The organism is Enterobacter sp. V89_11 (assembly GCF_029967775.1).
Taxonomy (GTDB): Bacteria; Pseudomonadota; Gammaproteobacteria; order Enterobacterales; family Enterobacteriaceae; genus Enterobacter; species Enterobacter ludwigii.
This window is the reverse complement of sequence record NZ_JASCAN010000023.1, coordinates 115,092-222,720: the sequence shown is the minus strand read 5'-3', so window position 1 is coordinate 222,720 and position 107,629 is coordinate 115,092. Positions and strand designations below refer to the sequence as shown.

129 protein-coding genes, 1 tRNA gene and 1 pseudogene (1 of these 131 running past the window's edge) are annotated in these 107,629 nt (G+C 53.4%); 86 read left to right on the top strand and 45 right to left on the bottom strand.

Translation table 11 applies throughout. The features are described 5' to 3' along the window. The 3 genes from fdnG to fdnI form a co-directional block, all read left to right on the top strand. Positions 1-2,450: formate dehydrogenase-N subunit alpha (gene fdnG / locus QLG09_RS17355; protein ID WP_282489196.1), on the top strand; the 2,450-nt coding region annotated here is incomplete at its 5' end. 11 nt (positions 2,451-2,461) lie between these two features. After that, the gene (gene fdxH / locus QLG09_RS17350) at positions 2,462-3,346 is read left to right on the top strand and encodes a formate dehydrogenase subunit beta (protein WP_014170219.1); all 885 of its coding nucleotides are present in this window, start codon (positions 2,462-2,464) and stop codon (positions 3,344-3,346) included. Beyond that, the gene (gene fdnI, locus QLG09_RS17345) at positions 3,339-3,992 is read left to right on the top strand and encodes a formate dehydrogenase-N subunit gamma (RefSeq protein WP_020884059.1); all 654 of its coding nucleotides are present in this window, start codon (positions 3,339-3,341) and stop codon (positions 3,990-3,992) included. The genes fdxH and fdnI overlap by 8 nt, the downstream gene beginning before the upstream one ends. 43 nt (positions 3,993-4,035) lie before the next feature. Here the strand turns inward: fdnI and ppk2 are convergent, their stop codons facing one another. The 3 genes from ppk2 to xisR all read right to left on the bottom strand — a co-directional run bounded on the left by ppk2 (position 4,036) and on the right by xisR (position 6,452). After that, positions 4,036-4,854, bottom strand: coding sequence for a polyphosphate kinase 2 (ppk2, locus tag QLG09_RS17340; RefSeq protein WP_025204134.1), 819 nt, complete (start codon positions 4,852-4,854; stop codon positions 4,036-4,038). Positions 4,855-4,953: 99 nt separating this feature from the next. Continuing rightward, positions 4,954-6,237 carry a DUF3596 domain-containing protein gene (locus QLG09_RS17335; protein ID WP_282489194.1) on the bottom strand — a complete coding sequence of 428 codons (1,284 nt, stop codon included), beginning with the start codon at positions 6,235-6,237 and terminating at the stop codon, positions 4,954-4,956. After that, complete coding sequence (gene xisR / locus QLG09_RS17330; protein ID WP_014170215.1) at positions 6,237-6,452, bottom strand: excisionase family protein; 216 nt, start codon at positions 6,450-6,452, stop codon at positions 6,237-6,239. The genes QLG09_RS17335 and xisR overlap by 1 nt, the downstream gene beginning before the upstream one ends. 463 nt (positions 6,453-6,915) lie before the next feature. Here xisR and QLG09_RS17325 point away from each other — a divergent pair, with 463 nt between their 5' ends. Next, the gene (locus tag QLG09_RS17325) at positions 6,916-7,128 is read left to right on the top strand and encodes a hypothetical protein (protein ID WP_282489193.1); all 213 of its coding nucleotides are present in this window, start codon (positions 6,916-6,918) and stop codon (positions 7,126-7,128) included. 5 nt (positions 7,129-7,133) lie between these two features. On the opposite strand, the gene QLG09_RS17320 is transcribed toward QLG09_RS17325, so the two are convergent. The 13 genes from QLG09_RS17320 to QLG09_RS17260 all read right to left on the bottom strand — a co-directional run bounded on the left by QLG09_RS17320 (position 7,134) and on the right by QLG09_RS17260 (position 13,614). Continuing rightward, a complete protein-coding gene (locus QLG09_RS17320; RefSeq protein ID WP_282489192.1) occupies positions 7,134-7,373 on the bottom strand; it encodes a DUF4222 domain-containing protein in 240 nt (79 codons plus the stop codon). Then, positions 7,373-7,591: a TraR/DksA family transcriptional regulator gene (locus QLG09_RS17315; RefSeq protein ID WP_282489191.1), complete on the bottom strand. Its 219-nt coding sequence runs from the start codon at positions 7,589-7,591 to the stop codon at positions 7,373-7,375. The genes QLG09_RS17320 and QLG09_RS17315 overlap by 1 nt, the downstream gene beginning before the upstream one ends. Positions 7,592-7,695: 104 nt before the next feature. Further along, positions 7,696-8,430 carry a DNA cytosine methyltransferase gene (locus tag QLG09_RS17310; protein ID WP_282489189.1) on the bottom strand — a complete coding sequence of 245 codons (735 nt, stop codon included), beginning with the start codon at positions 8,428-8,430 and terminating at the stop codon, positions 7,696-7,698. Continuing rightward, positions 8,427-9,086: an MT-A70 family methyltransferase gene (locus tag QLG09_RS17305; protein WP_282489188.1), complete on the bottom strand. Its 660-nt coding sequence runs from the start codon at positions 9,084-9,086 to the stop codon at positions 8,427-8,429. The genes QLG09_RS17310 and QLG09_RS17305 overlap by 4 nt, the downstream gene beginning before the upstream one ends. Next, the gene (locus QLG09_RS17300) at positions 9,083-9,547 is read right to left on the bottom strand and encodes a hypothetical protein (protein WP_282489187.1); all 465 of its coding nucleotides are present in this window, start codon (positions 9,545-9,547) and stop codon (positions 9,083-9,085) included. Before QLG09_RS17300 ends, QLG09_RS17305 begins: the two co-directional genes overlap by 4 nt. 2 nt (positions 9,548-9,549) lie before the next feature. Continuing rightward, positions 9,550-10,611, bottom strand: a complete 1,062-nt coding sequence (locus QLG09_RS17295) for a DGQHR domain-containing protein (RefSeq protein ID WP_282489186.1) — start codon at positions 10,609-10,611, stop codon at positions 9,550-9,552. Next, complete coding sequence (locus tag QLG09_RS17290) at positions 10,608-10,760, bottom strand: DUF1317 family protein (protein ID WP_252589866.1); 153 nt, start codon at positions 10,758-10,760, stop codon at positions 10,608-10,610. The genes QLG09_RS17295 and QLG09_RS17290 overlap by 4 nt, the downstream gene beginning before the upstream one ends. Positions 10,761-10,771: 11 nt before the next feature. Next, the gene (locus tag QLG09_RS17285; RefSeq protein WP_282489185.1) at positions 10,772-11,482 is read right to left on the bottom strand and encodes a hypothetical protein; all 711 of its coding nucleotides are present in this window, start codon (positions 11,480-11,482) and stop codon (positions 10,772-10,774) included. Between the two features lie 11 nt (positions 11,483-11,493). After that, entirely contained in the window at positions 11,494-12,159 is a 666-nt protein-coding gene (locus QLG09_RS17280; protein ID WP_045307571.1) for a hypothetical protein, read from the bottom strand. Between the two features lie 3 nt (positions 12,160-12,162). Beyond that, complete coding sequence (gene exoX / locus QLG09_RS17275) at positions 12,163-12,819, bottom strand: exodeoxyribonuclease X (RefSeq protein ID WP_282489184.1); 657 nt, start codon at positions 12,817-12,819, stop codon at positions 12,163-12,165. Next, positions 12,803-12,958: a hypothetical protein gene (locus QLG09_RS17270; RefSeq protein ID WP_164474756.1), complete on the bottom strand. Its 156-nt coding sequence runs from the start codon at positions 12,956-12,958 to the stop codon at positions 12,803-12,805. Before QLG09_RS17270 ends, exoX begins: the two co-directional genes overlap by 17 nt. Then, positions 12,952-13,347: a hypothetical protein gene (locus QLG09_RS17265; RefSeq protein WP_282489183.1), complete on the bottom strand. Its 396-nt coding sequence runs from the start codon at positions 13,345-13,347 to the stop codon at positions 12,952-12,954. Before QLG09_RS17265 ends, QLG09_RS17270 begins: the two co-directional genes overlap by 7 nt. Positions 13,348-13,416: 69 nt before the next feature. Further along, on the bottom strand, positions 13,417-13,614 hold the full coding sequence (locus QLG09_RS17260; RefSeq protein WP_282489181.1) for a DUF1482 family protein: 198 nt from the start codon (positions 13,612-13,614) through the stop codon (positions 13,417-13,419). Positions 13,615-13,966: 352 nt separating this feature from the next. Between QLG09_RS17260 and QLG09_RS17255 the strand changes: the two genes are divergently transcribed. Together QLG09_RS17255 and QLG09_RS17250 are read left to right on the top strand one after the other, a co-directional pair. Then, positions 13,967-14,137, top strand: a complete 171-nt coding sequence (locus QLG09_RS17255) for a hypothetical protein (protein WP_282489180.1) — start codon at positions 13,967-13,969, stop codon at positions 14,135-14,137. 689 nt (positions 14,138-14,826) lie between these two features. Beyond that, positions 14,827-15,213, top strand: coding sequence for a hypothetical protein (locus tag QLG09_RS17250; RefSeq protein WP_063925176.1), 387 nt, complete (start codon positions 14,827-14,829; stop codon positions 15,211-15,213). A 31-nt stretch (positions 15,214-15,244) separates the two neighbouring features. Here QLG09_RS17250 and QLG09_RS17245 read toward each other — a convergent pair whose 3' ends face one another. After that, positions 15,245-15,961 carry an XRE family transcriptional regulator gene (locus QLG09_RS17245; protein ID WP_063925175.1) on the bottom strand — a complete coding sequence of 239 codons (717 nt, stop codon included), beginning with the start codon at positions 15,959-15,961 and terminating at the stop codon, positions 15,245-15,247. A 108-nt stretch (positions 15,962-16,069) separates the two neighbouring features. Between QLG09_RS17245 and QLG09_RS17240 the strand changes: the two genes are divergently transcribed. The 8 genes from QLG09_RS17240 to QLG09_RS17205 all read left to right on the top strand — a co-directional run bounded on the left by QLG09_RS17240 (position 16,070) and on the right by QLG09_RS17205 (position 20,296). Beyond that, positions 16,070-16,270 (top strand): Cro/CI family transcriptional regulator, encoded by a 201-nt coding sequence (locus tag QLG09_RS17240; RefSeq protein WP_014170208.1) that lies wholly within the window; start codon positions 16,070-16,072, stop codon positions 16,268-16,270. A gap of 3 nt (positions 16,271-16,273) precedes the next feature. Then, positions 16,274-16,816: a toxin YdaT family protein gene (locus tag QLG09_RS17235; RefSeq protein ID WP_282489177.1), complete on the top strand. Its 543-nt coding sequence runs from the start codon at positions 16,274-16,276 to the stop codon at positions 16,814-16,816. Positions 16,817-16,901: 85 nt separating this feature from the next. Then, a complete protein-coding gene (locus tag QLG09_RS17230) occupies positions 16,902-17,801 on the top strand; it encodes a replication protein (protein ID WP_348994672.1) in 900 nt (299 codons plus the stop codon). Further along, on the top strand, positions 17,798-18,487 hold the full coding sequence (locus QLG09_RS17225; RefSeq protein WP_282489175.1) for a replication protein P: 690 nt from the start codon (positions 17,798-17,800) through the stop codon (positions 18,485-18,487). The genes QLG09_RS17230 and QLG09_RS17225 overlap by 4 nt, the downstream gene beginning before the upstream one ends. 1 nt (position 18,488) lies before the next feature. Beyond that, positions 18,489-18,788 (top strand): protein ren, encoded by a 300-nt coding sequence (locus QLG09_RS17220; protein ID WP_282489173.1) that lies wholly within the window; start codon positions 18,489-18,491, stop codon positions 18,786-18,788. Then, positions 18,785-19,174, top strand: a complete 390-nt coding sequence (locus QLG09_RS17215; protein ID WP_282489172.1) for a hypothetical protein — start codon at positions 18,785-18,787, stop codon at positions 19,172-19,174. The genes QLG09_RS17220 and QLG09_RS17215 overlap by 4 nt, the downstream gene beginning before the upstream one ends. Positions 19,175-19,238: 64 nt before the next feature. After that, the gene (locus QLG09_RS17210) at positions 19,239-19,649 is read left to right on the top strand and encodes a hypothetical protein (RefSeq protein ID WP_282489170.1); all 411 of its coding nucleotides are present in this window, start codon (positions 19,239-19,241) and stop codon (positions 19,647-19,649) included. Then, on the top strand, positions 19,646-20,296 hold the full coding sequence (locus tag QLG09_RS17205) for a hypothetical protein (RefSeq protein WP_282489169.1): 651 nt from the start codon (positions 19,646-19,648) through the stop codon (positions 20,294-20,296). The genes QLG09_RS17210 and QLG09_RS17205 overlap by 4 nt, the downstream gene beginning before the upstream one ends. Positions 20,297-20,336: 40 nt before the next feature. Here QLG09_RS17205 and QLG09_RS17200 read toward each other — a convergent pair. Next, positions 20,337-20,421 (bottom strand) — tRNA-Ile (locus QLG09_RS17200). Positions 20,422-20,495: 74 nt separating this feature from the next. On the opposite strand from QLG09_RS17200, the gene QLG09_RS17195 reads away from it, so the two are divergent. The 13 genes from QLG09_RS17195 to QLG09_RS17130 all read left to right on the top strand — a co-directional run bounded on the left by QLG09_RS17195 (position 20,496) and on the right by QLG09_RS17130 (position 26,040). Further along, positions 20,496-20,744 (top strand): DNA polymerase III subunit theta, encoded by a 249-nt coding sequence (locus QLG09_RS17195; protein ID WP_282489168.1) that lies wholly within the window; start codon positions 20,496-20,498, stop codon positions 20,742-20,744. After that, a complete protein-coding gene (locus QLG09_RS17190; RefSeq protein ID WP_282489166.1) occupies positions 20,741-20,953 on the top strand; it encodes a hypothetical protein in 213 nt (70 codons plus the stop codon). The genes QLG09_RS17195 and QLG09_RS17190 overlap by 4 nt, the downstream gene beginning before the upstream one ends. A gap of 184 nt (positions 20,954-21,137) precedes the next feature. Beyond that, positions 21,138-21,587 carry a recombination protein NinB gene (locus QLG09_RS17185; protein WP_282489165.1) on the top strand — a complete coding sequence of 150 codons (450 nt, stop codon included), beginning with the start codon at positions 21,138-21,140 and terminating at the stop codon, positions 21,585-21,587. Then, positions 21,580-21,750 carry a NinE family protein gene (locus QLG09_RS17180; RefSeq protein WP_263730014.1) on the top strand — a complete coding sequence of 57 codons (171 nt, stop codon included), beginning with the start codon at positions 21,580-21,582 and terminating at the stop codon, positions 21,748-21,750. Before QLG09_RS17185 ends, QLG09_RS17180 begins: the two co-directional genes overlap by 8 nt. Beyond that, the gene (locus QLG09_RS17175) at positions 21,743-22,033 is read left to right on the top strand and encodes a DUF1364 domain-containing protein (RefSeq protein WP_014170199.1); all 291 of its coding nucleotides are present in this window, start codon (positions 21,743-21,745) and stop codon (positions 22,031-22,033) included. Before QLG09_RS17180 ends, QLG09_RS17175 begins: the two co-directional genes overlap by 8 nt. Next, on the top strand, positions 22,030-22,392 hold the full coding sequence (gene rusA / locus QLG09_RS17170; protein ID WP_282489164.1) for a crossover junction endodeoxyribonuclease RusA: 363 nt from the start codon (positions 22,030-22,032) through the stop codon (positions 22,390-22,392). Before QLG09_RS17175 ends, rusA begins: the two co-directional genes overlap by 4 nt. After that, positions 22,389-22,529, top strand: coding sequence for a YlcG family protein (locus QLG09_RS17165; protein ID WP_014170197.1), 141 nt, complete (start codon positions 22,389-22,391; stop codon positions 22,527-22,529). Before rusA ends, QLG09_RS17165 begins: the two co-directional genes overlap by 4 nt. Beyond that, a complete protein-coding gene (locus QLG09_RS17160) occupies positions 22,526-23,215 on the top strand; it encodes a bacteriophage antitermination protein Q (protein WP_282489163.1) in 690 nt (229 codons plus the stop codon). The genes QLG09_RS17165 and QLG09_RS17160 overlap by 4 nt, the downstream gene beginning before the upstream one ends. A gap of 137 nt (positions 23,216-23,352) precedes the next feature. Next, positions 23,353-23,709 carry a hypothetical protein gene (locus QLG09_RS17155; RefSeq protein WP_282489162.1) on the top strand — a complete coding sequence of 119 codons (357 nt, stop codon included), beginning with the start codon at positions 23,353-23,355 and terminating at the stop codon, positions 23,707-23,709. Positions 23,710-24,040: 331 nt separating this feature from the next. Further along, on the top strand, positions 24,041-24,382 hold the full coding sequence (locus QLG09_RS17150; protein WP_047361835.1) for a phage holin, lambda family: 342 nt from the start codon (positions 24,041-24,043) through the stop codon (positions 24,380-24,382). Continuing rightward, positions 24,366-24,809, top strand: a complete 444-nt coding sequence (locus QLG09_RS17145) for a lysozyme (RefSeq protein ID WP_282489161.1) — start codon at positions 24,366-24,368, stop codon at positions 24,807-24,809. The genes QLG09_RS17150 and QLG09_RS17145 overlap by 17 nt, the downstream gene beginning before the upstream one ends. Next, positions 24,806-25,192 carry a DUF2570 domain-containing protein gene (locus QLG09_RS17140; protein WP_282489160.1) on the top strand — a complete coding sequence of 129 codons (387 nt, stop codon included), beginning with the start codon at positions 24,806-24,808 and terminating at the stop codon, positions 25,190-25,192. The genes QLG09_RS17145 and QLG09_RS17140 overlap by 4 nt, the downstream gene beginning before the upstream one ends. 629 nt (positions 25,193-25,821) lie before the next feature. Then, positions 25,822-26,040, top strand: coding sequence for a hypothetical protein (locus tag QLG09_RS17130; protein WP_232944733.1), 219 nt, complete (start codon positions 25,822-25,824; stop codon positions 26,038-26,040). Between the two features lie 89 nt (positions 26,041-26,129). Here the strand turns inward: QLG09_RS17130 and QLG09_RS17125 are convergent, their stop codons facing one another. Further along, entirely contained in the window at positions 26,130-26,615 is a 486-nt protein-coding gene (locus QLG09_RS17125; protein WP_041162635.1) for a hypothetical protein, read from the bottom strand. 80 nt (positions 26,616-26,695) lie between these two features. Between QLG09_RS17125 and QLG09_RS17120 the strand changes: the two genes are divergently transcribed. The 6 genes from QLG09_RS17120 to QLG09_RS17095 all read left to right on the top strand — a co-directional run bounded on the left by QLG09_RS17120 (position 26,696) and on the right by QLG09_RS17095 (position 32,348). Beyond that, positions 26,696-27,334: a putative metallopeptidase gene (locus QLG09_RS17120; protein ID WP_282489158.1), complete on the top strand. Its 639-nt coding sequence runs from the start codon at positions 26,696-26,698 to the stop codon at positions 27,332-27,334. A 32-nt stretch (positions 27,335-27,366) separates the two neighbouring features. Beyond that, positions 27,367-27,816, top strand: coding sequence for a DUF2280 domain-containing protein (locus QLG09_RS17115; RefSeq protein ID WP_282489157.1), 450 nt, complete (start codon positions 27,367-27,369; stop codon positions 27,814-27,816). A 9-nt stretch (positions 27,817-27,825) separates the two neighbouring features. Further along, a complete protein-coding gene (locus tag QLG09_RS17110) occupies positions 27,826-29,301 on the top strand; it encodes a terminase (protein ID WP_282489156.1) in 1,476 nt (491 codons plus the stop codon). 80 nt (positions 29,302-29,381) lie between these two features. Beyond that, positions 29,382-30,749 carry a phage portal protein gene (locus QLG09_RS17105; protein ID WP_282489202.1) on the top strand — a complete coding sequence of 456 codons (1,368 nt, stop codon included), beginning with the start codon at positions 29,382-29,384 and terminating at the stop codon, positions 30,747-30,749. After that, positions 30,697-31,686 (top strand): phage minor head protein, encoded by a 990-nt coding sequence (locus QLG09_RS17100; protein WP_282489155.1) that lies wholly within the window; start codon positions 30,697-30,699, stop codon positions 31,684-31,686. The genes QLG09_RS17105 and QLG09_RS17100 overlap by 53 nt, the downstream gene beginning before the upstream one ends. A gap of 32 nt (positions 31,687-31,718) precedes the next feature. Beyond that, the gene (locus tag QLG09_RS17095) at positions 31,719-32,348 is read left to right on the top strand and encodes a hypothetical protein (RefSeq protein WP_282489153.1); all 630 of its coding nucleotides are present in this window, start codon (positions 31,719-31,721) and stop codon (positions 32,346-32,348) included. A gap of 184 nt (positions 32,349-32,532) precedes the next feature. On the opposite strand, the gene QLG09_RS17090 is transcribed toward QLG09_RS17095, so the two are convergent. Beyond that, positions 32,533-32,889 (bottom strand): Rap1a/Tai family immunity protein, encoded by a 357-nt coding sequence (locus tag QLG09_RS17090; protein ID WP_032648637.1) that lies wholly within the window; start codon positions 32,887-32,889, stop codon positions 32,533-32,535. 45 nt (positions 32,890-32,934) lie between these two features. Between QLG09_RS17090 and QLG09_RS17085 the strand changes: the two genes are divergently transcribed. From QLG09_RS17085 to QLG09_RS16990, 20 genes are all read left to right on the top strand, one after another. Beyond that, entirely contained in the window at positions 32,935-34,128 is a 1,194-nt protein-coding gene (locus QLG09_RS17085; protein WP_282489152.1) for a DUF2213 domain-containing protein, read from the top strand. A gap of 3 nt (positions 34,129-34,131) precedes the next feature. After that, entirely contained in the window at positions 34,132-34,572 is a 441-nt protein-coding gene (locus QLG09_RS17080; RefSeq protein WP_282489150.1) for a hypothetical protein, read from the top strand. 11 nt (positions 34,573-34,583) lie between these two features. Then, positions 34,584-35,660: a major capsid protein gene (locus QLG09_RS17075; protein WP_282489149.1), complete on the top strand. Its 1,077-nt coding sequence runs from the start codon at positions 34,584-34,586 to the stop codon at positions 35,658-35,660. A gap of 9 nt (positions 35,661-35,669) precedes the next feature. Next, on the top strand, positions 35,670-36,071 hold the full coding sequence (locus tag QLG09_RS17070; protein ID WP_193152136.1) for a hypothetical protein: 402 nt from the start codon (positions 35,670-35,672) through the stop codon (positions 36,069-36,071). A 2-nt stretch (positions 36,072-36,073) separates the two neighbouring features. After that, positions 36,074-36,454 carry a hypothetical protein gene (locus QLG09_RS17065; RefSeq protein WP_282489148.1) on the top strand — a complete coding sequence of 127 codons (381 nt, stop codon included), beginning with the start codon at positions 36,074-36,076 and terminating at the stop codon, positions 36,452-36,454. Beyond that, entirely contained in the window at positions 36,454-36,732 is a 279-nt protein-coding gene (locus QLG09_RS17060; protein WP_282489147.1) for a hypothetical protein, read from the top strand. The genes QLG09_RS17065 and QLG09_RS17060 overlap by 1 nt, the downstream gene beginning before the upstream one ends. Then, positions 36,729-36,902, top strand: coding sequence for a hypothetical protein (locus QLG09_RS17055; RefSeq protein ID WP_045907350.1), 174 nt, complete (start codon positions 36,729-36,731; stop codon positions 36,900-36,902). Before QLG09_RS17060 ends, QLG09_RS17055 begins: the two co-directional genes overlap by 4 nt. Continuing rightward, on the top strand, positions 36,902-37,252 hold the full coding sequence (locus QLG09_RS17050; protein WP_282489145.1) for a hypothetical protein: 351 nt from the start codon (positions 36,902-36,904) through the stop codon (positions 37,250-37,252). The genes QLG09_RS17055 and QLG09_RS17050 overlap by 1 nt, the downstream gene beginning before the upstream one ends. A 185-nt stretch (positions 37,253-37,437) precedes the next feature. Further along, positions 37,438-37,587, top strand: coding sequence for a hypothetical protein (locus QLG09_RS17045; RefSeq protein WP_282489144.1), 150 nt, complete (start codon positions 37,438-37,440; stop codon positions 37,585-37,587). A gap of 62 nt (positions 37,588-37,649) precedes the next feature. After that, a complete protein-coding gene (locus QLG09_RS17040; RefSeq protein ID WP_282489143.1) occupies positions 37,650-38,018 on the top strand; it encodes an HK97 gp10 family phage protein in 369 nt (122 codons plus the stop codon). Continuing rightward, entirely contained in the window at positions 38,015-38,398 is a 384-nt protein-coding gene (locus tag QLG09_RS17035; protein WP_282489142.1) for a hypothetical protein, read from the top strand. Before QLG09_RS17040 ends, QLG09_RS17035 begins: the two co-directional genes overlap by 4 nt. Positions 38,399-38,457: 59 nt before the next feature. Further along, positions 38,458-39,213 carry an Ig-like domain-containing protein gene (locus tag QLG09_RS17030; protein WP_078774518.1) on the top strand — a complete coding sequence of 252 codons (756 nt, stop codon included), beginning with the start codon at positions 38,458-38,460 and terminating at the stop codon, positions 39,211-39,213. Between the two features lie 50 nt (positions 39,214-39,263). Then, the gene (locus tag QLG09_RS17025) at positions 39,264-40,004 is read left to right on the top strand and encodes a DUF6246 family protein (protein WP_282489141.1); all 741 of its coding nucleotides are present in this window, start codon (positions 39,264-39,266) and stop codon (positions 40,002-40,004) included. 76 nt (positions 40,005-40,080) lie between these two features. Further along, positions 40,081-40,374 carry a hypothetical protein gene (locus QLG09_RS17020; protein WP_014883990.1) on the top strand — a complete coding sequence of 98 codons (294 nt, stop codon included), beginning with the start codon at positions 40,081-40,083 and terminating at the stop codon, positions 40,372-40,374. 38 nt (positions 40,375-40,412) lie between these two features. After that, positions 40,413-42,746, top strand: a complete 2,334-nt coding sequence (locus tag QLG09_RS17015) for a tape measure protein (RefSeq protein ID WP_078774516.1) — start codon at positions 40,413-40,415, stop codon at positions 42,744-42,746. Positions 42,747-42,748: 2 nt separating this feature from the next. Continuing rightward, on the top strand, positions 42,749-43,243 hold the full coding sequence (locus QLG09_RS17010; RefSeq protein WP_078774515.1) for a hypothetical protein: 495 nt from the start codon (positions 42,749-42,751) through the stop codon (positions 43,241-43,243). Further along, positions 43,243-43,713 carry a hypothetical protein gene (locus QLG09_RS17005; RefSeq protein WP_044865745.1) on the top strand — a complete coding sequence of 157 codons (471 nt, stop codon included), beginning with the start codon at positions 43,243-43,245 and terminating at the stop codon, positions 43,711-43,713. Before QLG09_RS17010 ends, QLG09_RS17005 begins: the two co-directional genes overlap by 1 nt. Continuing rightward, a complete protein-coding gene (locus QLG09_RS17000; protein ID WP_282489139.1) occupies positions 43,706-44,143 on the top strand; it encodes an NlpC/P60 family protein in 438 nt (145 codons plus the stop codon). The genes QLG09_RS17005 and QLG09_RS17000 overlap by 8 nt, the downstream gene beginning before the upstream one ends. After that, positions 44,085-46,586 (top strand): MoaD/ThiS family protein, encoded by a 2,502-nt coding sequence (locus tag QLG09_RS16995; protein ID WP_282489138.1) that lies wholly within the window; start codon positions 44,085-44,087, stop codon positions 46,584-46,586. The genes QLG09_RS17000 and QLG09_RS16995 overlap by 59 nt, the downstream gene beginning before the upstream one ends. A 55-nt stretch (positions 46,587-46,641) precedes the next feature. Then, positions 46,642-48,789 (top strand): hypothetical protein, encoded by a 2,148-nt coding sequence (locus QLG09_RS16990; RefSeq protein WP_282489137.1) that lies wholly within the window; start codon positions 46,642-46,644, stop codon positions 48,787-48,789. Between the two features lie 171 nt (positions 48,790-48,960). Here QLG09_RS16990 and QLG09_RS16985 read toward each other — a convergent pair whose 3' ends face one another. Then, positions 48,961-49,392, bottom strand: a complete 432-nt coding sequence (locus QLG09_RS16985; protein ID WP_282489136.1) for an Arc family DNA-binding protein — start codon at positions 49,390-49,392, stop codon at positions 48,961-48,963. 127 nt (positions 49,393-49,519) lie between these two features. Here QLG09_RS16985 and QLG09_RS16980 point away from each other — a divergent pair, with 127 nt between their 5' ends. From QLG09_RS16980 to QLG09_RS16950, 7 genes are all read left to right on the top strand, one after another. Next, positions 49,520-49,687, top strand: a complete 168-nt coding sequence (locus tag QLG09_RS16980; RefSeq protein ID WP_282489134.1) for an Arc family DNA binding domain-containing protein — start codon at positions 49,520-49,522, stop codon at positions 49,685-49,687. Between the two features lie 124 nt (positions 49,688-49,811). After that, positions 49,812-50,378 carry a P22AR C-terminal domain-containing protein gene (locus QLG09_RS16975; RefSeq protein WP_282489201.1) on the top strand — a complete coding sequence of 189 codons (567 nt, stop codon included), beginning with the start codon at positions 49,812-49,814 and terminating at the stop codon, positions 50,376-50,378. Positions 50,379-50,446: 68 nt separating this feature from the next. Continuing rightward, on the top strand, positions 50,447-51,223 hold the full coding sequence (locus tag QLG09_RS16970) for an ORF6N domain-containing protein (RefSeq protein ID WP_282489200.1): 777 nt from the start codon (positions 50,447-50,449) through the stop codon (positions 51,221-51,223). Between the two features lie 151 nt (positions 51,224-51,374). Beyond that, positions 51,375-51,695, top strand: coding sequence for a hypothetical protein (locus QLG09_RS16965; RefSeq protein ID WP_282489133.1), 321 nt, complete (start codon positions 51,375-51,377; stop codon positions 51,693-51,695). A 178-nt stretch (positions 51,696-51,873) separates the two neighbouring features. Next, on the top strand, positions 51,874-52,293 hold the full coding sequence (locus tag QLG09_RS16960; protein ID WP_108648125.1) for a translesion error-prone DNA polymerase V autoproteolytic subunit: 420 nt from the start codon (positions 51,874-51,876) through the stop codon (positions 52,291-52,293). 2 nt (positions 52,294-52,295) lie between these two features. Further along, positions 52,296-53,564, top strand: coding sequence for a Y-family DNA polymerase (locus tag QLG09_RS16955; RefSeq protein ID WP_282489131.1), 1,269 nt, complete (start codon positions 52,296-52,298; stop codon positions 53,562-53,564). A 156-nt stretch (positions 53,565-53,720) separates the two neighbouring features. Further along, entirely contained in the window at positions 53,721-54,632 is a 912-nt protein-coding gene (locus QLG09_RS16950; protein WP_282489129.1) for a hypothetical protein, read from the top strand. Between the two features lie 57 nt (positions 54,633-54,689). On the opposite strand, the gene QLG09_RS16945 is transcribed toward QLG09_RS16950, so the two are convergent. Beyond that, entirely contained in the window at positions 54,690-55,361 is a 672-nt protein-coding gene (locus QLG09_RS16945; protein WP_282489128.1) for an SOS response-associated peptidase, read from the bottom strand. Between the two features lie 90 nt (positions 55,362-55,451). On the opposite strand from QLG09_RS16945, the gene QLG09_RS16940 reads away from it, so the two are divergent. Both QLG09_RS16940 and araJ read left to right on the top strand, forming a co-directional pair. Continuing rightward, the gene (locus tag QLG09_RS16940; RefSeq protein ID WP_282489126.1) at positions 55,452-55,631 is read left to right on the top strand and encodes a hypothetical protein; all 180 of its coding nucleotides are present in this window, start codon (positions 55,452-55,454) and stop codon (positions 55,629-55,631) included. A 156-nt stretch (positions 55,632-55,787) separates the two neighbouring features. Continuing rightward, on the top strand, positions 55,788-56,966 hold the full coding sequence (gene araJ / locus QLG09_RS16935) for an MFS transporter AraJ (protein WP_040017569.1): 1,179 nt from the start codon (positions 55,788-55,790) through the stop codon (positions 56,964-56,966). Between the two features lie 30 nt (positions 56,967-56,996). On the opposite strand, the gene QLG09_RS16930 is transcribed toward araJ, so the two are convergent. Further along, positions 56,997-58,199, bottom strand: a complete 1,203-nt coding sequence (locus QLG09_RS16930; protein WP_063156452.1) for an NAD(P)/FAD-dependent oxidoreductase — start codon at positions 58,197-58,199, stop codon at positions 56,997-56,999. Positions 58,200-58,398: 199 nt separating this feature from the next. Here QLG09_RS16930 and QLG09_RS16925 point away from each other — a divergent pair, with 199 nt between their 5' ends. Next, the gene (locus tag QLG09_RS16925) at positions 58,399-58,905 is read left to right on the top strand and encodes an Rrf2 family transcriptional regulator (RefSeq protein WP_014170178.1); all 507 of its coding nucleotides are present in this window, start codon (positions 58,399-58,401) and stop codon (positions 58,903-58,905) included. 43 nt (positions 58,906-58,948) lie between these two features. Here QLG09_RS16925 and adhP read toward each other — a convergent pair whose 3' ends face one another. The 6 genes from adhP to QLG09_RS16895 form a co-directional block, all read right to left on the bottom strand. Continuing rightward, positions 58,949-59,959, bottom strand: coding sequence for an alcohol dehydrogenase AdhP (adhP, locus tag QLG09_RS16920; protein ID WP_025204137.1), 1,011 nt, complete (start codon positions 59,957-59,959; stop codon positions 58,949-58,951). A gap of 205 nt (positions 59,960-60,164) precedes the next feature. Continuing rightward, complete coding sequence (locus QLG09_RS16915; RefSeq protein WP_047744698.1) at positions 60,165-61,874, bottom strand: ABC-F family ATP-binding cassette domain-containing protein; 1,710 nt, start codon at positions 61,872-61,874, stop codon at positions 60,165-60,167. A gap of 322 nt (positions 61,875-62,196) precedes the next feature. Next, on the bottom strand, positions 62,197-63,894 hold the full coding sequence (locus QLG09_RS16910) for an NAD-dependent malic enzyme (protein ID WP_063214386.1): 1,698 nt from the start codon (positions 63,892-63,894) through the stop codon (positions 62,197-62,199). Between the two features lie 176 nt (positions 63,895-64,070). After that, positions 64,071-64,208, bottom strand: coding sequence for a stationary-phase-induced ribosome-associated protein (gene sra, locus QLG09_RS16905; RefSeq protein ID WP_013096533.1), 138 nt, complete (start codon positions 64,206-64,208; stop codon positions 64,071-64,073). Positions 64,209-64,303: 95 nt separating this feature from the next. Further along, entirely contained in the window at positions 64,304-64,519 is a 216-nt protein-coding gene (gene bdm, locus QLG09_RS16900; protein ID WP_020884080.1) for a biofilm-dependent modulation protein, read from the bottom strand. A gap of 231 nt (positions 64,520-64,750) precedes the next feature. Then, on the bottom strand, positions 64,751-65,602 hold the full coding sequence (locus QLG09_RS16895; RefSeq protein ID WP_025204138.1) for a Vmh family MBL fold metallo-hydrolase: 852 nt from the start codon (positions 65,600-65,602) through the stop codon (positions 64,751-64,753). Positions 65,603-65,713: 111 nt separating this feature from the next. On the opposite strand from QLG09_RS16895, the gene QLG09_RS16890 reads away from it, so the two are divergent. Then, positions 65,714-66,589 carry a LysR family transcriptional regulator gene (locus QLG09_RS16890; protein WP_025204139.1) on the top strand — a complete coding sequence of 292 codons (876 nt, stop codon included), beginning with the start codon at positions 65,714-65,716 and terminating at the stop codon, positions 66,587-66,589. Positions 66,590-66,612: 23 nt separating this feature from the next. On the opposite strand, the gene QLG09_RS16885 is transcribed toward QLG09_RS16890, so the two are convergent. Next, on the bottom strand, positions 66,613-67,572 hold the full coding sequence (locus QLG09_RS16885; RefSeq protein WP_282489125.1) for a hypothetical protein: 960 nt from the start codon (positions 67,570-67,572) through the stop codon (positions 66,613-66,615). Between the two features lie 127 nt (positions 67,573-67,699). Here QLG09_RS16885 and QLG09_RS16880 point away from each other — a divergent pair, with 127 nt between their 5' ends. Beyond that, positions 67,700-68,128, top strand: a complete 429-nt coding sequence (locus QLG09_RS16880) for an OsmC family protein (RefSeq protein WP_014170171.1) — start codon at positions 67,700-67,702, stop codon at positions 68,126-68,128. A gap of 23 nt (positions 68,129-68,151) precedes the next feature. Here QLG09_RS16880 and QLG09_RS16875 read toward each other — a convergent pair whose 3' ends face one another. Next, positions 68,152-69,057, bottom strand: coding sequence for a LysR family transcriptional regulator (locus QLG09_RS16875; RefSeq protein WP_282489124.1), 906 nt, complete (start codon positions 69,055-69,057; stop codon positions 68,152-68,154). Between the two features lie 153 nt (positions 69,058-69,210). On the opposite strand from QLG09_RS16875, the gene QLG09_RS16870 reads away from it, so the two are divergent. Continuing rightward, entirely contained in the window at positions 69,211-69,960 is a 750-nt protein-coding gene (locus QLG09_RS16870; RefSeq protein ID WP_282489123.1) for an SDR family oxidoreductase, read from the top strand. 26 nt (positions 69,961-69,986) lie between these two features. Here the strand turns inward: QLG09_RS16870 and QLG09_RS16865 are convergent, their stop codons facing one another. From QLG09_RS16865 to QLG09_RS16835, 7 genes are read right to left on the bottom strand one after another with little or no spacing between them, the layout of a single operon-like run. Beyond that, positions 69,987-70,919, bottom strand: a complete 933-nt coding sequence (locus QLG09_RS16865) for an ABC transporter ATP-binding protein (RefSeq protein WP_282489122.1) — start codon at positions 70,917-70,919, stop codon at positions 69,987-69,989. Then, positions 70,912-71,898: an ABC transporter ATP-binding protein gene (locus QLG09_RS16860; RefSeq protein ID WP_282489121.1), complete on the bottom strand. Its 987-nt coding sequence runs from the start codon at positions 71,896-71,898 to the stop codon at positions 70,912-70,914. The genes QLG09_RS16865 and QLG09_RS16860 overlap by 8 nt, the downstream gene beginning before the upstream one ends. Beyond that, positions 71,895-72,791 carry a D,D-dipeptide ABC transporter permease gene (gene ddpC, locus QLG09_RS16855; protein WP_020884090.1) on the bottom strand — a complete coding sequence of 299 codons (897 nt, stop codon included), beginning with the start codon at positions 72,789-72,791 and terminating at the stop codon, positions 71,895-71,897. Before ddpC ends, QLG09_RS16860 begins: the two co-directional genes overlap by 4 nt. Next, positions 72,788-73,810 carry an ABC transporter permease gene (locus tag QLG09_RS16850; protein ID WP_014170162.1) on the bottom strand — a complete coding sequence of 341 codons (1,023 nt, stop codon included), beginning with the start codon at positions 73,808-73,810 and terminating at the stop codon, positions 72,788-72,790. The genes ddpC and QLG09_RS16850 overlap by 4 nt, the downstream gene beginning before the upstream one ends. Positions 73,811-73,833: 23 nt before the next feature. Then, positions 73,834-75,366 (bottom strand): ABC transporter substrate-binding protein, encoded by a 1,533-nt coding sequence (locus QLG09_RS16845; protein WP_020884092.1) that lies wholly within the window; start codon positions 75,364-75,366, stop codon positions 73,834-73,836. A gap of 15 nt (positions 75,367-75,381) precedes the next feature. Then, positions 75,382-75,957, bottom strand: a complete 576-nt coding sequence (gene ddpX, locus QLG09_RS16840) for a D-alanyl-D-alanine dipeptidase (RefSeq protein WP_014170160.1) — start codon at positions 75,955-75,957, stop codon at positions 75,382-75,384. Between the two features lie 12 nt (positions 75,958-75,969). Then, entirely contained in the window at positions 75,970-76,824 is an 855-nt protein-coding gene (locus QLG09_RS16835; protein ID WP_014170158.1) for a MurR/RpiR family transcriptional regulator, read from the bottom strand. A 266-nt stretch (positions 76,825-77,090) separates the two neighbouring features. On the opposite strand from QLG09_RS16835, the gene QLG09_RS16830 reads away from it, so the two are divergent. The 16 genes and pseudogenes from QLG09_RS16830 to dsbG all read left to right on the top strand — a co-directional run bounded on the left by QLG09_RS16830 (position 77,091) and on the right by dsbG (position 94,259). Continuing rightward, positions 77,091-78,572 (top strand): alpha/beta hydrolase, encoded by a 1,482-nt coding sequence (locus QLG09_RS16830; protein WP_282489120.1) that lies wholly within the window; start codon positions 77,091-77,093, stop codon positions 78,570-78,572. A 93-nt stretch (positions 78,573-78,665) separates the two neighbouring features. After that, on the top strand, positions 78,666-79,877 hold the full coding sequence (locus tag QLG09_RS16825) for a diguanylate phosphodiesterase (RefSeq protein WP_282489119.1): 1,212 nt from the start codon (positions 78,666-78,668) through the stop codon (positions 79,875-79,877). 89 nt (positions 79,878-79,966) lie between these two features. Then, entirely contained in the window at positions 79,967-80,872 is a 906-nt protein-coding gene (locus tag QLG09_RS16820) for an aminoimidazole riboside kinase (protein ID WP_063924923.1), read from the top strand. Between the two features lie 173 nt (positions 80,873-81,045). After that, a complete protein-coding gene (locus QLG09_RS16815; protein ID WP_014170154.1) occupies positions 81,046-82,563 on the top strand; it encodes a carbohydrate porin in 1,518 nt (505 codons plus the stop codon). A gap of 67 nt (positions 82,564-82,630) precedes the next feature. After that, complete coding sequence (locus QLG09_RS16810; RefSeq protein WP_282489118.1) at positions 82,631-84,001, top strand: sucrose-specific PTS transporter subunit IIBC; 1,371 nt, start codon at positions 82,631-82,633, stop codon at positions 83,999-84,001. Next, entirely contained in the window at positions 84,001-85,407 is a 1,407-nt protein-coding gene (locus QLG09_RS16805) for a sucrose-6-phosphate hydrolase (RefSeq protein WP_282489117.1), read from the top strand. The genes QLG09_RS16810 and QLG09_RS16805 overlap by 1 nt, the downstream gene beginning before the upstream one ends. A 28-nt stretch (positions 85,408-85,435) precedes the next feature. After that, positions 85,436-86,452: a LacI family DNA-binding transcriptional regulator gene (locus QLG09_RS16800; protein WP_282489116.1), complete on the top strand. Its 1,017-nt coding sequence runs from the start codon at positions 85,436-85,438 to the stop codon at positions 86,450-86,452. 97 nt (positions 86,453-86,549) lie between these two features. Beyond that, complete coding sequence (locus QLG09_RS16795; RefSeq protein WP_282489115.1) at positions 86,550-88,100, top strand: methyl-accepting chemotaxis protein; 1,551 nt, start codon at positions 86,550-86,552, stop codon at positions 88,098-88,100. Between the two features lie 308 nt (positions 88,101-88,408). Continuing rightward, a complete protein-coding gene (locus QLG09_RS16790; protein ID WP_080975362.1) occupies positions 88,409-88,837 on the top strand; it encodes a hypothetical protein in 429 nt (142 codons plus the stop codon). A gap of 56 nt (positions 88,838-88,893) precedes the next feature. Next, positions 88,894-89,008, top strand: a pseudogene (locus tag QLG09_RS22395) (phage tail protein); the annotation flags it as partial. A 304-nt stretch (positions 89,009-89,312) separates the two neighbouring features. Next, the gene (locus tag QLG09_RS16785) at positions 89,313-89,732 is read left to right on the top strand and encodes a hypothetical protein (RefSeq protein WP_282489114.1); all 420 of its coding nucleotides are present in this window, start codon (positions 89,313-89,315) and stop codon (positions 89,730-89,732) included. 5 nt (positions 89,733-89,737) lie between these two features. Then, positions 89,738-90,298: an RNA polymerase sigma factor gene (locus tag QLG09_RS16780; RefSeq protein WP_080975363.1), complete on the top strand. Its 561-nt coding sequence runs from the start codon at positions 89,738-89,740 to the stop codon at positions 90,296-90,298. Between the two features lie 87 nt (positions 90,299-90,385). After that, entirely contained in the window at positions 90,386-90,757 is a 372-nt protein-coding gene (locus QLG09_RS16775) for a hypothetical protein (RefSeq protein ID WP_079231019.1), read from the top strand. 47 nt (positions 90,758-90,804) lie between these two features. Continuing rightward, positions 90,805-92,838 carry a protein-disulfide reductase DsbD domain-containing protein gene (locus QLG09_RS16770; protein WP_049022548.1) on the top strand — a complete coding sequence of 678 codons (2,034 nt, stop codon included), beginning with the start codon at positions 90,805-90,807 and terminating at the stop codon, positions 92,836-92,838. Positions 92,839-92,845: 7 nt separating this feature from the next. Continuing rightward, entirely contained in the window at positions 92,846-93,457 is a 612-nt protein-coding gene (locus QLG09_RS16765; protein WP_020884110.1) for a DsbA family protein, read from the top strand. Positions 93,458-93,500: 43 nt separating this feature from the next. Next, positions 93,501-94,259, top strand: a complete 759-nt coding sequence (gene dsbG / locus QLG09_RS16760; RefSeq protein WP_032678179.1) for a thiol:disulfide interchange protein DsbG — start codon at positions 93,501-93,503, stop codon at positions 94,257-94,259. A 35-nt stretch (positions 94,260-94,294) separates the two neighbouring features. On the opposite strand, the gene QLG09_RS16755 is transcribed toward dsbG, so the two are convergent. The 3 genes from QLG09_RS16755 to QLG09_RS16745 all read right to left on the bottom strand — a co-directional run bounded on the left by QLG09_RS16755 (position 94,295) and on the right by QLG09_RS16745 (position 97,526). Next, positions 94,295-95,587, bottom strand: a complete 1,293-nt coding sequence (locus QLG09_RS16755) for a glycoside hydrolase family 10 protein (RefSeq protein ID WP_014170106.1) — start codon at positions 95,585-95,587, stop codon at positions 94,295-94,297. Positions 95,588-95,594: 7 nt separating this feature from the next. Beyond that, positions 95,595-95,882 carry a VF530 family protein gene (locus QLG09_RS16750; RefSeq protein ID WP_014170105.1) on the bottom strand — a complete coding sequence of 96 codons (288 nt, stop codon included), beginning with the start codon at positions 95,880-95,882 and terminating at the stop codon, positions 95,595-95,597. 153 nt (positions 95,883-96,035) lie between these two features. Continuing rightward, positions 96,036-97,526: a UbiD family decarboxylase gene (locus QLG09_RS16745; protein ID WP_020884113.1), complete on the bottom strand. Its 1,491-nt coding sequence runs from the start codon at positions 97,524-97,526 to the stop codon at positions 96,036-96,038. A 115-nt stretch (positions 97,527-97,641) separates the two neighbouring features. On the opposite strand from QLG09_RS16745, the gene QLG09_RS16740 reads away from it, so the two are divergent. Further along, positions 97,642-98,526 (top strand): LysR substrate-binding domain-containing protein, encoded by an 885-nt coding sequence (locus QLG09_RS16740; protein WP_049022549.1) that lies wholly within the window; start codon positions 97,642-97,644, stop codon positions 98,524-98,526. Here the strand turns inward: QLG09_RS16740 and QLG09_RS16735 are convergent. The 4 genes from QLG09_RS16735 to QLG09_RS16720 form a co-directional block, all read right to left on the bottom strand. After that, positions 98,517-99,428 (bottom strand): LysR family transcriptional regulator, encoded by a 912-nt coding sequence (locus QLG09_RS16735; protein ID WP_049022550.1) that lies wholly within the window; start codon positions 99,426-99,428, stop codon positions 98,517-98,519. The two genes, QLG09_RS16740 and QLG09_RS16735, sit on opposite strands and share 10 nt — an antisense overlap. A gap of 13 nt (positions 99,429-99,441) precedes the next feature. Then, on the bottom strand, positions 99,442-100,428 hold the full coding sequence (locus QLG09_RS16730) for an MBL fold metallo-hydrolase (protein WP_014170098.1): 987 nt from the start codon (positions 100,426-100,428) through the stop codon (positions 99,442-99,444). 142 nt (positions 100,429-100,570) lie between these two features. Then, positions 100,571-101,323, bottom strand: a complete 753-nt coding sequence (locus QLG09_RS16725; protein WP_032670363.1) for a 5'-nucleotidase, lipoprotein e(P4) family — start codon at positions 101,321-101,323, stop codon at positions 100,571-100,573. 169 nt (positions 101,324-101,492) lie between these two features. Next, positions 101,493-102,020 carry a GNAT family N-acetyltransferase gene (locus QLG09_RS16720; RefSeq protein ID WP_020884118.1) on the bottom strand — a complete coding sequence of 176 codons (528 nt, stop codon included), beginning with the start codon at positions 102,018-102,020 and terminating at the stop codon, positions 101,493-101,495. Between the two features lie 132 nt (positions 102,021-102,152). Between QLG09_RS16720 and treZ the strand changes: the two genes are divergently transcribed. The 3 genes in view from treZ to glgX are tightly spaced (at most 16 nt apart) and all read left to right on the top strand, a layout consistent with a single transcriptional unit that may run on beyond the window. Continuing rightward, positions 102,153-103,940 carry a malto-oligosyltrehalose trehalohydrolase gene (treZ, locus tag QLG09_RS16715; RefSeq protein ID WP_049022551.1) on the top strand — a complete coding sequence of 596 codons (1,788 nt, stop codon included), beginning with the start codon at positions 102,153-102,155 and terminating at the stop codon, positions 103,938-103,940. After that, positions 103,937-106,405, top strand: a complete 2,469-nt coding sequence (gene treY / locus QLG09_RS16710; protein ID WP_282489113.1) for a malto-oligosyltrehalose synthase — start codon at positions 103,937-103,939, stop codon at positions 106,403-106,405. The genes treZ and treY overlap by 4 nt, the downstream gene beginning before the upstream one ends. Before the next feature lie 16 nt (positions 106,406-106,421). Continuing rightward, positions 106,422-107,629: the 5' portion of a glycogen debranching protein GlgX gene (gene glgX, locus QLG09_RS16705; protein WP_032680984.1), read on the top strand. Its footprint extends 868 nt past the window's final position; only the first 1,208 of its 2,076 coding nucleotides appear in the window; the start codon lies at positions 106,422-106,424; its stop codon lies beyond the right edge, outside the window.

Below are 107,629 nucleotides of genomic sequence, written 5' to 3'. Positions count from 1 at the left end.
CGGTAGCAAGTCTTGCTCCAACATTTGGTCGCGGTGCGATGACCAACCACTGGGTTGATATTAAAAACGCCAACGTCGTGATGGTGATGGGCGGTAATGCCGCTGAAGCCCATCCGGTGGGTTTCCGCTGGGCGATGGAAGCGAAAAACAATAACGATGCGACGCTGATCGTTGTCGATCCGCGCTTTACGCGTACGGCATCGGTGGCGGATATCTATGCGCCTATTCGCTCCGGTACGGACATTACGTTCCTCTCGGGCGTTCTGCTGTATCTGATTGAAAACAAAAAAATTAACGCTGAATACGTTAAGCATTACACCAATGCCAGCCTCCTGGTACGGGATGATTTTGCCTTTGAAGAGGGGTTGTTCAGCGGTTATGACGCGGAAAAACGGCAGTACGATAAATCGTCCTGGAACTACCAGTTCGATGAAAACGGCTACGCCAGACGCGATGAGACCCTGAGCCATCCGCGCTGCGTATGGAATTTGCTGAAACAGCATGTTTCCCGCTATACACCGGACGTCGTGGAGAATATCTGCGGCACGCCAAAAGCAGATTTCCTCAAGGTGTGTGATGTACTGGCGTCAACCAGCGCCGCCGACAGAACCACGACGTTCCTGTATGCGCTCGGCTGGACGCAGCATACCGTCGGTGCGCAAAACATCCGCACCATGGCAATGATCCAACTGTTGCTCGGAAACATGGGGATGGCCGGCGGTGGCGTGAACGCCCTGCGCGGACACTCCAATATTCAGGGCTTGACCGATCTGGGCCTGCTGTCGACCAGCCTGTCAGGCTATCTGACGCTGCCGTCTGAAAAGCAGACTGATTTGCACAGCTATCTGGCGGCCAACACGCCAAAAGCGACGCGTGCCGATCAGGTGAACTACTGGAGTAACTATCCGAAGTTCTTCGTCAGCCTGATGAAGTCGTTCTATGGCGATGCCGCGCAGAAGGAAAACGACTGGGGCTTCGAGTGGTTGCCGAAATGGGACCAGGCCTACGACGTCATTAAGTATTTCAACATGATGGATAAGGGCAACGTTACGGGCTACATCTGCCAGGGCTTTAACCCGGTGGCGTCTTTCCCGGACAAAAACAAGGTCGTTCGCAGCCTGAGCAAACTGAAATACATGGTGGTTATCGATCCGCTGGTGACCGAGACCTCCAACTTCTGGCAGAACCACGGCGAGATGAACGACGTCGATCCCGCATCGATTCAGACCGAAGTATTCCGCCTGCCGTCCACCTGTTTTGCAGAAGAAGACGGGTCGATTGCCAACTCCGGCCGCTGGCTGCAGTGGCACTGGAAAGGCCAGGATGCACCGGGTGAAGCGCGTAACGACGGCGAAATCCTGGCCGGGATTTACCATCGTCTACGTGAAATGTATCGCACCGAAGGGGGGAAAGGCGCTGAACCGCTGCTGAGGATGAGCTGGAATTACAAACAGCCGGACCATCCTGAATCAGAAGAGGTCGCCAAAGAGAATAACGGCGTTGCGCTGGCGGATCTGTATGACGCGAACGGCACGCTGCTGGCGAAGAAAGGGCAGTTGCTCAACAGCTTCGCGCTGCTGCGGGATGACGGCACGACCGCGTCGTCATGCTGGATCTACACCGGTTGCTGGACGGAGCAGGGTAACCAGATGGCGAACCGCGATAACGCCGACCCGTCAGGGCTGGGCAATACGCTGGGCTGGGCGTGGGCATGGCCACTGAACCGTCGCGTGCTGTACAACCGTGCTTCTGCGGATATCAACGGCAAACCGTGGGATCCGAAACGGATGCTGATCGAATGGAACGGCAGCAAATGGACGGGTAACGATATTCCGGACTTCAGCACCGCCGCACCGGGCAGTGAGACCGGGCCGTTTATCATGCAGCCGGAAGGGCTGGGACGCCTGTTTGCCCTCGATAAGCTGGCGGAGGGGCCATTCCCGGAACACTACGAGCCAATGGAAACGCCGCTCGGAACCAACCCGCTGCACCCGAACGTCATATCCAGTCCGGTGGTGCGTATCTATGAAGAGGACGTCCTGCGTTTAGGCAAGAAGGACAGGTTCCCGTATGTCGGGACAACCTACCGCCTGACCGAGCATTTCCATACCTGGACCAAGCATGCACGGCTTAACGCCATTGCCCAGCCAGAACAGTTTGTGGAGATCAGCGAAACGCTGGCGAAAGCGAAGGGTATTGCCAACGGTGACCGCGTGAAGGTGAGCAGCAAGCGCGGCTTTATTCGCGCGGTTGCGGTGGTTACGCGCCGTCTGCAGGCGCTGAACGTGCATGGTCAGCAGGTGGAAACCGTCGGTATTCCGCTGCACTGGGGCTTTGAAGGGGTGGCGCAAAAAGGCTACCTCGCCAATACCCTGACGCCAAACGTCGGCGATTCCAACTCGCAAACGCCGGAGTACAAAGCGTTTCTGGTCAACATCGAGAAAGCGTAAGGAGCGAATACATGGCAATGGAAACACAGGACATTATTAAACGCTCCGCGACCAACTCTATCACCCCCGCGCCTCGTGCGCGGGATGATAAGGCAGAAGTCGCCAAGCTTATCGATGTCACTTCCTGCGTGGGATGTAAAGCCTGCCAGGTGGCCTGCTCGGAGTGGAACGATATCCGCGATGAAGTGGGACACTGCGTCGGGGTTTACGATAATCCGGCGGACCTGAGTGCCAAATCCTGGACGGTGATGCGTTTTAGCGAAACCGATCAGAACGGCAAGCTGGAGTGGCTGATCCGTAAAGACGGTTGTATGCACTGCGAAGATCCGGGATGCCTGAAGGCCTGTCCGTCAGCCGGGGCCATCGTCCAGTACGCCAACGGAATTGTCGATTTCCAGCAGGATAACTGCATCGGTTGCGGCTACTGCATTGCGGGCTGTCCGTTTAATATTCCGCGCCTCAGTAAAGAGGATAACCGGGTCTACAAATGCACCCTGTGTGTCGATCGCGTGAGCGTCGGGCAGGAGCCTGCCTGCGTGAAAACCTGCCCGACCGGGGCTATCCACTTCGGGACAAAAAGAGAGATGCTGGAGGTAGCCCAGCAGCGCGTGGACAAACTGAAAGCGCGCGGTTACGCCAGTGCGGGCATTTATAACCCGCAGGGTGTGGGGGGAACACACGTGATGTATGTTCTGCACCATAACGACCAGCCGGAGCTGTACCACAATCTGCCGAAAGATCCTGCGATCGATACCTCGATCAACCTGTGGAAAGGGGCGCTCAAACCGCTCTCTGCGGCGGGCTTTATCGCTACTTTCGCCGGGTTGATTTATCACTACATCGGTATCGGACCCAACAAAGAGGTGGATGACGACGAGGAGGAACCTCATGAGTAAGTCATGGATTGTGCGCACGAAGTTTGTCGACCGCGCCTGTCACTGGACCGTAGTGATCTGCTTCTTCCTGGTGGCGGTCTCGGGGATCTCCTTTTTCTTCCCGACGCTGCAGTGGCTGACGGAAACCTTCGGGACGCCACAGATGGGGCGTATCTTGCATCCGTTCTTCGGCGTGCTGATTTTTGTGGTGCTGATGTTTATGTTTGCGCGCTTCGTACATCACAATATTCCGGACAAGCATGACATTCCATGGCTGAAGGGGATTATTGAGGTTCTGAAGGGCAATGAGCATAAGGTTGCGAAGGTCGGGAAATACAACGCCGGGCAGAAGATGATGTTCTGGACCATCATGAGCATGATTTTTGTTCTGCTGGTCACCGGCGTCATTATCTGGCGGCCGTACTTTGCGCACTACTTCCCCATTCAGGTGATTCGCTACGCGCTGCTCATTCACGCGACGTCAGCCATTATTCTGATCCACGCCATCCTGATCCACATGTATATGGCCTTCTGGGTCAAAGGGTCGATTAAAGGCATGATTGAAGGGAAGGTGAGCCGCCGCTGGGCGCAGAAACACCACCCGCGCTGGTACCGTGACGTTGAGCGGCTGGAAGCGAAACAGGACAGTACGAAAGGGATGCCGTAAGTCCCGCGTTTGCGGGTCAGAGAATGACCCGCGAACGCTTCAGTCAAAAACGCTCTTCAACATATCGGAACGGGTATTGGGTCGGCTTCACTTTACCAATCTTACGCTTCGGCAAACTCACCGCTTCGATGTGAATGGCTTTGTACGGGATTTGCGCCAGCAGGTGCGAAATAATGTTCAGGCGCACGCGTTTTTTATCTTCCGAACGGGCGACAAACCACGGTGCCCAGGCGGTGTCGGTGGCTGCAAACATCGCATCTCGTGCCACGGTATATTCATCCCACAAATTGAAAGACTTAATGTCCATTGGAGATAATTTCCAGGTCTTTCGCCCGTCGTTGATACGATCGCGCAGACGACGCTCCTGTTCTTTCGGCGTGACCTCCAGCCAGTATTTGAGCAGGATGATCCCGGCATCCACCATTGCTTTTTCCATCACCGGCGTGCCATCAAGAAACTTCTCGACCTGCTCCGGTGTACAGAATCCCATCACCCGTTCAACGCCCGCACGGTTGTACCAGCTGCGGTCAAAAATGACGATTTCGCCGGCGGCTGGCAGGTGGGGGACATAGCGCTGGAAATAGAGCTGGGTCTTCTCTTTTTCCGTCGGAGCGGGGAGCGCAACAACCCGGAAGACGCGTGGGCTAACGCGTTCAGTGATGGCTTTAATGGTTCCGCCTTTACCGGCACCGTCGCGCCCTTCAAAGACAATACAGACCTTTAACCCCTTTGCGACGACCCACTGCTGGAGCTTAACCAGTTCAACGTGGAGGCGACGAAGCTCTTTTTCATACTCTTTCGTTTTTAACGGCTCATGCTTTATGACATCAACTGCGACACTGGTTTTCTTCTTGCTTCCCATGATTGTCATCCTCAGGTTGTCCGGCGCGGGAAAAAGCGGGGCCGCACTATGAAGTGTAATCCACCTGATATTATTGGTAATGTTTTTAGGTAATTAATTTCACAACACTTTTTTAAGCAGATACTTAGCTTTGGGGCATCCTGGGGGCATAGCAGTAGGCATTCTGGAATTGAGCATATCCACCTGATCGCTATTCATATCCCCGATCCATTTTGAATATACTTCGTAAACCATACGCGCGTCTTCATGGCCCATCTGGGAAGCGATAAAAGAAGGGTTTGCACCCGCTGAAAGTGACCAACACGCATAAGTATGGCGAGACTGGTAAGGATCGCGCGCTCTGTTTTTTGCCCGCTCCATCCCGACTTTCCAGCCATAGGATATAGCGCTCTTTGAAAAATGAGGTTTTTTAACCTTCGATTTCTGGGGAACAAACACAAAACGCAGGCTTTGTTTTTCCGTTTTTCCATGCTCGCGGTGGTGGAAGACAATTTCTTTTTGATCGAGGTGGGCGGTGCATAAAAACTGCTCTTTTAATGCCTCCAGGGCAGGCTTCAAAAGTGTAATCGTTCTTATGCCCGCATCTGTTTTCGGTGGAACAAACAGACCTTTGTTCGTGAGGTTTCTGGATACATGTATTTCCCCTTTGTTGAGGTCGATATCCCCCCAGGAAAGAGCGCACAACTCACCGTGTCTCATGCCGGTGTGTACCGCCAAGATCCATATCGGACGATGCTTAACAGGCATTGCCGCAAGCATGCTTTGATACTCGTCAAGCGTTAAAGGGTCAGGGTCTGTTTTTGAGGTTTTGAGATACGAAAGCCCCTCCCATGGGGAATGGGTAATAAACTGGCTACGGTTGGCCAGCTTCAACATTTCTACCAACACGCGCATGAGCATGTTCACAGTTGACGGAGAACGCCCTTGTTTGTTCAGTTGAGGCATTGCCGGATTGACTACATCCCCAGTCAAAAGTTGCTTCCTGTAGTTCAACAGATCAGCGTGCTGGATCTCTGAAATCGTGGTGTTCCTGCCAATTTCGCGGAGTAGGGTGTTTACGTTTGAAGACAGCGTTTGCATCGAGGCTGCAGAAATTTCAAACTGTTTTGCATCAGTGAACAGATCACATAGTTCACTAAACGTGTTGATTCTCTTTGTAGTGGAAAATTTACTCAGCGCTTTAGATTCGGGAAAATGATCCGCATAACAAAATTTCCCCATCTGTATTTCACTGACGATCACAGCCCGCAAATTACCAGCCTTTTTAACGTTCCCGCTGGTTGCTGCCCAACCCCGGAGGACTTCGCGGCAGCGAATGCCACGATAAGTGAAGGTGATCCTGATTTTTCCATTATGCAATTCAACCCCAGTTGGAAAACCCATCAAGCCTCCTGAACAAGCTGGTTTATTCGGGGGTAGTTGTACCAAAGAACACCATTCCGGTTATCGGTCTCACCTTCAGCGGTGAGCCTTTTGAAATGAACGCCTTCGATCCACAATTTCAGCCGATAACTTTTGATTTGCCCTTCACTAAGGCCGGTTCTTTCAGTCAGTCTGGCTTCAACGACCCACTCTTCATTGAAAATGACCTGCGCCATAGATGACTCCTGGCAACCGGCATGAGTATACCCACGTCTGTTGCGTCGTGTTGATTATTCGAAATCAGGTAAAAAGAAGCCGCCTCTGGGGCGGCTGATGCGGGTTAATGCTTTCTTCGCGAAGACTCGAAAGCTGTAGGTATTTCGAGAGCCTTTAATTTCTTTTGCTTTTTACCTGTAATGGCTTTGGCACCCATACAGTCTTTGCATGCAACTATTTTTGAACCATCCGACATGTTAATGCGTCTGCATTCCAGTCTCGTCTTGTTGCATCTTTCGCAGCGACTCAAACCTTTGATAATTCGCTTACTTACAGCGACAGGTTTCGGCGGTTTAATCTTTAATTCCGGCATAATTCCTCCACGAGAAAATTATAACGTCAGTGCTTAAAAAGTTTGCTCATATTTGGCTATAAGTAAATTCTCTGTGATGTATATTAAGTCGCATTAAAAAGGAGAGACTGATGGCAACCTACAAGCAGATTCAGGAATACGTGAAATATCATCATGGTGTCAGTGTTAAGACGTGTCATATCGCTCATGTTAAGCATATGCATGGGTTCAAGATGAAGAAGGCACCGAACCGCATTTCTCCTGACTCAAGGGTGTATGAATGCCCGGATAATTTTGTCCCGCTTATCGATCAAGCGATGAAACACTTTGGGATGATTAGTTAACCTCCTCATGCCGCGCGCTGGGCACGCAGCGATTTAATGTGCTCGCTCGTCTGCAGTTCGGCGCGTATTTGTGCAGCCTCACGATGATCGAGGTGCTCAAAGTCATTGTTGAATCGGTCGATTGAAGCGGTGTTAATCCGGCCCTGTCGCCAGTAGCGGACTATTTGTGATGTGCAGCTGTGGATGATGACGGGCCAGGCGTGCTGGTCAGCGTAAATCTGACCTCTTTGAATGAGTGCAAACATCACGCACCTCGCTGCTTTTTCCTCAGTTCGATAACACCTTGGCACTCCGCGCACGTTTGGCAGCCGGGAACGGCAGCGCGTCTCGGCTCGGGTATTGGTTCGTCGCATTCTTCACAACGCTCAGCTGATACCGCGTTGCGGTTCACTCGGTGAGCGGAAAGGGCGGCGTTACGCTGAAGCTCTTCAATCTCTGCTGCGGTATCGATGATGTCGGCCATGGTCAGTGCTCCCGGAACTGTCGGTTAACTCGGTTGAAGTTGAACGCCAGTAATAAAAAAGGCCGCTTTAGCGACCCGGTGATTAGTGCCTTCATGCTGCGTCCTCAATTTTGTTTAAGAATGGAGAATGCTGCCGCTGCCACTCTTGGAACTTGTCCATTGCCAAGGGCTTTAACTCTGTCCACCCGATGGGCCAGCCCATGAACCACTCGACCCATTCCGGGTTCAGTTGTCCATCCTGGGGTGGCTCCGACCCATTCGGTAACAGGCGCATTTTTATCGCACTGGGCAGGTCCGGGGTTCTGCGTAAGCGCTCGCTTGGACAATCGCCCCGAATCGTTGCCTTCGCTGTAGGCCACAATCCACATCCTGTCTCTTTCATGGGGCGCTCCGCAGTTCGATGCTGAAAGACGAAACCACTCGCAGCCATACCCCATTTCGGCAAGGTCACCGATGACCACAGCAAGACCTTTTCCTCTGAGTCGCGGAGAGTTTTCCACGCAGACGAACGCAGGTCGTATCTCACTGACGATTCTCGCCATTTCTGCCCACAGTCCGGAACGGCGTCCATTGATGCCGGCACCATGACCATTTGCGCTAATGTCCTGGCACGGAAAGCCGCCTGAAACGACATCAACAATTCCTTGCCACGGCTTTCCGTCAAAACTGCACACGTTAGACCAAATCGGGAAAGGTCGGAGAATTCCATCGTTTTGTCGTTGCGCGAGAACTTGTGCGGCGTAGGCATCACGTTCAACTGCGCATACTGTTTCCCATCCAAGCAGGTGGCCGCCGAGTATTCCTCCGCCAGCGCCTGCGAAAAGAGCCAACTCATTCATGCCACCTCCATTTTTAAAACTTCAATTGCACAGCCGGGTAACAATTCAACCGCGGCGGTGGCGCACTGATTTCCCCAGTGGTGCCAGCCTGGCGCTGCGCTGCGGCTGAACAGCTCAATGCGCGGCACATCTCCGTAAAGCAGCTCCAGCCGGTGGCGAACTTCCCACGGCTTTTCGCTGTGCGCGCCGAGCGGGCTGTAGACCACCTGTTTAATACCGGAGTGCTTTCGCACAATCCCGGCGCCGCGGGTAGCAATCAGCAAGTCTTCGGTATTGGCCCGGGTGTGGTTGCCACCGTTCATGCGCGTCTCGGCATTAAGCAGATCGAGGAAGTCGTAAAAGTCGGTGATTTCTCCTTCTGCCAGCGCCTTATTGATGCGCAGCTCCGCATTCTGATTCAGCTTCACCCAGGTAAAGCCCTTCATCGTGCGAACGGTAAAACCCCAGGCCTCGGCCAGTTCGATGGCCTCCTGGTTATGCGTGCCGGTGTACCACATTGCGAGCACGGCGTTTTCGGCAGCCAGTTCCCACACTGGCAGACGCTTAATGTCGATGAGTTTCATGGTGGAGTAGTGGTCGGCGGCGGCACCGTTGCTGATGGTATTGCCGTAAGACCAGGGCGGATCTGCGTAGATAAGAGAGTATTTGCCGGTCATACAGCCTCCCGTCTGCGCGCAAGCACGGGTCCGTCGTGTCCTGCGTTAAAGCTTTCCACCATCGCCCGGCAACACGCCGGACAGCAGCTATAAGTTCTTTGCGGCTCTCCGTCGAATTTCCAGTATGCAGAGCGCATTGCCGCTGAGAACGTGTCGCATAAATCGCAATGAAAGGACTCTGTTCCCAGAACTTTCACCAGCTGAGTTACCGAGAGTTCGAATTTACTTGCGATATCCGCATGCTCAAGCCCAGCATCCAGCAGGGCTTCTATCAATTGCAGATCATTGATGGTTAATTTCCCGCAACGGTAAAGCCCCATACTGCTGGCCCTCATCTGAATAGATGCTTTGGTGCGTTGTAACTTTGCGCACAGCTCATCCATGTCCAGGTACAGATAAGTTTTGGACAAAAAAATGGCCTGAGATTCAGGCCAGGGCATTGAGTGCATCTGCATAGTCATAATTATTCTCCTAGGCTTTTCGCCAGGATAATCTGGACGAGCCGCTCAGCAGCCGATTTCTGCGCCGGAACGGAGGCAATGACCGTTGGCCGGTCTTTTTCGGCGTTGACGCATACACCACCCCATCGAGAAATCAGGAAGAAATCTTCCATCTCTGAGGAGCCTGCATTGCTTGCCAACTCATTAATCATCTTGACGATATCTCCGATTGGATGATCCGCCATGAGACGCTGAACGGCATATCCGAAGGCATTGATCATCACCGCGTGGAACTGTATGTAGTCGCGCTTGTAGTCCGCCTGGCTGGTGCCGTGGCGGATTGCCTCAATCTGCGTAAGGGACAGCCATGCTTCCCAGATGGATTCGATATCGCCCATTTCCAGCGGCTTACTTCCCGCAATGGCAAATTTGGCCGTCGCGTCGCTCAGCGCTTTGAAGCTCACCCACAACTTACTTTTAGCAGGAACGACGTTGTGCTCAAAGTCGGTCACCTCTGCGAAGGTGTCGTGATGAGACAGAAACGTCACCATCCCTTGGGCGACATCGTTGCGCCCGTCATAAGCCATGTTGATCGCAGCTGATGGTTTGGAGACGTTGTTGTTAATATCAGAGAAGAACTGCTGGCGTGCCTTCAGCGGGAGATCGTGCGTCAACATCAGCGGTATGCTTATCGGCTCGCCATAAGTTCGGCAGAACTCCGTTAACCCTGCAGCGCGGTGCTGGCCGTCGAACAGTTTGATCACAGCATCCATCGGGAAGCGTGCGACGCCCATATTCGTATTGCCGAACTCTTCAAACTCGATAACCGAGTCGCAGTTTCCGACCAGGGGCGGGATGATGAAGGGCTCTTTATTTTTATAGGCATTGACGAGGTACTGGTAAAACTTCTTCACGCGAGCCTGGTTAATTTCGCGTTGCGAACGCTCGAGCGTACTGCCGTGATTGTCAGACGCAAGAATGCGGGTCAATGCACGGGCAGGGGCCGTAATCATGTAAGTTATTGTACTGCCCTGAGCGCCTCGCGACGCCGGGAATTCAAAGAAATAATCGCCTACTTTGCTCATGCTGCCTCCTGCCTTTCCCGATATTCCTCAGCGAGCCGCTGCGCCTTTAATGTATTGCTGACCACTTCACCCCATGGCATTAGCCAGCCGTTACCAATGAAAGGAAGGCACAATGTGCCAACCCTTATGTCGTCGTGAGCGTGAGTCATAGCGATGCCTTTCAGAAGGGAATGTCATCGTCGAACTGAGGATTTTGATTGCTCTGCGATACCTGACGGTTGGCCTGCTGCAGGCGAGATTCAGGGACCGCATTCGGATCCTGCTGATTACCACTCCATCCGCCGCCGCTATGTGATGGTGCACCCCAGCCCCCGCGAGAAGAATCGTGAGGTTTACGGTCGTCTTTGTCTTTCATGGTGCGTTCGAGCGTAGCAATCGCTTCTGCTGGCGTTTTGTCGGTGAACTCTTTATAGGTCAGACGACTTCCCGGCTGGAAAACATGCCGGACTTCGAATTTGTAGCTGTCGCTGCCATCTGTCTTGGTGGTGAGGATTTTTTGCAGAAACAAGCCGACACGCTTCCCTTCCAGTGCTGGCAGACACCATTCAGGACTGCTTTGCCCCTGGCGCTGTTGCGCCTGAGCGTCTTTAACCTGCGCAGCCCACATGATGGCGGCGATCAAACCCATACCAAAAGTCTGTGTGCCGTCGCGACCGAGGAAGTTGATGCGCAGGAAGTTTGCTTTCTGGCCGTCAGCGTCGATCGAAAGAACAAGTGCCTGCGACTGTGATCCGTCCTTGCCGAACTCATACACTGCGGAGGTGATCACCCCTTCGTATGCGCCGGTTTCAGAAATGCCAGCGGAGGATCCTGCTTTGAGAGCTGCTTCGGCCGACTGCTGGTTCCAGGTAAAGCTGATTGGTTGGTTCATCGTCATCTCTCTTATAAGTCAGTGAATTCAGAAATTGCGTTGTCGAACGCCGCCAGGTCGTTATCCATGTCAGTAACTTCTGGGCCGAAAAGGTCAGGAGGACATTTCACGGTGTCGTTGTCGTCGCCCTTCAACAGGAAAAGGTGTTTGCCGTCGCGCTTGATGATGCGCAGAACGATAGGGAAGTAGCCTTCGGGTGTGAGCTTTTCGTTAAGCATCTTGCCAACGGTCTTCATCCTGATTTTTCCTTCGCTCTCTTCGGTATGGGCGAGGAAGTAAACGCGAAAGTCGTCAGGGAGCTGGGTTGCTGCTTCAATGATGCGCCAGGCGTGTTCCGCCATTTCGGTGAATTTGGTGTAGCCAGTCTCGTAGGCCCGGTCCATGTTTTCGTGCTGCATGACAGCCTGAAAGTCATCAATGATAAGTATCTTGCGGCCACTCATCGCGGCGTTACGGATCACATCGAGAAGATGCCTACCATTGCGGATATCAACCACGTTCCCACGCTGGATGGTGTTATCAGGCAGGCGTTTACCATGGAGTTTCCAGCCGGTATTTCGGAACGGTAGGGCCTTACGAATACAGCGAGCGAGAATAGCGTTTTCCGGGTTAACGTTGCGGATGCTGTACGTCTTGCCATACCCGGAGTCGGCAAGGATGAGAGTCATCACCGCCATGAATTACCCCTTAAGCCAGTGTTTAATGGTGAAGAGAATGTCTTCGTCGTCGCTGTTGCTGGACAACCAGCGGAGATAGCCAGGGTCGACCTTCGCAATCTCTTCGAACGTAAGGCCCTTGTGCTTGCCAAACCGGATCGCCTTAATCAGTGATGGGCTGTTTGAAATGGCGCGCATTTCGCCAAACGTCCATTTCGCCAGGCGGCCCATGTACAGAAGCATTTCAGCAGTGACGTAGCAGTCATACAGCGCGCGGTGCGCATACAGACCTTCCGGCAGTTCAGGTTTCAGGCCAAGGCTGTAACGCAGATACTGGTTGCTGTGACTTGGGTGATCAGGAAGAAGAGCGCGGGCCAGCTTAGCGGTGCAGATCCAGGGGGCGTCGATTTGCGGCAGCTTAGATTTATCGAATTTCGCGTTGTGTGCGACGTAAGCCTGCGCGCCAAGGTAACGCCCGATAACCTCGCCAATCAGCGGGGCGTCAGCGACTATATCTTCAGTGATATGGTGGATAGCCATAGCCTCGAAGCTGATCGCTTCAGTGGGCTTCACAAAGTCGCTCATGGGATTGCAGATAACACCGTCGACAATATCAACGCTGGCAATCTCCAGCACACTACCTTCCAGGCTGGTAGTTTCGGTATCAATAACTCGCAACATGCTTAATCTCCGTAAGGTGGTCGTTAACTGCGTCAAATTCTGCGAGCTGGTGGGCCAGTGATTCGAGGTCTGCCGGCTGCAGGTCATACAGCAGGCAGAGCATGGCAACCATCAGCAATCCGGTCTGGTGAGTTACCATCGCGTTCTCCGTGATGTCTTGGCGCGGGATGGGTTCTGGCGGAAGAACTTCTCAGCGCAGCCTTTGTCGGTGCAGAAATGCTTTTGTGCCGTCGACATGTAGGTTGATACTGTCTGAACAGTGCAATCGCTCTTATGACGCCGAGCGCCGCAGTAAGCACACATTACAGAGCTGAGGTGCTCGGTAGCTGAGTCGAGAATGATGCTTTCCGCAAAACTGCCTGGCACACCACGTGAATCGACATACTCGATCATGTTCTCGGTGCGCCCGGCGCTGTTGGTAAATGACCCGCGCCCGGTAAGTTTGATAATTTGCCCGCCGAGTTTTAGTCGGGATCCTTCTGGCAAACTTGCCAGACGTTCAGAGGTTAATCGCTCGTAAGGTTGCATAAAGACTCCTTAAAAAGTGCGTGCGAAGGCCGCCCGCGTAATGCCAGGCCGATCTGTTGAACAGGGTGGTTACTGTTGCGCGATGGATTTCGCCGGGATCTCACCGTTGCGGAGGATGCTCTCTACCGGCCAGCATTCAGCTGTTACTTTTTGCTCTGTAGCTGCCTGGCTGCATTCATGCTGGCTGTAGTAAACGCCGAGAATGACATCCTGATAATCACCGTTGGTCATTGCCACGGTCAGGACGAGTGCGAATAAAGTTTCCATCAGTGAAGAGTCCTCCCGATGGCGACGGCGTAAAGGCGTTTTGCTTCTTCCCACGCCGGAGCATTGCGATGGAGCACCGCGAACGACGCGAGCCGTTGGGCTTCTCTGATCTGCTGCTGGTTTACCATGATTTCCTCTTGGCCTTATCGCGGCGAACGGAACGGTTAATACAAGACTTCTGCGCTAATGGGCGGTGGATGGCCGCCGGTTGTCATAACTAAGCCGCCTCGGTGAAGCGATTGAGGTATGGATTTCCTTTTTCCGTAGTTGCTAAATTCAAGATCGCGTGTTAGATCATCTATGGCTTACTCAACCATGTAGTTCGATGTTTTCTAATGAAAAAGGAGATCTTATGAGTGATGTTATTAACCCAAAAAATAGTGCGGAAGCAGCAGCCCAACAGGTCATACTTGAATTGATAAAAGCTGGAAATTTAGGTGCTGCGGGGAACGGAAAGGCTATAACTGATGTCTATGAATATCTTGTTAAAGAATACAAACGATTAAATAAAGAAAGTCATTAACTTTAAAACTGAAGCTTGAATTTAAGCTTCAGTTGTTTCGCCACACTCTCGCAGTGGCCGCGCTCATGCCCTTGAGTTGCTGTCGCTCATCGCCGCTCATAACCGGCGCGCGTCTGGCGTTCGCGCTGCTTTACCGGCATACCCTTTTCCTCGATTAACCCTGACCAGCGGTATGTCGCAGTTCGGACCTGCGTCTGGCTCTCTCATGGAGACTCGGGGCCGCATCATTACTGCGGCTTGAAAGTGCGGTCTGTCCGCTTTAATGCTCCATTGAAATCACTCCTCTAAGGTGAATTAGCGCCCCATCATCGGAGCGTTTCAAATTGAGTGACTTATCAGCGCATCGCAGCGTGGTCCTCTACACCTACCGTACGCATACGGACACAGTGCTTACCTCGATCCCATCGGGTGCAATTTCTTTTTGCCAGGAGCGCTACGGCTGCCTGTCACTCAGTCTAATTTGTTAAAGAAGCAGGCGACTTGCTGTCCGCCGCTGGCTAACTTCGCTCAGCTGTCGATGTTTCGTTTCGATGAGTAAACAATACTAGCGGTATTAATATAAATCAATACTGGCGGTATTAATAATTGGTGCAGCGGTATTATGTTCATGAAAATAAGGAAGAAATATTTTTGTAAGCGAGCAGAGCGGCTAGTATTGATGGGGTTTTGAACTTTATTGGAGAGGGAAAATGAGGTTACTTATAGCTGCGGCGTTAGTTTTACCGATGGTTGCAAACGCATCATGCTGGACTGTGAAAGATCTTAAAGGGTCAAGCTACAGTGAGAGAGAAGGGTATTCGCGGATTGACGACGCGTTTTCTGGAACATTCACAATCGTTATTGATGGCGATAATGCGGCAGTACTGTATGACGGTCTTGATGGTGGAGGCATGGTTTATCGAGCTATGAGTAAAAATGTTGTTGTAGGGCTTACCACTGAACCTGGAAAGCACGCCATGGAGACTTGGGTTGTACAGCCTGATGGTGTTGTATTGATGAGCAAAACGCTATCTGGTTTTGGAGGGATAGATTCAACGAAGGCAATGGTGGGCAGGGTCGCCGGTCAGTGCAAATAGAGGCGCGAAAACGCCCCTGTTTGCAAACTTATCAAACGAGCTTTAGCTTCGTCTCAATCGCAACACCGATAATTCTGCAATTACCATTGATGGGAACGAGGGGCCACTGCGGGTTAAGGCCCTTGAGGTATTTTTGGCCTCCATCAATGATCAATTTCTTAAATGTAGCTTCGTTTGAATCAGATAGTTTAGCGATAACGAGGCTGCCATTGATTGGTTCTCGTCCGGTATCGAAAAGCACAAACGTGCCTTCTGGTATGCTTAAACCAGCGGGCGCAGTCATTGAATCCCCTTCAACACGCAACCAGAAAGCATCTCCCTGAATGTGAGCATCTGATTCCAGCCACTGATCAACATCCTTAATCGAGTATGGCTCTAAAGCCTCACACCATGAACCCGCCTGTACGCTACTAATCACCGGATAGCGTTTACCTTGTGTATATCCGACTACATACGGAACTGATGGCTCATTAAAGCTGGCTAGCCCCATTTCGGAAAGCTCTTTAGCCAAAGTCGGGCTGAATTCCTCAACGCTAACTTTAAGAAGGCGAGCAAAAACAGATGCTACTGGAACGTTGAGTGGATTCCTGCCGTTTAGGTAATGGCCTACCGCACCCTGAGTTATGTCCAACTCGTCAGCAATAGACTGCTGGGTAACTCCGAGTACTTTTTTCTTCGCCTCATAGATGGCTTTAAGGCGCTTTGCGTCCTCAGCCTGAGTCGGTGTGATTTCTTTTTTCTTTTCCATTATCAGATATTAATACCTGAGCTATTAATTTAAAAATACCGCCGGTATTGCATGTTTTAATACTTATGGTATTGTTTTTGTATCAACCGTAAGGAGCCACGTTAAAAAATGAAAATTTCACTCGCTGAATATGTCGACGAGGTTGGTCAGGTAAAAGCAGCTGATGCCATTGGCGTCCACCAAACGGCAATTAGCAAAGCGATCAGGGTCGGCCGTCAGATTTTCATCAACAAGCTTCCTACTGGCGAGGTTCAGGCGGTCGAGTATCGCGAATTTCCTCACAGTAAGAAGCAGGAACATCAGGAATAGCAAATGCATTCACTTGTGTATCAACACAATACCGGAATACCCCCGGGAGCGATGATAAACCGCGCTCAACCTAAGGCGGCGCCAGACCACGAAAAGATCCGCGACGCGGTTCGGGCATGGTCATCGGCGCTGGACAATCAGGACGTCGTTTCGGCGCTGATCATCAGCGAATACCGGGAGCAGGGCGGAACCACCATCAGCTTCCCGGAAGACATCAGCCGGGCGCGGCAGAAGCTTTTTCGCTTCCTGGATAACCGTTTCGACTCCGAGCAGTACCGCGAGAACGTTCGCCAGCTGACACCGGCAATCATGGCCGTGCTGCCGGTTGAGTATCGCACTCGCCTGATCGGTGCCGATTGCAAAATGTCTCGTCTGGCTGAAGCCGAGAAAGAACTCGCAGAGGCTAAGCAGGCCGTGCTGCTGGACGCTCCAGAACATCAGAAACTGAAAGAGGTAAGCGAGGGTATAGCGTCGCTGTTCCGCCTCATGCCGGAGCAGGTAGGGCCGTTGATGACGATGGTCACGTCGATGCTGGGGGTTATGTGAGAACTACAGAAAGGGCAAAAGCCGGTCTGCGCGAACAGAACCGACTTTCAGGCGCAAATTGTTTGGACTCTTTGCAGGAGTAAGTATGTCAAACACTGCTGAAATTATCAATTTCCCTGCGCTTAAACCTGCGCAGCAGGAGAATCGCATGGCCGATCTGGAAAATGGCTACCTTCGCCTTGCTAACCAGATTCAGGATGCCCTGTGTTTCGTAGAGCTTTCGGGGCGTGAATTCCGCGTGCTGAATGCTATTGTTCGCCTGACGTATGGCTGGTCCAAGAAAGAGGACCGGATCACCAACAGTCTCATTGCAGATAAAACCAGACTGGCCGTTAAGCACGTTTCTGAAGCTGTGCTCAGCCTGGCTTATCGCAACATCATCAAGATGCGCAGAATCGGGCAGACACGTTACATCGGGATTAACACGCTCCTGGATAGCTGGGCTTACACAAAGCCAAAATGTGCAAAGTGCCCGGTCAGTTTTCCGGTCGCTGAAGTTGTAACGCAGGTTATTACCATCCCTGAAATCGGGGATAGCAAAATCACCTCAAAAACCATCCCTGAAATCGGGGATAACCATCCCCAAAAACAGGGAAAGGTATCCCTGAAAACAGGGAACACCAAAGACATTCTTCCAAAGACAAATATAAAACCTAATACCCCCTCTAATCCCCCAAGGGGGAAGGGCAAGTTTGATCCGCTCGGAATTGACGTTCCTGAATGGCTGAATCAAACCGCCTGGGAGGAATGGATTGCCTACCGTAAACATTCTGGCAAGCCGATCAAAACTGAGCTGACCGTCACGAAGGCGTTCAAGCTGCTGAAAGAGTGCATGGACGACGGACACAACCCGGTCGACGTGATCAACACCAGTATTGCGAACGGATATCAGGGACTGTTTAAGCCGAAGTTCACTGTCAAGCCAGCCGCTAAACCAGATCTGGACTTCAATAACACTGACTGGGCCTATGGGGTGATGCGATGAAATCTCTTGCAGAGCAGATGCATAACCACGACCGCGAGCAGATGAGCCGCATGGCCCATAACCTGCCAGAGCAGTACCAGGAGCGCGCGCCAGTCGAACAGGTGGCACAGGTATTCAACAACCTGTTCAACGAGCTGCGTGCCGCGTTCCCGGCCAGCATGGCGAACTTCCGTACCCAGGACGACCTGAACGAATTCCGCCGTCAGTGGCTGCTGGCGTTTCAGGAGAACGGGATCCACTCAATGGCTCAAGTCGATGCCGGTATGCGCATAGCCCGCCGCCAGGAGCGCCCATTCCTTCCGTCACCGGGCCAGTTCGTCGCCTGGTGCAAGCAGAGTGGCGGCGCGCTGGGCATCACCGTTGACCAGGTGATCGCAGAATACTGGGACTGGCGTAACCGTTCGTTCGAGTTCACCTCAAGTGAGCAATTCCCCTGGTCTCAGCCGGTCATGTACCACATCTGCGTCGAGCTGCGCCACCGCAGTACAGAACGCCAGTTAACGCATGGTGAGCTGGCGCGAGAGGCGGGCGATCTGCTGGACATGTGGGAGAGGCGCGTCACCGAGGGAAAACCAGTACCGCCGGTGCGCCGGGCAATTGCAGCACCTGCTGCCGAACACGGGCCTACGCCTATCCAGCTGCTTCAGGCGAAGTACAACCGCAACAAGTCGAACGGGATGGTGTGAGATGACTGGAAGAGAGGCTATCGAGTGGTATCTGGAAGGTTATGGCTCATTCACTGCGGAGTTGGTATGCGAAGCAACCGGAGTGTCCCGCTCTCAGGTACTGGCGGCATCGTTCAAGATGCGGCAGAACGGCGAGATTGTCCTTCGCGAACGTAACTGGCGCACCAATGTGTACGTGGCCGCCGAAGACGATGAAGGGAAGCCGATCAACCGCGACGGCGAGAACACAATTTTCCAGGAGTGCCGCAACAGCGCGGCGATGAAGCGGGTATTGATGGTTTGGGGGGGAGTAGGGGTATGAGTATCAAACGTTATGAGTGGGTGGCCTGTGATGAGCATTCGTGCCATTGCGACGTGGTAGAGAGCGTCGAGGGCGATATGGTCGGTTACGAAGACTACGCCGCACTTGAAGCCAAGTGCGCGGCTCTGGCTGCGGAGAATGCGGGGTTGAAGGCTTTGGCCAGGGGCTGGGCCAATGCAACAGATGACCGTCTGTTTGAGGAGCATGGAGAGATTTTTCATGACTTATCGATGCCTGTGAGGAAGAGCTCAAAACAATCTGCCCTACTACCGACGCTTTCCTGGCTGAAGTGCGGGCGCAGGGTGTGGAACGTTTGGCCAAGGCCTGGTATGCCATTGCAAACGAAACAGACCCAGGAATTAGCATCAGCGAGTCATCACGATTGAAATATCGTCAACGAGCAGATGACGCTGCTGAGTTCGCCAATGACATTCGCCAGGAGGCCGCCCAATGAGCAACATCGACAAACATGGATTATTAGGCGTTCCGAAATACGCCAATCAGCACCGCTTATCTCGTCTGACTATGGAAGTGCATACCGCTGAACTTCGGATTATGGCATCAGCAGTAGAGAGCTATACCGACGAGTTGATAGCAGCGCTTGAAGCAGCAGAGAAGCGGATTGCTGAGCTGGAGGCGAAAAAAGTAAAAATTAAATTGCCTGAATCATTCTATCCGGATGGCGATACCGACTGCCCGTTAGTAATCAATGAATACCAGATTATTGAAGCGATTGTTGCAGCAGGCTGCAAGCCGATAGCAGTCTGCCCACGATGTAAGTGTGAGCTTGATTTAACCCACAAGCCTGATGGGGCGCATTATTGCCACCCCGCCGCAGCCGGTAAAGGAGAGGCATCATGAGAACTATTTCCAGAGAATTCACCAAGCAGTTAATAGAACATGCGAAGAAACACATCGCACAGGATGTGTGGTTGAGCAATAAATTTGGCGAAACCCACAACACACCGGCGACCGTAGAACTGGCTCGTATCGCGCTTGCTTCACTGGACGCTGAGCCAATTTATCAATGTGAATTCTGCCACCATGACGGCAATGGTGAACTGCAATGGCATTGGGAGGATGTGAACAAAGACTTTTACGACCAATACGATTCAGAGCGCCGCGGTAAACGCCGAATTATTTACACAACCCCTCCAGCGCCGGTAGTGCCGGAGGAAATGCCAAAAGGTCTGGCTGGTCAGATTATCAGTCTGCTGGCACATAACATTGGCGATAAGTTCCTGGCTCAGAAAATCTGGAACGCCTGCCGTACCGCCATGCTTAAGGGTGCCGATGGCAACTCTCCGGTGATTCCGGATGGTTGGGTTATGGTGCCGGTTGAGCCGACAGAAGACATGGTCGTCAATGGCTTTGAATCAGAGCCTGATGAGAGCTTCAGCGACGTGAAGGAGTGGGAAGCATACGACGCTATGAGTGGATGCCAGCAAGCAGCGCACCGGGCTAAGCTGTGCTACGCGGCGATGATTGCGGCGGCACCGAAACCATAAGGGTGATAAATAAGAAGGGGCCGACATTTGTCGACCCCTTTAATGGGAGTGGGATTCGAACCCACGAACCGTTTCCGGTTTGCGCAGTATCAATGCGCCGCTTTCGGCCGCTCAGCCATCCCGCCATATTTGGCATTGATAAGATTTATCTCATACCGTTAAATGAATGCCAATTATCCATTTTTGGTAGGGGTGTAATATGTCTGACTGGAACATAGCAGCGAAGCCGCAGGTAGAACGCGACAAGGTTAACGTTGACCTTGCAGCCTCCGGCGTGGCGTACAAAGAGCGTCTGAACATGCCGGTTATTGCTGAGGTGGTGATGCGAGAACAGCCAGAGCAATTGCGGGACTACTTTCTTGAGCTTCTGAAGTTTTATCGTGAGCAGTCGATAACTTTACCGAAAGGTATCGATCTGGTTTATCTGAAACAGGAGGATGCAAAATGACGATAGAATTTGAATCTACCCCTGAAGGTGCAAGGCAGGGAATAGCACATCATCAGCGAAAAATTAGAGAACTTTTGGAAGAAGAAACCGCTATATGTGAGGACGCTCTTGAGGGTGAATATAATAAAGGTCGTCTGGATGAGATCGCTAAAGAGATAGCCTACCGAGAAAGCCAAATCGAAAAATTGAAGGCTTACCTGAAGCCGTGAAAGCGATTTGATTTCCAGCAATCATCCCGCCATAATTAAGTCATCGGGGCCTGAACAACTCCGGTGACTTCTGCGCATTTAAGGGGACTTAAATGCGACCACAATCTGAACTCCTCACCTTGTCACAGATGCAGAAATGCACCTGCGATTTTCTGCATTCTGCGTTACCTCTCGGGGGTGGCGTATGAAACAGCACTACTGCATCGTTAACGACACCGTTAAAGACAACCTCATAGCGTACATTCGCACCCTGCCAGTTAACCCTCGAGCGCCGATGGTGGTTGAGGCCCGGGAAGAGACCCGCACTGACAAACAGAACCGCCTGATGTGGCCGCTGCTGAAAGACCTGTCTGATCAGGTTGTCTGGCACGGTGAAAAGCTGACCCGCGAAGAGTGGAAGGACCTGATCACCGTTCTGGTGAATCAGACTCAGGACCAGGAACAGAAATCCGCGCCGGGAATCAACGGCGGCCGCGTTTATTTCGGCGTTCGCACATCAAAATCCAGCAAGCGCTACATGGTCGACGTCATCGAGGCGATTTACTGGTTCGGCACCAACCGCGGCGTGAAGTTCTCCGAAGTATCCAGTAAGCGCATCGCCTGGGCGCAAAAGTGGAGGGCTTCCCGTGGGTAGTCCTCTCGCACGCGTCATCACCAACGAAATATTCCGCGTTCCGGCGCGCCGCCAGCGTAAGCCCGCGGTTAAGCCGTCCGACATCCCGACCCTGAAGGACTACACCGCCCGCCTGGTGGATCAGAAATGGCTGCGTCTCGCGGCACGGAGGGCGCATGGCTAATTTGTGCAAAGCGGCACGCGGCCGCGAATGCCAGGTTCGCATCCCTGGCGTATGTAACGGCAATCCCGAAACCTCGGTACTGGCCCACATCCGTATTGCTGGCCTCTGCGGTACCGGAATAAAGCCCCCAGACCTGATCGCAACCATCGCCTGCAGCAGCTGCCACGACGAGATTGATCGCCGTACTCGTCTGGTCGATGCCGAATATGCAAAGGAGTGCGCGCTGGAGGGCATGGCCCGCACGCAGGTTATCTGGCTAAAAGAGGGGCTCGTAAAAGCATGAATGAATATCGCATCAGTCTCCCGTGGCCGCCAAGCAACAACCGCTACTACCGACATAACCGCGGGCGCGCGCATATCAGCGCAGAAGGGCACGCGTACCGCGATAGCGTCGCCAGAATCATCAAGGACTCAATGCTGGATATCGGCCTGACCGCGTCCGTGAAAATCCGCATCGAGTGCCACATGCCGGATCGCCGCCGCCGTGACTTGGACAACCTGCAAAAGGCCGCATTTGACGCGCTGACTAAGTCCGGGTTCTGGCTCGATGACCAGCAAGTCGACTACTACAGCGTGAAGAGAATGCCGATCGTCAAAGGTGGGAAGCTCGAGCTGACAATAACCGAAATGGAGGCAGCATGAAGCCAGAAACGTTAGAGATTTTCCGTACTCGCTGGCAGCGCCTCCGGATTTACCGCCGCCCGGGTTCCGTGCTGGTGGATTACCGAATTCTCCGTAACTTCGTTCGCATCTATCATTCTGCAGGAGCCGCACAATGAACAATCAGCAACTGGAATACGTACGTCAGCAGCTCATTGTGGCGACCGCAGATCTGAGCGGGGCGACGAAAGGGCAGCTGATGGCCTTCGCCGAGAACGCGCAACTCACCGCGACGGCACGCAGCCGGGGACGGAAAAAAGTATTCGACAAAGATAAGCAGCGCATGGTCAACCCGGACGGCCCACCGATGAGCGGCAGCCAGTCACGGGCCAAAGGCTCATCCATCGCGCTGGTGGGTCCGGTTGAGTTTGTTACCGCCTCATGGCGCCGCGCTTTGCTGTCGTTGGAAGATCACCAGAAAGCATGGCTGCTGTGGAACTACAGCGAGAACATCCGCTTCGAGTACCAGGTAGCGATAACCCAGTGGGCATGGGGAGAGTTCCGGGAACAACTCGGTACTAAAAAGGTGGCCGGCAAGACGATGGAGCGGCTGAAGAAACTTATCTGGCTGGCGGCGCAGGACGTAAAAGCAGAGCTGGCGGGAAAGGACGAGTATCAGCACCAGGACCTGGCGACTCTATGTGGAGTAAAACCGGATAACTGGTGCCATAACTACGCAGAATACTGGCGGGCCATGTGCGCCATCTTTAAGAGGCTTGATGGTGACTCTCTTCGCAGCGCTGTGAGAACACGATCGCAACAAAAGGCTACTTTTTCGCAGCAGGGTATTGCAAAAGTCAATTAAATAGCATACATTTCATGTAAATCTGATATTGTGCCATTGTTATCTGCAGTGTCAGGAAAAGCCTTTCAAGCCACTGGTTAAAGCCGGTGGCTTTTGTTTTAATATTTGCTCTAATATCAAACTCTAAGGTTTTCCCAATGGGCACCAAAAGATATGAGATCTATGTTCCTGATGATTTTTCAAATACAGAAGCAGCATTTAGAGATCTTATAAAGCAGCATGCACATTACTTTGAAGGTTATGTCATGGCTGATTATCGTGGCGATGCACGATATACCTATCAATCAGACAGCTTTGAGGTGACCGAAGTCTGGTATGAAAAAGGCGATAATGCTGGCTCTTTTGAGTTTGAGGTTGATGTTCAGTATTTCGAAGGTTGTAAGGATAGGGATTATTTAGATCAAGAAGCAAGAACTGCAGAATTTTCTCTGGATAAATCTAAAAGGTGTCTAGTTTTCGAGTTGGATGAAACTATCTGGAATCCAGATAATTAGTATTATGAATGCACTGAGGCCGCAGAAAAGCGGCCTTTTTTGTATCTGCACAACAGGAAAGAGCATTGGCGTGAAGGGCTCATAACCCAACATGATGGGGTGGCTCCCAATGCCGGAACAACAGTACCGGTCATCACACACAGAACCCACTACCTGGGACCCTTCGGCCAGAGAGCCAACATTGCCTTACCCTCATATTCCCGGCCTGTCGCCGGGTTTTTTATTTCAGGCTCTGGGAACCATCATCGACACGCCTACTTGTTAAATCGTCCCGAGGGCCTGACCCCTTTCAAACACACAGCCCCCGCTTTTAAGCCGGAGGTTAGAGACTATGAAAATGCATAACGATCCCCACTCCTGGACGGAGTTTATCGAACTACTCCACAGTTGGTGGCGTGGCGAAACGCCGATGGGTGCCGTATTGCTATCGGTTGTCATGGCCGCCATGCGAATCGCTTACGGCGGTGGCGGTTGGAAGAAAATGATTCTTGAAGGAGCAATCTGCGGAGCCCTAACCCTTACCGCTGTGTCAGCTCTTGATTACTTCAATCTCCCGCAGTCCCTGTCTATTGCTATAGGTGGCGCGCTCGGGTTTGTTGGGGTAGAGCAGGTTAAGGTTATGGCTTCCCGGGTGTTTAATTCTCGCTTTGGAGGCGGTGATGCAAACCAGTGATAAAGGCATTGCCCTGATCAAGCAGTTCGAAGGCTGCAAGCTAACCGCCTACCAGGACAGTGTCGGCGTGTGGACTATCGGATATGGCTGGACTCAGCCTGTCGACGGAAAACAGATCCGCGCCGGGATGGCGATTAAGCAGGAAACGGCAGAACGCCTGCTGAAGACCGGACTTGTCAGCTACGAAAGTGACGTGTCACGCCTGGTCAAAGTTGGCCTGACTCAGGGGCAATTCGATGCCCTGGTGTCGTTCACCTATAACCTCGGCGCCCGGTCTTTGTCGACATCGACCCTTCTGCGAAAACTCAACGTCGAGGATTACGCTGGTGCTGCTGATGAGTTCCTGCGCTGGAATAAAGCTGGTGGAAAAGTCCTGAACGGGCTTACCCGTCGCCGCGAGGCAGAGCGCGCTCTGTTCCTGTCGTGATTGGCGCGCTGGTTAAACGCTACTGGTTGCAGTTGCTGGTTATAGCGGTAATCGGCGTGCTGGCGTTCTTCGTGAACCACTACCGCGACAACGCCATTACCTACAAAGACCAGCGCGATAAAGCGAAGGTCCGGGCCGAAACATCAGAGGCGATCACCGGCAACGTGATCACAGCGATGAACCTCATCCGTGACATCTCACAGGCTACCCAGAATGCAAAGAACGAACTGGCCAAAAAAGGCGAGACGCGCATTGTTTACATCAGGCAGGCGCTTGAAGGCGATCCGTGTGCTAACCAGCTTGTTCCTTCTGCCGCTGCTGACAGCCTGCGGGAATACGCAGACAGTTTACGTTCCGGCTCCAGTGGTGCCGATAAGCGCTGACCTGACCGCTGACACGCCGATCCCCGGAATGGTGGTTCCGTTCACGTGGCAGGCAAGTCTGGAGTTAAACGCGCAACTCTATACGGCGCTGGGGCAGTGCAATCTGGATAAGGCGGGGATAAGAGATATAGAAAAAAATAGGGTTCTCAGTCAGCAATAAAAATGCTTGATTCATGTCTCCGTTTCGCTAACATCTGTTTGTTAACCCACGGAAAGTTCATGGAGGTCTTTTTGACCCAGTTTTTGGACTTCCCCTTAAGCAACCGTTGATCTCGACGTCAGGGTTCCTGAGCCAGGGGTAACAGAACTCGAAAGGCTAGTGAGAAGGGAGAATTTCCGGGATGGGCGACCATCTTGAGAGTTTTACCACCCGCGTCTGGGACGTTGGAGTCTCCCGCCATTCAGGTCGAGCTGTTTGGTTAATGCATGAAGAGCCAGGGGGCTCAGGTGACGTTGTTGCGTACGGACCATATTGGCCTAGGGCTGATAGGCACTCGGATGCTTCAGTAATTCGCGTTAACCTGGTCTGCCTTTCACCTACACCGCCTTCGGGCGGTTTTTTGTTGCCATCATCATGGGTAGGCCCATCGTAATGGCAATATCCACATAAGCGGATAAAAAGGCTCTCAATGTCAGACATCTACCAAATCACGCTAACCACCCAAACAGGCGAAACCTTCACGGGCAAGATGTCACGACGTCAGCCTGAGCTGGTTAACGGCTTTGTGCCGCTGGCGACAGAGACGGGCGAGTGGCTGTATTTCGCTCCAGCCGATGTGAAGCGTGTGCAGTTCACGCCAGTACCGGCAGATCAACCAGAACAGCCAGCAGAACAAACGACGGAGTAACGAATGAGCAAACCGGACTGGGCTGGACTGGAGGAGATCAGAATAGCGTACCTGTCCGGAGTAGCAGAAGTGACGAGTGGTTAAAAAAACTATTTATAATTTGCAATTTTATCTGAGATAGCCTCTGCATCATTTAAAATTTGCACCATCTCTTTTAATGCATCTTGAGTATAACCATCCTTTGCCAAAATAGACTTCTCATGTAAGTCACATACCAAGGCAAACAGGTAAGCATGATATTTGACAATATGCTCTACTAACCCATTGTCTAGCATGCCAATTTTTTGAACGTTAGCTCTGTAAACAGGATTGAAATTGTCATGGATAAAAACGCTAAACTCAACAGTATCCTGATTGTTAGCAATCATTTCTTGTAGCGTATCTTCCAGCGTCTTTTTATATCGCCGAACCTGTAACAGATGGGAAAGTGTTTTAACTTCAGCGATTAAACCGTTCTCAAGAGCTTTGGCCTCAGCTCTGCGTGAAAGAATATCTTTTACGATATTCCAAAGTCCTGTTAAACACGCACCGATCAGTGCGCTGGTTCCAACTGTTAACCAGAATGATGTTCCCATGTAAGCCTCGTTGCTTGTCGGTGATTCACATTTTTTTTACAACGATACATCCGCCCAATCTTTGGCGCAACGGAGTGGAAATGCAAAACGATGACGAGCGCAGGCCATACCCGCCAGTTAACTTCATCGACTCCGACAACTGGCAGCCATTCACCAGGCTGATTCCTGCAAACGAAGTGCATGAGTGGATAAGTCGCCAAATCCTCAGCGATACCGGAAGAATCCATAACCCTGACCACAAACACCTGATTGATGCTGATATCTGCTTCATGTGGGCTTCAGATTCGTTCGCGAAGAAAGGGCGTTTAGTCCTCGGTCAGGCCGAACAGGTAATGCTCCGCGCCGGTGGCTGGCAGAAGGCCAGAATGGAACAGCAGATGCATGAATGGTTCGGGCGCATCCCGAAATTCATCATCACGCTGGCAGCTGATTACTGCACGCAATGCAGTGACCTCGAATTCTGCGCGCTGGTAGAGCATGAGCTTTACCACATCGCCCAGGCCACCGATGATTTCGGCGCGCCTAAATTCAACAAAGAGACCGGGCAGCCAGTGCTCACACTGCGCGGCCACGACGTCGAAGAATTCACTGGAGTCGTACGTCGTTACGGTGCCAGCAAAGAAGTACAGGAGCTCGTTGATGCGGCCAATGCGCCAGCAGAAGTGGCTCACATCGATATAGCCAGGTCATGCGGTACATGCATGCTAAAGCTGGCCTAACAATATGACTGATTATGACAGGCAGGTAATCAATGGCGACACTGAAAGGTGAGGTCAAAGCCTTCATCGTTCAGTCTCTTGCCTGCTTCGATACTCCATCTCAGGTGGTGGAGCTGGTCAAAAAAGAATTTGACCTGAACATCACTCGTCAGCAGGTCGAATCTCACGACCCGACGAAAGCAAACGGCAGGGGGCTGGCGCAGAAATGGGTTGAGCTATTTCACGAAACCCGTAAACGCTTCCAGACAGAATTAAGCGACATCCCGATCGCCAACAAAGCCTATCGCCTCCGTGCGCTTGACCGGATGATGACAAAGGCCGAGAGCATGCGAAATATGGCGCTGGCGGCCTCCCTTATGGAGCAGGCCGCCAAAGAGTGCGGGGATGCGTACACGAATAAGCAGAAGGTTGAACACTCAGGCGGCCTTGCCGTGAGCTCAGTTGCATCTGTCATGGACGAGATAGGAGATGAAGACCTGTAAGGAGTGACTGTGTTAACTGAAAAGCAGAAAGCGCTCCTGAAAAACAGGCTATGGCGTCTCAACCACCTGTACAAAATCAAAGATAAAAACGGAAAGTGTGTAACGTTTAAGATGACTCCGGAGCAACTGGAGTATTTCGACGGCATGCACGACCGCAACGTAATACTTAAAGCACGCCAACTCGGTTTCACCACAGAGGTGTGCATCATCCAGCTTGATTTGGCGATCTTCCATAAAAAAGAATGCGCCCTGATCGCTCACTCACTTCCGGATGCAGAAAGGCTTTTCCGAAACAAAACGCAGTTTGCATATCAGCGGATGCCTGACGATATCAAGCTGGCCAATCCTCTCGTCAAAGAGACGACCAGCGAGTACGTATTCGCGAAAGGCGGCAGTGTAACAGTGTCAACATCCTTCCGAGGCGGCACGCTGTACAGCCTGCACGTATCAGAGTTCGGGAAGATATGTGCCAAGTATCCAGAGAAGGCTAAGGAGATTGTTACCGGTGCTTTCGAAGCTGTGCCGCTTGGTGGCGTAATTACGCTTGAGAGTACTGCTGAGGGGCGGGCTGGTTATTTCTATGACTACTGCACTGAGGCTGAGAAGGCCATGCTGCAGGGTAAGGAACTGTCCAACCTCGACTGGAAGTTTTTCTTCTTCTCCTGGTGGAAGAATCCGCAGTACGCAATTGACCCGGTGGAATCACTGCCGGTACGCCTGATTGATTACTTCGCTGAAATGGAGGCGAAGCACGGCGTAGTCGTCAACGAACGCCAGAAAGCCTGGTACTACGCCAAAGAGAAAACGCTCGGCGACGACATGAAGCGCGAATACCCGACCATTCCGGCCGAAGCGTTCCAGCAGTCGGTCGAGGGCGCGTATTACGCCAAGCAGTTCCGCTGGCTCTACACCAACAAGCGTATCGGCCAAATCCCGGATAACTCGCACCTTCCGGTACACACGTTCTGGGATATCGGCGTGGGCGACTCCACAGCTATCTGGTTCGTTCGCGAGGTGGGTACCGAGTTCCATGTCATCGACTACTACGAAAATTCCGGCGAAGGCCTGAGGCACTATATGAAGGTGCTGAAAGACCGTGGGTATGAGTACGGCGAGCACTGGGGGCCGCACGACATCGAAAACCGCGAGTTCGGCGCTGACGCCAAATCGCGCAAAGAGCTTGCGCAGGAAGGCTATGAAATCGACGGCCAGGTGTACTCGATGACATTCAACGTTGTGCCTAAAACTGGTGTCGATACCGGCATTGAGTCGGTGCGTGAAATTCTCCCATCCTGTGTATTCGATGAGGAGAAGTGTGCCGAGGGCATATCTCACCTCGAAGGTTATCGCAAAGAGTGGGATGACAAGCGCGGCTGCTGGAAAGATAAACCGCTTCATGACTTCACATCACACGGTGCTGACAGCTTCCGCTACTTTGCAGTAGCGAAGAACAACCATAAGCAGGTCGGCGCAGTATTCTTCTAAGGAGCTCATCAGTGAGTGAATTAAGCACCGGGGAACACTTCCTCGTTAACGCCCTTGCTGATGCTATCGGGCGGCAGCGCATGCTGTACGCAGGCCAGCCGGGAAACACCAAGCGCACGAAACTATGGGATGAATTCGGCTATCCAAACAACCTCGAGTTCGACCGCTACTATCGAGCCTATGAGCGTAACGCGGTTGCGTTTGCAGCTGTGCATAAGCTCCTCGATTCTTGCTGGGTAGATAATCCGACGATTATCGATGGAGATGGTTCGAAGGAGTCCACCGAAACCACCCAGTGGGAAAAATCGGTCACCAAACTAATGAAGAAGCATTGGCCAAAGATAAAGGATGCGGATCGCCGCAACCTTGTTGGCCGGTACTCGGCATTGCTCATCCAGTTTCGTGACGGAAGAGAGTGGTTCGAGCCTGTAGACAGGACGGTGGTGTCACGGCTGAAAGATAAAGCTATCGTTAAGCTTATCCCTGCCTGGGAGTCTCAGATAAAGCCGGGCAACTTCGATACCGATACGCTTTCAGAAACATACGGTCAGCCGGTTTCGTACAACTTCAACGAGCAGCCAGTAGGGGATGATGGCACGTATGGCCCGGTGCGCGGCGTAACTGTTCATCCCGAGCGAATCATCATCCTTTGCGAAGGCTCTGAAGACGAGAACATGCTATCAGGCGTGCCTTTCCTGCGCGCTGGATATAACAAACTTCTCGATCTTGAAAAGATTTCCGGTGGTAGTGCTGAAGGGTTTCTAAAGAACGCCAGTCGACAGCTAGCGATAGCTTTTGATAAAGAAACCGGTATAGCGAATCTATCTAAGCAAGCCACAGATGCTGGATATAAAGACCTTGGAGAAGCGCTGAACGATAAAGTCTCCAAGATGAACCGAGGAACAGATGCTGCCCTGGTGATGCAGGCCGGTACGCCTTCGGTGTTATCGGTGGCGCCAGCAGATCCAAAACCTTCATGGGAAGTTACCGCTAACGAATTTTCTGCCTCAATCCAAAGCCCTTTCACGATGCAGTTTGGACAGCAGACTGGCCGCCTTGCTTCAGATGAAGATAAGACGGAATGGGCAAAGCGATGTAATGGCCGCCGCTGGGGATTCCAGTCAACGGTGGTTGAGAGCGTGCTTAAGAGCTTCTGGACCGTTGGTGTCATTGACCCTCCATCATCAGGAGAGGTCACGCTGGCATGGTCAGATCTGCTCGCGCCGAGCGAGAAAGAGAAGATTGCCAACATGCAGGCAATGGCCGCAGTAGCGAAAGACACCCAGCAGGCATACGGAACACCGGCAGTGGATGAAAACGAAATCCGAGCAGTGGGTGAGCTTGAGCCACGCAAAGAGGTTAAGACTCCAGACCCCCAACAAAAGGTAACGACCGATGATCCTCTCAACCCAAAAGATGAGAATCGGGACGCCAATCGTACCGCGTAACAAAGCTGATCCGACGCAATCATCGCGGCAGGTTAGCAGGATGTTCAATGATATCGAAGGCCGGTATCTGAACATCAAGCGCAGGCTAAAGGCGCTGTTTGATCTGCGTCTTACCGGTCAGGAGCGAGAGACTAACGCCGAACGGACCTGGATGATGTGCAACAACGATGGCACTGAGCCTTCGCTGTATCAGGTGAATGCCGGAAAGTTCATCTATGACATGAACGCGGCAGAGTTGGCAAGCCTGCTTCAGGTTGTTAAAACCATCCTGGACGATGCTTTGCTCGACGGAGGCAGCCATAACCTGTGGGCGATGGATTACGTCACCGCAGAATATGAGCGCGGCACGCTGAATGCCTACACAAACCTCTCAGTGCAGTCACCAGTATATGCCAGCCAGACTACGCTGATGCAGTTACTATCCAGCCCGGCTTATCAGAACCAGATATCCAGCGCCTACGTTAGCACGTACAGCGACTGGAAGGGCATCAGTGACACCGCGCGTGCAGACCTTGCCAATGTCATTGCAGACTCTATCGGTCGTGGCATTAACCCGCGAGAGACGGCAAGCATCGTCAGTAAGCGCCTCGATGTATCAATGTCGAAGGCAAAGACTATCGCTCAGACTGAGCAGGTCGGCGCGCTGCGACAGGCGCAGTGGAGTGAAACTGACTGGGCATCCGAGAGGCTGGGTCTAAATACTGGCCTGATGTGGCTGTCGGCACTCAAGCCCGCCACTCGCCCCTGGCACGCCAGCCGTCATGGCAAGGTCTACACCACCGAAGAGGTGCGGGACTTCTACGCTGAGAAAGGCAATCGGTACAACTGCTATTGCAGCCAGATTCCGGTGCTGCTCAACGACGACGGCAGCATCTTCAATGAGGGTCTGGAGGAAAAGATGAAGAAAGAGAGAAAGTCTTGGTTTTCTGTTGATTAGTATATAAATTCATACTTTCCAAGGGGGAGAGTATGGCCAAGAGAAATGACTATTCGGGTTTCCTTTATCACTGGATAAAAGCAAACCCTTTCATGAAAGATAACAATCGCGACTACGATGCTGCATTTGAAGTCCTTATCAAAATCATAAATGATGGTGTGATCAGAGCCGGTATCACAATTGAAATAGGTGGCCATGAATGCATATGTTTTACAGAATCAACAAAATATACAATTAATGAAGACACTTCTAAATATCAACCATTTGGGTTTCAACTCTCAAAGCGAAGTGTGTTTTCTGCCGGCGGACGCCCAGTAATCTATTCACCGATAGCTGATAAGCAACTTATAGATGAGAGTATTCATTGGCGTTTCATGCCCTTCGATTTGGATGCGAAGTCAGAAAAGGCACCCTATGGAATTGATTTCACCTGGGAGCGAGAGTGGCGACTTAACGAACCGGAGCTTCCCTTGGATGATGTGGAAAGAATCTATGTTCCTAATGAGCAATATAAAAAATTGCTTATAGATCGCACTAATGACATCGTTCATAACACCATCAGTGAAGATCCTTCTGATTACTACTATGGTTATCCTCACCCAGGTGTTGAGGCATACATTGATAGTATTCACGATAGGATTGATGTTTTAATAAATAACTAAATGGTCGCTTCGGCGGCCTTTTTTTTACCAGATTTCCACCAATGAGGACATTGCATGACAGTCTATTGGTGTTGTGGGTGCGGTCGGACTGTGCGCTATCAGTGCGTAACTGCGCTGGACTATTTCCCATGGTGCTGTAGAGCGCCTATGTTACGAAAAATCTAAACGAAGGCGCTTGTCGGAACTATTTCTTACAAGGGAACGCCTCACTAAGAGCGTCAACTGCTAAATCAGAAGCGTTTTCAGCCCGGCGTTTAGGGTTTTGCTTCAAGTATTGATATACGACATCAGAAATCTGGTTCAGATTAAGTTGATTGCTGGCGCAAAAAAGTACACCGCTACCTAGATCGTAAACTCCTGATACGTATCCATAATACATGTTTGCGTCGCTGATATCAGAACCCATTATTCTGTTTTCTCTGACTCTCATCAAGGATTCGCCCCAGGCAAAAAGCTGATTCCCTGTATAAAAATTTGCCTGCGCTTCCTGCGCACCGAACAAACCAATGGCGCCAATTAGCATGGCCTTTTTAATCATCATCTCACCCCTTTTGTTTGAATAAACATAACTTAACGAGGATCCAGCATGAAACGCAACCGCGTTAACGTGCTGACCGTCGTCAACTCCGCTTCAAACATCACCACTGAAACCATCGACGGCAAGCCACATATCGTGGTTCGCGGCATCACGCCTGTCGTGGACGATATTGTGATGAACCGGAAGTTGTACCCGGCAGCAGAAATCGAAAAGGCCTACAACACGCTCGAGCGTAACCCGATGCCGCTGGGCCACCCGAAAGTGGACGGCAAGCATGTTTCGGCGCGCGATGTCCGGGCGGTAAACGAGTACCACGTCGGAGCTTGGCTACAGAACGTCAGCCACAAAGACGGGAAGGTGATGGGCGACATGTACGTTAACCGTCAGTACGCCGAGTCTAGCGACAAGGGCAAGCGCCTGATTAACCGCCTGGATGAGATGCTGGCTGGCACCAACTCCGACCCGATCCACATCTCCACAGGCCTTCTGTATTCCGGAATCGCCGCCAACGGCGAATCGAAGGGCAAGAAGTACAACGAGATCGCCACAAACATGATGTTTGACCATGTGGCCGTGCTGCTTGATGAGCCTGGCGCTGGAACGCCGGAAGAGGGTGTTGGCATCTTCGTTAACGCCGAGGGTGATGAACTCGAAATCGAGGTCGTTAATCTCGAAGAGTCCGCTACCCCAGACCAGCAAGACCCCGCATTCAAAACATTTTTCAACCAGCTAAAGGCGTTTTTCGGCGCCAACAGCGATTCAACCCAGAAGGAAACAGACCCGATGAAAGAGCTCATCGTTAATGCGCTGAAGGCCAAAGGTAAATCGGTTGACGGTAAAACCGATGCCGAACTGATGGACGCATATAACCAGATGCTGGCAGAAAACGCCGACAGCAAAGAAGAAACGCCCGAAGAGAAGGCCGCACGTGAGAAGAAAGAAGCGGATGACAAGAAGGCTAAAGAGCAGGCCACCAACAGCGAAGAGATGCCAGCGTGGGCGCAGAAACTCGCGGATCGCGTGGACGTCGTTTTCAACAGCCTGAACGCTAACGCCGACAAAGAGAAAGGTGAAAAGCGCGCAGCTGTGAAGCTGGCGATGAACATGAGCGATGACGAAGTCGCAGATCTGGACGGTAAGGCTCTCGACGCGATGTACGCCAAGTGCCAGACCTCTTTCGGCCTGAACGGTGCATTCCGCCAGGCAACCAACACCCAATCAGTCAGCGAAATGCCGGAGTAAAAAATGGCTAAAGACGGAAAACACGTAATTCACGCGGGCGGTATCTTCGCAAACCCACAACTTCACCGTGAAGGTGCAGCAGCCGCTGATACGCCTCCAGGCACGATTGGTTTCTTCGATAACACTACGAAGAAATTCACTGCCTCCGTGGATGGTAATGAAACCGCGATCCTCTACGTAGCCAACTATGACTACCTGCGTTGTAAAACCGTAGATGACATCATCAAGGCTGGCGACTGGGTTGTTGCTTTCCACCCAACTCCAGGCGTTTTCTTCAACGTTCCAGCTGCAGCAGGCACTTACACAAAAGGGCAGCCACTCTCTGTGGCCAACGGTCGAGTTAAAGCTGTCGGTACTGGTGAATCGGTCCGCTGCTACGTAGAAGAAGACCGCTCATACACCATTGCAACGGCAGGTGACCTCCTGCGCGTGGTCATTAAATAAGGAGCACCTGAATGTTTGTATTCTCCACTAAGCAGGCGACCGAAACCGGGAACCTTGAGGTTAACTCCTCTCAATTCAAAAAGCTGACTTCAGCTCGCAATGCCAGCGCTCAGGCTGCCGCTGATTTCATTGCCCGCACTAAATGGCGTGGCGATGCGGAAGATACGCCAGAGCTTAATGCTGTTAACGCAGTCGACGATATCCGCCGTCTGTATAAGGCCTATGACCAGACTGTTCTGAAGCAATTCGAACCGAACACCGAATTCACGCTGTTGAACGACCTGATGCCGCTGTCTCGCTCAGTTCACCTGGAAGAGTCTGTGTACGAATACGCTCGCACCGGCGGCCGTGGATGGGCCCACACTTCTATGTCCGGTCAGATTGGTGCTGCGCTGGATGCGAAGTCGTACACCTTCGATGGCACCATGGTGCCGATCCACGACAGCGGCTTTAAGTTCAACTGGCGTGACCCGGTATTCAACAAAGGCTCTGCGCTCTCGTCCCTTGCTGACGCTCAGGCTGGTTCTGTCGATGACGTACGTCGCCAGTATGTCGACTACATCTGGGAAGGCTTCCGCGATGCGGACGGTAACTACATCAAATTCGATGACAAGACCTGGAAAGGTCTGCGTCATGATGAGCGTGTAGCGCAGGTCTCACTGACGGTTAACTTTGCAACCAGCACCGACCCGAAAGCCATGCGTGCCGCGGCGATCGCCCTGCGTGACGTCCTCAAGCTGCAAAACATGCAGTACGGACAGCAAACATGGTACGTATCCAGCGAAATCATGTCCAACTGGGAACAGTACTTCGATGTGAACTCTCTACGCACTGTGCTTGAAGAGATCTCCAAGCTGTCAGGCATCTCGGCAATCAAAGAAGATGCTGAGCTGACCGGCAACGAAATCGTAATCGTGCCACTGCAGGCTGGCGTGATTGCACCGATCGTCGGTCAGGCCTTCGGTACCGTCGCAGACCCGCGCCAGTTCTACAACTCAGATTACGTTTGGCGTACCTGGGGGGCTGCTGGCCTGATGGTCAAGCAGGACATCAACGGTCACTACTCTGTTATTCACGCTTCAAGCTAAGGAAAAAACATGGCACTCGTAAAGGTATTGGTAGCAAACCTCTTTGCCGGTGCCAGCCTTCAAAAGCTGGAGGCTGGACAGGTTTATGACGTCGATGACTCAATCGCTGAAAAGTGGATTGAGCAGGGCAAGGTTGAGAAATCCACCGAGAAGAAGGGTGAAAAGCTCGTCTTCGAAGTGGCGACACCGTCTGCGCCAGTTGCATCCGGTACATCCGATTTGCAGTCAAAGCTCAATGATGCCCTCGAGCAGCTGAAGCAGGCCCAGTCAGACGCTGATGCGAAAGACAAAGAGCATGCAGATGTCCTCGAGCAGCTGAAGCAGGCTCATGCAACTGAGCTGGAATCCGCGAACAAACGCGCTGACGAAGCAGAGGCCGCACTGGCAGAAGCTATCAAGAAGGCAAAATAACCATGGCTGACCCAATCACAGCGGCAGACGTGCAGGCGTTCCTCGGTGAATTGGGTTATTCCATTCCGGGCGCGTTGCTGGAGCCGATCCTCTGCGTGGTGAACAAGATTATCCCGTGTCTCGATGGTGCAGGTTATGACGAGTGCACCGCGAAGTTGATCCTAATGTATGCCGCCGCGCTTATGGCTACGTCGTCCGGCGCACGCCGCATCAAATCGCAGGGTGCACCGTCTGGCGCATCCCGTTCGTTTGAATATGGCGACGACAGCATTACCTGGCTGCGCGACTCGCTGGCCCGGCTTGATACCAGCGGCTGCACCGGTGAGTTGCCAATAAGCGCCGGTAACAGTGTCGGCCTGTTCATGGTTGTAGGATGTTGCTGATGCTTGAAGCAAAACAAATTGCCGAGCTACTGAACCAGTTATTCGCGATAGACCCTGCGGCGGCGGCTGACCTGGTCAATCACCGGGTGGTATGCAACGACGCATTTCTCGGCAGTGACATCCCATTTGTCTGCTCTCAGTCTCGCGATGGCATCATCACCATGGGTGTGCTCGGGTTCGTGAATGCCATGGCTAAGCCAGGAACTGGTTACGCAGCAGCCGTGTATGAAGATGACGAAAAACTTACCGGTTTCACAGTGGTAGGTGATGCGTTATGACGTACAAATCAGTTAAGCAAGGTCTGCCGCGCTCGTTCACCCGCGTCTGGGTGATGACCGATACCGGCCGTGAGACTACCGGCTACGTCAAATCTGACGGCGAGTGGCACATCAACTGTGAGCGCATCCGGGCGACTGGCGCGAAAGTGCTGCGCTGGAAGGAGGGCTGATGTCATCGGTAGCGAACTGGTCATATACAGCCACGGCAACCATCTGGCGAAAGCTGGAAGGCAATGACGAATACGGCGATCCGCTGGGCTATGCCGAGCCTGAACAAATCCTCTGCGACTACGAGGGCGGACTCAGCAAGAAGTTAGCCAGCCTGGGCGCCGAAATCGTCGTGAAAAACACCGTCTGGACGGAATTTGCGCTGGCGGCTGCCGGTGATTATCTGCTGATTGGCGTATCGACCGAAGCCGACCCGGTTGTGGCCGGTGCCGACGAGGTGCGGCAGGTTATCCGCTACGCCGACACGTTCGAGCGTATGACTGATGATTACGCCATCCTTACTGGAATCTGATAAACCTGTGCAATAATAGGGGAAAAAATTACGTGGATTGAAAGGTAATGGGATTTCAATATTGGTTCACGGTGTGCGCGGTATTTTTGGTTGGCCCAATCTCCTTGGTACAATCGTTTGTCTACTGTCGTCGGGGTGTTTATACCAAAACATTCAAAGGAACGCTCCGAAAGGAGTACATACACGTGGATGAAAAGCCTATTGAATTCTGGTTCAGCATTATCTTTCATATGGTAATGGGCATGGCGATGATTGTTTTAGGCTTCTGGTTTTTAGATGATCTACCTGCTTTTCATAGTTGGTACACTGAAATTTGCGCAATGCTCCCTTTTTGATTCACCGTTTAAATGACACCAAACCTCGCTCAGGCGGGGTTTTTTATTGCCTGGAGAAAACCATGGGCGTCAAAGTGCGCGGCGTTAAGCAGTCGAAAGCCGGGCTCAATCGCATCATCAACGATGTGAAAGGGCGCAGGGTTGTCCGGGCATTACAGTCAGCGATGATAATCGGCAGCTCACAGGCCGCGCTTTATACGCCTATCGACACCTCAACGCTGCTTAATAGCCAGTATCGGGAGTTGATAAATAACGGCGTTCGTCTGACAGGGCGTGTGGGATACACGGCGAACTACGCTGTGTTCGTTCATGACCCGAATGTGCCGCAAACCTTCCGCCGTTCGACCGCGCACAAAGAGTTCCTCACAAAAGGTTTTGAAGACACCCGCAGCCAGATTGATGCCGTTATGCGCAAGGAGCTTTCAGTATGACACCAGCCATGTACGAGCGCGTGCGTAACTATTTCGTTGATGCCGGGCTTACCACTGGCTTCATTGTTCAGTTGTTGGCGTGGGACGATACAAAGAAGTTAACTGACGCATTCATCGTGTTCCGGCCCAACGGCGGTACCGACATCCGAAATGACCTCGGGTCTGACCACTACGTGCTGGTGGATATCATCTCCGCCAAGGACAAGCGACGCGCAGCAGCAGAGAAGGCTCAGGAAATCATCAATTATGTCGAACAGAACGACATTACTGATGAATGCCTTGGCCTGATTCAAAACCTCGGTAACATGCCGGCACCCATCCCGACCGAAGAGGGCCGCCTGGTCTTCCGGCTTCAGTTTATGTGCGTATACGGCGAATAACCCCCATCACCAACCCATCAGGCTGCCATCCGGCGGCCTTTTTTATTTGAGAGGTACACATGCAAGGCTGTGCTAATGATTTTGGCAAGCTGATCGGGAAAGTAGCTGTGCTACGCATGGCCTTTGGCTGCCCCGACGCAGTGCCCGCGCTTTCCGAGTGGAAGCGTCTCGGCGCTATGACGACCAAGGGCATCGACTATTCGATGAACACCATCAACTCTGAAGCAGATGATGCTAAAGGGCTGGTGGAGAACCTGGTCAACAACATGGATCTGACGATCTCCGGTGAAGGGGAGCTTAGAAAGTCTGATAAAGACAACGAGATCGGCGCTTTCAGGCTTTCGAAATATATTTTCGATGAAGTCCAGGCCGGTCGACAGCCGAATCTCTGGGTTCGCTTTGACTTCGCGGGTGAGAACGCCGGTACTTATATCCAGGGGTACATGAACACCACTTCATGGTCCGCTGATTTCGGTACCAACGATATCTCAACCTTCTCCGGAGAGTGGAAAGTCTACGACGCTGACACAGTTGTGTTTGAAGTTGCTGACTCCATCGCAGCCACTGGTGTGGAAGTAACCCCGGCAACTGCATCTCTGGTCGTCGGGGCAACCCAGCAACTCAGCGGCGCAGTTCAGCCTGTTGATGCTACGAATAAGTCTATCACCTGGACGACTTCGGCACCTTCCATTGCGACAGTCAGTTCAACCGGTCTGGTTACTGCCGTTGCTGCTGGTACCGCGACTATTACGGCAACTACGGCTGACGGTGACTTTACTGACACCTGCGCTGTTACCGTAACTGCCGCACCGTAATCACTACAAAGGGCGGCGTGCTGCCCTTGATACTGATTATGGAGAGCGATATGACCCCTTTGAAAGAAATTGGCGAGTGCGTTATCGGCGCTGGCGAGCGTGAGTTTTTCTTCCGGCCGTCGTTCCGTAACATGACGCGGATAGGCGAGCCAGGGCATATCGTCCGCACGTTCTATGCACTCTTCAATGATGACGTGGCGAAAATGCTTGAGGCAGCGCGCGAAATTCACAGCGCTATACCTGAGCATCAGAGAAGATTTTATGCACACTACTTCGGAGATGTAACGCATCCTCTCTGGGCGCTTGAAGCTGCAGGTTCAGCGGCGTTTCTACGTGAAACTTTACTCTCTGCGATCAACGTCATCCAGTCTTGCTGCGATGAGGATGTTTCTGAGCTTACTGGATGGCATGAGCTATCCCGTACTGGACGACGTACATTTGTATGGCACCGCGGTTCGCTACCTCCTGAGAACCTCATTCTGATAGCTCAGTCATTGATGATGCATGGCATCATCGGACGGGCAAGAGTCAGGACGCTGCAGAAGAACGAAAGTAAGGAAACGACTTCTGAGTTTCATGCGACTGAATACATCATGGCCGCCCGCAATCATTTTGGCATCAGCAAGGAAGAGGCGATGGAGCTAACCATGACCGAATTCGCCATGATGCTGAACGCCAAATACCCGGACCAGAAAGGCTTCACCAGGGAAGAGTATGACGCGGTTATGGATGATGATGATCGTCGATGGAAGGCAATGATTGAGCGCGAACGTAACCTTTTAAAAACCTGAACTGCGAATTGTAGGAGTTAATTAATTGTGTTTGAAAGATTAGAATAATCTGAACTTTCCTCCTCAGGGTTATAAAATGCTAACTCCTAAGCAAAAGGCTATCATCTGGGCTTTAGGTATCATTTTTGGCGTACCTACCAGCATTTATGGTATCCAATGGACTTTAACTAAATTCGCGAAGCAACAAGTAAATTGCCTTTCTGATGCATCACAAGCTGTCATCGAATTAACTGAAAAATCGTTAAGTGAACAAGGCGATGGAAGTCAACTTTCAAAAGACTTCACCACTTGTAGAAAAAATATTGACCCAAATAAAGGGACATTTGATTTCTTCAAGGAAGAGATTCATAGGCACAAGTCAAAAACCTGACCCGCTACGGCGGGTTTTTTTATGCCCGGAGAAAACTGATGTCTGAAAAAGCAGGCGAGATTTATTACGACATCGAAGCCGATGTTTCTGGCTTGCTGAAGGCGCAGGGAAAGGCCAATAAGTCGCTCGACTCTATTGGCAACTCTGCCACGAATGCAGCCAAAAAGATGGATGAGCTGCAAACGAATATCAACCGCGTAGCAGGTGCCATTGCAGCGTCACTGGTTGTTGACTGGGGTAAGGCGTTTCTCGTTGCTGCTGACAACATGAGTCAGTTGAATGCAAGAATTGAACGACTAACCGGTAGCGCCGCCGCGGCCTCACAGACAATGCAGAGTCTGATGCGTATCAGCTCAGCTACAGGCGGGTCGCTTCAGGACACGGAAAAGCTTTGGGAAACCCTGAGCACGGCGTTGCGCGATACCGGTGCGACAAACGGTCAGATTTTACAGCTGACCGAGACGCTTCAAAAAATCGGGCGCATCGGTGGATCCTCATCAGAGGAAATGGCTAATGCGCTCCGCCAGTTCGGCCAGTCTATATCTTCTGGCACGGTCCGGGCTGAGGAATTCAACTCCATCCTTGAGCAGATGCCGGAACTGGCTCGCCAGATCGCCGCGGGAATGGGTGTCAGCATCGGACAGTTACGTCAGCTTATGTTGGACGGGAAACTAACCGCTGAGGACGCGCTAAACGCCATTCAGAAACAAACCGGTTCAGTGAATGCTGAGTTCGAGAAGCTGCCGCGTACGCTTTCACAGGCAAACACTGCGCTGACAAACTCTTTCCTGTCGATGATAGATTCGGTAAACCAGGCAACGGGCGCAAGCTCTGGCATGGTTGCTGTGATTGACTCTTTGACTGCTGCGCTGGACAGACTTGCCGGCAAAGCCATCTCTGCCGATTCACAGATCTCAGATCTGAACAGTACCGCGGAAATGTTCACGCGCCGGGCCCGCACATGGTCATGGCTCGGTCTGGACGGGTGGGAAGCCCAAAACAAAGCGCTGGCTGGTTTGAGTAATAAAGCCGCTATGCTGGTTGGCGATCTGGATGCTGTCACGAAAGCCTCGAAAACCGCAGCTAACACAAAGCCGATCGAGATAAAAACCACCGGAACTACCGCCGGCAGCAAGGCAAAAGGCGGTAAGTCCGCAGCCCAGAAAGATGCTGAGCAATACGCCAAAGCGCAGGAGTCCGTTAACCAAAAACTGGATGAACTGAAGCAAAAGGCCGAGCTGTCTGCGGGCAGTGTAGGCGAACTGTCGCGCGCGCAGGCCGTACTGAACGCACAGCAGTCTCTCGGTAATACTGCTTCGCAAGAGCAAATCATGCTCGCCGGGCAACTGGCAGGAAAAGCCTGGGATAATGCTAATGCACTGCGTGAGCAGGCAAAAGCAGAGCGGGAGCGCACTGAAGCTGCTAACAAATTCAGCTCGATCCAGGGTAAGACCAGTAAAACAGCCGGTCTTGATAGCCAGTATCAGAAAGACATTGCTGACATCCAGTTATATGCCCAGTTATACCCGCAAAAAATTGGCGAGGCAGAAGCTGCCCGTGCTGCGATTGAACAGCAGTACCGGGACCAGCGTAATGCTGCCATGTGGGAAGAGTGGTCTCAGCAAAACCTTGCCACGCAGGCCGCATCTGCAGCCTTTGAAGCATTCGGCAACAACGCATCAAACGCCCTGACAGGGATTATTACTGGCAGCATGTCAGCTTCTGAAGCCCTGCAATCCATCGGTAGCACTGTGCTAAACAGCGTTGTAAATACGTTCGTGCAGATGGGCATGGAGTGGGTGAAGGCCGCAGTTACTGGCAGCAGCGCACAGATAGCCGCTACTGCAGCTACAACTTCGGCGGCTGTAGCCGGTACGGCGACAACTACCGCAGCGAGCGTCTCTTCTGCAGCGGCAACTACTGCTGCGTGGACACCTGCAGCCATTGTGGCATCTATCGGCTCGTTCGGTGGTGCTGCGGCCATTGGTATCGGTGCAGTTATTGCCGCCATGGCGATGGCTGGTGGTATCGCAGGTAAGCGTAAAAATGGCGGTCCTGTATCAGCTGGCTCTATGTACCAGGTAGGCGAGGGCGGCATGCCTGAAATCTACCAGGCCAGCAATGGCAGTCAGTACATGATCCCCGGCGACAACGGAAAGGTGATTAGCAATAAGGATCTGACGAATGGCGGAGGTGGTGGAGTAGTGGTCAATATCAACAACTATACGTCGTCAAACGTAGATGCGCAGGCAACACCAGACGGAAATGGAGGTTGGACGGTGGATGCATTCGTCTATGACCTCGATAACGGTGGTCCTGCCAGTCAGGCCATACAGCGAAATCACCAGGCACCACGTAAGGCAAGGAGCTAACTATGCCTATTCCATATCCTGACTGGCTTCCCCTGGCGCAAAAAGGAAAAACGCCGTCGACCGATACCGGGTTTCGGACGGACCAGCCAGCGGTCGGCGCGCCAATATTTCAGAAGCTCACCGATGACCTGAAGACCACCTTTTCTCTTACGTGGATATTCACCAGGGATCAGCACCGGGCCTTCATGCAGTGGTTGCGGAGCCCGAACTACCTCGATAACTGCAATCAGTGGTTCACGATGTGCCTCGGGACCGGTACTGGCGACACAGGCCTTGAAGTTCAGGAACTGCATTTCCTTTCCTGGCCGACATGGTCGCAATCCGGCTCCATTTTCACCTGGAGCGGTGATGTTATCTCGCGAGAACTGGTTAACTCGGATGATGAGTTTGACGACATTATTGTCGAGCTTCCGCCTCCGTGGGGTTCATGGCTCGATATCATCGTCACCGGTTACCCGGATGGACGTGATCCGGAAAGCCTGCCGAGGGTTCCGTAATGCCCACACTGAGAGAATTTCAGAGCCAGAGACCGAACCGGATACTTTACGAGACGATCACCTTCTACAACGAGACGTTTGGATATGTGCGTCTGGTGAACAACCAGATATTCCCCAAAACGCTCGGCGGTCAGGTGTTCACTCCATGCCGGATGGAGCTTACGGAGAGCCAGCAAAGCAATACGCCGGTACTCGACAGCACGGTTAAATTTAGCCGCCTGGCGCAGGACTTTAAACAGAAGCTGAAACTCTGGAAGGCGCATTCGCGCATCACGCCGATATCTGCCACCTATCAACAGTTCGACGCTGCTGACATGAGCACAGCTATCAAGTCCTGGACGCTCTATGTCAATGACTGCTCAATGGATGACAAGGACGTCACATGCAGCCTCACGCGCATTAATCCGCTAAACCGGAACGTTGGCCGTCTGTACACCGTCGAAGAATACCCGGGGCTTCAGAATGCATAGAGACGAGTTTATTTCTCGAATTGAGGGCGTGCCATGGAGTAACCGGGCGTGCAGTTTCGACGCAGCAGACTGCTGGGGTCTGGTGGTGATGTATTACCGGCATGTTCTCGGTATCGAGGTACACCAGAATGCGGACTACGAATCCGGGCGCGACTTCATGACCTGCTATGACGCTGATGTCGTGTTCTGGCAGCGAAGCGAAACATTTTGCGATGAAGGGATCTTCGTGGCCTGGGTCGGCAGTCAGCCCGTGCATGTTGGGCTGATACTGGGCGGCCGGGTGCTGCACAGCCGCGGGGAAAACGGGCATGTCAGATTTGACCCGATACGGACAATTCAGAAGCTATTCACAAGAGTGGAGTTTTACCAGTATGCCGGTAATCGAAATTCAGCGCGTCCCGGGGATGCCGAAGGACAGGGCAGTAGTTGAGACAGGGACGGTGTTTTATGACTGGCTTGCTCAGGAGAGCTTCCACCGCGATATCCGCATTAATGTTAACGGCAAAGAACTGCAGCCTGAAGAAGAGCTGGGCTTTATTCTTCAGGAAAATGACAGGGTAGTCATTTTTGACCAGCCTAAAAGCGGCGGTCTGATTGGTACCATCCTGAACCCACTCGAGCACCTCAATCCCATTAAGTTTACGCAGAAGGTGCTTGCCGGCCTGATGCCAAAACCCAATGCGAGCGCGTCCAGTGGGAACAGCAAAACATCGCCAAACAACAGCCTGAAGGGACAGACCAACATCGCGCGCAATGGCGAAGCTAAGCCTGATAACTTCGGGCAGATCAGGGCGTTTCCCGACCTCACCCAGGAATCAGTTTTTGAATATGTCCCGGGCGGTGCAGATAACACTTGGCTGAAATACGTAACTGAGGTTATGTGCTTTGGCTTGGGGAAATATGACATAACCTCTGTGCGGTTCTCTGAAACAAATCTTGGCTCAATGGCGGGAGCAAGTTACACCATTTATCAGCCCGGTGAAGTGATCCCCCAGGTCATCGAGGGTTACCAGTTTGACGACGTTGACGGGCAGGAACTTCTCGGGCCAAACGAAAAAGAAGGCACGCCAATTGAAAGCGCGACGGCGACAACCGTCATAAGTGGCGTTTACGCTGGTGGTGAAATTGCGATGAAAATCGTAAAACAGGCTGATTTTGACTATTTCCTTGGCCTGATCCTCCCTCACCCGGTAACTTTCACGATCAATGTAACCAGGCCGGTGCCGGGTGGTTCTGTAACGGAAGAAGTCCAGCTTTCAGGGTCGATGATAAGCATCGTTGAAAGCGACGACGGAAGCGTCATTAACCCGGTCAGGTATTACACTTTCTCGTTCAATAAAATCTCAGCACCGGGCTTTGATTTATCAGGCGTCACCATTAACACAACAAAATTTATCCTGGCCGATAACGGAACGCTTGTGGTAGGCCCGTTTATCTCCCCGGTGCAGTCAACTCAGCTATGGATCCACGTGATTGCCGGTTACGCCGGGCAGCACAACGACTCTTTCAAAATTAAATGGTGGAAGGTCGATGATGATAATAATCAGATCCCTGGCACGGAGGAGACGGTGACTTATGCGATTGTCGAAGGGATAAAGGGCATTTCGAAGACCTACTACCGGACATATAAGCAAACTCCTGCAGCCGGGTACGGACGCTATGCCGTCTCGCTTGAACGCATAACAAACAGCGCCAGCGACAGCAAAATTCAGCTTGAGGAGATTCACGCCATCAACGTCAGGACCAATGTTGTACATCCTGATGACACGCTGGTGAAAATAGTCGTCCGGGCGACAGAGAACGCCACCGGCAGCCGAGACAGGAAATACAACGCGCTGATCACCCGCCACGTCATCACCTACAACATGACTACTCAGCAGGTTGATTATACGTTCCGACCGTCACGGAAATTTGCAGATATTGCCTTGTTTAACTGGCTTGTGGTCGGTCAGCAGCCGGAGTCGAGCATCGACATTTACGGCCTGTACCAGATTCAGGCTGAAATCGACGCCATCGATCCACGACTCGGCTACTTCGATTACACCTTTGACGATGAGGATGTGTCGCTCGGATCGCGCATGGAGACCATCTGTGACGCTGCCAGCGTGTCCGTCTATGACGATAACGGTGTGCTGTCATTCACCCGAGACAGCAGGAAAACATCTGCGGCCACGATATTCAACCGCTCAAACACAAAGCCCGATGGTTACTCGCTTTCTTACGACATGACGCTTCCAGGCGGTTATGACGGAGTTGAAGTGCAGTTCCGCAACCCGGACACCAATAAGCAGGACTTTGTCCGGTACCGGATATCCGGCAATTCCATCATCGAAGGATCGCCGGCCAAGGCGAAAAAGTTCGAAATGCTGTACGTCAGGAACAGGTATCAGGCGGACGAGCGGGCGCTGCGCGAGTGCAAGAGGCTCATATTCTCCCGTATGACCATGGCTATTACAGCAATGGCAGATGGAGAGTGGGTAAACATTGGCGATATGGTCCAGGTGCCGGATACATACGACACCAACCAGCAGGCCGGATACATCGTGTCACGGGTCGGCAATGACTTTGAGACGAGTGAGCGCATCAACTTCTCAGGAACCATGTTTGTGCAGGTCACGGATTCGTCCGGTGCTACTACTGCACGATACCCGGCATCCCCGCGCATTGACACCGCGTTTGGCTTTACCGCTGCCATTCCTGATATCTACCTGAACCTGTTCGATGGTGTCGACGTCCAGTCGCCTTCCCGATACGTCATTGCCACGTCTCAGGAACTGGATGCAGGACAGTGGACTATCACCGCCAAGCAACCAGATGGAAAGGGAAGTACAGCGTTAACCCTTGCTGAGTATAGCGATCTGATTTACCAATAAGAACCGTCCACGTGCAACCAAACCCGACCTATGGGCGGGTATTTATGGAATAAATATGGCTACTACACCAACAAACCTGCCTGTTCCAAGTGAATCTCCAATCGACCTGAAATTTAATGCAGGGAAAATTGATGAATATGTCACCTCAATGGGGTGGACATATACCGATCGATTTGGTCAAAAGCATTACACGATTGAAGGCAATAATTATCTTGCCAGGCAGGCTATTTCCGCTTTCGGGTATATTACCCTGGATAGCTTTGAAGACGGCAATACGCTTACGCTACCGAATCAAGTTTTGAGACTTGAAGCTTCAGGCGAATATTATCGATGGGATGGTGCATTCCCGTCTGAAGGTAAGATAGTCCCCCCATTATCAACACCGAACTCAACAGGCGGAATAGGCCCTCGTGCTTGGCTGAGCGTAGGCGATGCTGTGCTGCGTAATGAACTAGCTTCTGACTTCGGCGACCCGTTGGTAAGTTCACACAAAGTTAAAGTGACGCCTCATGGCAATCTCGCAGAGATACAGTATTACGTAACTCCCGAACAGTTTGGAAATTACGTCGATGAAAATACAGATTTTACTACATCAGTACAGGCCGCGATTAATTATGCCGCAGCAAACTCTGGTGTTCATGTTAGAGGCACTAATAAAGTCTATGGTGTAGGGGCTGTTATAGTAACCGTTGGCTGTAAAAAAATTGAATCACTAAAACTTAAATGTGTCACACCTGGAACTGACACAATGTTAAGATCATTTGTTGATACTGGGCATGACGGTCTTGTTATTAGAGGTTGTGATATTAACGCCAATTCCAATGCGTCAAAGGGCATCACCGTATCAGGAATTATAAACTCAACAATTGAAGAAAATAATGTCTATGGATTTGCCTCTGGCGTTGAGCGCTATGGAATACGCATAGGGTTACTCAGTGCAACATCAGTAAACTATAACAACAAGATTATAAATAACACTATCACAATGCCGATTGACCCAGACAATGGATCAGGCAGCATAACGTTAACTGGGATAGGCCTTGTCGCAATTGTAACTAGTAATTATGGTGGCATTGACATTAATGGAGGGACTCCACTTTATCCATCTACCATAACATTAAGGGATACTCTTGTTTCTGGAAACGTAGTTAGTGGAGGTACGCACGGGTTACAGGGCGGTGGAATATTCAGGGCTAATATCTCAAACAACACATTTAGCGGGCAAAGTCACAGGAGTATAAATTTAAGTTCAAATTGTCAGAGGGTGCAGGTTAATAACAACTTTCTCCTTGAGGCTGGGAGCTCAGGTGTGAATGTAGCCTGGGGGTGTCGATGGATCGATATTACTGACAACTATATTCAAAGCTCAAGTAGCGCAGCTGTAAGCACCGATGATGCAGCGATTCAATGCTACAAAGGTATTACTACAGTCAATATATCCAACAACATGGTGCTAGGTGATTGGAAGTATAGTCTGTACCTTGGTGCCGCAGTTTCCTTCATTAATGTGACAGGGAATAGTTTTAACGCGGGCTCATTGGCGAGTATATGCATTGAGTCTGATTGGGCTGGTTCGCCAAAACCAACGAGCGCTATATACAGCAGGGCATATGACCCAAACACTGTTCCAGTAGCTGGTGCTTCTAACGAGATTAATATAAATGCTAACTCTCATTCTGGCACGGGGTGTGTCTATGCTTTAGGGGGGTTCAATAGCAAGGCGCTAACTGGTTTGTCTATTTCCAATGAGGTTGTTGGAAATGCCACATCCAGACCTCATATTTTATACTCGTTCGATACCGGGTCATTTATTAGTGAAGTTAACTTCATTAACATTAAAGCGCGTGGGGCTTCTGCGTCCAAATATTTCAGCACCGGAAACCGATCCAACTTCTCAGCAATTAGCAACGTAACATTACTTGAAGATGCATCAGGCAATGAGGTTTCAGTAACTTCCTCAACTCCTTCAGTTTGGATTGGCCCAGATATACTTGTTAACGCGGCAGTGTCTGTTACTAACTTCACAGGAGGCGCAAACGGACAGATTATTCGCGTAAGACTGATTACAGGAGCAGGTATTACTCACGGAACTGCAACCATTAGACTAAAAGGTGGTGTTAATATAACTAGCACATCAGGAGACTCAATCGTAACTCTAGAGATGCGTTCTGGGGTCTGGTTCGAAATTAGTAGAAACTTTTAACATTAACAAATAGCCCACACCGGTGGGCTATTTTGCATTTTGTGCTAACTTAATATCATCATATCTATTCAAATTACCTGACGGGTAATTTCTGCATTTGTGACCCTATCTTTCGGCATCTGCTGGCGCTTTAATCACGTCAGTAGATGCTCTTTAACAATTAACGAGCCCTTAATCCGGTATTTCTATGAGAAAGCCAGCATTGTCTAAGGATTTTTCTGGAACAGAGAATCCTAACTCGGCTAAACGATCAAAAGTACGCTTAAGAACGTAATAGAAATCATCTTCACTCAATTCTTCAAGTTCGAGATCGCCCAGGGGGATGTGAAATCCCATGTGCCCCATCCGGGCCTTCTTATTGATTTCTGCGAATGTGCGCTTGAATATGATGTCGGATAACTCATCTTTAGCGCTGGCAACAATTTTGATTACGTCCTGAGCTGAAAGAACTTCATCATCTGCAAGTTCGGCAAGGTATGTCCTCTCAAGTCTTTGCACAATTTCTGCATTCATTGAACGGTTATTTTCTTTAGCAGAGACTTCAATTTTCTCTTTTAGTTCAATAGGAAGCCTTATTCTTAACTGCGGATCTTCTCTACTCATGTTATGCGCTCAGCCTGCAAAAAATTCACAATATGTAAATTATGCCCCACGGTGGGGTTGACAGCAATGCCGCACGGTGTGACACTTAATTAATGCCTCACGGTGGGGCTATAAAAATGAGGTTGAAATGCAAAAGGCAAAAGATATGTATCAGCGTAAGGTGCGCTTCCCTGAGGATGTAAAACGCGCCATTGAAAGAAACGGAGAGGAAGAATGCCGTCAGTTCAATACAGAGCTGATTTATCAACTGAGGAAGGTATACGGACTTATTGGTGATAAAAGTGCGCAGGCTTAAAAACGACGAAGCCCTAACTACTTGCGATAGTCAGGGCCTCTTATCGAACAAACCACCTAGGATGATCGACATGAATAGTGTACAGAACAAAGAATTAACTTTCCACAATACAAACTTCTCCTATATGGAAATGGCTGGGCAGGTTTGGCTGACTGCATCTGAAATTGGTCAGGCGCTTGAGTACGCAGATGACAAAGCTGTACAGAGAATTTATAGCCGTCACTCTGATGAATTTTCGGAGAAAATGACAGGAGTGGTCAAGGTGACCACCCCTAGCGGAACGCAGGATTCACGCGTGTTTTCACTTCGCGGAACTCATTTAATTGCGATGTTCGCACGCACGCCAAAGGCTAAAGAATTCCGCCGCTGGGTACTGGATGTTCTGGATCGCGAGGTCGCACATTCGCCGATAACCAAGCAATTCACTGATCAAGAGCTTTGTGATTTGGCCTGGTTATGGCGTGCCGGGGCTGTCATGAATGAAGCGTGTCGTGAAGTCTATCCACTCTTGAGAGTTGCCGAGCACCGAGAGGCTGGTCGTTTCTACTCTATCGTTCAGGAATATCCCAGGACACTGAATAAGGCTCGTGAAATCCTCAAGCGCGAAACCGCACATATTGAATTTCAACCATGGAGGGATGATAACTGGAGCAGGGTATTACCACACCTGCGTCAGGAGATGTTGCAATGATGCAAATAGAAAAGCCGATAGTTACGAGCTACCGGCTTCCATTGAAAATTGTCAGAAGGATCCAACTAATGACGTCATTAAATTTAGCAGTTCAGGAGCGGAATGTCGATCCCCAGCCTTTGCCTGTAATTGAATGGGCTGGAGTCCGGGTGGTGACCACGGAGACTTTGGCATCTGGTTATGGTACTGATGAAGCTAACATTAGGAATAACCTTTCTCGTAACCTTGATCGGTTCGAAGATGGTAAGCATTATTTTATTCTTTCAGGTTCTGATTTGCGTGAGTTCAAGAACAGAGTAACTGACGGTCACTCTGTCGGTAAAAATGCTAGATCTCTGACGCTGTGGACCGAGAAGGGGGCCGCGAGGATGTCTAAGATCGTCGATACGGATGAAGCTTGGTCTTTCTTCGAACGTCTTGAGGACTCGTATTTTCGTCCTTCCGCCGCTGTGGGCATTCCACTCACCTATGAAGCAGCGCTGGAAGATCTGCTGTCAAAGGTAAAGGAAAACCGTATCATCACAGAGCAGCGTGACCGAGCAGTTAAAGAGAAGCTTTGGATCTCTGAAAAACGGGAAGTAACGGCTATGGCTACTGCATCTGCAGCTGTAAGGGCCAAAAATAAACTGGCGGAGCGTGTAGGTGAGGGTAAGAATTATGCTGCCATTATTCCCGTGGAAAAGAAGCTTGGGCAAAAGTTTAAATGGCAGCCATTGCGCAAATGGTGCCGAGAAAACGACGCCATCCCGCACGATGTTGAAGATCCTCGCTTCGGTAGCGTTAAGTCATGGCCTCGAGCTGCATGGCTTGCAGTGTACGGTGTAGATCTTAGAAAGATTTTCTAATCGCAGTAAGATACAAACCCGCTTCGGCGGGTTTTTCATAACTAAATTTGCAGCCATCCTAGCCACTTAACCATCTTCTCATCCGTTCCGCTTGATCTCAAATCATCGATAATAATACTGTTTACACACACAGTGATGTTGTGAAGTGTTTATGCCAAACATAGCTGACAAACATGGTGCCTTTGTCGAGGTCACGCGAAAAAGCCCCTCTGAATGTTTACCAGCCACAGCAAACGTCGTCGGTGCGCCGGGCGGTTACGCGATTATTGAAAAAGTTCGAAGACCAGAGCAGGGCGTGAAGCTGCTCATCTGGTTCTGCGGGCGTCATCAATACGCATACCTTGCGGGTGAAGCACTGATAACTGATTATGGTGAAGCCATAGAAGGTGACTCACTTGATGACGTTCGCCTGATCGGTATTGTTACTCATACCATTCACCCGGCTTCTTCAGACAAAAAACCCTTCATGTAGTATTTAAAATGAGCAATCGACACTTCTATTCCTGATATTTACAAACGCCAAAAGTCTAACAGCGTTACAGGTTTAGAAACGAAGCGGCTATGAAGTAGCCAGACAGAAACACTCGTCCATCTTGATCAGCGCCTCAGTTAAAACTACTGTATATAAAAACAGTATTGAGGTGTGCATTATGGAATTCTACAGACCGGCAGAATTACGCGAAATTATTGCAATCCCGCTTTTCAGCGACTTAGTTCAATGCGGCTTTCCCAGCCCGGCAGCTGACTATGTCGAACAGCGTATCGATCTCAATGAGTTACTCGTTTCCCATCCCAGCTCGACGTATTTCGTAAAAGCAGCCGGTGACTCAATGATAGAGGCCGGTATCAGCGACGGTGATCTGCTGGTGGTTGATAGCTCCCGGACTGCAGAACACGGAGATATCGTAATCGCCGCGGTAGAAGGTGAGTTCACTGTTAAACGTCTGCAGCTCCGCCCGACCGTGCAACTCATTCCTATGAACAGCGCCTACAGTCCTATTGTTGTTGGCTGCGAAGACACGCTGGACGTTTTCGGCGTAGTGACTTTCATCGTCAAATCGGCGAGCTGAACATGTTCGCGCTCTGTGATGTGAATTCGTTCTACGCATCATGCGAGACGGTCTTCAGACCCGATTTAAGAGGCCGGCCGGTTGTCGTTCTCTCGAATAACGATGGCTGCGTAATTGCGCGCAGCGCCGAGGCCAAGGTGGCTGGAATTACCATGGGGGAGCCGTTCTTCAAGCAAAAGGAGTTGTTCCGCCGTGCCGGTGTTGTTTGCTTCAGCAGCAACTATGAGCTGTATGCGGATATGTCGAACCGGGTAATGACGATACTTGAGGAAATGAGCCCTCGCGTCGAAATTTACAGCATTGACGAAGCTTTTTGCGACCTGACAGGAGTGCGCAATTGCCGGGACCTGACAGAGTTTGGCAAAGAAATTCGCGCTACGGTTCTGAAGCGTACGCATCTGACTGTCGGGGTTGGTATCGCGCAGACTAAAACACTGGCCAAGCTTGCAAACCACGCCGCGAAAAAATGGCAGCGGCAGACCGGCGGGGTGGTCGATTTGTCCAATATCGATCGCCAGCGTCGGTTGTTGGCTATCGTGCCTGTAGAAGATGTATGGGGCGTAGGCAGGCGTATAAGTAAGAAGCTGAACGCCATGGGCATTAAAACGGCTCTGGACCTCTCAGAGCAAAGCACATGGATTATCCGCAAACACTTCAACGTCGTGCTGGAAAGAACAGTGCGCGAACTGCGCGGCGAGCCATGCCTCGATCTGGATGAGTTTGCTCCGGCAAAGCAGGAAATCGTCTGCAGTCGTTCATTCGGCGAACGCGTTACCGACTATGAGCAGATGCGCCAGGCTATTTGTTCCTATGCTGCCCGTGGCGCAGAAAAGCTTCGTGGGGAGCACCAATACTGCCGCTTTATCTCTGCCTTCGTGAAAACCTCTCCATTCGCGCTTAATGAGCCGTATTACGGTAACAGCTCTTCAATTAAGCTTCTCACGCCCACCCAGGATAGCCGGGACATCATTAACGCTGCAGTAAAGTGTCTGGACAAAATCTGGAAGGATGGTCATCGGTACCAGAAAGCAGGAATTATGCTCGGAGACTTCTTCAGCCAGGGAGTTGCTCAGCTAAACCTGTTCGACGAGAATGCGCCGCGAGAAGACAGTACCCAGCTGATGCAAGTGCTCGACCAACTGAATGCCAAGGGGGGAAAAGGCACGCTCTATTTTGCTGGCCAGGGCATTCAGCAGCAGTGGCAGATGAAGCGCGAAATGCTTTCGCCGCGGTATACAACTAGATATACCGATCTTCTAAGAGTCAGATGAATTTACTTGTTGCCTTGGTCCACCTTGTGCCTGAAGTTAGTAAAGGCGATTCATTCCTTGCTCACGATGCAGTTAAGTAGGGATTTAACAATATAGTATAAATTGTGAATCATAGTTATAATAGCGAAGTTGATTTTTTTAGCTTAAGGTTGGGATATGAAGTTATTCGCTGTTTTGGATATAGACCATCCAATGGTTGCCTGGGAAGTTGCCATTGGTAGAGTATTAGCAATGCCGATTATAGACAACAAAGGCCTTGAATATCCAACCCCTTCTTTATGGTTGTATAATAACATTCAATCTACTATTAAAGATAAGTTCATGAGTGATCTTCAGTCTGAGTTTTACATTGAGAAAATTCGAGCGGAAAAATTCCCTGATAAACCTTCTCGACTTAATGGTGCATTTTTCTTTGAGTCAAAGGAGGATGCCGTAAAAGCATGTAAAATGTGGGAGTGGGAGAACAAGATAGATTATATCTCTGAAGTTGATTTCAATGAAACCAGCTATGTTAAGCTAGACTCTAACTGGATTACGTTAAGAATAAGATGTTGTGAAAAGTCAGAGGTGGCTGATTTTGTTGATAAATATTACAATGGAGAGAAATTGTTTTCTGGCAACGTATTAAATGAGATTATATGCACCGGGAGTGGGAAGGTGTTGAATGCTTCACTTAGGCGAATGGCTTATAATAAAATACTCAAAAACAAACCTGACTCGTCTCTGTTACTAGCCCTTGGGATTAGTTGCTATGCGCAAGATCCAATAAAATACCGAGACATTGTTAGAGTTACTCCATTTATAAATAGAACTACTGAGGGGAATGTTGTAGGGTCATTTATAACAAATCTTCAACATGTTAATGAAGACCAGGAAGGAATAGGGAAATTGGCAAAACGATACATACACAATAATGGACGGACATTAATTCTTCCCGGTCTAAATAAACTTGGCGTCCCTCTTGAAATAAGAAGACCAATAAATGAGGAAACACTTTTTTCACTTTGTGATTTAACTCCTGATTTTTTTGAAATATCGGAAAAAGATTTTATTGCTATGGTGTCCTAAACTAGGATTATGTCTGCTCATTGCTTCAAAGAGGGCGTATTGTCTATTTATTAGCATTTAGCGTACTGCCTCGATTAACTCTGAACCTTGATTTTTTACGTTTCCAACAGCCCGTGTCACGGCGTGCCAGATAAACTTGTCGGCTGGCACAGAACCATCAGCGATAATCTCTTCCGCTTCTTTCCCGCCAACGTCCTGACGCATCCATTCCCGGGCCGCTTCTGGCGACAGAACCAAAGGCCGGCGGTCGTGAATGTCGACCAGGCCTTTATCTGCTGCAGACGTCACAATCAGGAAGCCTTCCGCTTCGTCACCGCGTTCGAACGGCGTGCTGCCAATCGCCGCCATGAATATTGGCTGACCGTCGGCCCGGTGGATGAAGTAGGGCTGTTTCTTGTCGCCTTCCTTCTTCCATTCAAACCATCCATCAGCGAAGCAGATAGCCCGGCCATGTTGCCAGAGAGGTTTGAACATTCTGCTAGTGGCAGCCGTCTCGACGCGCGCGTTAATCAATGGCGGTTTATCCCACCACCCGGGCGCGTAGCCCCAGAAAACAGGATCGAGATGAAGCTGCTCGTCGCGTTCGCTCAACAACAGGACTTTGGTACCTGGCGCCACGTTGTAACGTCCAATGGGTTCCGGGTCATATGCGATTTCGCGATCGCCTTCGTCGGCCAAGTAAGCCAGATATTCTTCACGGGTTTGTGCTTGTGCAAAACGTCCACACATAGAAACCTCCAGCCTGATGTCAGACTGAAAGTATAGGGCAGGGAGAAAAAACAGGTGCGCACCGAAACTTTATGATTTTGAAACAGGGGCATGATGATGGAAGTCAGGGAGGCGGTAAAGCGGATCGTTGACAAACTGGAAGGAGCTACGCAAAAGCGTGAATTTTGGGGGCATTTTTGGGGGCAAAATCGTGTTTGGGGCGTGTTCTGGGGCGAAAAAATAGCCGCTATTTGCCGCTATTCCCCAGACATAATTTTTTCAAGTAACTGATTTTAATGCAAACCCCTGAAAGGATGATGTTTAAAAAAATGTTGGATAAAGCACCTGAATTAATGGATTAACGTGTCAGCCAGCTGATTTGAACTGGCTCACCATACAAGATTGTTCAATAATGCCCGTCGCGCGTTGTTAACCAGTGGTTGTGGTATGAAAAAGACAATTTTTTCGTTGGCACTTGGCACGTTTGGCCTGGGAATGGCTGAATTTGGCATTATGGGCGTATTAACTGAACTGGCCCATGACACCGGAATTTCAATTCCCGCCGCCGGGAATATGATTTCGTTTTACGCCTTTGGTGTGGTGATTGGTGCCCCGATTGTGGCGCTGTTCTCAGGCAAATTTTCGTTAAAATCCACGCTGTTGTTTCTGGTGGTGCTGTGTGCCGTCGGTAATGCAATTTTTACCTTTTCTACGTCGTATGCCTGGCTGGCGATAGGGCGGCTGATTTCCGGTTTTCCGCACGGCGCCATTTTTGGCGTCGGGGCGATTATTCTCTCGAGAATTGCGCCTCCCGGGAAGGTGACGGTCGCCGTGGCGGGCATGATAGCCGGCATGACGGTTGCCAATCTGGTGGGCGTACCGCTGGGCACCTGGCTGGGTCATGAATTCAGCTGGCGCTATACCTTTTTCCTGATTGCCCTGTTTGATGCTCTGGTGATCATCTCGGTACTGGTCTGGGTGCCGCACATCCATGATCGCTCCGAAATCAAATTGACCGCGCAATTTTCCTTTCTGAAAAAACCGGAGCCGTGGCTGATTTTTGCCGCCACCATGTTTGGCAATGCTGGCGTGTTTGCGTGGTTCAGCTTCGTCAAACCGTTTATGGTCAATGTCTCTGGCTTCTCCGAAGGCGTCATGACGGTCATCATGATGCTGATGGGGCTGGGTATGGTGTTAGGTAATCTCCTGAGCGGGAAATTATCGGGCCGCTTCAGTCCGCTGCGTATTGCCGCCACCACCGACATGGTCATTGTCGCGTCACTGCTGTTGCTATTCGCCTTTGGGGAACATAAAACGGCGTCGCTGGTGATGGGCTTTATCTGCTGCGCCGGGCTGTTTGCACTCTCTGCGCCGCTGCAGATCCTTCTCCTGCAAAATGCGAAGGGCGGTGAGATGCTGGGTGCCGCAGGCGGACAGATGGCATTTAACCTCGGCAGTGCGATAGGGGCGTATTTTGGCGGGATGATGATCACGCTTGGCTTTAGCTGGAGCTATGTCACGCTGCCAGCGGCTGTGCTCTCATTCTCAGCCATGAGTTCACTGCTGATCTACGCACACCTTCGGGCCAGAAAGGCAGACGCCGGTTCGCTCGCTTCCGCACGTTGAACCGCGCCGGTAAGGCGCGGTAGAAGGGCGCTAGACAAATTTCGCCAACGGATCGGCAGCGGCAAACGCCACGGCTTTGTCCGCTGCTGGCGGGTAGATAAGTTCATTGGTTATGGCGATTTTGATTTTCTTTGCGTCATCACGCACCGATTTGACGGCCTGGTCCCACCCTTCAGTGTAAACGGCACCCCAGGCACCCAGGTCCAGACAGGTCACGTAGTTAACCTGGCGGTAAGGATAAGGCGTGCGATTCAACAGGCTGGCTGCCGCGTTGTGGCCGGCAAATTTACCCAACTGGATCGCGTGCTGGCAGGTCATTAGCGCCGTGTTCCCCATCTCGTCCGTTCTGGCGTAGGCCATATCTCCCGTCGCGTACACGTCCGGATGAGCCGGAACTTGCAGCGTTTCTGTCACTTTCAGACGCCCCTGGTTATCGCGTTCGCCGTTAATCTGTTGTCCAAGCGGGTTTGCTTCAACGCCTGCTGTCCAGACTACGGTGGCAGCGGGGATACGTTCGCCGTTTTTCAGCGTTACGCCGTTCGCATCGATGGCCTCAATTTCACTGTTCAGACGCCACTCAATCCCCAGTTCCTGGCTCGCGTCTTCAATGGTGTTACGCAATGCTTCACTGTATCGTCCGCCAATGACATGACCCCTTTCAACTACGATGACTCTTGTCGCCGTATCATCACCGAAGCGAGCGCGCAGTCGGGCAGGAAGCTCGGTTGCCAGTTCAATGCCGGTAAAACCGCCGCCACAGACAACCACGGTATTGCGCGCAGCGGTGGAAGGGCGCGAGACCAGGGAGTCAAGATGCTGCTCAAAGGTCTGTGCGGATTCAAGCTGATCGATATCAAAGGCGTACTCAGCCAGCCCGGCAATCGGTGGACGCTTGCTCTGACTGCCGGTGGCCAGCACTAACCGCTCGTAACTCACTGCGGCAGTTACGCCATTCGCATCACGATAGAAAACACTTTTCCCTTTTATATCAATGGATTCTGCTTTACCGGCGATAAAATCAATACCCAATTCAGCGAACAGTCCGGTCAGCGGCGAGACCAGCGACGTCACGTTCTCTTCATAGAAGCGCGGGCGAACACGCAACTCAGGGGCGGGTGCCAGCACGGCGATCTTCAGGCTGTTATTGCCCTCCAGCGCATTCAGACGCGCGGCACTGACGGCAGCCCACATGCCGGAAAAACCACTGCCCACAATTAAAATCTGCTTTTTCATCTTCGATCCTTTTGATCATCACGCTGTATACCTGACATAACTGCAACTATACTTTCCGTAGTTAACTGCGACAACTTCTTTCTGAGTTAAATTTTAATGCTGCATAAAATCAGCATGTTAATGAAAAAGGGGAGGGTAGTTGTGATTGTGGGCAATAACGCCGTTATAATGACCCAGATAAATAACTTCGGAGTTAACCATGGCGTTTTACAGTTCCGGTGTGGAATACGGCATTCACAGCCTGATGTGCATGGTGGATGCAAAAGGCAATGAGCGTGAGATGAGCGTCCGGGAAATGGCCGCCTTGCAGGGGGTGCCGTATGATTACCTGGGAAAAATCTTCACCCGTTTGTCACGTGCCGGGCTGGTGAGCAGCACGGAAGGTAAGGGCGGCGGGTTTAAACTGGCGCGCCCGGCGGAGTTGATCACCGTACTGGATGTGGCGCACGCCATTGACGGTGAGAAGAACATGTTTGAGTGTCGAGAGGTGCGTCAGCGGCTGGCGGTGTTTAATGAAACGCCTCCTGCCTGGGTGTGCAATGGCCCGTGTGGCGTACGTTCGGTCATGGACAGCGCACAGCAACGGATGGAAGAGGAGTTAGCGCGACATACCATTCTCGATCTGGCGCGCAAGATGTACCGCAAAGCGCCGGATACCTTTCAGATTGAGGTTCAGGAGTGGATTTCTGACCGGCGATCGTCGTAGTGAAATGCCGGGTAAGGCAAAACCGCCCCCCGGCAACCGGCGATTAAGAGCGTAAATCAATCACCATACGACCGCGGATTTGACCCTGCTCCATCTCTTTAAAGATGGCATTGATATCTTCCAGCGGACGCATTGTCACTTTTGGCACCACTTTGCCCTCTGCCGCAAACTGGAATGCCTCCATCAGGTCCTGACGGGTTCCCACCAGCGATCCGACGACCTGAATGCCGTCCAGAACCAGGCGTGGAATATCCAGGCTCATCGCTTCCGGCGGCAGGCCCACGGCGACCACGCGGCCACCGGCACGCACGGCATCCACCGCTGAGTTGAAGGCTGCTTTTGCCACGGCAGTTACCACCGCGGCATGTGCGCCTCCGGTTTTCTCCTGAACAATTTTCGCTGCATCTTCGCTGCGAGAGTTAATGGTTAAATCTGCCCCCATGCTCGCGGCCAGTTTCAGCTGTTCATCGTTCACATCAATGGCGATGACCTTGGCGTTGAATACGTTTTTAGCGTACTGCAGCGCAAGGTTACCCAGACCACCAAGACCGTAAATCGCAATCCACTGGCCCGGCTTAATGTGGGACACTTTTACCGCTTTGTAGGTGGTGACCCCCGCGCAGGTGATGCTGCTCGCCGCTGCGGACTCCAGACCGTCCGGCACTTTTACCGCATAATCGGCGGTCACGATGCACTCTTCAGCCATCCCACCGTCAACGGAATAACCCGCGTTTTTCACATCCCGGCACAGGGTTTCGTTGCCGGTATTACAGTATTCGCAGTGTCCACAGCCTTCAAAAAACCATGCCACGCTCGCACGGTCGCCAATTTTCAGCGAGTTGACGCCTGGGCCAATCTCTTTAACGATCCCTATTCCTTCGTGACCCAGGATCACCCCGGTCTTATCGCCGAAATCACCGTTCTTCACGTGAAGATCGGTATGACATACGCCGCAGCATTCCATCTTCAGCAGGGCTTCTCCATGCTTAAGCGGACGTAATGATTTTTCGGTGACATTGACCTGATGATCCTGAGTGACAACAGCAGCCTTCATATGTTTCTCCTTGTTCATGATGAGATTCTGCATAGCAGGTGTACTACTTCTTAAGGATTAATACTTAGGCGCGTTAATGCAAGGTGGCAGCAACATAATGTCATCATTTGATTCGATTTCGGATTAAGAATACAGCGATCCTCTAATAATCAGGGGGGGCGTTCAGGGGCAGAGCGGCCCGGCGAGCGTCTCGCCGGGCGCGGACTTACAGTTTTGCTTCTATCGCCTCAATCTCCTGGCGCCATTGCGCCTGCAACTGCGGCTTCTGGTGCTTCGGTTTGCGGGCCAGGTCTTCCTCCAGCAATGTCTCCAGCGCGATCAGCCGTTCAAGCAGGTCGTCAAACTGCGAAGGGCGATCGTGCTGTTGTTTCGGTGAACACGGCGATGTTATCAGGCCTGCACTTTCACGCAGCCGTTCAAAGACCGCTTCGGCGTCATGCCATTCACTCAACCTGCCGTCCTCAATCAGCCAGAAACGGTTACAGCTTTGGCTGATTAATTGACGGTCATGGCTGACCAGCAGCACGCCACCTTCAAATTGCTGCAGGGTTTCCGTCAGCGCCTCTTTGCCTTCCATGTCCAGATGGTTGGTTGGTTCATCCAGCATCAGCAGGCTATAGCGCGCTAACGTCAGGCCAACAAACAGCAGGCGAGATCGTTCTCCACCGCTGAGCGTACTGACTTTCTGACCGTGACGTGGCCACGCAAAGCCGGCACCGATCAGGGCCATCTTGCGATTCTGCGGATCGGGGGCAAACGGCTCCAGTGCGTCGAACAGCGATGCATCGTCCGGGAGCTGGTTCAGCGTCTGGTCATAATAGCCAGGCGATACGCGTGGATGGAGTTTCAGCCCATCGTCAGCCTGCTCGCCGCGAAAATGCCGCCAGATCAGCTTCATCAGGGATGATTTACCGCAGCCGTTACGTCCAACGATGGCCACGCGATCGCCGCTTTTGAGACGCGCGATGTCAATATTAAACAGCGCAGGCAGCCCGGGCGCCGGCGGCACCGCGAGGTTTTCCAGCTCCAGCAGACGGTCGGCCCGTAGCGCGTCGCCGCGCAGGGTTAATGTCCACTGACTTCCCGCCGTGACCTCCGTCTGGCTCTCTTTCAGCCGTTCAACCTGCTTTTCCATCTGTTTCGCTTTGCGGGCCAGGTCTTCGTTGTCGTAGACTTTGCCCCAGGTCGCCAGTCTTTTTGCGCTGGCCGCGACGCGGTCGATCTCCTTTTGTTCTGCCTTGTGGCGCTGCGCATCACTTTCGTCTTTCGCATCCAGCGCTTTGCGTGCGGCGGTGCAAGGAAGGGCAAAGTAATGCAGCATCTTATCGCGCAGGATCCAGCTGCCGTTGGTTACGGCATCCAGCAGTTGCCTGTCATGTGAAACCAGCACAAAGCTGCCTGACCAGGCCTGTAAAAACTGCTCCAGCCAGAGCATGGTGGGTAAATCGAGGTGGTTACTCGGTTCATCCAGCAGCAGCAGGTCCGGCGCATTAATCAAAGCCCGCGCCAGCAGCAGGCGCGTATGTTGCCCGCCGCTCAAGGTTGCCGAGGTTAATGTCCAGTCCTGCGGCGTAAAGCCCATACTCGCCAGCAGCGTTTCCGCTTTCCAGCGCAGGCTCTCGCGTTCAGCCGCAGGCAGTTGTGCCAGCACGGCATCCAGCATGCTCAGGGGATAAATCCCGTCCGGCAGGTGTTGTTCTACGCGCGCCATGATGCAGTGTCCGGCCAGCGCGACCGTTCCGGCGGCGGGCGTGTCCGTACCGTCCAGCACCTTCAGCAGCGTGCTTTTACCGCAGCCGTTGTCGCCCAGCAGACCGATGCGATCGCCTTTTTTCAGCGTAAAGGAGAGAGAGTCGAAGAGCGTACCAAACGCCGTATCAACACGAAGAGATTGTGCAGTGAGTAAAGTGCTCATTGTTGCTTACCCAAGAGTTACAGGCATGTTTATGCCTCGTCAAACATCGCTGACGATAACTCAGTAAGCCCGAGAGAAGGGATTTAGGGGTTGGTGTCTTCGCTCAAGCAGAAGTTATCGCAGCACGATACCGATAACGCTTGAGCTGGTGCGATCACCAAATGTATGTGAAACATTGAAAATTTCACAGTACAGCATAATTGGCCTCCTTATATATTCAGTAGGTTAATGGATGAAGGCAGTGTAGCGGGGATTTTACGGCCCGGCAAGCGCGGGCAGAATGGCAGGCCGGGAGGCATGATTGCCTGACCCGGCCTGTTCTTTAGATAGACGTTCTGCGATAGCTGCGGTATTCCGGCATCCAGAAGTTGTCGTCAATGGCCTGCTGCAGCGCATCGGCGGAGGTTTTCACCGCCACGCCTTGCTGCTGTGCCATTTTTCCTACTGCGAAAGCGATCGCGCGGGACACCTTATGAATGTCTTTCAGCTCTGGTAACACCAGGCCTTCACCGTTATTCACCAGCGGTGAGTGTTTCGCCAGGGTTTCGCTGGCGGACATCAGCATTTCATCGGTAATGCGTGACGCACCGGACGCGATAACCCCCAGACCAATCCCCGGGAAGATGTAGGAGTTGTTGCACTGGGCGATCGGATAGGTTTTATCCTTCCACACCACCGGGTCGAACGGACTGCCGGTTGCCACCAGTGCGTTACCTTCGGTCCAGGCGATGATGTCCTGCGGCGTTGCTTCTACACGGGAAGTCGGGTTAGAGAGCGGCATCACGATAGGGCGTTCGCAGTGCTTGTGCATTTCGCGAATAATCTCTTCGGTGAAGAGACCGGTTTGCCCGGAAACGCCGATAAGAATGTCCGGCTTCACGTTGCGCACCACGTCCAGCAGGGAGAGCACCTCGTTGTCGGTATCCCAGTTTTTCAGGTTCTCGCGTTTCTGAACCAGTCGGGTCTGGAACGGCAGGAGGTTAGGCATACCGTCGGTCAGCAGGCCGAAACGGTCAACCATATAGACGCGGGAACGGGCCAGTTCTTCACTCAAGCCCTCGCGCTGCGTCTGAGCAATAATCTGCTCGGCAATACCGCAGCCCGCAGAGCCTGCCCCCAGGAAGACGATTTTCTGGTAGCTCAACTGGCTGCCTGCCGCACGGCTGGCGGCGATCAGCGTCCCAACGGTCACGGCGGCGGTGCCCTGAATGTCGTCGTTGAATGAACAGATGTCATCGCGGTAGCGGTTCAGCAGCGGCATGGCGTTCTTCTGCGCAAAGTCTTCAAACTGCAGCAGCACGTTCGGCCAGCGTGCCTTAACGGCCTGGATAAAATCATCAACAAACTGATAATACTCATCGTCGGTAATGCGCGGATGACGCCAGCCCATGTACAGCGGATCGTTGAGCAGCTGCTGGTTGTTGGTACCCACATCCAGCACTACCGGCAGGGTGTACGCCGGGCTGATACCCCCACAGGCGGTGTACAGGGAGAGCTTACCGATTGGGATCCCCATTCCGCCAATGCCCTGATCCCCGAGGCCGAGAATACGTTCTCCGTCAGTCACAACAATGACCTTGATGTTGTGGTTCGGCACGTTCTGCAGAATATCGTCCATATTGTGACGGTTCTGATAAGAGATGAATACGCCGCGGGAGCGACGGTAGATCTCAGAGAAACGTTCACACGCCGCACCCACCGTTGGGGTGTAGATCACCGGCATCATCTCTTCGAGGTGGTTCTGAACCAGGCGATAGAAGAGGGTTTCATTGGTGTCCTGAATGTTACGCAGGTAGATGTGCTTGTCGATTTCAGTCTTGAAACCCTGATACTGGATCCACGCACGTTCAGCCTGTTCTTCAATGGTTTCCACCACTTCGGGCAGCAGACCAAGCAGGTTGAAGTTGCTGCGCTCTTCCATGCTGAAGGCGCTGCCTTTGTTGAGCAGGGGGAATTCCAGTAAAACCGGACCGGCATAAGGGATATATAAGGAACGATGTTTTTTCAGTTTGTTGTCCATGTCACTCACTCTTTTTTTGAAGATCCGTCCCTGACACTGCTGTTTGTCATCTTTCTGGCCTGTGCGGTGGGGTGCGGTCAGGCGGTATTATAAAGGAGCTAAATGTTAATTACCGCAACACATAAACAAAAACACCATCGGTTTTGCCGATGGTGTTCAGGATCTCTTACTGGAACTTACTTGCCAGCGTGGCGTTTTCTGCCGGTGGCATGGGTGACTTGCGTTTCACTGTCGCCCTCAATCACCACTTTACGTTGGTTAGAAAGCTTGTAGTTCAGTCCCAGAATATGGCGTGCCTGACGGTTCGATTTCATATTTACTCCTCAATCCTGTTGATAGTTTTAAGGACAAGTTTGCTTACGCAAACGAAATGTAACCCCTTAGGTTGCAGATCCAGCTTAGCAGGTTTTTACAAAGAGGCATTCTGTCCACTGACCACGTAGTTAATGGTCTGTTGGTAGATGTCACTGAGGATGTCATTGTCTGTGGATTCCACCCATTTGGTCAGTTCCATCAAAATGTCATCTTCAGTCACAGCACCGTGTTCGGCGTGAAGACCCTGTGCGATCGCGTTAACGAGTTCAGGTTGTGCTGCTGCAGTATTTGCCGGGTAATAAGTAAACATGCTGCCTCCGTGTCGTTGTCTGTGTAATGGTACGGCTCGCAAAAAATGTAATTCACAAACAGAATGGCAAATATTTTCCTTGCTGTGTCTAAGATTCATCTTAGAAATAAAAATGACATAAGTGCATGCTTTTAGACACTTTTAGAAATGGAGGAATAATGACAGGGGACGAGGGGGAATATTTTGATGCTGCTCCTGCTATCCGAGAAAATAGCAGGAGCAGAGATTAATTTACCATTTCATTTCGCCGGTATTCACTTTCGCACTTAATTCCAGCGAGCTCTCTTCGGCCAGGCCCGGATACGCTTTTTTCATGGCGCTAATGACGCCAGCAGAATCTTTGTGATTAGCCAGCGTCTGCTCGAACCGCTGCAGATATTCACGGGTAAAATCGATAGCGCCGGTACCTGACGGTGGCGTCCCCAGATAGTGACCCGGGATCACGCGCTCAGGTTTGTGCGCCGCCATGTTTTCCAGCGTGTCCTGCCACTGCTGGCGACGTGCGCGGGTCTGGGTATCGGCCGTCCACAGATGGATGCCCCATGAAACGCCCGTGCCGCCAAGAATCGTCTTCGCTGATGGGATCCAGACATAGGCCGCGTAGCTGTCTGGCTGTTCAATATCGATTTTCTCACCATCAACCATAAACGTGGTGGAGGTCAGCACCTGGGGAACGATCAGCGTTGTTGGCGCGCCGTCTTTCATCTGTGGGCCCCAGAAGGCCAGCTTGGCATCTTTGGTGGCCTTGATATGGTCAACCACCTGCTGAGTCGCCACGACTTTCGCATTCGGGAACGCTTTAACCAGCGGCTGCAGACCAAAGTAGAAGTCCGGATCGCCGGAGGTGATCACAATCTTGTTCAGGGTTTTACCGCTGCGGCGAATTTTCTCCACCAGTGCTTCACCGTCTTTCACGCTGAACTGCGCGTCAAACAGGACGGCCTCTTTCGGGCCAGACACCAGCGTCGACGAGACCGCAAAGATGCCTTTCTCCTGCGGGTTCCAGGTATCAATGGTCAACGGTGCGGCGAAGACCGCCGGCGTGAAGAGGGTGCATAGCAGTGCAAGGCGAGTGAGCTTCATCATCATGTCTCTTTTTATCAGGAAAGACCCTATTGTACCGAACTCTCCATTTGCCTGAATTCCTGAAACAAGACATGCTTAGTTTCATAAATCGAGCAAATGGAGCGTTATATGGATCGCGTTATTGCCGCACAGGTCTATAACCGGATTTGCGAGCTGGGAAGTTTGAGTGCCGCAGCCCGTGCGCTGGGCATTTCCCGGCCCATGGTAAGCCGTTATCTTGAGCAGATGGAGAAGTGGGCGGGGACCCGGCTGGTGAATCGCTCAACGCGCAAGCTGACGCTGACCGCAGCAGGGGAAAAGGTACTGCAGAAAACGCGTACCCTTTCGCAACTGTCGCAGGAGATTGAAGGCCAGTCGGAGAAAGATTTACCTTCCGGCACCTTACGGGTAGCCTGCGCGCACTTTACCGCCATGCACATGATTGCGCCGGTACTGCCCGGGCTGCTGGCGCGTTATCCGCAGCTCAGAATTGAACTGGATGTGAATAACCATCCCGTGAGTCTGGTGGGCGAGCGTATTGACGTAGCCGTGCGTATTACCGATAACCCGGAGCCGGGGATGATTGCCCGCAGGCTGGGCGAGTGCTGTTCGGTGCTTTGCGCCTCGCCGGACTATCTTGCGCAGCACGGCACGCCCGTGACGCCTGAGGATTTGGCGCAGCACAATTGCCTGCATTACAGCTTCTTCGCGGGTCAGTCGTGGCATTTTGTGACGCTGGAAGGCGAAAGCGTGAGCGTCGCGGTGAGCGGCAATCTTAGCGCCAGCATCTCGTCGTTATTGATGGACGCGGCGGTTAAACATTGCGGTATTGCAATGCTGCCCGAGCACGAAGCGCAAGGGGCGCTCGAGCAAGGGCTGCTGGTCCCGGTGCTCACAGACTTAGTGCCTAAGCCGCTCGCCATTCACGGGATTTATCAGTCGCGGGAATATCAGCCTGCGGCCCTGCGCGTCTTTCTTGATGAAATTGCAGGGCATCTGAACTGATGCCCGAGAAGTGAGCCTGTGGCTTATTTCGTCGTCAGCCAGGGCGACGTCGTGCTCCAGAAAATAATATCTGCGCCGAGATACGCTTCTGCGAACTGAACAAATTCATCTTTGGTGAAGGTCTTGCCGGTAGCCGGGTTTCGGTAGGTAAGCGTGGGCTCCTGAACGGCCATGGCGACCAGCGGCAGTTTGTTTTTATACTGGTTAAAGAACGGATAGGCATTTTTCATTTGCGCCTTGCGGTTGGGAACAATATCCGGTCCGCCAAGCCCGATATTATGGGCACTGGCGTATTCAAACAGCCGCCCCATATAATTATGATCATTGTTCCATTCACACGGCCAGAAGTTGACATATTGTACGACATGGGATTGCGTGAAAACCTTTCGCGCAAAGGCGAGGTTTTCCATTTCTCCGGCAAAATAGTTGTCGCACGAAAATCCTGTCGGCGGCTTTTTCTCATCAAGGTCAATCGCGGTTTCCGGCAAGTTCACACCGTAAACCTGGCCATCAAAACGCTTCGCCAGGGCTGCCAGTAAGGCCTGATACCGTTCACGCACGGCAGGATCCCACTGCCGGGCTACCCAGCCTGAACCTGTTGGTTTCCCTTCACCAGGGTTGTCAAACTGCGGAGAAATACCGCCGCTGTACTTCGTGTCTGCCATCAGATAATCAGGGACATACCGGGCATCTTTTTCGAAGAAGCGATCCTGAATTTGAATAAACAGCTTTTTATTACTGGCCTTCAGGCGCGCCAGGTCTCGCTCTATGGATGAGAAGTCATATCTGTTTTTCTCCGGCTCCAGTGCACGCCAGTTATAAACGATCTGCGCGCCACCGATATCACGACGGGCGATAAGCGCGGCGGCGGCATCAAGGTCACCCGAGCTGGTATAGATAAAATTCTCCGGCGTGCTGGCAAAGAGGGGTAGCGTCACGGCGAGCGTGGTCAGCGCCACGACAATCCTGGTGTTTTGCATCATAGGCCTTTCCCTTTTGATGGTTCGAAGTGATGTATCGCATCAGTGCCAACCAGAATACTCTGTGTTCCAGGACGCGTCAGATCTCTGGTCTATACTTAACCCTTTGTAAGCCAAAAGGAGAGCAAGAATGACAATTCATAAGCACGGTTCAGCACACTGGTCTGGCGATATTAAACGCGGAAAAGGAACTGTTTCTACCGAGAGCGGCGTTCTCAATCAACAGCCTTACGGCTTCAACACCCGTTTTGAAGGCGAAAAAGGGACCAACCCGGAAGAACTGATTGGTGCCGCACACGCAGCCTGTTTTTCGATGGCACTGTCGCTGATGCTGGGTGAAGCAGGCTACACCGCCGATTCCATTGATACCACCGCCGACGTGTCACTGGATAAAAAAGAGGGCGGTTTCGCCATTACGAAGGTCGCACTGCAGAGCAAGGTTACTGTACCCGGCATTGACCCTCAGCAGTTCGATGGCGTTATTCAGAAAGCGAAAGCCGGCTGCCCGGTTTCCCAGCTGTTGAATGCGGAAATCACGCTGGATTACACGCTCAATTAAACCTCAGCCGGGTTAACACCCGGCTATCCCTTCAGCGCGGCAGGAAACACCTCTGCCAGCCAGGCGATAAACACTCTCAGTCGATGTGTCAGATGCCGGTTCTGCGGATAAACCACATGAAACGGATAAGCGTCAGGTCGCCAGTCGCTAAGAATTTCAGTTAACGTCCCCGCCTGTAAATGCCTTTTTGCCGAATATTGAAATGTCTGAATAATACCTAAACCTGCCACCGCCGCCGCCAGATGAGCGTTGCTTTCATTGACACCAAGGAAGTGCGGAATATTTATCTCCAGCCTTTCTCCCTTTTCCCTGAAGCGAAACGGGAACGCCCGACCGGTGACGGGAGAAAGGTAGCTAATCAGCTTATGGCCATTGCACAGTTCCCGCGGATAGGCTGGTACGCCATGATATTTTAAATAATCAGACGTCGCGCAGGTGACCATTTCAGCGTCACCCAGATGACGGGCAATAAGGGAGGAGTCGTCCAGAGGGCCGCCGCGGATCACGCAGTCAACGTTACCGCTGATCAAATCTACGGGCCGGTCGGCCACGCCAAGATCGATGCGTATTTCCGGATAACGCTGCATAAAATCCGGGAGCAGGGGGATCAGCACGTCGCGCGCGGTTGACCCGCCCACATCCACGCGCAGATGGCCTTTCGGCGTCGCGCGAGAAACGCGAAACGACGTATCGATATCTTCAATATCAATCAGCACCCTGAGCGCTTTTTCATAGTACCCGGCACCTTCCGGTGTGGTGACTACCCGTCGTGTCGTGCGATGTAAAAGCCGGATCTCCAGGTGCGCTTCGAGCGATTTCACCAGCTTGCTCAGGGTGGCGATAGGCATATTCAGAGAATCAGCCGCACGCGTAAAACTTCCGGTTTCCACCACCCGTGTAAATGCGCGCATTGCCATGAGCTGGTCCATTCGTACTCCGGATTATTTCCACCTGTGAATAGTGATTTTCATTTTTGCCCGTTTTTCATTAATCCTGCAACCGATAGAGTTTATTCAACGCAAGCGAAAACCTCTTCAACCGTTTTTGCGGGCATCCTGAAAACATGATTAAAGGTGAATAATATGAATACGTCTCTCGCAGGTAAAATTGCCCTGGTTACGGGCGGCAGCACAGGTATCGGTCTCGCCACCGCGCAGGAACTGGCGGCTCAGGGCGCGAAGGTTTACATCACCGGACGTCGTCAGGCAGAGCTGGACGCAGCCGTCGCACAAATTGCCACCGCGACGGTCGGCATTCGTGCAGACGTCTCTCAACTTTCCGACCTCGATAAAGTCTATGCGCAGATTGCAAAAGACGAAGGGCGTCTGGATATTCTGTTCGCCAATGCGGGGGGTGGCGACATGCTGCCGTTAGGCGCTATCACTGAAGAGCAGTTTGATCGCATCTTTGCAACCAACGTTCGCGGTGTACTATTCACCGTGCAAAAAGCGTTACCGCTGTTATCTGCCGGATCGTCGATCATTCTGACCGGATCCACGGTGTCCATTAAAGGAACCGCAAACTTTAGCGTATACAGTGCCAGTAAAGCCGCCGTGCGCAACTTTGCCCGTTCGTGGGCGCTGGATTTGCAGGGGCGCGGTATTCGCGTCAACGTGGTGAGCCCGGGGCCCATCAAAACCCCAGGGCTGGGTGACCTGGTACCGGAAGAACATCGTCAGGGGCTGTATGACGCGCTGGCCGCCCAGGTGCCGCTGGGACGCTTAGGCGCGCCGGGGGAAGTGGGGAAAGCGGTGGCGTTTCTGGCCTCAGATGCAGCAAGCTTTATCAACGCCACCGAACTGTTTGTCGACGGTGGAATGGCGCAAATTTAAACGTGAAACAGCGCCACCCTGCGTGGCTACTCGCTCAGATTGCGCCAGCAGCGCACGCTACAGCCCTCAACTGAAGGCTGTAGCGACTGCGGGCGCTCGCACCCTTGCGCTGCCTGCGGACAGCGGTCCCGGAAATAACAGCCGGTGGGAAGGTGACGATTGCCAGGAAGCTCTGTTTTACGCAGCGCCAGGTTTTCATCCAGCGGTTCACCGGTTCTGGGAACGGAATCAAGCAGCAGCCGGGTGTAGGGATGGCGTGGCCTGACAAGCACCTGATCGGTGGTTCCCAGTTCCACGATCTGGCCCAGATACATCACCGCCACACGATCGCTAATGTGTCTGACTACCGAGACGTTATGTGAGATCAACACATAGGTGAGGTTCCGTTCCTGCTGCAGTTTTACCAGCAGGTTGAGGATTTGCGCCTGCACGGAAATATCCAGCGCGCTGGTGGGTTCGTCGAGCACGATGATGTCTGGATTGGACGACAGCGCCCGGGCGATAGCAATGCGCTGGCGCTGCCCGCCTGAAAAGGCATGCGGTAGCCGGTCAAGATATTCCGCACGAATACCCACCTGCATCGCCAGCGTCTCTGCCAGCTGGCGCCGTTCGCGTTCACTGCTGCGTTTTTGCACCCACACCGGCTCGGTGATGATGCGCCACACCGGCAGACGCGGGTCGAGGGAGGAGAGCGGGTCCTGAAAAACCATCTGCATGCCGCCCGCGTGATGCGTCCGCTGATAGTCGCCGGTGCTGGGCCTGAGCATGCCCATCAATAGCTGTGCCAGCGTGCTTTTCCCGCAGCCGGATTCCCCAACAATGCCCAGCGTTTCGCCGCGACGGATCTGCAGGTCCAGCCCATTGAGGGCATGCACCTGTTCCGTGACGCGGCCCAGCCAGTTTTTGCGCGCGGGAAAGTTGACATGCACGCTATCCAGTTCAAGCAAAATGTCAGACATGGTGTTTCTCCCGTTGCGGGTACCAGCAGGCAGCCATCTGGCCCTCTGCACCATTGGGAAGCAGGCGCGGTGCCTCACCGCATTTCGTCCCGGCGGCAAAGCAGCGCTCACGGAACGCGCAGCCTTGTGGAAGCTGGCTGAGATTAGGCACCGTGCCGGGAATGGCCGGAAGCAGCTCGCGCGGCGCACCGTTTTCAGGTGCACATTGCAGCAGACCGATGGAGTAGGGATGAACGGGATGGTGGATCAGTGTTTGCGTGGCACCGCTCTCAATTACGCTTCCCGCGTACATCACATACATCCGGTCACAGAGCTGGGAAACCACGGCCATATCGTGGCTGATAAACAGCACCGAGGTTCCGCTGGCCCGCGCCTTGTGCTTCAGCAGACGCAGTACCTGCAGCTGCACGGTCACATCCAGCGCCGTGGTCGGCTCGTCGGCGATGATAAGTTCAGGCTCGCAGGAGAAGGCAAGGGCGATCATCACTCGCTGACGCATGCCGCCGGAGAGTTCAAACGGATAACGCGCCATCACCGCTTTCGCGTCCGGGATTTGCATCTCCTCCAGCAGGGCAATCGCTTTTTGCTGCGCCGCGCGACGGTCGAGCGGCTGATGCCGGCGGATCACCTCCACCATTTGCTTACCAATCCGTCGCGTTGGGTTCAGGGCGGTCATGGGCTCCTGAAAAATCATCGCCACTTTTGCCCCGCGCCACTGGCGAAGCTGTTTCTCCGATGCGGTCAGAACATCTTCTCCCAGCAATGTCACCTGACCGTGATGAATTCGGTAGCTGCCTTCCGGCAACAGGCGCATGGCGAGCATGGCGGTAACCGACTTCCCCGACCCCGACTCGCCCACTACGCCGACAATCTCACCCCGTTTAATCTCCAGCGAGACGTGGTTCAGCGCATGAACCTCACCGCGGTATATCGGGAAACTCAGATGTAAATCCTCGATGGTTAAAACAGAGTCGGTCATGACTGTTTCCCTCCTGATTTCGGATCCAGCAGGTCGCGGATGCCGTCACCAAAAAGATTAAAGCCCACGGCGGTAATCAAAATGGCCGCGCCAGGAAAAGCGCAATACCACCACTGGTCAAGTACATAGTTGCGCCCTACGGCAACCATCGCGCCCCATTCGGCGGTGGGTTGCTGTGCGCCCAGACCGATAAAGCCCAGCGTGGCGGCCATCAGAATGGCGCTGCCAATATCCAGCGAAGCCTGCACAATCAGCGGCGGCAGGGCGTTGCGCAGAATATGCCAGCTGATTAAATGCCAGCGTGATGCGCCGAAGGTGCGGGCCGCCTGAACATAGGTAAACTGGCGCACGACAAGGGTTTGCCCGCGTGCCAGACGCACGTAAAACGGAATACGTACAATCGCGATGGCGAGCATTGCGTTAAACAGGCTCGGCCCCAGCGCCGCCGCCAGCGCCATGGTCAGCACCAGCGAGGGAATGGAGAGCATCACGTCCATAATGCGCATAATAATGGCGTCGCCGCGCCCGCCCAGCACGCCAGACAAACAGCCCAGCAGCGAGCCAATACCACCCGCAATCACCACGACGGCCAGCCCCGCGCTGATCGACTGCTGGCTGCCGGCGAGCACCCGGCTGAACAGATCGCGGCCAACCTCGTCGGTGCCAAACCAGTGTTCGGCAGACGGAGCCTGCAGACGCGCGGTCAAATCCAGCGCATTGGGGTCATGCGGCACAATCCACGGTGATGTCACCATCAGCAGGAGCATCAGGATCATGATCGCGGCGCCAATCAGCGTGAGGGGACTTTTACGCAGCATCCAGAACAGTTTTGCCCAGTTGATGCCTGCTTTCGCTGTTTTAACCGGGACGGGCGTTTCCTGAGTCAACATCATTCGGCACCTCCGCGCCCGATTCGCGGGTCAACCCACAGATAGAGCAGATCGACCACCAGATTAACCAGCACATAGGCCAGTGAGACTACTACCGCGAAGCCCATGACGGCAGGGAAATCGAGCGCCTGAATAGAGGTGACGACCCAGGCGCCCATTCCCGGCCAGGCAAAGACGGTTTCGGTGAGGACTGCGCCATACAGCAGATCGCCCAGTGCCAGTCCAAGCACGGTAATTGACGGGATCATCGCATTGGGCAGGGCATAGCGCAGCACGATGTACCAGCCGGGCAATCCGCTGGCGCGTGCGGTTCGTATGTAATCTTCACTGAGCTGCTCCAGCATGGCCGAGCGAACCTGACGCGCCACAATGCCGAGATGAACAAATGCCAGCGTCATCGAAGGTAAAATCAGATGCTGCAGGGCATTGAAAAAGACCTCCCCGTTGCCTTCCAGCAGCGCATCCACCAGATAAAAGCCGGTAACGCGCGTCGGCGGATCGAGCCAGTCGTCAAGCCTTCCGCCGCCCGGCAGAAGTTGCAGATGCCCGTAGAAGAGGACAATCACTCCCAACCCAAGCCAGAATGCGGGCGTTGAAATGCCCGTCATCGCCATTAAGCGCACCAGATGATCCAGCCAGCGGTCACGGTAGACCGCCGATAAAATCCCCAGCGGCACGCCGATAACCAGCGCCAGCAGCAGGGAACAAAAAGCCAGCTCCAGGGTGGCCGGGAAAAAGGCCTTCAAATCTTCCGCAACCGGTCGCCCGGTGCGGATAGAGGTGCCTAAATCGCCATGGGCCAGCGCATCCACATAGCGACCAAACTGGATATACAACGGTTGATCCAGCCCCAGCTGCTGGCGGATACCTTGCACAATGTCGTCGCTGGCGCGGTCTCCGGCCAGCAGGCGGGCCGGATCGCCGGGGATCAGGTGTGAAATAATAAAGGTGATGATACAGACACCGGCCACCACCAGGATTAACCCCCAGCAGCGCTGGCGCACAATGCTCCAGAACGTCATACACTTTCCCCCGGCGAGAACCGTTATTTACTCATGGTGGCGATGTTAAAGACCTGCTCCAGCATTGGATTAAAGGTGAAGCCTTTCACCTCTTTGTTCATCGCCAGCTGGTAGTTCTTCTGGAACAGATACACGTAGGCCGCCTCGTCGATCACCACCTTCTGCGCCTGCTGGTAATCGTGGGTACGCTCCGCCTGATCGGTGGTTTTCAGGGCCGCCTTCAGCAGGGCGTCGACCTCTTTGTTCTCGTAAAACGAGCGGTTACCCGGCAACCCTTTTTTGTCCGACTCAAACCAGTAGTTCATGAACATGTACGGGTCGGCAAAGTCCGGGCTCCAGTTGCCAATAGCGATGTCATAGTCACCTTTCCCGACACGATCGCGCATGGTGGCGTTAGCCAGTTTTTCCAGCTTCACGTTGATGCCGATCTTGCCGAGGCTCGCCTGCGTGGACAGGGCGATCGGCTCCCAGTTGGGGTCGTTGTCTGAATAGAGGAATGTCAGGCTTGCTGGCTTGTCTTTGACTTTCTCCAGCGCGGCTTTGGCTTTGGCCTCGTCAAAGCTGTACTGCATTGCCGTGGCGTCAAACCCCCACATGCCGTCCGGTATCGGGCCGCGCATCTGTTTACCATTGCCGCTCAGGATGCCTTTCACCATCCCCTGATAATCCGTTGCCCAGGAGACAGCCCGACGTAAATCCACCTGATTGAGCGGGGCTTTGCTGTTATTCAGATAAAGATAGGTCACGCGCAGGGACGGATATTCCGCCACCGCCACTTTGCCTTCTTGCTTAAGGGCTGAAAGCTGATCGACGGGCAGTGAATCGGCGATATCCAGATCGCCACGGGAAAGCTGCAGGCGGCGTGAAGCGCTTTCACCAATAATTTTCACCGAAACGCGCTTGAAGTGCGGCTTCTCACCCGCCCAGTGTGGATTCGGAACGAGCACCAGCTGCTGACCTTTCTGCCAGCTTTTCAGCATGAATGGCCCGGAGCCGGCGGTGTTTTGCGCTAAATAACCGCGTGCATCATCGGCAGCGTTCGCCTTTAACACCGCCGGGTTAACGATCGACGCACCGTCGTTGGCCAGGGTGTAGAGGAACGGGGCAAACGGCTGGCTGAGGGTGAATTTCACCGTGTGCGGATCGACCGCATCAATTTTGAGATCTTTCGGGAACGCTTCAGACGGCCCCTGGCTAAGCTTCAGCAGACGTTCAAAGGAGAGTTTTACCGCCTCGGCAGTAACCGGCGTGCCATCGGCGAATTTTGCGTTATCGGTAAGGGTAAAGGTCCACTCTTTCTGATCCGCTGACGCCTTCCAGCCCGTTGACAGGTCGCCCTCCACCTCGGTGGAGCCTGGCTTGTACTTCACCAGACGCTGATAGGCGGGGTAAGTCACCGTCCAGTCGTTGTTATCAATGGTCACCGCCGGGTCGAGCGTTTGCGGGTCGGCCGCTTTTCCGATCACCAGCATATCTTTCGGGACGGCAGCCAGCGCAACCGGGGCGCTGAGTGCCAGCGAGGCGGCGATCAGGGTAGTAAGAAGCGTTGTTTTCATGGCAGTGCTCCAGTTTTAAAGAGGGGTGTGCGTCAACGGGAAACAGGCAAAACGATCGTCAAGCAGGGGATAGCTGGCCGCGTTCGGCAGCTCGAAGTGCCACCATTCGCTGCTGATCCCCACAAAGCCGCCACCGGACATGATGGCGTTAAGCAGCAGGCGATTGCGCTGCGCGTGCGGCGGCACGGACGGGTGCCAGGCATGCGAGCGGTCGTGCATTTCGTCAAAACCGGCCCCCATATCCAGCACGGTGTTCTGTTCGTCCATCAGCGTAACGTCGATGGCCGTCCCACGGCTGTGGTTGGAACCAATCGCCACATCAACCACGTATTCCGGGTTCGGGCAGGCATCCCACAACTGAGCCTGCGCTTCCTGCGGGCGATAAGCGTCGTAGACCACCAGCTTCAGCCCGGCCAGTGCGGCGATGCTGATGGCTTTCGCCAGCGCGGTGGCCGCATCGGTATGCAGCAGGCACAGCGCCTCCTGATAAATCGGACGACCCGTGATGTTGTCGGCTGTGGCGTATTTCAGATCGATATGCAGCGCAGGGAAGGTCTTCGCCACATCAATCAGTTCACTCTCTGGGGGCATAGCTCCGCTCCTTTAGCGTTCGAATTGACCAAACTCTTGTTGTAATTGCCGGTTTACCGCCAGCCGCGGTGGAAGGGCATCACCCAGCGCTTCCACGACACCTGACAGCAGCAGGTTGAACAGACAGCTCACAGGTGCCAGCGAATCCCAGAAATGGCCGGTTTCGGTTTTCACCTGCAGTAAATCAAGCGGGTAATCCCGCGCCCACGGGCACCAGATATCGGTGATCAGGGCCAGCGAAATACCTTTTTCGCTCGCGACCCGACAGTACTGCCGCGCAATGGTGGAATAGGTGCGGGTATCGGTCAGCACCACGTAGGGGTGGGCGAAACCGGAGTTCAGGGATTCAACCCAGCTGCCGGACGCGCCTTCGGCGTAGCTGACGCGCGGTCGAAGGTACTCAAGATGACTGAAGAAGGCGTTGGCTATCCCACGTGTCGACTGGATCCCCAGCACAAAAACCGCATCCGCGTGGGCAAGCTGATGAACCACCTGGCGGAATGCGTCGGTGTGCGCCAGCTGATAAACCTGAGTGATGGCATCCACCTCCAGCGACAGAGAGTGCTGAAGGCGGTTGGGCAGAGGGGACTGCTGCTGCCAGGAGTCCAGCCGCTCGTTCATACCCCAGGGTTGATGCGGGTCGCGCAGGCTCTTTTTGGCATCTTCCAGATTGCGGTAGCCGAGTTTTCGCAGAAAGCGTCCCACGGTAATGCCGCTGGTGCCGGTCGCCAGACCCACGCTTTCAGCCGTTTCAAACGGGATCTGTGCGGCATGCGCCAGCAACCAGCTCGCCACCCGCTTCTCGCTGGGAGTCAGCTGGCTGAAAGTGGCTTCAATACGGCTCAACACCTCGGGTTTCGTCGTCATACCGCCTCGCTGTTAACAGGCTGTCAGTCGTCAGGTTTGTGTTATTTGATTAACAATGCATGACGCGTGCCATGTCCACAGAGCGACGGGACGCCGCTGTGCTGCAAACTTCATGCAATATTTAGTTAACCAATGATCAACATTTGTGCAGCGTAGTTCACTTTTGGTGCACTGGCTGAGCGGGGAGGTATGAATTTCGTGAATACGTCAGCGTCTTCACATTTTTGATAAGATAGAGACAACGTAAATATGAAAGGGATCCCGGCATGGCGAACTTGCCCTGGCGTATCAGCGTGCGCCTGATGGCGCTCGCAAAGAAAATGGCGATGATCGCAGGAGTGGTACTGATCGTCCTGCTCGCGGTTCGGGTTTATCTCTCGCAGCAGGGGCCGGAACTGCATCTCTGGCATACCTGGCGGGCAAATGAGATGTCCGTACGCGAGATCGATAAGGCGAGTTTTGCCCAGTATGTCGCCCGGGAAAACGCCATTTTCACCGATCTGGATAATGCGGTAACGCGCAAAACCCAGGGTGAGGAGCGCACGCCGTTAAACCGCTACTACCGTCAGAGCCTGGTTTGGCCCGGTAAATTTTCACCCGATGCCAACCGCTCCTTTGTGCTGATGCCCGCCGGAACGCCACGCGGCGCGGTGGTGTTGCTGCACGGGCTAACAGATTCGCCTTACAGTGTCCGGCATCTTGCCCGTGATTATCAGCAGCACGGTTTTGTGGCGGTGGTCCCACGCCTGCCCGGGCACGGCACCGCGCCCGGCGCGCTGACGGACGTTGACTGGGAGAGGTGGCTGGCAGCGACGCGCCTTGCCGTGCGTGAAGCCACGCGGCTGGCGGGAGACAATGTTCCCCTGCATCTGGTGGGTTACTCCAACGGTGGGGCGCTGGCGATGAAATATGCCCTTGATGCGCTGGACACGCCTGCGCTTCGCAAACCGCAACAGCTCATTCTGCTCTCGCCAATGATTGGCGTCACGGCGTTCGCCCGGTTTGCAGGATTGGCCGGATTGCCGGCGATGTTACCGCCGTTTGCCAAAGCGGCATGGTTAAACATCTCGCCGGAATATAACCCGTATAAATACAATTCCTTCCCGGTCAATGCGGCGCGCCAGTCATGGCTCTTGACCCAGGCCCTGCAGGAGCAAATGGGGCGGGATGCCCGGGAGCACAGACTGGACCAGCTGCCGCCGGTACTCGCATTCCAGTCGGTGATGGATTCAACGGTCAGCACCCGCGCCGTGGTCACCGGCTTATTTGACCTGCTTCCGGCGAACGGCAGCGAGCTGGTTGTATTTGATATCAATCAGGCCGCCAGCTTCCGTCCTCTCTTTAAACCGTCGTCGTGGGCGGCGACCTCTGAGTTACTGCCTGTGGCGAAAAGGCGTTACGGTGTCACGATTATTACCAATGCCAGCGCGGACAGTTTCGCCGCGGTGGCGAAAATAACCCCGGCGGGACGCACCGATGAGACCGCGGTACCGCTGGCGATGTCCTGGCCGCAGGAGGTCTATTCACTGTCGCATGTCGCCGTGCCGTTCCCGCCTGATGACGATCTCTATGGCCGACATCCTGCGGAGAAAAACCGGTATGGCATTAGCCTCGGCACGATTGCGCTGTGGGGGGAAACCTCCGTGCTGAGCGTAGGCAAAGACGCGTTAATGCGGGTGACGTCGAACCCGTTTTATGCCTACATGCAGGAGAGGATTGACAGACGCATCGGGGATGAGAAAAAGTAGCCTCTCCCGCAAGGGGTTAATCTGTTAGGTCGCGCAGATGAAGTATGTTAAACAGTAAGGTCCAACGCATACCTCTTATCGGAACACGTTTTTGTGCTGACTACTCTTATCTACCGCAGCCAGTTGAATTTATCCTGCCGATCCGCCGAACTCCAGGCGCTGGTTGAACAGGCCAGGACACGCAATGCGGGGTTGAATATTACCGGCGTTCTTCTTTCAAAAGGAGATGATGTCCTGCAACTCCTCGAAGGCTCGGAAGAGAGTGTGGTAAGGCTGTTTCAGAAGATCCGTGAGGATAAGCGGCACAGCGGCGTGGTTGAGCTTATGCGGGATTACGGCCCCCGCAGACGTTTTGAGAATGTCGGTATGCTGCTGTTTGACCTGCAGAACCAGTCGCCGAAAGACGTTCTGCAGTCGGTACTGCACTACAGCAAACTGGACAGTTATCTGACATCTGATGATCGGGTGTTCAAATTTATTCAGACGTTTATTACCGGCAAACGACCGGCCCCGTCGGGGGCGCGTTTTGCCCCGGAGAAATGGACGCTCTCGCGTGAGAAATCGCCGTTTGGCGAGAGTCTGGGTCTGCTGGACAAACAAACCTGCCAGTTCGCCCTCCAGCCCATCGTCGAACCGCTGGAAGGGAAAATCAGTTCACTTGAGGCCCTTATCCGCGGTAATGACGGGGGAAGCCCGGAGCATTTTTTCAGCCGCCTCGATCAGGACAAAATCTATGAAGTCGATCTCCAGACCAAGGCCTGGGCTTTTGCGCTGGCCGACAAACTGGGGATCGGGAGCCACAAAATCGCGGTAAATCTTCTCCCGATGTCGCTGGTGAAAGTGCCTGGCGCCGTGGAGTTTCTGGTTGAACAGATTAAACTACATGGGCTTCAGCCGGAGCAGGTGGTCATTGAAGTGACCGAAAACGAGATGATTTCCGGGTTCAACAAGTTCAATAGCGCCATTAAACACCTGCGCGCTGAAGGTATTGGCCTGGCGATCGATGATTTCGGTTCCGGTTACGCCGGGCTTTCATTGCTGACCCGATTCCAGCCGGATAAAATTAAAATTGACCGCGAAATTGTCAGCAATATTCATCTCAGTGGGCCAAAACAGGCGATTGTGCGCTCGATAGTCAGCTGCTGCACCGACCTTGAAATCACCCTAGTGGCGGAAGGCATCGAGAAGCTGGAAGAGTGGTGCTGGCTTGAATCTGCCGGGATCCGACGCTTTCAGGGCTTTCTGTTTGCCCGTCCAGCGCTGAATGGCGTAGGCGATATTAGCTGGCCACACCTGGTGCGTTAAGCCAATTTTCCTTCCGTATTATTTCCCCTTCGTCCTGCCTGTGCTTAAATAGCTAAAACGGTTTAACATTGTTTAGCTGAGAGGATCACATGCAAAAAATCTGGGTACTTGGCGATGCGGTAGTGGATTTATTACCGGAGGGAGAAGGCCGGTTGCTGCAATGCCCCGGCGGCGCGCCGGCGAACGTGGCGGTCGGTATTGCCCGTCTGGGCGGGAAAAGCGCCTTTATCGGCAGGGTCGGCGACGATCCTTTCGGTCGCTTTATGCATAAAACGCTGGCTGACGAGCAGGTTGACGTAAACTGGATGCGCCTCGACCCGGCACACCGCACGTCAACCGTGGTCGTGGATCTGGACGAACAGGGCGAACGTTCGTTCACCTTTATGGTTCGCCCGAGCGCCGATCTGTTTCTGGCGTCAGCCGACCTGCCGCCCTTTAGCGCAGGAGAGTGGCTGCATGTCTGTTCCATTGCTCTGAGCGCTGAGCCAAGCCGTTCTGCAACGTTTCAGGCCATGAACGCGGTCAGGGAAGCGGGGGGGTATGTCAGTTTCGACCCCAATATTCGCCCGGATCTCTGGCCGGATGAGGACGATCTGCGCCGCTGCCTCGAACAGGCGCTGCAATGCGCTGACGTCGTCAAACTCTCCGTCGAAGAACTGGCTTTTCTAACCGCCGACCTTGGGGTCACGGAAGGGCTGGCCGCGCTGATGCGCCGCTGTCCGGCCCGGCTGGTGCTGGTCACTCAGGGCAAAGACGGGGTCATCGCCTGGCATGACGGAACGATGAAACATTATCCGGCAACCCCCGTTGAATGCGTGGACACCACCGGCGCAGGTGATGCATTCGTGGCGGGACTGCTTTATGGACTGGCTTCCGCTGGGAGTATCGACAGCCACGATCTTCCACGCGTGATCGCATTAGCCCAGCGCTGCGGCGCGTTAGCCACCACGGCTAAAGGGGCGATGACCGCGCTGCCTTATCACCCGCAACTGTAATTCCTCCCGCAACGGGCCGTCTGTCGACGGCCTGAATTGTCGCCTCGATCACACTTACTAAATCGGTTTAGCAAAAAAGATTGCCGATCCAAAATTGGCAGGTTTAGTATCATCAACCTAAACCGGTTTAGCAATTTAGCACTTTCAATGACTTCTTTTAGGGATGCGACAAAATGTATAAAAAACGCAGACTTGCCGTGATGATAGGCATGCTGGCCGGGAGTACCTCTGTTTTTGCCCAAACGGATATGACGAGTATCGAAGCGCGTCTTGCTGCTCTGGAGCAGCGTCTTCAGGCTGCGGAAACCCGCGCGCAGGTTGCGGAGAAACGCGCCACCGACGCAGAACAAAAAACGCAGCAGTTGGTGACTGCCCAGCAGCAGGCGCAAACAACAACCCAGCAAGTGGCGCAGCGTACCGCCGCACTGGAGAAGAAAGCCGATCAGAGCAGTGGGTTTGAGTTTCATGGCTATGCCCGTTCTGGCCTGCTGATGAACGATGCGGCGTCGAGCAGTAAAAGCGGCCCTTACCTGACGCCAGCCGGGGAAACCGGTGGTGCGGTCGGGCGTCTGGGGAATGAAGCCGATACCTACGTTGAGCTGAATGTGGAACACAAACAGACCCTGGATAACGGGGCGACCACGCGCTTCAAGGCCATGCTGGCGGATGGTCAGAAAACCTATAACGACTGGTCCGCTGACACCAGCGATCTCAATATTCGTCAGGCGTTTGCTGAACTGGGCAATCTGCCTGATTTTACCGGCGCGCTGAAGGGCAGTACCTTCTGGGCCGGTAAACGCTTTGACCGTGACAACTTTGATATTCACTGGCTGGACTCCGATGTGGTGTTCCTGGCCGGTACCGGTGGTGGCGTGTATGACGTGAAATGGAATGAATCGCTGCGCAGCAACTTCTCTCTTTACGGGCGTAACTTCGGCAGCGAAGAGCAAATCGACAATAACGTTCAGAACTACATCCTCAGCATGAACCACTTCGCCGGGCCATTCCAGCTGATGGTGAGCGGCCTGCGGGCAAAAGACAACGACGACCGCAAAGACAGCAATGGCGATCTGATAAAAACCGACGCCGCCAACAATGGCGTTCATGCCCTGGTCGGATTGCACAATGAAAGTTTCTACGGCCTGCGTGAAGGCTCAGCCAAAACGGCGCTGCTGTACGGCCACGGGCTGGGGGCAGAGGTGAAGAGCATCGGTTCCGATGGCGCATTGCTGTCTGAAGCCGATACCTGGCGCTTTGCAAGTTACGGTGTCACGCCTCTAGGTGGCGGCTGGCATATCGCGCCTGCCGTTCTGGCCCAGAGCAGTAAAGACCGCTATGTCAAAGGCGACAGCTATGAGTGGGTCACGCTCAATACCCGCCTGATTAAAGAGGTCACGCAGAATTTCGCCCTGGCGTTTGAGGGCAGCTATCAGTACATGGATTTAAACCCGGAAGGGTATAAAGACCGAAATGCCGTCAACGGAAGTTTCTACAAGCTGACCTTTGCCCCAACGTTAAAAGCGGGCAAGATCGGCGATTTCTTCAGCCGTCCTGAGTTGCGTCTGTTCGCCACCTGGATGGACTGGAGCAGCAAACTGGATAATTACGCCAGCGATGATGCCTTTGGCAGCAGCGGTTTCAACGCCGGCGGGGAATGGAACTTTGGGGTACAGATGGAAACCTGGTTTTAACCTTTTACGCTCCCGCAGTGCGGGAGCGTTTTTCACATCATAAAAATACAGTCAGGCAGAGGTATCTATGGATTTTGATAATATCGCCCGCGCGCTCATTCCGCTGCTCGGTGGCAAAGAGAACATCGCCAGTGCGGCGCACTGCGCAACGCGTCTTCGACTGGTGCTGGTCGACGACACGCTTGCCGATCAACAAGCCATCGGCAAGGTTGACGGCGTTAAAGGCTGTTTTCGCAACGCCGGGCAGATGCAGGTGATTTTTGGTACGGGGGTGGTTAACAAGGTCTACGCCGCGTTTATCCAGGCGGCAGGGATTAGCGAATCCAGCAAGTCCGAAGCGGCCGACATGGCGGCACGTAAGCTGAACCCGTTCCAGCGCATTGCCCGACTGCTCTCAAACATCTTTGTGCCGATCATTCCTGCGATTGTGGCCTCCGGTTTACTGATGGGCCTGCTCGGGATGATCAAAACCTACGGCTGGGTCAATGCCGATAACGCGCTCTATATCATGCTGGATATGTGCAGCTCAGCGGCATTTATCATTCTGCCGATCCTGATTGGCTTCACGGCCGCGCGTGAATTTGGCGGTAACCCATATCTGGGGGCGACCCTCGGCGGCATTCTGACGCACCCGGCGCTGACAAACGCCTGGGGCGTGGCGTCTGGCTTCCACACCATGAACTTCTTCGGCCTTGAGATTGCCATGATTGGCTATCAGGGAACGGTATTCCCGGTGCTGCTGGCCGTCTGGTTTATGAGTATCGTGGAGAAAAACCTGCGCCGTATTATTCCGGATGCGTTAGATCTGATCCTGACGCCGTTCCTCACCGTTATTCTCTCCGGCTTTATTGCCTTGCTGATCATTGGCCCGGCCGGGCGTGCGTTAGGGGATGGTATCTCCTTTGTTCTGAGCACCCTGATCGCCCATGCGGGCTGGCTGGCCGGGCTGTTATTTGGCGGGCTTTACTCGGTTATCGTTATCACCGGTATTCACCACAGTTTCCATGCCATTGAAGCCGGGTTACTGGGGAATCCGTCGATTGGCGTTAACTTCCTGCTGCCTATCTGGGCGATGGCTAACGTGGCGCAGGGGGGAGCCTGTCTGGCGGTCTGGTTTAAAACCAAAGACGCGAAAATTAAAGCCATTACGTTACCGTCTGCGTTTTCGGCCATGCTGGGCATTACCGAAGCGGCAATATTTGGTATCAACCTGCGTTTCGTGAAACCGTTTATCGCCGCGCTGATTGGCGGTGCGGCAGGCGGGGCGTGGGTGGTCTCGGTACATGTTTATATGACCGCCGTCGGGCTGACTGCCATCCCGGGCATGGCGATCGTGCAGGCAAGCTCGCTGCTCAACTATATTATCGGCATGGTGATTGCCTTCGGCGTGGCGTTTACCGTCTCGCTGCTGCTGAAATATAAAACGGATTCTGAATAATGACGTTACCTTCCCGCTGGCCTGCAATCCTGCAGGCCGTCATGAAAGGCCAGCCGCGTGCGTACGCCGACAGCCATTATCCGCAATGGCATCCGGCACCGGTGACGGGGCTGATGAACGATCCTAACGGGTTTATCTGGTTTGCCGGGCGCTACCACCTGTTCTATCAGTGGAACCCGCTGGATTGCGACCATCGCTATAAGTGCTGGGGACACTGGAGCTCCGCAGACCTGGTGCACTGGCAGCATGAACCGATGGCGCTGATGCCCGATGAGGAGTATGACCGCAACGGCTGCTATTCCGGCAGCGCCGTCGATAACAACGGTGTCCTGACGCTGTGTTATACCGGTAACGTGAAATTTGATGATGGCAGCCGCACCGCCTGGCAGTGCCTTGCCACGCAACAGCCCGACGGTACATTCAAAAAACTCGGTCCGGTCCTTGCGCTGCCGGAAGGCTACACCGGCCATGTGCGTGACCCGAAAGTGTGGCAGCACGACGGGGTGTGGTTCATGGTACTGGGGGCGCAGGATCTGCAAAAACACGGCAAGGTGCTGCTGTTCACATCTGCCGATTTGCACCACTGGGCGTCTTGCGGAGAGATTGCCGGTCATGGCGTGAACGGCCTGACCGAGGCGGGATACATGTGGGAGTGCCCGGACCTGTTTGCCCTCGACGGGACACACGTACTGATCTGCTGTCCGCAGGGGCTGGCGCGCGAACCGCATCGCTATCTCAATACTTATCCGGCCACGTGGATGAGCGGGGCGTTCGACCATACCCGCGCTTCGTTTGAACATGGCGAGTTGCACGAGCTGGACGCCGGTTTCGAGTTCTACGCTCCCCAAACCACGGTGGCGGAAGACGGACGGCGGATCCTGATCGGCTGGATGGGCGTGCCGGACGGAGAAGAGATGCTTCAGCCCACACGGGCGCAGGGGTGGATCCATCAGATGACCTGCCCGCGAGAATTACACTTCCGTGACGGCAAACTGTGGCAGACGCCGGTGCGCGAACTGCACGCACTGCGTGAAGAGGAATGTCGCTGGCAGGGTAACGCCAGCGATGCCCCGGCTCTTGATGCGACGCGCCTTGAGTTCGAGCTCATCTCATCTTCAGTAACCGTGGATTTCGCCGGTGCGTTGCGCCTTATTGTCGAGGACAGCGGGTTGCGTCTGGAACGCGCCAGCCTGAAAACCGGGGAGACATTGACCCGTTACTGGCGGGGCGACGTTCATCATTTACGCGTTCTGTGTGACAGCTCCAGCGTTGAAATTTTCATCAATCATGGCGAAGGGGTGATGAGCAGCCGCTATTTTCCTGACCATCCGGCACGGGTGCGATTCGAAGGTGGGTCCGACATCACATTACGCTACTGGTCGCTGCGCGGCTGCATGGTAGAATAAGGGTTTTGGCAGCCGGATCTAAGTCGTTGTGAGAAAAACAAAACGCGTCACAATTAAAGACATCGCGGAACTGGCGGGGGTTTCAAAAGCCACCGCCAGCCTGGTACTGAACGGGCGCAGCAAAGAGCTTCGCGTGGCGGAAGAGACGCGTGAGCGCGTGCTGGCGATTGCGAAAGAGCATCACTACCAGCCCAGCATTCACGCGCGCTCGCTGCGTGATAACCGTAGCCACACCATCGGTCTGGTGGTGCCGGAGATCACTAACTACGGCTTTGCGGTGTTTTCTCACGAACTGGAGACGCTGTGCCGTGAGGCAGGCGTTCAACTGCTCATCTCCTGCAGTGATGAAAACCCGGGGCAGGAGACGGTGGTGGTTAATAACATGGTGGCGCGTCAGGTGGACGGGCTGATTGTGGCCTCAAGTATGCTCAATGATGCCGACTACCAGAAGCTGAGCGAACAGCTGCCGGTCGTCCTTTTTGACCGCCATATGAACGACAGCACATTGCCGCTGGTGATCACCGATTCCATTACCCCGACAGCGGAACTGGTGGCCGACATTGCGCGCCAGCATCCTGATGAAATTTACTTCCTTGGCGGGCAGCCGCGGCTTTCCCCGACGCGCGATCGTCTGGAAGGGTTTAAGCAAGGACTGCAAGAGGCCAATGTGGCGCTGCGCCCGGAGTGGATCATTCACGGAAACTATCACCCGAGCTCCGGCTACGAGATGTTCGCCGAGCTGTGCGCCCGCCTGGGACGCCCGCCAAAAGCCTTGTTCACTGCCGCCTGTGGTCTGCTGGAAGGGGTATTGCGCTATATGGGTCAGCATAACCTGATGCAAAGTGATATCCGGTTAGCCAGCTTTGACGATCACTACCTCTACGACTCGCTCACCATTCCGGTTGATACCATTCGCCAGGATAACCGCCAGCTGGCGTGGCACTGCTTTGATCTGATTGGCAAACTGATCGACGGCGAAACGCCACAACCGTTACAGCGAAAACTGGATGCCACCCTGCAGCGGCGCTATAAAGCGAAAGTATAGCCCTGGTTGCTGAAGGGAAACGTTAATAACTTTAATTAATTTAAGTTTTGGATCGGCCGATAACGATAGGGAATGTTTATTCTTGAGGTATCGGTCCATGTCGTTAAAAAAATCATCCCTGATTGTCCTTTTTGCTCTGCTTTTCTTCTTTGTCGTCAGCACCATTACCAGCGTTGGCCTCATCATTAAAAGTAATAATTCCCTGGATAATGTGAACAAAGAAATCCAGGTTGTGCTGTCGATCATTGACCCCATCAACCACAGCCGTACCTTGCGCGTCAGGGTGATGGAGTACGTGAAGATGGTGGAAGCGGGGAACTCGGCTGACGAGTCAGCGAAACTTTCCGCGGTTAAAGAGGCCCTCACAAAAGCGGATCATGCCTTTGCGGCGTTTATGGCGTCTCCGCGCCTGTCGGATGAAGCGCCGCTGGTGAGCGCGTATCAGGATGCCTGGCAAAACTACCGTAACCAGGGGCTGGCACCGCTGATTGACGCCGCCGCTACGCACGATGTCGCGAAGTTTAATGCGCTTATCCCGGAGGTGTCCCGCCTCGACCGTCAGTATGAAATCGTTCTCGACCAGGTCCTTGCCGTTCATCAGAAATATGCCAAAACCCTGAACGAGGATGCGAGCAGTAATTTCATCTCCGGTCTGGCGATCATTGCGGCGATTGCTTTCCTGTTTGTAATCGTGATTGTTGCCGTCAGCCTGCTGATGAAGCGCTTTGTTTTCGCGCCGGTCAACCTGGCACGCGAACACTGCAGCCAGATTGCCGCCGGTAAACTGGACATTCCAGTGCCGGTAAAAGGCACCTCCGGCAATGAAATCGATCACCTGATGGGCTCAATGGAGCAGATGCGCCAGGCGCTTCTGTCGACTATCGCTCAGGTGCGTGACGCGAGCCATACCGTCACCCACGCCGCGCAGGAAATTGCTTCCGGGAATATCGATCTGGCTTCACGCACCGAGCAGCAGGCCTCCGCGTTAACCCAGACGGCGGCCAGCATGGAAGAACTGAGCGCGACCGTGGCGAATAACACCGATAACGTTCACCAGGCTGGAAAACTGGTGCAGGACGCGGTGAACAATGCGCACACCGGTGAGGCCGTGACCCGCGAAGTGATCGAAACAATGAATACCATCGCGGCGAACTCTAAGCGCATCGAGGACATCACCAGCGTCATCAACAGCATTGCTTTCCAGACCAATATTCTGGCGCTCAACGCCGCGGTTGAAGCAGCACGTGCCGGCACACAAGGACGCGGCTTCGCCGTGGTGGCCAGTGAAGTGCGCACCCTTGCGCAGAAAAGCGCGGTTGCCGCGAAAGACATTGAAAGCCTGATTGCACAGTCGGTTTCCAGCGTCAAAAACGGTGCTGAACTGGTGAACCGTTCAGGCGAGGTCATTGATTCAATTATCAGTTCCGTGAATAAAGTGAATACGTTGATGGAGCAGATCTCCGTGGCCTCTGAAGAGCAAAGCCGCGGGATCAGCCAGGTCGGACAGGCTGTGACAGAGATGGATGGCGTGACCCAGCAGAACGCCGCGCTGGTTCAGCAATCCGCCGCAGCCGCCGCTTCCCTGGAAGAGCAGGCGCTGCAGCTCTCGAGGAGTATTTCGAGCTTTAGTTTACCGGCGCAGGCTTAATTGATAATGAGAGGCTCCTGAGGGAGCCTTTTTAATGTCTGGTGTAACTGGAAAGTCGCGCCAGCCCCCCACAGGTCGCTATATACCTTTGCAGATTCAGAAAAAGGTCATTCGATACGGTATCAGAACGCAAGACCCACTGAAAAAAAACGGGGTTTTCTAGGTACAAAGCACGTGTGTATATAAGCTTGTGGAAGACAGGAAAAACAAAGGCACTTATAGTTAAGAGTCTAATTGTTTTGAGGTTCTGTTCAGGGAGACTAACTGGACAATCATGTATTTTCAGTACATGCCGTGAAGAGGGGAGCATGATAGATATCACAAGTGGTGACAGGCGCCTTAAATTAACGCCCTATGAAAGGCTGACTGAAGAGGAGGTGCCTGCCTATAGCCGTATTATGGTATGGGTTGAATTCTCGATCCCTGTCTTAAAAACTGAGTTTGCTGCAGAGTTTTTTGTCGGTCAACTCGAGCAATTCAGGAATGATACACATGCTCTCCATCAGGCTTTAAAGACAGGGGGAAAGTCTAAGGATATTAGTTTAACCTCGGCATTCGAGCAGGTTATGCTTAAGTTTCATCAGGCGCATTTTGCCGGTGCTGTTGGCGTTAGTATGGTACTGAAGCCTGAAAACCATGCTGACAGTATTACCCTTGACGATTCCTTCGATATTGATGAAAGTTACTTTCCCGGCATGCTCTCAGGTCTGGACGACATCATTTCATGGCAAAATTGATGTCTGGATTATGCAAAAAGACCGGCACTTAAAATGCAGGTTGTTTTATTCCATAAGAGGAAAACGGCACATTACATGTCAGTTATGCTGGAACCTCCGTTGCCGGAGCCCGTCACCCGGCAAAAAGAGCGCTATACCAACGGCGAACTGGTAAGCATATGGTATGAGTGACTTTAAGCCTTTTAACGACCAGCGACTTCGCCCGTTTAGGTGGCATGCTAAACCCGCTATTATCCTCACTCATCTTCCTTGCGTTGTTGGCAATCATCCTGGCCGTTCTACCGCATTAGTTAAACGAATGTTTCGTACGAGATGATGTGCCAGGAGGCGACAAATAGCGCCCACCCGTCGTGAGCGATATGCGTTAAAATCCGTAAGCACAAAAAATTTTATATTCTCCCCAGCAATATTTCCCCGCCTCATCCGTCTACCTCATCACAAGCCATAATCAATCACTGTAAATGAGGTAAACACCATGAGAGATTTCGATATGCACGGAAGAGGGCACGGACGCGGGTTTGGCCGCCACCGTATGGGTAAAGGGCTGGTGATAGGCGCGGTAATCGTCCTTATACTGGGACTGGTGGTCATGACCCTGTGGAATGCCTTACTCCCGGCCATTCTTGGCGTGAAAGCCATCGGTTTCTGGCAGGCGCTGGGGATTCTGGTATTAAGCCGGATCCTGTTCGGCGGGCTGGGCTTCCGTCCGGGGATGTTCGGCGCGCACCGTCGTATGCACGAACGCTGGATGAACATGACCCCCGAGCAGCGTGAGGCGTTTATTCAGCAGCGTCGCGAAGGCTTTGGTCGCCATGGTCGCGGGCATTGCGGCTGGCACGGTCATCGCGAAGATAAACGCGACGACAGCACGCCGAAAACGCCGGAAGCAGAGTGAGCGAGATGAAAACCGGGCTGGCGGGAGAGTCATTGCTGATGTCGGCGCTTAATGCCTGCCGCGCCCGGCTGAAAGCCTTTATCCGCGGACGAACGTCCGTGCGCGATGATGCCGACGATATTTTGCAGGAAGTCACCTATCAGCTGATGAAAGTGGAGCAACCAGTCGAAAACGTCGCCGCCTGGCTGTTTCGCGCGGCGCGTAATGAGATGACCGACCGGGCGCGAAAAAAACGTGAGGTCTCTCTTTCAGGATATTTTACCGGGGATGATGATGAGGACTTCCCCGAAGATGAACTGGCGGAAACCCTTTTCGGTGTCCCGCATACGCCGGAGGAGGAGTACCTCAAAACGCTGCTGTGGGAAGAACTGGGCCAGGCGCTGTCTGAACTTCCGCTGCCTCAGCGCGAGGTTTTTGAAAAAACGGAGCTCCAGGGCTACAGCATTAAAATGCTGGCAGAGGAAACCGGGGCCAGCGAGCAGGCGCTGTTATCGCGTAAGCACAAGGCGGTGCTTTTCCTGCGCACGCGACTGCGGGACGTCTATGATGCGCTGACCGGTGACTAACGCCGACAGACAAAACCTTACATTGTCAGGACTTGTAGATTCATCACTATCGTTTATGATCGGGGCGTCTGGTAAATTTGGAACGTTATGCGCAACCGTCAGCTTCTGGGAAAATGGCTTTTGATAATCACATGTGTGGCGATGGCTATTTGCCTGGTGCAGCGTGCGGTTTATCTCAACCATTTTTTGCAGGGACTGGATCCGCAAACGACCCTGATTGCTGATGCCCCGGCTCAAACCAGCGACGCTGAGCCGTCCGGGCCATCGCCGTGTCAGTTAGGCGCACACTCGCTGCTTTGTGCTCAGCCTCTGTTCTTTGATGGTGCGCTACCGGCGATTATCATCTTCTTCGCGCTACTTCAGTTGTTTACGCAAGGGCGGGCATGCGTTCCGAGAGAACAGCCCGTTCAGGCACCGCCTCCCCGAATACACCTCAAAAACTGCGTTTTCCGTGAATGAAAATCATCGTCACCACACGATAATTTTCACTATTCACGGAGTAAAACATGTTTAACCTCTTCAGGGGATTCGTCTTCCTGTGGCTGTCCTGCATCGGCATTGTCCATGCGGCAGATACAGGCTGGCTGGTTTCCCCGCAAAACGATCATGCCCGGATCCGCGTTCAGGCGGAAAGGGAGCAAAACCGCATCCTCGCGCTGCTCACCGTTGAGCTGCAGCCCGGCTGGAAAACCTACTGGCGTTCACCCGGCGAGGGCGGCGTAGCCCCGAAAATCACCTGGCCGGCTGGCGTAAAGGATGACTGGCACTGGCCGGTGCCTTCGCGCTTTGATATCTCCGGGATGACCACCCAGGGCTATCACGATAAGGTCATCATCCCCATCACCCTCGACGGTGCGGCGGGGGACGCGCTCGACGGGACGCTTACCCTTTCCACGTGCAGTAATGTCTGTCTGCTGACGGACTATAAGCTGCACCTTGATTTTAACCAGCCGGCGGATGAGGGATTCAGCCACGCGTTTGAACGCGCGATGCAGGCCATTCCCGCGACATCTGGCGTGTCCGCAGACCTGTCAGCCTGGTTATCAGACGACAAGCTGATCATTACGGGAACCACACAAGGGCAATGGGACAAGCCAGGGATCTATTTTGACCCGCTGGAAGGCGACATTCTTCCCGGTGAACCGACCCTCAAAGCCGACGGCAATCAGCTTCGGGTAACGGTGCCCGTGACCGATGAGTGGGGAGATAAACCCACTTCACTGCAGGGAAAAGCGCTGTCGTTTGTGCTCACCAATGGCGATAAAGCGCAGCAAACCGTGATGACCGTCGGGGCAACGCCCGCGGAACTGTCAGCGGCGGGCGTGTCTGAGGGAACCGGCAAAATGGTGCTCTTTGCGCTACTGGGCGGCTTGATCCTGAACCTGATGCCTTGCGTGCTGCCGGTGATGGGCATGAAGCTCAACAGCGTGCTCCATGCGGGCTCAGACAGACGGATGATCAGGCTCCGTTTTCTGGCAACCAGTGCCGGGATTTTGGTCTCCTTTATGCTGTTGGCCGCAATGGTGACCGCGCTTAAGCTGACCGGTGCCTCGCTGGGCTGGGGTATTCAGTTCCAGAATCCGTGGTTTATTGGCCTGATGGTTGCGGTGACCTTCCTCTTCGCACTCAATCTGTTCGGGGCGTTTGAGATGCTGCTGCCTTCTGCCGCCGCAGGACGGCTGGCAACGGCAGGGGGAACGGGGCTTGCCGGCAGTTTCTGCGAAGGGATGTTTGCCACGCTGCTGGCCACACCATGTTCTGCGCCGTTCCTCGGCACGGCGGTGGCCTTTGCCCTTGGCGCACCGCTGCATTCCCTGTGGCTTATCTTCCTGATGCTCGGCGTGGGGATGAGTTTGCCGTGGTTGTTCGTTGCGCTGGTTCCAAAAACCGCCATGCTGCTGCCAAAACCCGGTCGCTGGATGAACGGTCTGAAAATTATTCTTGGCCTGATGATGCTGGCTTCCAGCCTGTGGCTGGTGACGTTGCTTAGCCCTCATCTGGGCGAGGCGGTGAGCCAGAGCGTGATGTTAGTGCTTATCGTCGTCGCTATCGCACTGCTTGCGATGACCGGGCAGAAAACCTCGCCACTGTTCTGGTGCGTGGTGATCGCGCTGTCAGCCTTTGGCGGGTACCAGCTGCGCGGGTTGCTTACCTCACCGCCTGTAACAAACACCGCAAGCGTCGCTCAGGCAATCCCGTGGCAACCGCTAAGTGAAGACGCTATTCAGGGTGCCCTTGCGCAGGGCAAACGGGTCTTCGTGGATATCTCGGCGGACTGGTGTGTTACCTGCAAGGTAAACGAGCATCGGGTGTTGAATCAGCCTGACGTTATTGCCGCGCTTAGCCAGCCGGACGTGGTGGCGCTGCGTGGCGACTGGAGCAAGCCTTCAGCGTTTATCGCCGAATTCCTTGAAAAGCGCAACCGTTACGCCATCCCGTTTAACGAGGTGTACGGCCCGGGCTTCCCTGAGGGGGAGATGCTTTCGCCGCTGCTGGATAAAGACACGCTTATTGCCACCCTGAACAACGCTAAAGGCTAAATGTATTATGAAAAGAATCCTTATTACGCTTCTGCTACTGTTGACCTCAGCGCAGGTGATGGCGGCGCAGACCATGACGCCGGAACAGGAGCAGCGTGCGCAGAAGATGGTTTATGACTTTCTGTTTAACGACCCGGACTCGCCGCGCATTGGCGCTAAGGATCCGAAGCTCACTCTGGTGGTCTTTACGGATTACAACTGCCCGTACTGCAAGAAATTCGATCCTTACCTGGAAAAGATCGTCGAAAAACACCCGGATGTGGCGGTGGTATTTAAGTTCTTGCCTTTCCGGTCGGAAAGTTCACTGACCTCAGCACGCGATGCCTTAACCGTCTGGCGCGCGCATCCTGAGCAATTTATGAAATTTAACCATACCCTGATGGCCAAAAAGGGATATCACGATGACGCCAGCATTCAGGAGGCGCAAAAACGGGCCGGGGTGAATGTCACAACGCCTGATGATGAGAGCCTGGTGACGATCAAACGCAGCCTGATCATCGCCGAAAAGATGGGTATCCAGGGAACACCGGCCACGCTGATTGGCGAAGGGTTACTCCCGGGCTGGGTTCCTTTTGAACAGTTCGATGAAATGGTCAGTGACGCACTGAAAAATCGTTAACGTGAAGGGGGCGGTTCGCCCCCCAATAATCCCGGAGCGGAAAATGAAAAAATTACTGTTACTGTCGGTGCTGGCAACGTCAGGGCTGGCGCAGGCCGCTGAAGCGATACCGGATGTGGTGAAGCTCTTCAGCGAGCAGCAGAATATCAAAATCATTAAGAAAATTGATGCGCCAGGGGGCGCGCCGGCCTGGCTGGGGCAGTATCAGGATATGGGCGTTACGCTGTTTTTAACCCCTGATGGCAAGCATGTAATTTCTGGCTATCTGTACGATGAAAAAGGAAAAAACCTGAGTGAAGGCTATTTCCAGAAAGAGATCTACGCCCCGATGGGACGCGAAATGTGGAAGCAACTGAACGCGGCGCATCCCCTGAAAGAGGGAGCGGATAACGCTCCGCGCAAAGTCTTCGTCTTCGCCGATCCGTTCTGCCCGTACTGTAAGCAATTCTGGTCCGAGGCGCAGCCGTGGGTGAAGGCGGGCAAGGTGCAGCTTAATACGCTGCTGGTGGCGTTTCTCAACCCCAACAGTGGGCGTAATGCCTCCGCTATCCTGAATGCGAAAGATCCCGTTTCGGCCTGGCGTGATTACGAGCTTTCAGGCGGGAAAAAATTGCCAAAACCGCAGGGCACTGCGTCCCGTGAAACCGTCGACATACTGCAAAAACATCAGACGTTAATGGACAACCTGGGCGCGAACGCTACGCCCGCCATTTATTATCTGAATGCCGATAATGAGCTTCAGCAGGTGGTCGGCATGCCGGATGAAAAACAGCTTGAGGCGATGTTTGGGCCGAAGCCGTAGTCAAAAACAGGGTGTTTCTGCCTGATGTTGACCGGTCAGCTACCCCAGCGTCCGCGCAGGTAGCTGACGGCTTCCTGCGTCTGCGGCTGGTTAAGATAATCTTCGCGGAACAGGATCGTGCCATTCACGTTGGGCAGTGAATCGTTGAGATCGAGCTGTTTTTTCAGCTCCGGCACGCCGCCCTGAACCGTCCAGTCCGGTTCATTTTTCGACGGTTCGCCTACCTTGTAGAACGCAATGCCGATATACAGGCGGGTATGCGTCGGTTTCACCACCTCTGCCCACCATTTCGTCAGCACGTCATAGCGCGCCGCATCCCGGGAGAAAGGCCAGTAAATTTGTGGCGCGATATAGTCCAGCAGACCCTGCTGCACCCACTGACGCGTGTCGGCATAGGATTCATCGTAGGCTGCGGCACCGCGCGTGTCTGAGCCTGCCGGGTCGAATGAGCGGTTACGCCATACGCCAGCCGGGCTGACACCAAACTCCACGCCAGGCTTCGTCTGCTTAATGGCCCGGGAGACCTGCACAATCAGCTGCTGCGTATTGTGGCGGCGCCAGTCGGCTTTAGAGGCAAATCCCTGACCGTATTGTCTGAAAGTCTGCGCGTCATTGAGCGCGGATCCCGGTGATTCGGTATAGAAATAGTCGTCAAACTGCACGCCATCAATGGGATAGTGCGCAACCACTTCGGTGACCACCTGCGTTATCCAGTCACGCACTTGCGGAATGCCGGGGTCGAGCACAAAACGATCGCCGGCAATGCGGATCCATTCCGGGTGCTGGACATAAACGCTGGAAGGGTGCAATGACGACGTGCGGTTCAGCGCGGCAATGGTCGACGGTTTGGTATTGGTTGAAACGCGGTAAGGGTTGAACCAGGCATGGACTTTCATGCCGCGCTTGTGCGCTTCATCGAGCATAAACTGCAGCGGATCGTAGCCCGGGTACTCGCCGATATTGCCGGTGAGCATATCTGACCACGGCAGAATTTTAGACGACCAGAGCGCCGTGCTGTCCGGTTTGACCTGGAAAAACACGGTATTAATACCGAGGTGCTTAAGCTTGTCGAGCTTGTTCGTCAGGGCCTGTTTTTGCATCGCGATACGGTCTTGCGCATCGCGACCATTCACTGAGGCCACCGGGGGCCAGTCCAGGCGTGAGACGGTTGCCAGCCAGATCCCACGCATCGGCTCGTTAGCCTGCTGGGTCGGTTTGCTCGCGGTCGGGAGAGGCGTTACCAGTGATTTTGGTGGTTTTGAGGAGCAACTAACAAGTAAAAGTGCACAGGCAGTCAGCGCACCAATCCGTTTTACATGTCGCGTCATTTGCGTTTTAGCTCTTGGTTATCCGACTGTTAGCCCAGGGGTTAAAGGCGGGTTCGTCCGGTTCTGCGATCCCCTCATCATTCAGGGAATCAAGATACAGGGCTTCAACTTCTGCGCGAGCCCAGGGTGTGCGGCGCAGAAATTTCAGGCTCGATTTAACGCTTGGGTCTTTTCTGAAACAGTTAATTTTGATTCGATCGCCCAACTCACTCCAGCCATATCGTGCAACCAGGGCATTGACCTGCATCTCCAGCGTTACGCCATGTAAAGGGTCTTTAGAAAGGTGTGCAGTCATAAGCGTCCGGATGTCTCAGTTCTTGTGGGGTTGGGGTTAACGACGAAAGGGTACAAGAAAGCAGGGGAAGCGGCAATTTCCCTTTTTACCTGCGATGAAAAACAGAAGAGCGAATGAACCGAAAGCCATACGCTCTTCTGTATCGCGAACGCGCTAGTCGTGTTTTGTGTCAAACAAATCTGGTGCCCACGGACGTGGGTCAACCTCCATAAACGGCGCGCGTTCGAAGCGGTCCTTCAGCGCCCACGGTACCGTGCAATCGAAGATGGTCTTACAGGAAATGCCATTTCCGCGAATCGACGTGCTGTAATCCGGCGACTGCGACGGATCCAACTGGTGGCCGCGGATCCCCGGAATAGTGGTGATGCTGACATCTCCCTGCATGCGGGTGGTCATCGCCCACAGGATGTCGTCGCTGTCGAAAATATCCACGTCTTCGTCGACAAGAATGATGTTTTTCAGCTCGGAATAGGTCGCGAGTGCGATAAGCGCCGCCTGTCCCTGACGTCCTTCATCGGATGGCTGGCGTTTTTTCACCTGCAGAATGCCGAGGAACTTACCGCCGCCCGCGGTATGCGCATAGACATTTTGCAGGAAGCCCGGAATGGCCTCTTCAACGGCATTGCGGATGCTGGCCTCCGTTGGCAGGCCAGCGAGCGTGGTGTGCTCTTCACCTGGCCCCACCAGCGTTTGCAGGATTGCCTGGTGACGCAGGGTAACGGCTTTCACTTTGATGACGGGCAAAGAAGGGTTTGCCTCGCCGCAGTAGCCCGGAAATTCCGGCATCGCATGGCCACTGTTGGTGTGCTGGTCTTCTCTAACGCGCACGCCTGGCAGCAGTTCGCCTTCGATAATGATTTCAGCCCGCGCGATCGCTTTCTCTTTTACCGCCACGCCCTGCACCAGTTCGACCGGTTTCTGACGCAGCGCCCCGGCAACGCCCAGTTCGTTATAACCAAATGGCGTCGTGGGCGCTTCAAAGCAGGCGCCGATATAAATCGCCGGGTCGAGCCCCATGTTGATCGTCACCGGCAGCGGTTTTCCGGCTGCTTCAGCCTTTTTACGAAAGACCTCAATGTGGCGCCCCGCGGCCAGGAACATGGAAAGCTCATCGCGCTCCTGAACGCAGAGACGGTGAATCGTGACGTCAGTCAGCGAACTGTCTTCCGGATCGCTTGCCAGTACCAGCCCCAGACAGAAGAACGGGCCAGCATCAATCGGCGTGTTGGTCGGGGCCGGAAGCAGTTTACGCAGATCAAAATCAGGATCGTCAGCGTAGAATACCTGCTCCTGGCAAGGGGCCTGCGATGCCGGGACAACAACCGGCGCGATCGGGTTTTTCACGGCCTGACCGACGTGCTGCGCGAGCGTCGAGGGTTCACATCCCAGAAGGAGTGCCGCTCTTTCCCGGCTGGCGTGCATGCCCACCAGGATACGCGAATCCGGATAACCTTTAACGTTATTGAACATCATGGCCGGGCCCGTTCGGGTAGGGCGTTTCACCGTGCCGCCCGCACCAATGTGTCGATAAACACCCGCCAGCTCCGCGTTGGGATCGACCGGATGATCCGTTTCAATATATTGTCCTTCGTGGCGTTGCAGTAACGCGATGGCACTTCTGAGATCGTTGACTGGGCTTTCCATTTTTTCCTCCCGTGTTTGCATGCCTCCATTTTTATGGCAATAGCCCATAGCATCAATTGCATCATTACTGCTATTTTGATAAGAAATTTATTATCAAAAAATCCGGGGAAGCGTTATGCAATTTCGTCAGATGCGTAATTTCATTGTCGTTGCGGAAGAGCTTCACATGCACCGGGCTGCGGAGCGCCTGAACATGGCACAACCCGCGCTGAGTCAGCAGATTAAAACGTTAGAGGAACGGTTAGGCGTTACGCTCTTTAGCCGGGCGAACCGCCGTTTAACCCTGACGCCGGCCGGTGAAGCTTTCCTGGAGAAAGCCAGGCTGGCGATCGCCCTGACGGAACAGGCGGTACTGGACGCCAGGCAAACGGCGAGGGGGGAGCAAGGGGTGTTGAATCTCGGGTGCGTATCGAGCGCCATGTTTGACACCAGGCTGCCTGCCGCGCTGCGCCAGATGCACAGTCGGTGGCCTGCCATCACCATGTCGCTAATGACGGGGAATGTGCAGACGCTCTATAGCGCCGTGCAAAATAACCAGCTGGATGTGGCCATCATTCGGGCACCGCTGCCGTCTCTGCCAGACGACCTGCAAAGCCGCCCGTTTACGTCCGAGAAAACGGTGCTGGCGCTCTCTTCGCAGCACCCTCTGGCGAAATCGTCCGCGCTTACGCTCGCCTCGGTGAAAGATGAAAAATGGATCTCCCTGCGCGACCCGGAGGGAATGGGCCTCGAACAGTACTTCTATGACGTTTGTTACGGCGCAGGTTTCCAGCCTGAGGTGGTACAAAACGCCACCGACGTACCTACTGTCATCAGCCTGGTCTCTGCGGGGTTTGGCATGGCGCTACTGCCGGCCTCCGCCAGGGCAGTCAGCGTGGAGAATGTCGTGTACGTCGACATCATTGACAGGATAAGGGAAAGCGAGCTGAAGCTGGTGTGCCACCGGATCATTCGCTCAGAGGTGTTAAAGAAATTTCTGCACACCCTCGATCACATCTGACGTCCCGCGGCCAGCAGCAGTTGCTCGCGCAGCCAGAGGCTTGCCGGATCCTGACTGTTTTTCGGGTGCCAGTACATGCTGATGGTAATCGGCTGCAGCGGCAGCGGCGGGGGAAAGATATCCAGCGTCGATGCAAAGCGTTGCAGCATACGTTCCGGTAAGGTGCAGAGCAGGTCCGTGCTGGCGACAAGCGGAGGTGCCATGGCGTAGCTCTGCGTGGACATCACCACGTTGCGCTGATACCCCAGTCCGCCCAGGGTTTGATCCACAAAGCCGGTAAACGGGTCACCCTCTGAAGAGACCACCAGATGAGAGAGTGCGCAATAGTGCTCCAGATCCAGTGGCCCGACACCGCGGGGGTGGCCTTTTCGCTGGGCTGTTGCAAACTGGTCATCGAAAAGTTTGCGTCTGACCCAGCCGTCGTGCGCGCCGGCGCTCACACCGATATAGACATCCACATCACCCTTTTCCAGCTGCTGTGGCAGGGTTGCCATTTCTGGCAGCGCGAATCGCAAGCGGATCCCTGGGGCATGGGCCCGGAACTGATTAAGCAGTTCGGCACCCAGCATCAGAGCCGGATTTTCATGCAGAGCAATCACAAATGTCCGCTGGCTGGTTTGCGCATCAAAGGTGGTGGGGGCAAACATCGCGTTAATGCCCCGCAATACGGTCATGACCTGCGGCCTCAGCGCCTCCGCTCTGGGCGTGGGCAACACCCCACGTCCATGTGGGGAAGGGATAAACAACGGTTCGCCAAAGAGCGAGCGCAGGCGCGCCAGACGGGCAGACATCGCGGGCTGGCTGATGCCGAGCCGCGCGGCCGCATGGGTGATGTTCTGATCCTGGAGCAATGCATCCAGCGTCAGGATCAGGTCGATATCCATCTCAGCAACGGGCGTCATCGTGTTATCCGTTTTACTTTGCGCTGTGGCTGTCACGATTGGTATAGGTGACGGGCACCCAGGCGTAACCGCCGTGCTCGCCTTTCGTGACGTAACCGATACCCGGGAACGGCAGGTGGGGGGCTGCGACAAGGTCTCTGTTTTTCACAAAATCAGCAAAAGCATCCTGGCGGACACGTGCCGCACCGTCCTGATCCTGGTCGTAGGCGATGGTCACGGCGGGCTGCGGGAACTGTACCGCCGCGACGTGGATAATATCGCCGACAAAGGTGATTTTCTCGCCTTTACTTTCCAGCGTATAGAAGGCTGATCCAGGCGTATGGCCCGGGTGAACCGTGCCGGTTATCCCGGGCAGAAGCTGCGAGGTTCCGGAAAAAGGAACTACCTTGCCGGCATCACGATACGGTTTTAAGGTTTTTTGCGCGACATCGAAGTAGTTCTGGTCGTAGCCGGTTTTTTTCTGATTATCGTTGTTAAAGAAAAAGTCGATGTCAGGTTTGCCGACAAAAACGCGCGCATTGGTAAACACCGCCTTGCCATCTTTAACCAGGCCACCGGCATGGTCGGAGTGTGCATGGGTCAGTAAAATCTCGGTGATGTCCTGCGGCGCGATCCCCTGCGTTGCCAGACTCTCAATCAGTCGCCCGCCGTTACCGGGGCCAAAAAGCTGGCCTGAGCCGGTATCCACCAGAATCTTGTGGCCGGGTAGCGCAATCAGGAAAGCGTTAATGGACGCCTCTACCGGGTTGGTCTGGAAATTTTGTGTGAGCAACGCATCGGTTTTCTGCGGGGTCGTCCGACGAAGTAATTTGTGCAGGTCTTGCGCCACGGTACCGTCGGTAAACGAGGTCACCATAATATCGCCAACCTGCACACTGTAGCCCCCGGCAGGTTGTTTAACCACGTGCTGGGGCGTTTCTGCCGAAGCCTGAAGCGCAGGGTAGAACAATAACGAACTGGAAATCAGCGTTGTCAGGGCAAGTTTTTTTACGGTCAGCATAAGGGTCTCCTTCAGAAAGAGCTCATCTTACTTCTCCGTAAAATTATATGAACCCGCCTGATAATGATAGGACCTATAAACGGGATGAATAGGTCGGATCACATGTCGGGTGGCAGCAATGTGCCACCCGGTAAGCCAGACGTTATTGCTTCAGCGGGGCTTTCCAGCCTTCAAGCGTGGCTTTTGACCACGAGCCATACGCGGCATTCGGCAGCACGATCCAGTCACTGCCAAAGCGATCGGCGCTGGCCTCAACGAGTTCACGCTGCGCTTCGCTCGGCTTTTTGTTTTTAAATTGCGCGGCGAAATCAGGCAGGCTGTCACCGAAGAGCATGATTATCTGCTGTTTCTTCAGGATGCTCTGGCGGCGGGCTTCTTTACTGACCGTATCGAGCAGAACGCTATCCTCTGAAACCTGCGGTAAGCCAAGGGATTTTAACGTATTGAGCGTATCTGCTTTGTTTTCCTGCATGCGGTCAGATACATAATAAATACGGACCTTACTTTGATTCACGCGATCAAGAAACGCCTTCGCGCCAGGAATTAATCCCGGTTTTCCCTGTTTTTCCCAGTCACTCCAGGTGTCCCATTTCGTGTAGTCGTGGCACTGTTCGGCATCACGCGCCAGTAACGGGGTGTTATCCAGCACCGTTTCATCAAGATCCATCACAACGGCATAGTTCTCAGGCGCAGTCAGCCCTTTTATTTTTTCGTTAAAACGCTCGGTGGCGAAACGGTAGGTCTGCAGCTGAAGTGCCATGATTTCTGCCGATTTCTGTTGATAGCGCAGCGCCATCTCATACGCTTTCGGCTCACAGATTTCGTGGTCGGCTGCCGTGGCGGTCGCGCTCAAAACAGGTAATGCCAGCAGTAATGCCTTAGCCATTGAATTCACTCTTCTTTCCTTAACGTCATTGTCAAAATCATGTAAGCGTATTGAAATTAAGTGACAGAAAAATGAAGGGAGGCAGGCGAGTCATATTCTGACGCACATTCCTTTGTGCGCCGGGTGGATAATTTTCAGACAAATCGCTTTCGTCCGCCAATATCCGTTAGAGCCAGAGTCAGATCAGCATGTAATACCAGAACAGGGCGATTTCGTCTTTTTCCGGTAATGCGTTGTAGAGGAAACGATCGTATCCGCCTAACGTAAAGCCATAATGACGGTAGAACAGGCAGGCAGAAACATTCACATTCTGGGTTTCGAGCCTTAATCCAGCCGCGTTGACGCTTCTCGCCCACACGTGTGCGGCCGCCATCAATTTTTGCGCCGCGCCAGCTCTGCGTTTCGTGCGCTCAACGGCAATATAGTCAACGGCGATAAATTTATTCCAGCTCATTGACGCGGTGATAAAACCGGCAATTTCTCCCTCATCTGTTTCGGCCACAAGAAATATGGCATCCGGATTAACGCAATGATTTTCAAGGGTCTGCATATCGAGCTCATACGTTTTACGATAAGGCACGGCGACAGCGTCGATATGCAAATCACAATGTATAAAAGGCTCCCGCGCAACGTGACTGACGGTGAATGAAAAGTCACAGCATTCAAGACGTGCGAGGTCGGTATTTAATCCTTTTCGAATCTGCATGGTATTCCTTGTGGCGAATATTTTTATAAATAATAGATGAAGCCATTAAAACCGCTGGCGTAACACTCTTTTGATCCTGAACTAAGCTTGTACTTCATTCCGCGTAAAATGTGGGTCATTCGAGGACAATGAATGGAATTCAGGACATTTCAAAAACACTGGGGTGCTGAGTTTATTTCCAATGACGTTGTACGTTTTCGCGTCTGGGCAGAAGGACAGAAAGAACTTACGCTACGTCTGGCAGAAAACGACTTGCCAATGACGGCGGTCGGCAGCGGCTGGTTCCAGATTGACGTCCCCGGCGTCACGCACGGCACAGAATATCAGTATGTTTTGCAAGACGGCATGGCCGTACCCGATCCGGCGTCGCGCGCCCAGGCTGGGGATGTTAACGGTCCCTCGGTTGTTATCGATGCCAGACGGTATCCGCCCGGCAACCGGGAGTGGGCAGGGCGTCCGTGGGAAGACACGGTGATTTACGAGCTGCACATCGGCACCTTCACCCCGGAGGGCACCTTCCGGGCCGCCATTGAAAAACTGCCTTACCTGGCTGAACTTGGCATTACCCAGATTGAAGTCATGCCCGTCTCACAGTTTGGTGGATCGCGCGGCTGGGGATATGACGGGGTATTGCTGTATGCACCGCACTCTGCCTATGGCACGCCAGAAGACTTCCACGCCTTTATCGATGCCGCGCATGGGCTTGGGCTTTCTGTCGTGCTGGATATTGTGCTTAACCACTTCGGCCCGGAAGGCAATTATCTGCCTGTGCTGTCACCCGCGTTTTTCGACGCGGAACGGATGACGCCCTGGGGCAACGGGATTGCTTACGAGGCTGAGCCAGTCAGGCAATACATTACCGAAGCCCCGCTGTTCTGGCTGACGGAATACCATCTTGATGGATTACGGTTTGATGCCATCGACCAGATTAAAGACGCGTCGGATAAACATATCCTGCAGGAGATTGCCGAACGCATTCGCGAGGCTATCCCCGGGCGGCAGATCCATCTCACCACCGAAGACAGCCGTAACGTTATCTTCCTGCATCCGCGTGACGCACACGGTGCGACCCCGCTTTTTACCGCGGAGTGGAACGATGACTTTCACAATGCCGCGCATGTCTTTGCCACCGGCGAAACGCATGCGTACTACCAGGATTTTGCCTTTGAACCGGAGAAAAAACTCGCCCGTGCGCTGACAGAAGGTTTTGTCTATCAGGGCGAGGTTTCTCTCCAGACCGGCAAATCGCGCGGCGTGGAATGTCACACGCAGCCGCCACAGTTTTTTGTCGATTTTATTCAAAACCACGATCAAACCGGCAACCGCGCTCAGGGAGAGAGACTGATCGCCCTTGCGGGGGCCGATAAAACACGGGTGTTGCTTGCTGCACTGCTGCTTTCGCCCCATATTCCGCTGCTGTTTATGGGGGAAGAGTTTGGTGAAACCAATCCGTTTTTGTTCTTTACCGATTTTCACGGTGAGCTTGCCAAAGCCGTGCGGGAAGGGCGTGCAAAAGAGTTTACCGGCCATGCCGGGCACGATGCGTCCGTCCCCGACCCGAATGACGTGAAGACCTTTATTCGCTCCAAAATTGACTGGAATAAGGTCGCCACCGATGACGGTAAAACGTGGCTTCGCTTCACGCGAACGCTGCTGACGTTGCGCCATCGTCATATCGTTCCGTTACTGCGAAAGGGCGTCACGGTGGAGGGCAAGATCATCAGGACGGCACCCGGCATGATTGCAGTGAGCTGGCGATTCCCGACCGGAACGTTGTCTCTGGCGTTCAATACCGGCAATAAGGCTGTTGATGTGCCTGCACTGGCAGGAGAAACGCTCTTTAGCTGGCCGGAGGTGAACGAGGTGTTACCGCCGAACAGTATTATTGTTCGCTTTGCTGATGGAGAAGCATCGTTATGATCCCTTCCGCGACCTACCGTATTCAGTTCCGTAACGGCATGACGTTTGACCGTGTCGTGGAACTGGTGCCGTATATGAAAGATCTCGGCATCAGCCATCTTTACGCCTCACCTGTGTTTACCGCCACAACCGGCTCTACGCACGGCTATGACGTGACCGACCCGAATGAAATCGACCCCGCCATTGGCGGACAAGAAGGATTCGACCGTATGGCGGCCGCGCTCAGGCAGGCGGGAATGGGCTTGATACTGGATATTGTGCCTAACCACATGTCGACCTCGCTGGAGAATCACTGGTGGCGAGACGTGATTGAGCATGGCAAACAGAGCCGCTACGCACGCTATTTCGATATTGACTGGTCACGGCCGCTTACGCTGCCGTTTCTGGGCGACACCTTTGAGGCGGAGCTTGAGAAGGGTGCCATCACTGTAGAACGTGACCCTGTCACGGACAAAGCCGCGCTGGTCTACTACGACACCGCCTATCCTCTTAACCCGGGGACCTTTGTGGAGGGTAAAAGCATTGCGGCGCTGCACGAGGCCCAGAGCTGGAGGCTGATGTCCTGGCGTGAAGCCCCGAAACAGCTCTCGTGGCGGCGTTTCTTTGAAATCACCGGCCTGGTGGGCGTGCGGGTTGAAGACGCGTCGGTATTTATGGATACACACCGATTGATCCTTGAACTGGTTCATTCTGGCGTTGTTGACGGTCTGCGAATTGACCATATCGACGGTCTGGCCGATCCGCTGGGCTATCTGCAGCGTCTGCGACAGGCAACCGGACCGGCGTGTTACATCACGGTTGAAAAAATTCTCGCCAAAGGGGAACAGCTGCCCGTCGAATGGCCAGTCTCTGGCACCACGGGGTACGAGTTTATTGCCTCGCTGGCGGAAGTTCTGGTGGACGACAGCCGCCTTGACCGCCTGGAGAAAATCCATGACGACACGCTCGGGGAAACCGTTGATCGGTTTGCAGCGTTACGGGATGCCAAAGGGCTGATGACCGATCGCAATTTTGAGGGCGAATTCACTACCCTGTTAACTATCGCCACCGATCTTGCCCGACGCAATGCAGTTGAACTGCAACCCGACGAGATCCACCATGCGTTGCGCGAACTGCTGATCGCGTTTCCGGTGTATCGGACCTACGGCACCCGTGAAGGATTAACCGCCTCTGACGTGGCGCTGCTCAATCGCGTTGTCGCAAGCGTTAACACCTCTGAAGCGGCCCTGAGCCTGATCGTGTGCATTCTCACCGGCGATCTTCCTGAAAATTGCCACGACGACGCGGCTCGTTTCAGAACCCGCTTCCAGCAGCTCACCGGGCCACTGATGGCGAAATCCGTGGAAGATACGCTGTTCTTTCGCCATAACCTGGAGCTGGCGCTTAACGAAGTGGGGGCAGACCCGACGCCGCGCGCCTTTTCGCTATCGCGTTTTCATCAGGAAATGCGCATCCGTCTTGCCCGTCAGCCTGACGCCTTACTCGGGACATCCACCCATGACACGAAGCGCGGTGAAGATGCCCGGGCACGCCTCTATACCCTGACGGAAGCGCCGGAACAATGGGGCGAAAATCTGGCCCGCTGGCGGCAGATGAATCAAACCCACGTGCGTTTTCTGAGCGACGGTACCGCGCCGAACGCTGCCGATACCTGGATGATTTATCAGGCTCTGGCCGGCGTCTGGCCCGCCACGCTGTCACCTGACGATGTCGACGGGCTGAAATCACTCGAAGAGCGCTTCCTCGGCTTCCTGGAGAAAGCGCTGCGCGAAGCCAAACAACGCACAGACTGGATAGACAGCAACGAAAGCTATGAGAGCGTGGTGCTGAGCTACGCCCGGCATCTGCTTTCACCGGACAACACGCTGTTCCTGAAAGATTTCAGTGAGGCGATGCAGCCCTTTATCCGTGCCGGGCTGATGAACAGCCTCAGCCAGACGGTGATCAAACTCACTGCTCCTGGGATACCGGACATCTATCAGGGCTGCGAAGCGCTTAACTTTAGCCTTGTCGACCCGGATAACCGACGGGAACCGGATTTCCCCGCGCTGGTGCACCACCTCAGCACGGCGGATGCCAGGGTATTTGCCCGCCCGGAATGCTGGCGAGACGGAAGTGTTAAGCAATATGTCACCGCCACGCTGTTACGGCTTCGTCCGCATTATGCCGCGCTATTCCATTACGGTGACTGGCTGCCGCTGAAGGTGAGCGGCGAGCGGGCGGAGAACCTGATTGTTTACGCACGCGTGAAAGACGAGGAGGCGCTGATTGTTGCCGTGCCGCGGCTGGTCTTCGACGTGACAACCCATGAAGCACTGTGGGCCAATACCACTATTGCTATACCCGATGCGCTGGCAGGAAAACGCTACCGGGATCTGTTCACCGGTGAAAGCCGGGTTCTGCAAGAGACGCTGGATGTAACGTCTGAAACGGGATGCTTAATGGTTCTGCTTACCTGCGAATGATCGTGGAGAACAAAAAATGCCAAAGGATAATACGTTTGAAATTCGGGCCGGTCATGGCCAGCAGCAAGGCGCAAATTATGACGGGAAGGGGGTCAACTTTGCGCTGTTTTCAGCACATGCGGAGCGAGTTGAGCTCTGTCTGTTTGACCCTTCAGGAAAAACCGAAATCGCCCGGCTGGAGCTGCCGGAATATACCCATGAAGTGTGGCACGGCTATGTGCCGGACCTGAAGCCTGGCGCGCTGTACGGCTATCGTGTTTACGGCCCCTATGACCCGGAAAACGGCCATCGCTTCAACCCCAATAAACTGCTTATCGATCCGTATGCCCGTGAACTGGTGGGCGATATCGACTGGAACGACGCCCATTTCGGCTATGAGCTGGGTCATGACGATCTCGACCTCAGTTTTGATACCCGCGACAGCGCGCCGTTCACGCCAAAATGCAAGGTCATCGACCCCAATGCTTTTGACTGGCAGGATGATAACCGGCCAACCATTCCGTGGCCGAATACCGTTGTGTATGAGAGCCACGTGAAGGGCTTTACCCAGCTTAACCCGGCGATTCCGCCTGAACTGCGCGGTACGTTTGAAGGGATGGGACACAAAGCCTCGGTCGATTACATCAAAAGCCTTGGCATCACCTCGGTTGAACTGCTTCCGGTTCACTGGTTCCCGGACGATCAACACCTGCTCGACAGGGGGCTGAAAAACTTCTGGGGCTACAACACGCTCGGCTTCTTTGCACCGGCGTCACGCTATTACGGTCCGGCGGGGATCCAGGGTTTTCGCGATATGGTGCGCGCCTATCATGACGCAGGCATCGAGGTGATCCTCGATGTTGTCTATAACCACACGGCAGAAGGCAATGAGCTCGGCCCAACGCTGTCGTTTAAGGGCATCGATAACTTCAGCTATTACCGCACCTTACCCGATCAACACCGGTATTACATTAACGACACCGGCACGGGGAATACGGTGAATACCTCCCACCCGAGAGTGCTGCAGATGGTGATGGATTCACTGCGCTACTGGGCCGAATCGATGCATATTGACGGTTTCCGTTTCGACCTCGGGACAATTCTGGGCCGTGAGCCCGAAGGCTTTGATCCGCGCGGTGGCTTTTTCGATGCCGTCACGCAGGATCCGGTGTTATCCCGTCTGAAGCTGATTGGTGAGCCCTGGGATATCGGCCCCGGCGGTTATCAGGTCGGCGGCTTCCCGCC

Bases quoted from the DNA above. Each gene is read 5' to 3' on its own strand.
- fdxH (WP_014170219.1), top strand. From the start codon at position 2,462: ATGGCAATGGAAACACAGGACATTATTAAACGCTCCGCGACCAACTCT.
- fdnI (WP_020884059.1), top strand. From the start codon at position 3,339: ATGAGTAAGTCATGGATTGTGCGCACGAAGTTTGTCGACCGCGCCTGT.
- ppk2 (WP_025204134.1), bottom strand. From the start codon at position 4,854: ATGGGAAGCAAGAAGAAAACCAGTGTCGCAGTTGATGTCATAAAGCAT.
- QLG09_RS17335 (WP_282489194.1), bottom strand. From the start codon at position 6,237: ATGGGTTTTCCAACTGGGGTTGAATTGCATAATGGAAAAATCAGGATC.
- xisR (WP_014170215.1), bottom strand. From the start codon at position 6,452: ATGGCGCAGGTCATTTTCAATGAAGAGTGGGTCGTTGAAGCCAGACTG.
- QLG09_RS17325 (WP_282489193.1), top strand. From the start codon at position 6,916: ATGGCAACCTACAAGCAGATTCAGGAATACGTGAAATATCATCATGGT.
- QLG09_RS17320 (WP_282489192.1), bottom strand. From the start codon at position 7,373: ATGTTTGCACTCATTCAAAGAGGTCAGATTTACGCTGACCAGCACGCC.
- QLG09_RS17315 (WP_282489191.1), bottom strand. From the start codon at position 7,591: ATGGCCGACATCATCGATACCGCAGCAGAGATTGAAGAGCTTCAGCGT.
- QLG09_RS17310 (WP_282489189.1), bottom strand. From the start codon at position 8,430: ATGAATGAGTTGGCTCTTTTCGCAGGCGCTGGCGGAGGAATACTCGGC.
- QLG09_RS17305 (WP_282489188.1), bottom strand. From the start codon at position 9,086: ATGACCGGCAAATACTCTCTTATCTACGCAGATCCGCCCTGGTCTTAC.
- QLG09_RS17300 (WP_282489187.1), bottom strand. From the start codon at position 9,547: ATGACTATGCAGATGCACTCAATGCCCTGGCCTGAATCTCAGGCCATT.
- QLG09_RS17295 (WP_282489186.1), bottom strand. From the start codon at position 10,611: ATGAGCAAAGTAGGCGATTATTTCTTTGAATTCCCGGCGTCGCGAGGC.
- QLG09_RS17290 (WP_252589866.1), bottom strand. From the start codon at position 10,760: ATGACTCACGCTCACGACGACATAAGGGTTGGCACATTGTGCCTTCCT.
- QLG09_RS17285 (WP_282489185.1), bottom strand. From the start codon at position 11,482: ATGAACCAACCAATCAGCTTTACCTGGAACCAGCAGTCGGCCGAAGCA.
- QLG09_RS17280 (WP_045307571.1), bottom strand. From the start codon at position 12,159: ATGGCGGTGATGACTCTCATCCTTGCCGACTCCGGGTATGGCAAGACG.
- exoX (WP_282489184.1), bottom strand. From the start codon at position 12,819: ATGTTGCGAGTTATTGATACCGAAACTACCAGCCTGGAAGGTAGTGTG.
- QLG09_RS17270 (WP_164474756.1), bottom strand. From the start codon at position 12,958: ATGGTAACTCACCAGACCGGATTGCTGATGGTTGCCATGCTCTGCCTG.
- QLG09_RS17265 (WP_282489183.1), bottom strand. From the start codon at position 13,347: ATGCAACCTTACGAGCGATTAACCTCTGAACGTCTGGCAAGTTTGCCA.
- QLG09_RS17260 (WP_282489181.1), bottom strand. From the start codon at position 13,614: ATGGAAACTTTATTCGCACTCGTCCTGACCGTGGCAATGACCAACGGT.
- QLG09_RS17255 (WP_282489180.1), top strand. From the start codon at position 13,967: ATGAGTGATGTTATTAACCCAAAAAATAGTGCGGAAGCAGCAGCCCAA.
- QLG09_RS17250 (WP_063925176.1), top strand. From the start codon at position 14,827: ATGAGGTTACTTATAGCTGCGGCGTTAGTTTTACCGATGGTTGCAAAC.
- QLG09_RS17245 (WP_063925175.1), bottom strand. From the start codon at position 15,961: ATGGAAAAGAAAAAAGAAATCACACCGACTCAGGCTGAGGACGCAAAG.
- QLG09_RS17240 (WP_014170208.1), top strand. From the start codon at position 16,070: ATGAAAATTTCACTCGCTGAATATGTCGACGAGGTTGGTCAGGTAAAA.
- QLG09_RS17235 (WP_282489177.1), top strand. From the start codon at position 16,274: ATGCATTCACTTGTGTATCAACACAATACCGGAATACCCCCGGGAGCG.
- QLG09_RS17230 (WP_348994672.1), top strand. From the start codon at position 16,902: ATGTCAAACACTGCTGAAATTATCAATTTCCCTGCGCTTAAACCTGCG.
- QLG09_RS17225 (WP_282489175.1), top strand. From the start codon at position 17,798: ATGAAATCTCTTGCAGAGCAGATGCATAACCACGACCGCGAGCAGATG.
- QLG09_RS17220 (WP_282489173.1), top strand. From the start codon at position 18,489: ATGACTGGAAGAGAGGCTATCGAGTGGTATCTGGAAGGTTATGGCTCA.
- QLG09_RS17215 (WP_282489172.1), top strand. From the start codon at position 18,785: ATGAGTATCAAACGTTATGAGTGGGTGGCCTGTGATGAGCATTCGTGC.
- QLG09_RS17210 (WP_282489170.1), top strand. From the start codon at position 19,239: ATGAGCAACATCGACAAACATGGATTATTAGGCGTTCCGAAATACGCC.
- QLG09_RS17205 (WP_282489169.1), top strand. From the start codon at position 19,646: ATGAGAACTATTTCCAGAGAATTCACCAAGCAGTTAATAGAACATGCG.
- QLG09_RS17195 (WP_282489168.1), top strand. From the start codon at position 20,496: ATGTCTGACTGGAACATAGCAGCGAAGCCGCAGGTAGAACGCGACAAG.
- QLG09_RS17190 (WP_282489166.1), top strand. From the start codon at position 20,741: ATGACGATAGAATTTGAATCTACCCCTGAAGGTGCAAGGCAGGGAATA.
- QLG09_RS17185 (WP_282489165.1), top strand. From the start codon at position 21,138: ATGAAACAGCACTACTGCATCGTTAACGACACCGTTAAAGACAACCTC.
- QLG09_RS17175 (WP_014170199.1), top strand. From the start codon at position 21,743: ATGGCTAATTTGTGCAAAGCGGCACGCGGCCGCGAATGCCAGGTTCGC.
- rusA (WP_282489164.1), top strand. From the start codon at position 22,030: ATGAATGAATATCGCATCAGTCTCCCGTGGCCGCCAAGCAACAACCGC.
- QLG09_RS17165 (WP_014170197.1), top strand. From the start codon at position 22,389: ATGAAGCCAGAAACGTTAGAGATTTTCCGTACTCGCTGGCAGCGCCTC.
- QLG09_RS17160 (WP_282489163.1), top strand. From the start codon at position 22,526: ATGAACAATCAGCAACTGGAATACGTACGTCAGCAGCTCATTGTGGCG.
- QLG09_RS17155 (WP_282489162.1), top strand. From the start codon at position 23,353: ATGGGCACCAAAAGATATGAGATCTATGTTCCTGATGATTTTTCAAAT.
- QLG09_RS17150 (WP_047361835.1), top strand. From the start codon at position 24,041: ATGAAAATGCATAACGATCCCCACTCCTGGACGGAGTTTATCGAACTA.
- QLG09_RS17130 (WP_232944733.1), top strand. From the start codon at position 25,822: ATGTCAGACATCTACCAAATCACGCTAACCACCCAAACAGGCGAAACC.
- QLG09_RS17125 (WP_041162635.1), bottom strand. From the start codon at position 26,615: ATGGGAACATCATTCTGGTTAACAGTTGGAACCAGCGCACTGATCGGT.
- QLG09_RS17120 (WP_282489158.1), top strand. From the start codon at position 26,696: ATGCAAAACGATGACGAGCGCAGGCCATACCCGCCAGTTAACTTCATC.
- QLG09_RS17115 (WP_282489157.1), top strand. From the start codon at position 27,367: ATGGCGACACTGAAAGGTGAGGTCAAAGCCTTCATCGTTCAGTCTCTT.
- QLG09_RS17105 (WP_282489202.1), top strand. From the start codon at position 29,382: ATGCTGTACGCAGGCCAGCCGGGAAACACCAAGCGCACGAAACTATGG.
- QLG09_RS17100 (WP_282489155.1), top strand. From the start codon at position 30,697: ATGATCCTCTCAACCCAAAAGATGAGAATCGGGACGCCAATCGTACCG.
- QLG09_RS17095 (WP_282489153.1), top strand. From the start codon at position 31,719: ATGGCCAAGAGAAATGACTATTCGGGTTTCCTTTATCACTGGATAAAA.
- QLG09_RS17090 (WP_032648637.1), bottom strand. From the start codon at position 32,889: ATGATGATTAAAAAGGCCATGCTAATTGGCGCCATTGGTTTGTTCGGT.
- QLG09_RS17085 (WP_282489152.1), top strand. From the start codon at position 32,935: ATGAAACGCAACCGCGTTAACGTGCTGACCGTCGTCAACTCCGCTTCA.
- QLG09_RS17080 (WP_282489150.1), top strand. From the start codon at position 34,132: ATGGCTAAAGACGGAAAACACGTAATTCACGCGGGCGGTATCTTCGCA.
- QLG09_RS17075 (WP_282489149.1), top strand. From the start codon at position 34,584: ATGTTTGTATTCTCCACTAAGCAGGCGACCGAAACCGGGAACCTTGAG.
- QLG09_RS17070 (WP_193152136.1), top strand. From the start codon at position 35,670: ATGGCACTCGTAAAGGTATTGGTAGCAAACCTCTTTGCCGGTGCCAGC.
- QLG09_RS17065 (WP_282489148.1), top strand. From the start codon at position 36,074: ATGGCTGACCCAATCACAGCGGCAGACGTGCAGGCGTTCCTCGGTGAA.
- QLG09_RS17060 (WP_282489147.1), top strand. From the start codon at position 36,454: ATGCTTGAAGCAAAACAAATTGCCGAGCTACTGAACCAGTTATTCGCG.
- QLG09_RS17055 (WP_045907350.1), top strand. From the start codon at position 36,729: ATGACGTACAAATCAGTTAAGCAAGGTCTGCCGCGCTCGTTCACCCGC.
- QLG09_RS17050 (WP_282489145.1), top strand. From the start codon at position 36,902: ATGTCATCGGTAGCGAACTGGTCATATACAGCCACGGCAACCATCTGG.
- QLG09_RS17040 (WP_282489143.1), top strand. From the start codon at position 37,650: ATGGGCGTCAAAGTGCGCGGCGTTAAGCAGTCGAAAGCCGGGCTCAAT.
- QLG09_RS17035 (WP_282489142.1), top strand. From the start codon at position 38,015: ATGACACCAGCCATGTACGAGCGCGTGCGTAACTATTTCGTTGATGCC.
- QLG09_RS17030 (WP_078774518.1), top strand. From the start codon at position 38,458: ATGCAAGGCTGTGCTAATGATTTTGGCAAGCTGATCGGGAAAGTAGCT.
- QLG09_RS17025 (WP_282489141.1), top strand. From the start codon at position 39,264: ATGACCCCTTTGAAAGAAATTGGCGAGTGCGTTATCGGCGCTGGCGAG.
- QLG09_RS17020 (WP_014883990.1), top strand. From the start codon at position 40,081: ATGCTAACTCCTAAGCAAAAGGCTATCATCTGGGCTTTAGGTATCATT.
- QLG09_RS17015 (WP_078774516.1), top strand. From the start codon at position 40,413: ATGTCTGAAAAAGCAGGCGAGATTTATTACGACATCGAAGCCGATGTT.
- QLG09_RS17010 (WP_078774515.1), top strand. From the start codon at position 42,749: ATGCCTATTCCATATCCTGACTGGCTTCCCCTGGCGCAAAAAGGAAAA.
- QLG09_RS17005 (WP_044865745.1), top strand. From the start codon at position 43,243: ATGCCCACACTGAGAGAATTTCAGAGCCAGAGACCGAACCGGATACTT.
- QLG09_RS17000 (WP_282489139.1), top strand. From the start codon at position 43,706: ATGCATAGAGACGAGTTTATTTCTCGAATTGAGGGCGTGCCATGGAGT.
- QLG09_RS16995 (WP_282489138.1), top strand. From the start codon at position 44,085: ATGCCGGTAATCGAAATTCAGCGCGTCCCGGGGATGCCGAAGGACAGG.
- QLG09_RS16990 (WP_282489137.1), top strand. From the start codon at position 46,642: ATGGCTACTACACCAACAAACCTGCCTGTTCCAAGTGAATCTCCAATC.
- QLG09_RS16985 (WP_282489136.1), bottom strand. From the start codon at position 49,392: ATGAGTAGAGAAGATCCGCAGTTAAGAATAAGGCTTCCTATTGAACTA.
- QLG09_RS16980 (WP_282489134.1), top strand. From the start codon at position 49,520: ATGCAAAAGGCAAAAGATATGTATCAGCGTAAGGTGCGCTTCCCTGAG.
- QLG09_RS16975 (WP_282489201.1), top strand. From the start codon at position 49,812: ATGGAAATGGCTGGGCAGGTTTGGCTGACTGCATCTGAAATTGGTCAG.
- QLG09_RS16970 (WP_282489200.1), top strand. From the start codon at position 50,447: ATGACGTCATTAAATTTAGCAGTTCAGGAGCGGAATGTCGATCCCCAG.
- QLG09_RS16965 (WP_282489133.1), top strand. From the start codon at position 51,375: ATGCCAAACATAGCTGACAAACATGGTGCCTTTGTCGAGGTCACGCGA.
- QLG09_RS16960 (WP_108648125.1), top strand. From the start codon at position 51,874: ATGGAATTCTACAGACCGGCAGAATTACGCGAAATTATTGCAATCCCG.
- QLG09_RS16955 (WP_282489131.1), top strand. From the start codon at position 52,296: ATGTTCGCGCTCTGTGATGTGAATTCGTTCTACGCATCATGCGAGACG.
- QLG09_RS16950 (WP_282489129.1), top strand. From the start codon at position 53,721: ATGAAGTTATTCGCTGTTTTGGATATAGACCATCCAATGGTTGCCTGG.
- QLG09_RS16945 (WP_282489128.1), bottom strand. From the start codon at position 55,361: ATGTGTGGACGTTTTGCACAAGCACAAACCCGTGAAGAATATCTGGCT.
- QLG09_RS16940 (WP_282489126.1), top strand. From the start codon at position 55,452: ATGATGATGGAAGTCAGGGAGGCGGTAAAGCGGATCGTTGACAAACTG.
- araJ (WP_040017569.1), top strand. From the start codon at position 55,788: ATGAAAAAGACAATTTTTTCGTTGGCACTTGGCACGTTTGGCCTGGGA.
- QLG09_RS16930 (WP_063156452.1), bottom strand. From the start codon at position 58,199: ATGAAAAAGCAGATTTTAATTGTGGGCAGTGGTTTTTCCGGCATGTGG.
- QLG09_RS16925 (WP_014170178.1), top strand. From the start codon at position 58,399: ATGGCGTTTTACAGTTCCGGTGTGGAATACGGCATTCACAGCCTGATG.
- adhP (WP_025204137.1), bottom strand. From the start codon at position 59,959: ATGAAGGCTGCTGTTGTCACTCAGGATCATCAGGTCAATGTCACCGAA.
- QLG09_RS16915 (WP_047744698.1), bottom strand. From the start codon at position 61,874: ATGAGCACTTTACTCACTGCACAATCTCTTCGTGTTGATACGGCGTTT.
- QLG09_RS16910 (WP_063214386.1), bottom strand. From the start codon at position 63,894: ATGGACAACAAACTGAAAAAACATCGTTCCTTATATATCCCTTATGCC.
- sra (WP_013096533.1), bottom strand. From the start codon at position 64,208: ATGAAATCGAACCGTCAGGCACGCCATATTCTGGGACTGAACTACAAG.
- bdm (WP_020884080.1), bottom strand. From the start codon at position 64,519: ATGTTTACTTATTACCCGGCAAATACTGCAGCAGCACAACCTGAACTC.
- QLG09_RS16895 (WP_025204138.1), bottom strand. From the start codon at position 65,602: ATGAAGCTCACTCGCCTTGCACTGCTATGCACCCTCTTCACGCCGGCG.
- QLG09_RS16890 (WP_025204139.1), top strand. From the start codon at position 65,714: ATGGATCGCGTTATTGCCGCACAGGTCTATAACCGGATTTGCGAGCTG.
- QLG09_RS16885 (WP_282489125.1), bottom strand. From the start codon at position 67,572: ATGATGCAAAACACCAGGATTGTCGTGGCGCTGACCACGCTCGCCGTG.
- QLG09_RS16880 (WP_014170171.1), top strand. From the start codon at position 67,700: ATGACAATTCATAAGCACGGTTCAGCACACTGGTCTGGCGATATTAAA.
- QLG09_RS16875 (WP_282489124.1), bottom strand. From the start codon at position 69,057: ATGGACCAGCTCATGGCAATGCGCGCATTTACACGGGTGGTGGAAACC.
- QLG09_RS16870 (WP_282489123.1), top strand. From the start codon at position 69,211: ATGAATACGTCTCTCGCAGGTAAAATTGCCCTGGTTACGGGCGGCAGC.
- QLG09_RS16865 (WP_282489122.1), bottom strand. From the start codon at position 70,919: ATGTCTGACATTTTGCTTGAACTGGATAGCGTGCATGTCAACTTTCCC.
- QLG09_RS16860 (WP_282489121.1), bottom strand. From the start codon at position 71,898: ATGACCGACTCTGTTTTAACCATCGAGGATTTACATCTGAGTTTCCCG.
- ddpC (WP_020884090.1), bottom strand. From the start codon at position 72,791: ATGATGTTGACTCAGGAAACGCCCGTCCCGGTTAAAACAGCGAAAGCA.
- QLG09_RS16850 (WP_014170162.1), bottom strand. From the start codon at position 73,810: ATGACGTTCTGGAGCATTGTGCGCCAGCGCTGCTGGGGGTTAATCCTG.
- QLG09_RS16845 (WP_020884092.1), bottom strand. From the start codon at position 75,366: ATGAAAACAACGCTTCTTACTACCCTGATCGCCGCCTCGCTGGCACTC.
- ddpX (WP_014170160.1), bottom strand. From the start codon at position 75,957: ATGCCCCCAGAGAGTGAACTGATTGATGTGGCGAAGACCTTCCCTGCG.
- QLG09_RS16835 (WP_014170158.1), bottom strand. From the start codon at position 76,824: ATGACGACGAAACCCGAGGTGTTGAGCCGTATTGAAGCCACTTTCAGC.
- QLG09_RS16830 (WP_282489120.1), top strand. From the start codon at position 77,091: ATGGCGAACTTGCCCTGGCGTATCAGCGTGCGCCTGATGGCGCTCGCA.
- QLG09_RS16820 (WP_063924923.1), top strand. From the start codon at position 79,967: ATGCAAAAAATCTGGGTACTTGGCGATGCGGTAGTGGATTTATTACCG.
- QLG09_RS16815 (WP_014170154.1), top strand. From the start codon at position 81,046: ATGTATAAAAAACGCAGACTTGCCGTGATGATAGGCATGCTGGCCGGG.
- QLG09_RS16810 (WP_282489118.1), top strand. From the start codon at position 82,631: ATGGATTTTGATAATATCGCCCGCGCGCTCATTCCGCTGCTCGGTGGC.
- QLG09_RS16805 (WP_282489117.1), top strand. From the start codon at position 84,001: ATGACGTTACCTTCCCGCTGGCCTGCAATCCTGCAGGCCGTCATGAAA.
- QLG09_RS16795 (WP_282489115.1), top strand. From the start codon at position 86,550: ATGTCGTTAAAAAAATCATCCCTGATTGTCCTTTTTGCTCTGCTTTTC.
- QLG09_RS16790 (WP_080975362.1), top strand. From the start codon at position 88,409: ATGATAGATATCACAAGTGGTGACAGGCGCCTTAAATTAACGCCCTAT.
- QLG09_RS16785 (WP_282489114.1), top strand. From the start codon at position 89,313: ATGAGAGATTTCGATATGCACGGAAGAGGGCACGGACGCGGGTTTGGC.
- QLG09_RS16780 (WP_080975363.1), top strand. From the start codon at position 89,738: ATGAAAACCGGGCTGGCGGGAGAGTCATTGCTGATGTCGGCGCTTAAT.
- QLG09_RS16775 (WP_079231019.1), top strand. From the start codon at position 90,386: ATGCGCAACCGTCAGCTTCTGGGAAAATGGCTTTTGATAATCACATGT.
- QLG09_RS16770 (WP_049022548.1), top strand. From the start codon at position 90,805: ATGTTTAACCTCTTCAGGGGATTCGTCTTCCTGTGGCTGTCCTGCATC.
- QLG09_RS16765 (WP_020884110.1), top strand. From the start codon at position 92,846: ATGAAAAGAATCCTTATTACGCTTCTGCTACTGTTGACCTCAGCGCAG.
- dsbG (WP_032678179.1), top strand. From the start codon at position 93,501: ATGAAAAAATTACTGTTACTGTCGGTGCTGGCAACGTCAGGGCTGGCG.
- QLG09_RS16755 (WP_014170106.1), bottom strand. From the start codon at position 95,587: ATGACGCGACATGTAAAACGGATTGGTGCGCTGACTGCCTGTGCACTT.
- QLG09_RS16750 (WP_014170105.1), bottom strand. From the start codon at position 95,882: ATGACTGCACACCTTTCTAAAGACCCTTTACATGGCGTAACGCTGGAG.
- QLG09_RS16745 (WP_020884113.1), bottom strand. From the start codon at position 97,526: ATGGAAAGCCCAGTCAACGATCTCAGAAGTGCCATCGCGTTACTGCAA.
- QLG09_RS16740 (WP_049022549.1), top strand. From the start codon at position 97,642: ATGCAATTTCGTCAGATGCGTAATTTCATTGTCGTTGCGGAAGAGCTT.
- QLG09_RS16735 (WP_049022550.1), bottom strand. From the start codon at position 99,428: ATGACGCCCGTTGCTGAGATGGATATCGACCTGATCCTGACGCTGGAT.
- QLG09_RS16730 (WP_014170098.1), bottom strand. From the start codon at position 100,428: ATGCTGACCGTAAAAAAACTTGCCCTGACAACGCTGATTTCCAGTTCG.
- QLG09_RS16720 (WP_020884118.1), bottom strand. From the start codon at position 102,020: ATGCAGATTCGAAAAGGATTAAATACCGACCTCGCACGTCTTGAATGC.
- treZ (WP_049022551.1), top strand. From the start codon at position 102,153: ATGGAATTCAGGACATTTCAAAAACACTGGGGTGCTGAGTTTATTTCC.
- treY (WP_282489113.1), top strand. From the start codon at position 103,937: ATGATCCCTTCCGCGACCTACCGTATTCAGTTCCGTAACGGCATGACG.